This window comes from Streptomyces sp. NPDC046465, assembly GCF_040646035.1.
Lineage (GTDB): Bacteria > Actinomycetota > Actinomycetes > Streptomycetales > Streptomycetaceae > Streptomyces.
In genome coordinates, this window is record NZ_JBEYZK010000004.1 from 72,097 (window position 1) to 187,439 (window position 115,343).

Annotated in this window: 107 protein-coding genes, 4 tRNA genes and 1 other RNA gene (1 of these 112 running past the window's edge); 54 read left to right on the forward strand and 58 right to left on the reverse strand. The window is 67.7% G+C overall.

Annotated features, from left to right (window positions below):
• Positions 1–383: 383 nt before the first annotated feature.
• Complete coding sequence (locus ABZ953_RS07800) at positions 384–695, forward strand: DUF6274 family protein (protein ID WP_361718431.1); 312 nt, start codon at positions 384–386, stop codon at positions 693–695.
• Positions 696–1,241: 546 nt separating this feature from the next.
• Here the strand turns inward: ABZ953_RS07800 and bldC are convergent.
• Positions 1,242–1,448: a developmental transcriptional regulator BldC gene (bldC, locus tag ABZ953_RS07805; RefSeq protein WP_003949541.1), complete on the reverse strand. Its 207-nt coding sequence runs from the start codon at positions 1,446–1,448 to the stop codon at positions 1,242–1,244.
• A gap of 491 nt (positions 1,449–1,939) precedes the next feature.
• Positions 1,940–2,782: a hypothetical protein gene (locus ABZ953_RS07810; RefSeq protein ID WP_361718434.1), complete on the reverse strand. Its 843-nt coding sequence runs from the start codon at positions 2,780–2,782 to the stop codon at positions 1,940–1,942.
• A gap of 222 nt (positions 2,783–3,004) precedes the next feature.
• Between ABZ953_RS07810 and ABZ953_RS07815 the strand changes: the two genes are divergently transcribed.
• Together ABZ953_RS07815 and ABZ953_RS07820 are read left to right on the forward strand one after the other, a co-directional pair.
• Positions 3,005–4,081: a Glu/Leu/Phe/Val dehydrogenase dimerization domain-containing protein gene (locus ABZ953_RS07815; RefSeq protein WP_361718437.1), complete on the forward strand. Its 1,077-nt coding sequence runs from the start codon at positions 3,005–3,007 to the stop codon at positions 4,079–4,081.
• Between the two features lie 316 nt (positions 4,082–4,397).
• Positions 4,398–4,649 (forward strand): DUF3073 domain-containing protein, encoded by a 252-nt coding sequence (locus ABZ953_RS07820; RefSeq protein WP_055613827.1) that lies wholly within the window; start codon positions 4,398–4,400, stop codon positions 4,647–4,649.
• 129 nt (positions 4,650–4,778) lie between these two features.
• Here ABZ953_RS07820 and purM read toward each other — a convergent pair whose 3' ends face one another.
• Positions 4,779–5,852, reverse strand: a complete 1,074-nt coding sequence (gene purM / locus ABZ953_RS07825) for a phosphoribosylformylglycinamidine cyclo-ligase (protein WP_361718441.1) — start codon at positions 5,850–5,852, stop codon at positions 4,779–4,781.
• A 39-nt stretch (positions 5,853–5,891) separates the two neighbouring features.
• Positions 5,892–7,418, reverse strand: coding sequence for an amidophosphoribosyltransferase (purF, locus tag ABZ953_RS07830; protein ID WP_361718444.1), 1,527 nt, complete (start codon positions 7,416–7,418; stop codon positions 5,892–5,894).
• A 195-nt stretch (positions 7,419–7,613) separates the two neighbouring features.
• Between purF and ABZ953_RS07835 the strand changes: the two genes are divergently transcribed.
• Complete coding sequence (locus ABZ953_RS07835) at positions 7,614–7,718, forward strand: putative leader peptide (RefSeq protein ID WP_361718447.1); 105 nt, start codon at positions 7,614–7,616, stop codon at positions 7,716–7,718.
• Positions 7,719–7,762: 44 nt separating this feature from the next.
• Complete coding sequence (locus tag ABZ953_RS07840; RefSeq protein WP_361718450.1) at positions 7,763–9,178, forward strand: sulfatase-like hydrolase/transferase; 1,416 nt, start codon at positions 7,763–7,765, stop codon at positions 9,176–9,178.
• Positions 9,179–9,322: 144 nt separating this feature from the next.
• On the opposite strand, the gene ABZ953_RS07845 is transcribed toward ABZ953_RS07840, so the two are convergent.
• From ABZ953_RS07845 to purS, 8 genes are all read right to left on the reverse strand, one after another.
• Entirely contained in the window at positions 9,323–10,195 is an 873-nt protein-coding gene (locus ABZ953_RS07845; RefSeq protein ID WP_361718453.1) for an META domain-containing protein, read from the reverse strand.
• 38 nt (positions 10,196–10,233) lie between these two features.
• Positions 10,234–11,034 carry a sterol carrier family protein gene (locus ABZ953_RS07850; RefSeq protein ID WP_361718456.1) on the reverse strand — a complete coding sequence of 267 codons (801 nt, stop codon included), beginning with the start codon at positions 11,032–11,034 and terminating at the stop codon, positions 10,234–10,236.
• Between the two features lie 10 nt (positions 11,035–11,044).
• Entirely contained in the window at positions 11,045–11,686 is a 642-nt protein-coding gene (locus tag ABZ953_RS07855) for a helix-turn-helix domain-containing protein (protein WP_361718459.1), read from the reverse strand.
• A 35-nt stretch (positions 11,687–11,721) separates the two neighbouring features.
• Positions 11,722–12,564, reverse strand: coding sequence for a M23 family metallopeptidase (locus ABZ953_RS07860; protein WP_361718462.1), 843 nt, complete (start codon positions 12,562–12,564; stop codon positions 11,722–11,724).
• Between the two features lie 80 nt (positions 12,565–12,644).
• A complete protein-coding gene (locus ABZ953_RS07865; protein ID WP_361718465.1) occupies positions 12,645–13,151 on the reverse strand; it encodes a helix-turn-helix domain-containing protein in 507 nt (168 codons plus the stop codon).
• Between the two features lie 134 nt (positions 13,152–13,285).
• Positions 13,286–15,535 carry a phosphoribosylformylglycinamidine synthase subunit PurL gene (gene purL, locus ABZ953_RS07870; RefSeq protein ID WP_361718468.1) on the reverse strand — a complete coding sequence of 750 codons (2,250 nt, stop codon included), beginning with the start codon at positions 15,533–15,535 and terminating at the stop codon, positions 13,286–13,288.
• The gene (purQ, locus tag ABZ953_RS07875) at positions 15,532–16,212 is read right to left on the reverse strand and encodes a phosphoribosylformylglycinamidine synthase subunit PurQ (RefSeq protein WP_361718471.1); all 681 of its coding nucleotides are present in this window, start codon (positions 16,210–16,212) and stop codon (positions 15,532–15,534) included. The genes purL and purQ overlap by 4 nt, the downstream gene beginning before the upstream one ends.
• A complete protein-coding gene (purS, locus tag ABZ953_RS07880; RefSeq protein ID WP_361718474.1) occupies positions 16,209–16,487 on the reverse strand; it encodes a phosphoribosylformylglycinamidine synthase subunit PurS in 279 nt (92 codons plus the stop codon). The genes purQ and purS overlap by 4 nt, the downstream gene beginning before the upstream one ends.
• Before the next feature lie 353 nt (positions 16,488–16,840).
• Here purS and ABZ953_RS07885 point away from each other — a divergent pair, with 353 nt between their 5' ends.
• The 8 genes from ABZ953_RS07885 (at position 16,841) to ABZ953_RS07920 (ending at position 21,654) form a co-directional block, all read left to right on the forward strand.
• Positions 16,841–17,158 (forward strand): Lsr2 family protein, encoded by a 318-nt coding sequence (locus tag ABZ953_RS07885; RefSeq protein ID WP_361718477.1) that lies wholly within the window; start codon positions 16,841–16,843, stop codon positions 17,156–17,158.
• Positions 17,159–17,292: 134 nt separating this feature from the next.
• Positions 17,293–17,364 (forward strand) — tRNA-Gly (locus ABZ953_RS07890).
• Between the two features lie 79 nt (positions 17,365–17,443).
• Positions 17,444–17,519: transfer RNA gene (locus ABZ953_RS07895), tRNA-Gly, on the forward strand.
• Between the two features lie 151 nt (positions 17,520–17,670).
• Positions 17,671–18,693: an ABC transporter ATP-binding protein gene (locus ABZ953_RS07900; protein ID WP_361718480.1), complete on the forward strand. Its 1,023-nt coding sequence runs from the start codon at positions 17,671–17,673 to the stop codon at positions 18,691–18,693.
• Positions 18,690–19,469, forward strand: a complete 780-nt coding sequence (locus tag ABZ953_RS07905; RefSeq protein ID WP_361718483.1) for an ABC transporter permease — start codon at positions 18,690–18,692, stop codon at positions 19,467–19,469. Before ABZ953_RS07900 ends, ABZ953_RS07905 begins: the two co-directional genes overlap by 4 nt.
• A gap of 59 nt (positions 19,470–19,528) precedes the next feature.
• Positions 19,529–20,953 carry a histidine kinase gene (locus tag ABZ953_RS07910; protein WP_361718486.1) on the forward strand — a complete coding sequence of 475 codons (1,425 nt, stop codon included), beginning with the start codon at positions 19,529–19,531 and terminating at the stop codon, positions 20,951–20,953.
• Positions 20,950–21,558, forward strand: coding sequence for a response regulator transcription factor (locus tag ABZ953_RS07915; protein WP_361718489.1), 609 nt, complete (start codon positions 20,950–20,952; stop codon positions 21,556–21,558). The genes ABZ953_RS07910 and ABZ953_RS07915 overlap by 4 nt, the downstream gene beginning before the upstream one ends.
• 23 nt (positions 21,559–21,581) lie before the next feature.
• Positions 21,582–21,654 (forward strand) — tRNA-Gly (locus ABZ953_RS07920).
• A gap of 61 nt (positions 21,655–21,715) precedes the next feature.
• Here the strand turns inward: ABZ953_RS07920 and ABZ953_RS07925 are convergent.
• The 6 genes from ABZ953_RS07925 to ffs form a co-directional block, all read right to left on the reverse strand.
• Positions 21,716–22,612, reverse strand: a complete 897-nt coding sequence (locus tag ABZ953_RS07925) for a phosphoribosylaminoimidazolesuccinocarboxamide synthase (RefSeq protein WP_361718492.1) — start codon at positions 22,610–22,612, stop codon at positions 21,716–21,718.
• Between the two features lie 203 nt (positions 22,613–22,815).
• Positions 22,816–24,303: a N,N-dimethylformamidase beta subunit family domain-containing protein gene (locus tag ABZ953_RS07930; protein ID WP_361718495.1), complete on the reverse strand. Its 1,488-nt coding sequence runs from the start codon at positions 24,301–24,303 to the stop codon at positions 22,816–22,818.
• Between the two features lie 477 nt (positions 24,304–24,780).
• Positions 24,781–26,850, reverse strand: coding sequence for a hypothetical protein (locus ABZ953_RS07935; protein WP_361718498.1), 2,070 nt, complete (start codon positions 26,848–26,850; stop codon positions 24,781–24,783).
• Between the two features lie 336 nt (positions 26,851–27,186).
• Complete coding sequence (gene purD / locus ABZ953_RS07940) at positions 27,187–28,440, reverse strand: phosphoribosylamine--glycine ligase (RefSeq protein ID WP_361718501.1); 1,254 nt, start codon at positions 28,438–28,440, stop codon at positions 27,187–27,189.
• A gap of 202 nt (positions 28,441–28,642) precedes the next feature.
• Positions 28,643–30,940, reverse strand: a complete 2,298-nt coding sequence (locus ABZ953_RS07945; RefSeq protein WP_361718504.1) for a DNA polymerase III subunit gamma and tau — start codon at positions 30,938–30,940, stop codon at positions 28,643–28,645.
• A gap of 45 nt (positions 30,941–30,985) precedes the next feature.
• Positions 30,986–31,084, reverse strand: an RNA gene (ffs, locus tag ABZ953_RS07950) — signal recognition particle sRNA small type.
• Positions 31,085–31,260: 176 nt separating this feature from the next.
• Between ffs and ABZ953_RS07955 the strand changes: the two genes are divergently transcribed.
• Positions 31,261–31,345, forward strand: a tRNA-Ser gene (locus tag ABZ953_RS07955).
• An 80-nt stretch (positions 31,346–31,425) separates the two neighbouring features.
• Here ABZ953_RS07955 and ABZ953_RS07960 read toward each other — a convergent pair.
• From ABZ953_RS07960 to ABZ953_RS08010, 11 genes are all read right to left on the reverse strand, one after another.
• Positions 31,426–32,691 (reverse strand): tyrosine-type recombinase/integrase, encoded by a 1,266-nt coding sequence (locus ABZ953_RS07960; RefSeq protein ID WP_361718507.1) that lies wholly within the window; start codon positions 32,689–32,691, stop codon positions 31,426–31,428.
• Between the two features lie 9 nt (positions 32,692–32,700).
• Complete coding sequence (locus tag ABZ953_RS07965; RefSeq protein WP_361718510.1) at positions 32,701–32,934, reverse strand: helix-turn-helix domain-containing protein; 234 nt, start codon at positions 32,932–32,934, stop codon at positions 32,701–32,703.
• On the reverse strand, positions 32,927–34,240 hold the full coding sequence (locus ABZ953_RS07970; protein ID WP_361719228.1) for a replication initiator: 1,314 nt from the start codon (positions 34,238–34,240) through the stop codon (positions 32,927–32,929). The genes ABZ953_RS07965 and ABZ953_RS07970 overlap by 8 nt, the downstream gene beginning before the upstream one ends.
• 157 nt (positions 34,241–34,397) lie before the next feature.
• The gene (locus ABZ953_RS07975; protein WP_361719231.1) at positions 34,398–34,646 is read right to left on the reverse strand and encodes a SpdD protein; all 249 of its coding nucleotides are present in this window, start codon (positions 34,644–34,646) and stop codon (positions 34,398–34,400) included.
• Between the two features lie 25 nt (positions 34,647–34,671).
• A complete protein-coding gene (locus ABZ953_RS07980) occupies positions 34,672–34,866 on the reverse strand; it encodes a hypothetical protein (RefSeq protein WP_361718513.1) in 195 nt (64 codons plus the stop codon).
• Between the two features lie 14 nt (positions 34,867–34,880).
• Positions 34,881–35,072, reverse strand: a complete 192-nt coding sequence (locus ABZ953_RS07985; protein ID WP_361718516.1) for a mobile element transfer protein — start codon at positions 35,070–35,072, stop codon at positions 34,881–34,883.
• A gap of 3 nt (positions 35,073–35,075) precedes the next feature.
• Positions 35,076–35,261: a hypothetical protein gene (locus ABZ953_RS07990; protein ID WP_361718519.1), complete on the reverse strand. Its 186-nt coding sequence runs from the start codon at positions 35,259–35,261 to the stop codon at positions 35,076–35,078.
• A 15-nt stretch (positions 35,262–35,276) separates the two neighbouring features.
• Complete coding sequence (locus ABZ953_RS07995; protein WP_361718522.1) at positions 35,277–35,921, reverse strand: DUF2637 domain-containing protein; 645 nt, start codon at positions 35,919–35,921, stop codon at positions 35,277–35,279.
• 85 nt (positions 35,922–36,006) lie between these two features.
• Complete coding sequence (locus ABZ953_RS08000; protein WP_361718525.1) at positions 36,007–37,383, reverse strand: FtsK/SpoIIIE domain-containing protein; 1,377 nt, start codon at positions 37,381–37,383, stop codon at positions 36,007–36,009.
• A complete protein-coding gene (locus tag ABZ953_RS08005) occupies positions 37,383–37,739 on the reverse strand; it encodes a hypothetical protein (protein WP_361718528.1) in 357 nt (118 codons plus the stop codon). Before ABZ953_RS08005 ends, ABZ953_RS08000 begins: the two co-directional genes overlap by 1 nt.
• A 164-nt stretch (positions 37,740–37,903) precedes the next feature.
• Positions 37,904–38,689, reverse strand: a complete 786-nt coding sequence (locus ABZ953_RS08010; RefSeq protein ID WP_361718531.1) for a GntR family transcriptional regulator — start codon at positions 38,687–38,689, stop codon at positions 37,904–37,906.
• A gap of 107 nt (positions 38,690–38,796) precedes the next feature.
• Between ABZ953_RS08010 and ABZ953_RS08015 the strand changes: the two genes are divergently transcribed.
• From ABZ953_RS08015 to ABZ953_RS08025, 3 genes are read left to right on the forward strand one after another with little or no spacing between them, the layout of a single operon-like run.
• Positions 38,797–39,204: an NUDIX hydrolase gene (locus ABZ953_RS08015; RefSeq protein ID WP_361719233.1), complete on the forward strand. Its 408-nt coding sequence runs from the start codon at positions 38,797–38,799 to the stop codon at positions 39,202–39,204.
• 46 nt (positions 39,205–39,250) lie between these two features.
• Complete coding sequence (locus tag ABZ953_RS08020) at positions 39,251–39,682, forward strand: ATP-binding protein (protein WP_361718534.1); 432 nt, start codon at positions 39,251–39,253, stop codon at positions 39,680–39,682.
• A complete protein-coding gene (locus ABZ953_RS08025; protein WP_361718537.1) occupies positions 39,673–40,062 on the forward strand; it encodes a hypothetical protein in 390 nt (129 codons plus the stop codon). The genes ABZ953_RS08020 and ABZ953_RS08025 overlap by 10 nt, the downstream gene beginning before the upstream one ends.
• Before the next feature lie 482 nt (positions 40,063–40,544).
• On the opposite strand, the gene ABZ953_RS08030 is transcribed toward ABZ953_RS08025, so the two are convergent.
• Positions 40,545–42,497, reverse strand: coding sequence for a hypothetical protein (locus ABZ953_RS08030; RefSeq protein WP_361718540.1), 1,953 nt, complete (start codon positions 42,495–42,497; stop codon positions 40,545–40,547).
• Between the two features lie 1,253 nt (positions 42,498–43,750).
• Between ABZ953_RS08030 and ABZ953_RS08035 the strand changes: the two genes are divergently transcribed.
• The 8 genes from ABZ953_RS08035 to ABZ953_RS08070 all read left to right on the forward strand — a co-directional run bounded on the left by ABZ953_RS08035 (position 43,751) and on the right by ABZ953_RS08070 (position 52,722).
• Positions 43,751–44,137: a hypothetical protein gene (locus ABZ953_RS08035; protein ID WP_361718543.1), complete on the forward strand. Its 387-nt coding sequence runs from the start codon at positions 43,751–43,753 to the stop codon at positions 44,135–44,137.
• Between the two features lie 835 nt (positions 44,138–44,972).
• The gene (locus tag ABZ953_RS08040; RefSeq protein ID WP_361718546.1) at positions 44,973–45,155 is read left to right on the forward strand and encodes a hypothetical protein; all 183 of its coding nucleotides are present in this window, start codon (positions 44,973–44,975) and stop codon (positions 45,153–45,155) included.
• Positions 45,152–45,283 (forward strand): hypothetical protein, encoded by a 132-nt coding sequence (locus ABZ953_RS08045; protein WP_361718549.1) that lies wholly within the window; start codon positions 45,152–45,154, stop codon positions 45,281–45,283. Before ABZ953_RS08040 ends, ABZ953_RS08045 begins: the two co-directional genes overlap by 4 nt.
• Positions 45,284–45,583: 300 nt before the next feature.
• Positions 45,584–45,949 carry a hypothetical protein gene (locus ABZ953_RS08050; protein ID WP_361718552.1) on the forward strand — a complete coding sequence of 122 codons (366 nt, stop codon included), beginning with the start codon at positions 45,584–45,586 and terminating at the stop codon, positions 45,947–45,949.
• A 57-nt stretch (positions 45,950–46,006) separates the two neighbouring features.
• On the forward strand, positions 46,007–46,201 hold the full coding sequence (locus ABZ953_RS08055; protein ID WP_361718555.1) for a hypothetical protein: 195 nt from the start codon (positions 46,007–46,009) through the stop codon (positions 46,199–46,201).
• Positions 46,202–46,394: 193 nt separating this feature from the next.
• The gene (locus tag ABZ953_RS08060) at positions 46,395–48,362 is read left to right on the forward strand and encodes a class I SAM-dependent DNA methyltransferase (protein ID WP_361718558.1); all 1,968 of its coding nucleotides are present in this window, start codon (positions 46,395–46,397) and stop codon (positions 48,360–48,362) included.
• Positions 48,359–49,576 carry a restriction endonuclease subunit S gene (locus ABZ953_RS08065; RefSeq protein WP_361718561.1) on the forward strand — a complete coding sequence of 406 codons (1,218 nt, stop codon included), beginning with the start codon at positions 48,359–48,361 and terminating at the stop codon, positions 49,574–49,576. The genes ABZ953_RS08060 and ABZ953_RS08065 overlap by 4 nt, the downstream gene beginning before the upstream one ends.
• Complete coding sequence (locus ABZ953_RS08070; protein WP_361718564.1) at positions 49,576–52,722, forward strand: type I restriction endonuclease; 3,147 nt, start codon at positions 49,576–49,578, stop codon at positions 52,720–52,722. The genes ABZ953_RS08065 and ABZ953_RS08070 overlap by 1 nt, the downstream gene beginning before the upstream one ends.
• A gap of 192 nt (positions 52,723–52,914) precedes the next feature.
• On the opposite strand, the gene ABZ953_RS08075 is transcribed toward ABZ953_RS08070, so the two are convergent.
• The 4 genes from ABZ953_RS08075 to ABZ953_RS08090 all read right to left on the reverse strand — a co-directional run bounded on the left by ABZ953_RS08075 (position 52,915) and on the right by ABZ953_RS08090 (position 55,709).
• Positions 52,915–54,291 (reverse strand): site-specific integrase, encoded by a 1,377-nt coding sequence (locus tag ABZ953_RS08075; RefSeq protein WP_361718567.1) that lies wholly within the window; start codon positions 54,289–54,291, stop codon positions 52,915–52,917.
• Entirely contained in the window at positions 54,292–54,693 is a 402-nt protein-coding gene (locus ABZ953_RS08080) for a hypothetical protein (protein WP_361718570.1), read from the reverse strand.
• 11 nt (positions 54,694–54,704) lie between these two features.
• The gene (locus ABZ953_RS08085) at positions 54,705–55,001 is read right to left on the reverse strand and encodes a helix-turn-helix domain-containing protein (RefSeq protein WP_361718573.1); all 297 of its coding nucleotides are present in this window, start codon (positions 54,999–55,001) and stop codon (positions 54,705–54,707) included.
• Between the two features lie 156 nt (positions 55,002–55,157).
• Positions 55,158–55,709 (reverse strand): helix-turn-helix transcriptional regulator, encoded by a 552-nt coding sequence (locus ABZ953_RS08090; protein ID WP_361718576.1) that lies wholly within the window; start codon positions 55,707–55,709, stop codon positions 55,158–55,160.
• A gap of 281 nt (positions 55,710–55,990) precedes the next feature.
• Here ABZ953_RS08090 and ABZ953_RS08095 point away from each other — a divergent pair, with 281 nt between their 5' ends.
• The 7 genes from ABZ953_RS08095 to ABZ953_RS08125 all read left to right on the forward strand — a co-directional run bounded on the left by ABZ953_RS08095 (position 55,991) and on the right by ABZ953_RS08125 (position 62,899).
• On the forward strand, positions 55,991–57,523 hold the full coding sequence (locus ABZ953_RS08095; protein WP_361718579.1) for a DnaB-like helicase N-terminal domain-containing protein: 1,533 nt from the start codon (positions 55,991–55,993) through the stop codon (positions 57,521–57,523).
• A gap of 250 nt (positions 57,524–57,773) precedes the next feature.
• Entirely contained in the window at positions 57,774–58,976 is a 1,203-nt protein-coding gene (locus ABZ953_RS08100) for a hypothetical protein (protein WP_361718582.1), read from the forward strand.
• 96 nt (positions 58,977–59,072) lie between these two features.
• Positions 59,073–59,507, forward strand: a complete 435-nt coding sequence (locus tag ABZ953_RS08105) for a hypothetical protein (protein ID WP_361718585.1) — start codon at positions 59,073–59,075, stop codon at positions 59,505–59,507.
• A 189-nt stretch (positions 59,508–59,696) separates the two neighbouring features.
• A complete protein-coding gene (locus tag ABZ953_RS08110) occupies positions 59,697–60,209 on the forward strand; it encodes a MobC family plasmid mobilization relaxosome protein (RefSeq protein ID WP_361718588.1) in 513 nt (170 codons plus the stop codon).
• Entirely contained in the window at positions 60,210–61,922 is a 1,713-nt protein-coding gene (locus ABZ953_RS08115; RefSeq protein WP_361718591.1) for a relaxase/mobilization nuclease domain-containing protein, read from the forward strand.
• Positions 61,923–62,037: 115 nt separating this feature from the next.
• Positions 62,038–62,427 (forward strand): hypothetical protein, encoded by a 390-nt coding sequence (locus ABZ953_RS08120; RefSeq protein ID WP_361718594.1) that lies wholly within the window; start codon positions 62,038–62,040, stop codon positions 62,425–62,427.
• 253 nt (positions 62,428–62,680) lie between these two features.
• Positions 62,681–62,899 (forward strand): hypothetical protein, encoded by a 219-nt coding sequence (locus ABZ953_RS08125; RefSeq protein WP_361718597.1) that lies wholly within the window; start codon positions 62,681–62,683, stop codon positions 62,897–62,899.
• Positions 62,900–63,173: 274 nt separating this feature from the next.
• Here the strand turns inward: ABZ953_RS08125 and ABZ953_RS08130 are convergent, their stop codons facing one another.
• The 3 genes from ABZ953_RS08130 to ABZ953_RS08140 form a co-directional block, all read right to left on the reverse strand.
• Positions 63,174–63,866, reverse strand: a complete 693-nt coding sequence (locus tag ABZ953_RS08130; RefSeq protein WP_361718600.1) for a hypothetical protein — start codon at positions 63,864–63,866, stop codon at positions 63,174–63,176.
• A gap of 95 nt (positions 63,867–63,961) precedes the next feature.
• A complete protein-coding gene (locus ABZ953_RS08135; RefSeq protein ID WP_361718603.1) occupies positions 63,962–64,414 on the reverse strand; it encodes a hypothetical protein in 453 nt (150 codons plus the stop codon).
• 101 nt (positions 64,415–64,515) lie between these two features.
• A complete protein-coding gene (locus tag ABZ953_RS08140) occupies positions 64,516–65,202 on the reverse strand; it encodes a DUF317 domain-containing protein (RefSeq protein WP_361719236.1) in 687 nt (228 codons plus the stop codon).
• A 619-nt stretch (positions 65,203–65,821) separates the two neighbouring features.
• Between ABZ953_RS08140 and ABZ953_RS08145 the strand changes: the two genes are divergently transcribed.
• A complete protein-coding gene (locus ABZ953_RS08145) occupies positions 65,822–69,628 on the forward strand; it encodes a DUF4365 domain-containing protein (protein ID WP_361719239.1) in 3,807 nt (1,268 codons plus the stop codon).
• A gap of 724 nt (positions 69,629–70,352) precedes the next feature.
• On the opposite strand, the gene ABZ953_RS08150 is transcribed toward ABZ953_RS08145, so the two are convergent.
• From ABZ953_RS08150 to ABZ953_RS08175, 6 genes are read right to left on the reverse strand one after another with little or no spacing between them, the layout of a single operon-like run.
• Positions 70,353–71,354, reverse strand: a complete 1,002-nt coding sequence (locus tag ABZ953_RS08150; RefSeq protein WP_361718606.1) for a hypothetical protein — start codon at positions 71,352–71,354, stop codon at positions 70,353–70,355.
• Positions 71,351–72,376, reverse strand: a complete 1,026-nt coding sequence (locus ABZ953_RS08155) for a glycosyltransferase (RefSeq protein WP_361718609.1) — start codon at positions 72,374–72,376, stop codon at positions 71,351–71,353. Before ABZ953_RS08155 ends, ABZ953_RS08150 begins: the two co-directional genes overlap by 4 nt.
• Before the next feature lies 1 nt (position 72,377).
• Positions 72,378–73,670, reverse strand: coding sequence for a serine--tRNA ligase (gene serS, locus ABZ953_RS08160; RefSeq protein ID WP_361718612.1), 1,293 nt, complete (start codon positions 73,668–73,670; stop codon positions 72,378–72,380).
• Positions 73,663–74,373 carry a histidine phosphatase family protein gene (locus ABZ953_RS08165; protein WP_361718615.1) on the reverse strand — a complete coding sequence of 237 codons (711 nt, stop codon included), beginning with the start codon at positions 74,371–74,373 and terminating at the stop codon, positions 73,663–73,665. Before ABZ953_RS08165 ends, serS begins: the two co-directional genes overlap by 8 nt.
• Positions 74,370–75,284, reverse strand: a complete 915-nt coding sequence (locus ABZ953_RS08170) for an aminoglycoside phosphotransferase family protein (protein WP_361718618.1) — start codon at positions 75,282–75,284, stop codon at positions 74,370–74,372. The genes ABZ953_RS08165 and ABZ953_RS08170 overlap by 4 nt, the downstream gene beginning before the upstream one ends.
• Positions 75,285–75,295: 11 nt before the next feature.
• A complete protein-coding gene (locus ABZ953_RS08175; protein WP_361718621.1) occupies positions 75,296–76,528 on the reverse strand; it encodes a methionine adenosyltransferase in 1,233 nt (410 codons plus the stop codon).
• A 207-nt stretch (positions 76,529–76,735) separates the two neighbouring features.
• Here ABZ953_RS08175 and ABZ953_RS08180 point away from each other — a divergent pair, with 207 nt between their 5' ends.
• Positions 76,736–77,956, forward strand: coding sequence for a helix-turn-helix transcriptional regulator (locus ABZ953_RS08180; protein WP_361719242.1), 1,221 nt, complete (start codon positions 76,736–76,738; stop codon positions 77,954–77,956).
• 9 nt (positions 77,957–77,965) lie between these two features.
• Complete coding sequence (locus ABZ953_RS08185) at positions 77,966–78,451, forward strand: NUDIX hydrolase (protein WP_361718624.1); 486 nt, start codon at positions 77,966–77,968, stop codon at positions 78,449–78,451.
• A 397-nt stretch (positions 78,452–78,848) separates the two neighbouring features.
• Here ABZ953_RS08185 and ABZ953_RS08190 read toward each other — a convergent pair whose 3' ends face one another.
• Positions 78,849–79,145, reverse strand: coding sequence for a trypco2 family protein (locus ABZ953_RS08190; RefSeq protein WP_361718627.1), 297 nt, complete (start codon positions 79,143–79,145; stop codon positions 78,849–78,851).
• A 447-nt stretch (positions 79,146–79,592) separates the two neighbouring features.
• On the opposite strand from ABZ953_RS08190, the gene ABZ953_RS08195 reads away from it, so the two are divergent.
• Together ABZ953_RS08195 and ABZ953_RS08200 are read left to right on the forward strand one after the other, a co-directional pair.
• Positions 79,593–79,979 carry a leucine zipper domain-containing protein gene (locus ABZ953_RS08195; RefSeq protein ID WP_361718630.1) on the forward strand — a complete coding sequence of 129 codons (387 nt, stop codon included), beginning with the start codon at positions 79,593–79,595 and terminating at the stop codon, positions 79,977–79,979.
• A gap of 24 nt (positions 79,980–80,003) precedes the next feature.
• Positions 80,004–80,498, forward strand: a complete 495-nt coding sequence (locus ABZ953_RS08200) for a hypothetical protein (protein WP_361718633.1) — start codon at positions 80,004–80,006, stop codon at positions 80,496–80,498.
• A 152-nt stretch (positions 80,499–80,650) separates the two neighbouring features.
• On the opposite strand, the gene ABZ953_RS08205 is transcribed toward ABZ953_RS08200, so the two are convergent.
• From ABZ953_RS08205 to ABZ953_RS08215, 3 genes are all read right to left on the reverse strand, one after another.
• The gene (locus ABZ953_RS08205; protein WP_361718636.1) at positions 80,651–81,352 is read right to left on the reverse strand and encodes a restriction endonuclease; all 702 of its coding nucleotides are present in this window, start codon (positions 81,350–81,352) and stop codon (positions 80,651–80,653) included.
• 714 nt (positions 81,353–82,066) lie between these two features.
• Complete coding sequence (locus tag ABZ953_RS08210; protein WP_361718639.1) at positions 82,067–83,107, reverse strand: hypothetical protein; 1,041 nt, start codon at positions 83,105–83,107, stop codon at positions 82,067–82,069.
• A gap of 780 nt (positions 83,108–83,887) precedes the next feature.
• Positions 83,888–84,382, reverse strand: a complete 495-nt coding sequence (locus ABZ953_RS08215; RefSeq protein WP_361718642.1) for a hypothetical protein — start codon at positions 84,380–84,382, stop codon at positions 83,888–83,890.
• Between the two features lie 175 nt (positions 84,383–84,557).
• Between ABZ953_RS08215 and ABZ953_RS08220 the strand changes: the two genes are divergently transcribed.
• On the forward strand, positions 84,558–85,061 hold the full coding sequence (locus tag ABZ953_RS08220; protein WP_361718645.1) for a hypothetical protein: 504 nt from the start codon (positions 84,558–84,560) through the stop codon (positions 85,059–85,061).
• A 35-nt stretch (positions 85,062–85,096) separates the two neighbouring features.
• On the opposite strand, the gene ABZ953_RS08225 is transcribed toward ABZ953_RS08220, so the two are convergent.
• The gene (locus tag ABZ953_RS08225; RefSeq protein ID WP_361718647.1) at positions 85,097–85,615 is read right to left on the reverse strand and encodes a hypothetical protein; all 519 of its coding nucleotides are present in this window, start codon (positions 85,613–85,615) and stop codon (positions 85,097–85,099) included.
• Positions 85,616–85,916: 301 nt separating this feature from the next.
• Between ABZ953_RS08225 and ABZ953_RS08230 the strand changes: the two genes are divergently transcribed.
• From ABZ953_RS08230 to ABZ953_RS08280, 11 genes are all read left to right on the forward strand, one after another.
• The gene (locus ABZ953_RS08230) at positions 85,917–86,525 is read left to right on the forward strand and encodes a hypothetical protein (RefSeq protein WP_361718650.1); all 609 of its coding nucleotides are present in this window, start codon (positions 85,917–85,919) and stop codon (positions 86,523–86,525) included.
• A gap of 126 nt (positions 86,526–86,651) precedes the next feature.
• Positions 86,652–88,160, forward strand: a complete 1,509-nt coding sequence (locus ABZ953_RS08235) for a hypothetical protein (RefSeq protein ID WP_361718653.1) — start codon at positions 86,652–86,654, stop codon at positions 88,158–88,160.
• Positions 88,147–88,899 (forward strand): hypothetical protein, encoded by a 753-nt coding sequence (locus ABZ953_RS08240; RefSeq protein ID WP_361718655.1) that lies wholly within the window; start codon positions 88,147–88,149, stop codon positions 88,897–88,899. Before ABZ953_RS08235 ends, ABZ953_RS08240 begins: the two co-directional genes overlap by 14 nt.
• A gap of 17 nt (positions 88,900–88,916) precedes the next feature.
• Positions 88,917–93,284, forward strand: a complete 4,368-nt coding sequence (locus ABZ953_RS08245) for a hypothetical protein (RefSeq protein ID WP_361718658.1) — start codon at positions 88,917–88,919, stop codon at positions 93,282–93,284.
• Positions 93,281–94,324: a hypothetical protein gene (locus ABZ953_RS08250; RefSeq protein WP_361718661.1), complete on the forward strand. Its 1,044-nt coding sequence runs from the start codon at positions 93,281–93,283 to the stop codon at positions 94,322–94,324. The genes ABZ953_RS08245 and ABZ953_RS08250 overlap by 4 nt, the downstream gene beginning before the upstream one ends.
• A gap of 927 nt (positions 94,325–95,251) precedes the next feature.
• A complete protein-coding gene (locus ABZ953_RS08255; RefSeq protein WP_361718664.1) occupies positions 95,252–95,800 on the forward strand; it encodes a hypothetical protein in 549 nt (182 codons plus the stop codon).
• Between the two features lie 153 nt (positions 95,801–95,953).
• A complete protein-coding gene (locus tag ABZ953_RS08260; RefSeq protein WP_361718667.1) occupies positions 95,954–96,595 on the forward strand; it encodes a hypothetical protein in 642 nt (213 codons plus the stop codon).
• Between the two features lie 71 nt (positions 96,596–96,666).
• The gene (locus ABZ953_RS08265; RefSeq protein WP_361718670.1) at positions 96,667–97,689 is read left to right on the forward strand and encodes a hypothetical protein; all 1,023 of its coding nucleotides are present in this window, start codon (positions 96,667–96,669) and stop codon (positions 97,687–97,689) included.
• 81 nt (positions 97,690–97,770) lie between these two features.
• On the forward strand, positions 97,771–98,082 hold the full coding sequence (locus ABZ953_RS08270; RefSeq protein ID WP_361718673.1) for a hypothetical protein: 312 nt from the start codon (positions 97,771–97,773) through the stop codon (positions 98,080–98,082).
• Positions 98,083–98,089: 7 nt separating this feature from the next.
• Entirely contained in the window at positions 98,090–102,457 is a 4,368-nt protein-coding gene (locus ABZ953_RS08275; protein ID WP_361718676.1) for an RHS repeat-associated core domain-containing protein, read from the forward strand.
• Complete coding sequence (locus tag ABZ953_RS08280; protein WP_361718678.1) at positions 102,457–102,843, forward strand: hypothetical protein; 387 nt, start codon at positions 102,457–102,459, stop codon at positions 102,841–102,843. The genes ABZ953_RS08275 and ABZ953_RS08280 overlap by 1 nt, the downstream gene beginning before the upstream one ends.
• Positions 102,844–103,473: 630 nt before the next feature.
• On the opposite strand, the gene ABZ953_RS08285 is transcribed toward ABZ953_RS08280, so the two are convergent.
• Entirely contained in the window at positions 103,474–104,700 is a 1,227-nt protein-coding gene (locus ABZ953_RS08285; RefSeq protein WP_361718681.1) for a damage-control phosphatase ARMT1 family protein, read from the reverse strand.
• Positions 104,701–104,961: 261 nt separating this feature from the next.
• Here ABZ953_RS08285 and ABZ953_RS08290 point away from each other — a divergent pair, with 261 nt between their 5' ends.
• From ABZ953_RS08290 to ABZ953_RS08310, 5 genes are all read left to right on the forward strand, one after another.
• Positions 104,962–105,615 (forward strand): hypothetical protein, encoded by a 654-nt coding sequence (locus tag ABZ953_RS08290; protein ID WP_361718684.1) that lies wholly within the window; start codon positions 104,962–104,964, stop codon positions 105,613–105,615.
• A gap of 221 nt (positions 105,616–105,836) precedes the next feature.
• The gene (locus tag ABZ953_RS08295) at positions 105,837–106,643 is read left to right on the forward strand and encodes a hypothetical protein (protein ID WP_361718687.1); all 807 of its coding nucleotides are present in this window, start codon (positions 105,837–105,839) and stop codon (positions 106,641–106,643) included.
• A gap of 65 nt (positions 106,644–106,708) precedes the next feature.
• The gene (locus ABZ953_RS08300) at positions 106,709–107,020 is read left to right on the forward strand and encodes a hypothetical protein (RefSeq protein WP_361718690.1); all 312 of its coding nucleotides are present in this window, start codon (positions 106,709–106,711) and stop codon (positions 107,018–107,020) included.
• 7 nt (positions 107,021–107,027) lie between these two features.
• Entirely contained in the window at positions 107,028–107,171 is a 144-nt protein-coding gene (locus tag ABZ953_RS08305) for a hypothetical protein (RefSeq protein WP_361718693.1), read from the forward strand.
• A 295-nt stretch (positions 107,172–107,466) separates the two neighbouring features.
• A complete protein-coding gene (locus ABZ953_RS08310) occupies positions 107,467–107,853 on the forward strand; it encodes a hypothetical protein (protein ID WP_361718696.1) in 387 nt (128 codons plus the stop codon).
• Between the two features lie 357 nt (positions 107,854–108,210).
• Here the strand turns inward: ABZ953_RS08310 and ABZ953_RS08315 are convergent, their stop codons facing one another.
• From ABZ953_RS08315 to ABZ953_RS08355, 9 genes are all read right to left on the reverse strand, one after another.
• Positions 108,211–108,465, reverse strand: a complete 255-nt coding sequence (locus tag ABZ953_RS08315) for a hypothetical protein (protein WP_361718699.1) — start codon at positions 108,463–108,465, stop codon at positions 108,211–108,213.
• Complete coding sequence (locus tag ABZ953_RS08320; protein WP_361718702.1) at positions 108,452–108,691, reverse strand: hypothetical protein; 240 nt, start codon at positions 108,689–108,691, stop codon at positions 108,452–108,454. Before ABZ953_RS08320 ends, ABZ953_RS08315 begins: the two co-directional genes overlap by 14 nt.
• 89 nt (positions 108,692–108,780) lie before the next feature.
• Positions 108,781–109,638 carry a peptidoglycan-binding protein gene (locus tag ABZ953_RS08325; RefSeq protein ID WP_361718705.1) on the reverse strand — a complete coding sequence of 286 codons (858 nt, stop codon included), beginning with the start codon at positions 109,636–109,638 and terminating at the stop codon, positions 108,781–108,783.
• A gap of 36 nt (positions 109,639–109,674) precedes the next feature.
• Positions 109,675–110,310, reverse strand: coding sequence for a hypothetical protein (locus tag ABZ953_RS08330; protein ID WP_361718708.1), 636 nt, complete (start codon positions 110,308–110,310; stop codon positions 109,675–109,677).
• Positions 110,311–110,358: 48 nt separating this feature from the next.
• A complete protein-coding gene (locus ABZ953_RS08335) occupies positions 110,359–110,535 on the reverse strand; it encodes a hypothetical protein (protein ID WP_361718711.1) in 177 nt (58 codons plus the stop codon).
• Positions 110,532–112,907 carry a hypothetical protein gene (locus ABZ953_RS08340; protein WP_361718714.1) on the reverse strand — a complete coding sequence of 792 codons (2,376 nt, stop codon included), beginning with the start codon at positions 112,905–112,907 and terminating at the stop codon, positions 110,532–110,534. The genes ABZ953_RS08335 and ABZ953_RS08340 overlap by 4 nt, the downstream gene beginning before the upstream one ends.
• A complete protein-coding gene (locus ABZ953_RS08345) occupies positions 112,894–113,712 on the reverse strand; it encodes a hypothetical protein (RefSeq protein WP_361718717.1) in 819 nt (272 codons plus the stop codon). The genes ABZ953_RS08340 and ABZ953_RS08345 overlap by 14 nt, the downstream gene beginning before the upstream one ends.
• 45 nt (positions 113,713–113,757) lie before the next feature.
• Positions 113,758–114,870, reverse strand: coding sequence for a hypothetical protein (locus ABZ953_RS08350; RefSeq protein ID WP_361718720.1), 1,113 nt, complete (start codon positions 114,868–114,870; stop codon positions 113,758–113,760).
• 41 nt (positions 114,871–114,911) lie between these two features.
• A protein-coding gene (locus ABZ953_RS08355; RefSeq protein ID WP_361718723.1) for a hypothetical protein crosses the window boundary here: on the reverse strand, positions 114,912–115,343 show its 3' portion. It continues 114 nt past the right edge of the window; 432 of the gene's 546 nt are visible here — the last part of the coding sequence; the start codon falls outside the window, past its right edge; the stop codon is at positions 114,912–114,914.

Here is a 115,343-nt window from a genome sequence, read left to right on the forward strand (position 1 = left end):
GGCACGGGCACGCTCCCCCCAAGACCCCGCCGAGGCGGAGGCCGCGCCCGCGGCGCAGCCGCAATCAGACACAGCAAATCCCGTCAGGACCGCAGTGAGAGAATGGGCCGCACCCCTCGTGGATGCGGCCCATTCCCGCGTTCCGGCACGGGCACGCTCCCCCCAAGACCCCGCCGAGGCGGAGGCCGCGCCCGCGGCGCAGCCGCAATCAGACACAGCAAATCCCGTCAGGACCGCAGTAAAGAAACGGACCGCATCTCTCGATGCGGTCCGTTTCCGCGTTCCGGCCGCGGCCCGTTGTCGTGCCCGCATCTTGACTGCGTCACATTCCACCGGTACCCCGGACAGCAGGGAGCCGCGGGAGGCTCCCCAGGAGGTGACGCATGTCCGCTTCTTCGGCGTCCGCGCGACACGAGACGCGTGCCCTGCTGCGCGCGCACCTCGCGGCGGCCACCAGCTATCGCCATCTGACCCGGCACTGCCCGATCTGCCACCGGCTCCTGAGGCTCGCCCTGGAACCGTCTCAGCCCTCTCAGCCCGCCCAGGGCGAACGCCGGGCGCCCGAGGCCGCCTTCATCGCGGGGAGTGCCGCAGAGGGCGAATCCGGGGGTAAGGCCGGGGGTAAGGCCGGGGGTGAATCCGGCCGCCGCACCGACGGCGAGGGCAGTGAGGACGAAAGTCCCCCCAACGCATGACCAAAGCTGCCGCGCGGGCCGCCCCGCCGGTGGGAGGCTGAGAGTCGAAGGCCTTCGTACGCGGCCGCGACCCCTCTAGCGCAGGGGTGTCGTGCGCAACAAGATTCACGACGTGTGACGGGTGTCACCGAACAAGTTTGAGGAACCCCGGAACTTACACCCTTCCTACAACAGGCCAATTTAATATGTGCAATTGCACTACCTCCCGGCCTGCGTCCAGACCCACCCGCCGGGACATCCACGGGGGCGCCTACGGGGACTTGCCGACGCCCCTCCAGTGACTCCCCAGAGACCAACAGGGGCACTCACGGAGGCTCATGGAAGCGCCCACCAGCGCGTCCTCGGCGCACAAAAAAGATCGCGCTGGACCCGGCGGAGTCCAGCGCGATCGAAACGACGCACCCAGATGTTTCAGGCGTGGCTCCCGTTGGGGCGGGAGCCTTGTCGCGTGTAGCCATATGTCGGACGTACGGCCAGGTTGGGGGACCTGGCAGCGGTGGTGCTCTTCGCCCGGGTTGTGCGAGTTACTGCTGGTAAAGCGGTACTTCAGGCCTCGCTGCGCTGCTGCGGAATACCCGCGAGCAGTGCGCGGACCTCAGCCTCGCGGTAACGGCGGTGTCCGCCGAGCGTGCGAATCGACGTGAGCTTGCCAGCCTTCGCCCAGCGCGTGACCGTCTTGGGGTCGACGCGGAACATCGTGGCGACCTCAGCCGGGGTCAGCAGCGGCTCGGCATCAGGGGTGCGAGCGGTCATGAGCGGCCTCCTCGGGAGAACCGAACCTTCTCGGTTCATTCCTCTAAATTCTGCACCTTGACCCGCGTTGCCCGAAATGGCGGACGCGAGTCGAGTCGGTTATAGGACGAACGGCTTGTCCTCGGCACTACAACTACACCATCCGTCCAGCCGCGTCGGCCAAACCGATGGAATTGCCCTCCCAGGTGTTCATCACCGACGGAAGCCGATGGACCATGCCATAGCGGACAGTCACGCCACAGTGACGATCAGTCACAGAGCGATCAGGAGTCAACAGACCCCCCATAGAGTGCAATGCCGAGCATTCCACCCTTACTTGGGCGGAAGGAGCCCTCCCCGGGCTCCTTGTCCTATTTTGGCATGAGGAGGGGTGATCGGCGCAAGAGGGCAGTAAGTGCGGTCCGTCACGCTTGAGACAAAGGCCCGGATCGGGACCTACGTCCCGGCACAAGGAGACCACGGACCTCAGTAGGCGAACTCAGTCGGCGGACTCAGTTGGCGAACTGGAGGTCCCGGACGGCCCGCCAGCGCCCCACGAGCCTTGCATACGCCTCGCCGGCCGCCTCGCCGTCGCCGTTGCCCAGCGCCTCGATCCCCTCGGCCACGTCCGCCGCCGAGTGATCCTCGTCGAGCTCGTCCGCGGCGATCGCGTGGACGAGCCCGCCGTAGTCGAGCTCGACCAGGGAGCGCGGGTGGAACTCCTCAAGCCACCGGCCCACGTCCATGAGCCCGTCGATGAGCGGCCCTTCGTCCAGCGTCTCCCGCAGCGTCTTGAGGCCGCGTGCGACCCGGCGCCGGGCCTGCACCATCGGAGTGCGGTAGCGAAGGCCCGGCGCACCCCCCTTCTCGCCCCTGTCGTAGCTCCGCTCCTCGTCGGAGACGAGCACGAACCAGTGCAGCGGCACCTGCCAGGTGGACGTACGGATCCAGGGGCGCGCGTCGGGGTTGCGGGCCAGCCACTGTTCGTAGTCCGCGGTCGTCTGGCGGCGCAGCACCGGGGGGAGCACCGCGTCCAGGACCGGTGCGGGCAGCTGTTCGGTCAGCTCCCCCATGGCCTGCCAGCCGCGCAGCCGGGTCCGCCACGGGCAGACGCAGAGCACGCCGTCGACCTCGACCACGAACGCGTCGTCGCTCTCGTGCACCGGCACGGGCACCGGTGGCGTGGGCAGCAAGTCCGCCAGCGAGCGACGGAGTTCGTCCTGGCAGGAGGGGAGGTCCGGGCGGCGGGCGTAGCGGGCCCAGTGGCCGCGCTCGGGCTCGGGGAAGGCGGCCAGCGGCTCGTACACACGCAGGTAGGCCGCATACGGGACCGTCACCGATGACACCTTGGGCACGGCTGCTCTCTCCCCCACGTACCGGCTGGAAAACTCCGCACAGCCTGCCATGGCCGAACTCCGCCGCGCCCTCGCCCGCCCCGGCACTACTCCGGCAGGGGGGTGATCCTCGGCACCGGGCGGTCAAGCACGGTGGACAGCCTTTAGTCTCATGCCCAACGGGCCCCCGCCACCCGTACGGGAGCCCGCCCACCCGCCGCCACTTGACCGGGAGTCACCACAGTGACCGAAGCAGACAACGGCGTCCTGCACACCCTGTTCCACTCGGAGCAGGGGGGCCACGAGCAAGTAGTGCTCTGCCAGGACCGTGCCAGCGGCCTCAAGGCCGTCATCGCCATCCACAGCACCGCCCTGGGCCCCGCCCTCGGCGGCACCCGCTTCTATCCGTACGCGACCGAGGAAGAGGCCGTCGCCGACGTCCTGAACCTGTCGCGCGGGATGTCGTACAAGAACGCCATGGCCGGCCTCGACCACGGCGGCGGCAAGGCCGTGATCATCGGGGACCCGTTCCGGATCAAGAGCGAGGAGCTGCTGCTCGCCTTCGGCCGGTGCGTCGCCTCGCTCGGCGGCCGGTACGTGACGGCCTGCGACGTCGGCACGTACGTGGCGGACATGGACGTGGTGGCCCGCGAGTGCCGCTGGACCACCGGGCGCTCCCCTGAGCACGGCGGCGCGGGGGACTCCTCCGTGCTCACCGCCTTCGGCGTCTTCCAGGGCATGCGCGCCAGCGCCCAGCACCTGTGGGGCGACCCGACGCTGCGCGGCCGCAAGGTCGGCGTCGCGGGCGTGGGCAAGGTCGGCCGCCACCTCGTGGAGCACCTCCTGCGGGACGGCGCCGAGGTCGTGATCACGGATGTCCGCGAGGAGTCGGTGGCCCGGATCGTCCACAAGCACCCCTCGGTGACGGCGGTGGCGGACACCGAGGCGCTGATCCGGACCGAGGGCCTGGACATCTACGCGCCCTGCGCGCTCGGCGGCGCGCTCGACGACGACTCCGTGCGCGTCCTCACCGCGAAGGTGGTGTGCGGCGCGGCCAACAACCAGCTCGCGCACCCGGGCGTGGAGAAGGACCTGGCCGACCGGTCGATCCTGTACGCGCCGGACTACGTGGTGAACGCGGGTGGCGTGATCCAGGTCGCCGACGAGCTGCACGGCTTCGACTTCGACCGGTGCAAGGCGAAGGCGTCGAAGATCTTCGACACCACGTTGGCCATATTCGCTCGCGCAAAGGAGGACGGAATTCCGCCGGCCGCGGCGGCCGACAGGATCGCCGAGCAGCGGATGGCCGACGCGCGCTGAAACCATTTGGAACCTGATGTTCCAGTCGGTCTCGGTGCTTTGGCAGGGCCCCGTCGACGTACACGAGAGAGAAGACTCACCCCCGTCGGCGGGTCGCCCGGCAAGAAGAGGTTAAAATCGCAGTTGACCAGCGAGGACGGGGCTCCTCGCGGGTTCTGCGCCGAGGCGCGTCCTGCGGGCGACGTACCGTATGGCCGCAGGAGCAGGTACCGTGGATGCCCTACGGACCGGTCTCTCCACGGAGAGTCCGTTCCAGATCATGAACGCGTGTCAAGACTCTGGGGCCGTCGAGCCCCGTATCCGAGGGGGTCGAGCCATGGGGCGCGGCCGGGCAAAGGCCAAGCAGACGAAGGTCGCCCGCCAGCTGAAGTACAGCAGCGGCGGGACTGATCTGTCGCGTCTGGCCAATGAGCTGGGCGCTTCGACTTCGCAACAGCCGCCGAATGGCGAGCCGTTCGAGGACGACGACGAGGAAGACGACCCGTACGCCCAGTACGCGGATCTGTATAACGACGACGAGGACGAGGACGACGAGTCCGGTCCGACGTCGCAGCGCCGCGGCGCTTGACCTCGTTGCATACGCAGCATTTGTTGTTTCTGTTGCCTACGCAGTATTCGCAGTTCTCATAGCAACTGCACCTCACCCGGTCCGGGGTGGTCACCACACCGGACCGGGTTTTGTGCTGCCGTTACGGCCTTACTTGGAGTAGTCCCCGATCAGGGCGGCGCCCGTCGCGTGGTCGCCGCGGTCCGTGATCTCGCCCGCGACCCAGGCGTCGACGCCGCGGTCCGCGAGGGTGGTGAGCGCCGCGTCCGCCGACTCCTCGGGGACGATCGCGATCATGCCGACGCCCATGTTCAGCGTCTTCTCCAGCTCAAGGCGCTCGACCTGACCGGCCTTGCCGACCACGTCGAAGACCGCGCCGGGGGTCCACGTCTCGCGGTCGACGATCGCGTGCAGGCCGTCCGGGATGACCCGGGCGAGGTTCGCCGCGAGGCCGCCGCCGGTGATGTGGCTGAAGGCGTGGACGTCCGTGGTGCGGGTGAGCGCCAGGCAGTCCAGGGAGTAGATCTTGGTGGGCTCCAGGAGCTCCTCGCCGAGCGTGCGGCCGAACTCCTCGACCTGCCGGTCCAGGGTCCAGCCCGCGCGGTCGAAGACCACATGCCGGACGAGCGAGTACCCGTTCGAGTGAAGACCGGAGGCCGCCATGGCGATCACCGCGTCACCCTTACGGATGCGATCCGGACCGAGCAGCCGGTCCGCCTCGACCGCGCCCGTGCCGGCGCCCGCGACATCGAAGTCGTCCGGGCCGAGCAGGCCCGGGTGCTCCGCGGTCTCGCCGCCGACGAGGGAGCACCCGGCGAGGACACAGCCCTCGGCGATGCCCTTCACGATCGCGGCGACGCGCTCCGGGTGGACCTTGCCCACGCAGATGTAGTCGGTCATGAAGAGCGGCTCGGCGCCGCAGACGACGATGTCGTCCATGACCATCGCGACGAGGTCGTGGCCGATGGTGTCGTAGACGCCCATCTGGCGGGCGACGTCGACCTTCGTGCCGACGCCGTCGGTCGCGGAGGCGAGCAGGGGGCGCTCGAAACGCTTGAGCGCGGAAGCGTCGAAGAGCCCGGCGAAGCCGCCGAGGCCGCCGAGGCCCGCGACCTCGGGACGCTGGGTCTTCTTGACCCACTCCTTCATCAGCTCGACGGCGCGGTCGCCCGCCTCGATGTCGACGCCCGCGCTTGCGTAGCTGGCACCAGTGGTCTCAGACATGACGGTGAGAACTTTCGTGTCGTACTGCGTGGGGGGGTCTTACGGGCGACGGATCGCGTCGGCCGCTGCCGTGGCCGCCGGTCCTGCGGCCAGCTCCGTCTCCAGGAGCTGCTTGCCGAGCAGTTCGGGGTCGGGCAGGTCCATCGGGTACACGCCGTCGAAGCAGGCGCGGCAGAGGTCCGGCTTGTCGATGGTGGTGGCCTCGATCATGCCGTCGATGGAGATGTACGAGAGGGAGTCGGCGCCCATGGAGGTGGCGATCTCGTCGATCGTCATTCCGTTGGCGATGAGCTCCGCGCGGGTCGCGAAGTCGATGCCGAAGAAGCAGGGCCACTTCACGGGCGGGGACGAGATCCGGATGTGGATCTCGGCCGCGCCGGCCTCGCGGAGCATCTTGACCAGGGCGCGCTGGGTGTTGCCGCGGACGATCGAGTCGTCGACGACCACCAGGCGCTTGCCCTTGATGACTTCCTTGAGGGGGTTCAGCTTGAGACGGATGCCGAGCTGGCGGATCGTCTGCGAGGGCTGGATGAAGGTCCGGCCGACGTAGGCGTTCTTGACCAGGCCGACGCCGAAGGGGATGCCGGAGGCTTCCGCGTAACCGACCGCGGCGGGGGTTCCGGACTCCGGGGTCGCTATGACGAGGTCGGCCTCGGCGGGAGCTTCCTCCGCGAGTTTGCGGCCCATCTCGACGCGCGAGAGGTAGACGTTCCGGCCCGCGATGTCCGTGTCGGGGCGCGCCAGATACACGTACTCGAAGACACAGCCCTTGGGCTTCGCTTCCGCGAATCGGGACGTTCGCAGTCCGTTCTCGTCGATCGCGATGAACTCGCCGGGCTCGACCTCGCGCACGAAGCTCGCCCCGCAGATGTCGAGCGCGGCGGACTCCGACGCCACGACCCAGCCGCGCTCCAGGCGGCCGAGGACCAGCGGGCGGATGCCCTGCGGGTCACGGGCCGCGTACAGCGTGTGCTCGTTCATGAAGACGAGGGAGAAGGCGCCCTGCACCTCGGGGAGGACCTTCGTGGCCGCTTCCTCGATGGTCAGCGGCTTGCCGTCGTCGTCCACCTGGCCCGCGAGGAGAGCCGTCACCAGGTCGGTGTCGTTGGTCGCCGCGACCTGGGTCGCGCGGCCGTTCTCCTTGGGCAGCGCGGCGACCAGCTCGGCGAGCTGGGCCGTGTTGACGAGGTTGCCGTTGTGCCCGAGCGCGATGGAGCCGTGCGCGGTGGCACGGAACGTCGGCTGGGCGTTCTCCCATACGGAGGCCCCGGTGGTCGAGTAGCGGGCGTGACCGACCGCGATATGACCCGTGAGCGAGCTGAGAGAGGTTTCGTCGAAGACCTGGGAAACGAGGCCCATGTCCTTGAAGACGAGGATCTGGGAGCCGTTGCTGACCGCGATACCCGCGGATTCCTGGCCCCGATGCTGGAGGGCGTAGAGCCCGAAGTACGTGAGCTTTGCGACCTCTTCGCCCGGAGCCCAGACACCGAAGACGCCACAAGCGTCCTGGGGGCCTTTCTCGCCGGGGAGCAGATCGTGATTGAGTCGACCGTCACCACGTGGCACGTCATCGAGTGTAGGCGAGATCGACCACTGGTCCGAATTGGGGATACGGGCCCCGCACGGAGCGTAATCGCGCTTCCGCCGCGTGACGGCGCGTACCGGGCTCGTGCGCGGGAGTACGAAGCCCGTGTGAACCCGTGTGAACAAGTGCGCCGGAACGTTGACGGGGGTGGCCGAGCCCCGTGAAGCTCCTGGTCCATGCCCCTGCAGCCCCCCGATGACCCGACGGTCGTCGTCCTTGTGGAGCGCCGCCACGTCGACCTGGTCCGTGTCGCGAGCGCGATCTGTCGCAGCGCTGCCTGAACTCAGCCGCCTCTTTTCCCACTCCGGTTCTCAGGAGCGCCGCCATGTCCCCGTACGACCAGTCCGCGCTGTCCCGACGTGCCTTCGGCGGTGCGGTGGGTGCCGGTGCCGCCGCCGCGGTGGGTCTGCCCGCCGCGGCCGAAGCCCGCGAACGGCCCTTCCGCGCCGCCCCGCAGCGCCGCGCCAAGCGGCCCAACATCCTCTTCATCCTCGGCGACGACCTCGGCTGGGCGGATCTCTCCTCCTACGGATCGCCGCACATCAAAACCCCGAACCTGGACCGCCTCGCGCGCCAGGGCGTGCGGTTCACCGACGCCTACTCCGGCTCCGCGACCTGCTCGCCGACCCGCTTCAGCCTCTACACGGGGCGCTTCCCCGGGCGTACGGAGGGCGGGCTCGCGGAGCCGATCGCGGACAAGTCCGCGGGCCTCGCCCCCACCCATCCGACGCTGGCCTCGCTGCTGCGGGACGCTGGGTACGCGACCGCGCTGATCGGCAAGTGGCACTGCGGCTACCTGCCGGACTACTCGCCGACCAAGTCGGGCTGGGACGAGTTCTTCGGGAACTTCGGCGGCGCTCTCGAGTACTACTCGAAGCTGGGACTCGCCGGGGAGTACGACCTCTACGAAGGCGCGGTCCGCGAGGGCGACGCCGAGTACAAGGACCTGCGCTACTACACACGCATCCTGACCGAGCGGGCGAGCGCGTACGTCCGGCGGGACCACGGCGACCAGCCGTGGCTGCTCAATCTGAACTTCACCACCCCGCACTGGCCGTGGATAGCGGACGGCGACACCGAGGAGAGCGCCGAGATCGTACGGAGGATCAAGGCGGGCGGTAAGGGCGCGCTACAGCACCGGGACGGCGGCTCCGTCGAGAAGTACACGGAGATGGTCGAGGACTTGGACCGGTCCGTCGGTGAGGTGCTCAAGGCGCTGAAGAAGTCCGGTCAGGAGCGGGACACCCTCGTGTTCTTCGCGTCCGACAACGGCGGCGAGCGCTTCTCCTACAACTGGCCCCTGTCGGGCAACAAGGCCTCGCTCCAGGAGGGCGGCATCCGCGTGCCGACCATCGTGCGCTGGCCCGCGCGGCTCGACGGCGGGCAGGTCAGCCACGAGCCCGTCTTCACGCCGGACTGGACGGCGACCCTCCTGGAGATCGGCGGGGCCCGGCCGGACCGGGCGTATCCGCTGGACGGGACCAGCCTCGCGCCCTACCTCCTGAAGGGCGAGGAGCTCGCGGAGCGTGAGCTGTTCTGGCGGGTGCGCGGGGAGCGGGCGCTGCGGCGCGGGGAGTGGAAGTACTACCGGGGCAAGGGCGGCAAGGACCAGCTCTTCCACCTCGCGGTGGACCAGCGGGAGCAGGCCGACCGGGCGCAGGGCGAGCCGGGGCTGCTCGCGGAGCTGCGGGCGGCGTGGGAGCGGACGGACAAGGGGCTGCTGCCGTATCCGGCTGCCTGAACCGGCTGTCTGCATCGGCTGCCTGAACCGGCTGTCCGAATCGGCTGCCTGAACTGAGCCTTGCTCGCGGTCGAGGGCGGGCGGCGGCGTTCCTCCTGAGGTCCTGCCGCCGTACCGCTGCTTCTGCTTCTGCTTCTGCTTCTGCTACTTCTGCTTCTGCTCCGCGTCCTTCCGGTCGGCACTCGCGCTGATCACGGTGCCGTCGGCGGCGGTGAGCTTCAGCGTGTCCTTCGCCAGCTCGTAACGCGCCTTGCCGTCGAAGAGCTTGAGCAGCTTGCGCTCGGTCGTCATCGCGTCGCCCGGACACATCTTGCGGGTGGTCGTCGGCGCCCCGAAGGTGATCCGGCCGTCGGCGGCCTCGGCCTTGGCCGTGACGTCGTTGCAGCCGAGGTTGCCGCGCACCTTGCCGTCGGCGAAGGTGAGGTGGGCCTTGCCCTCCAGGGCCTTCGGCAGCGGCGCGGCGGCGGTCCGCCCGTCGCCGACGGCGCTCACCGTCCACTTGGTGCCGGTGAACGGGGCGGCGGGCTCCGCGGGCTGCGAGGTGAAGTCCACGCGGTCTCCCTTGGCCGTGGTGAGGGTCATGCGGTCGCCGTCGACCTTCGCGGTGAACTCGCCCTCGCCGAGGGCGCGTACGAGCTGCTTCTCGAAGTCCATGCGGCCCTCGTCCGTGCAGGCCCGCTTCGTCATCAGCGGCTTGCCGAAGTCGAGGGTGTCGCCCTTGACCGACACGTCGGAGCCCACGTGGTTGCAGCCGTAGCTGCCGCCGGCCCGCCCGTCTTTGCCGATCTTGAGGTAGGCGCCCTCCGGGGCCGCGTGTTTCCTGCCGCCCGCGGTGAGGCTCTCGACCTGCCACCGGACGCCGGTGACGCGCGGTCCATCTCCTGCGGAGCCGCCGGAATCGCCTTCGGAGCCGGTCCCGGACTCGGTGCCGCATGCGGTGAGCAGCAGCCCGGCAGAGGCCAGCGCGGTCAGGGTGAGGGTCAGACGCTGCGTGTGCATGACGATGTGACGGGACAAGTGGGGGTCCCGGTTCCCTCACCGTCCGGCGCGGCGGCTCACCCCATGATCGGCAGCAGCCCCGACAGGTCCGCCCGCTCCCCGCTCGCGCTGACCCGCGCCGCGTCGAGCGCCGCCGCCCAGTCCTGCCGCCCGGTCGCGAGGCGGATCCAGGTGAGCGGGTCGGTCTCGACGACGTTGGGCGGGGTGCCGCGGGTGTGCCGGGGCCCCTCCACGCACTGCACGACCGCGTACGGCGGGACGCGCACCTCGGTCGACGCGCCCGGCGCCTTCACCGCGAGGGCGTCCGCGAGCAGCCGGGTGCAGGCGGCGAGCGCCTGCCGGTCGTACGGGACGTCGAGACCCGGCACCGCGTCGTTCAGGTCGTCGGTGTGGACGATGAGTTCGACGGTGCGGGTGACCAGGAAGTCGCCGAGGGTCATGGCGCCGAAGCGGGACGGCACGAGGCGCGTGTCCGGCGCGGCGGCCAGGGACTCCTCGATGCCGGTGAGCGTGCGCGTGAACAGCTCGTCGAGGTCCGCGCCCGCCGTCTCGGCGACGGCCCGGGTGTCCTCGTCGACCTGCGCGGCCGCCGTGGCGGTCGCGAACGGCCACTCCATGAGCGGCACTTCGTGCTTGGCCGGTTCCGGCAGGCCGAGGTAGCGGTGGACGGTGCCGAGGACCATCGCGAGGTGGGCCGCCAGTTCGTGCACGGTCCAGTCCCCGAGCCGGGTCGGGCGGGCGAGCTGCTCGGGGGTGAGGGTGCGCACCGCCTCGCGCACGTTGCCGAACTGGGCGAGCACGGCGGTACGGATCTTGACCGAATCGTACGAGCGCAAGCGCTTCTTGGCCGGAGGCATGGTCCCGAGCCTAAGCGCTTCCCGGATACCCCTGTAGTCCCTTTTCGACCAGGTCGAAGGCGCGCTCGGCGAGGGCCGCGCAGTCGCCAGCGATGTCCTCGGCGCGGTCCCCGGCAAGGAGCCTACGGTGGTTCTCCAGGATCACCGCGTCCCGCGCCGCGACGAGCTGGTGAGCGGCGACGCCCGCGAGCAGCCGGTCGCCCGTCTCCTCGGTGAGGACTTCGGTGAGGAGCTCAATGCCGCGCATCTGGAAGAGCAGGATGCGGCGCGTCAACGCGGGCGTATCGCTGATGAGTTGGCGCATCTGAAGCAGGCGCGGGTCGTCGGAGAGGCCGATCGAGGGGTCGCGCTCGTCGACCTTGGCGAGGAACTGGCGGCGCACCGCGACGACCGCGGACTCCCCCGGCGCGCGTCCGCGTACCGCGTCGGCGGCGTCGGAGGCGTGGTCCTCCATCGGGCGGAGGAGCACGTCCTCCTTGGTGCCGAAGTAGTTGAAGACCGTCATCTTCGAGACGTCGGCGGCTGCGGCGATCTCGGCGACGGAGACCTTGTCGTAGCCGCGCTCCAGGAACAGGTCGAGCGCGCTCCGCCAGATCCGCATCGCGGTCTGCCGCTTTTTGCGCTCACGCAGCCCCAGAGTCTCCTCAGCCATGCCCGTACTGTACCAGGATGAATTTTTATCCCAGATTAAATATTTACTGAGTCGACATTTACTGAGTCTACGGTGAACCGTTCGCCGTTCGCGGGCACGCCGATCCCGCGCCAGGTGAAGGGCACGCCCCGCGCCGAGTCCAGGTCGGGCCCGTCCGTCAGCTGGAAGTGCACGTGCGGCTCGGTGGAGTTGCCGGAGTTACCGCACTGGCCGATCACCTGGCCGACGGAGACCTTGTCCCCGGCGCGGACCGTCAGGGAGCCGTGGCGGACGTGCGCGTATGTGGCGTACGTTCCCCCGCCGAGGTCGAGGGTGACGTGGTTGCCGACGATCCGGCGGGCCCCGCCGAGCGTCCTGCCGACGCCCTCGACCAGCCAGAAGTACAGGACCCCGACGAGGGAGCTGCGGCTGAGGTGATCGCGCTGGCCGTCATCGACGTGCACGACGGTGGCGTCGGCGACCGCGTACAGCGGCTCCCCGAAGGCGGGGTACGCCTCACCGCGCCGGGCGATGGGCCAGAACCACACGGGCTTGGGGCGCGTGCGCCCTTCCGGCTCGGCCGTGATGTCGATGGCGTAGGTCTGCCCCATGTAGTGCGTGCCGTGGCTCGGCACCTTGTCGGCGGGGCTGTTGAGCGCGGACCAGCGGCCGGCGACCGGGGGCTCGACCTCGACCGGAGTGGGCGGATCCGCCTGGATCTGGCGGCGTGCGGAGCGGGACATCGACGTACTGATGACGATCGCCCCGACCGCGGGAAGCCAGCTCAGCCAGTAGTTGTACGGCAGGCCCCAGAACTGCCTGACGACGAACTGGGCGAAGAAGACCACCCACAGCACTCGATGGGCCACAGCGGCGAACTTGCGCAGACCTACGGACATCGCTTCCCCCTCATACATGCTCATACATACGGGAACTCATACATACGGGAACTCATACAGAAAACTTGCGTGCAGAACGGTCAGGTCACGGGGCGCGCGGCCGTGAGCACCACGAGCAGCGGCACCACCCGCCCGGCAGGGACCTCGTACCGACCGCGCTCCGTGGTGTGCAGCCAGCCCGCGCCGGTCAGTTGGCGCAGGTGGTGGTAGATCTGGCCGGTCGTGCCGACGTCGTCGAGCGCGGCCAGTTCGGCGGCGGTGCGCAGACCGCCGACGATCTCCCGCAGCAGCCGCAGCCGTACGGGATGGCCGAGCGCGGCGAACGACTCGGCCGTCTCCGACCAGTCGTCCTCGAAGACCGTCTCGGTCAGCAGGCCGTACTGCCACTCGTACCGATGCCCGGTGGGCACCCGCACCGCGCCGGTGAACAGGACGGCGCCGTCCGCGTCCTCCGTCACCGGGTGCCGCGCCTTCAGTGCGTCGAGGGCCCAGAAGTCGCCCTCTCCCACGGGGGGCGCGGCCGGGCCCGCGCTCTCCAGCTCCGCCATGCGCCGTTCCAGCTCGGCGACGCGCTCTTCGAGATTCACAGCTACGACGTTACGTAATTACGTAATTTCTCGCAACCCCTGACCCCTATCGCCCCCCAAGATCCGGGAACGCCGAAGCCCCCGCCCGGACCAGGTCCGAACGGGGGCTTCAGGGAGAAGCAGCGAGACATCCCTCAGGCGAAGAGCCCCGGGATCGTCGCCTCGTGCGCCGCGCGCAGCTCGCTCAGCGGCAGCGTGAACTCGCCCTGCACCTCGACCGCGTCGCCGTCGACGACACCGATGCGCGTGACGGGCAGACCCCGCGCCCCGCACATGTCGGTGAAGCGCAGCTCCTCGCTCCGCGGCACCGAGACGACCGCGCGCCCCGCCGACTCGGAGAAGAGGAAGGTGAACGCGTCGAGGCCGTCCGGCACGACGAGCCGCGCACCCGTCCCACCGCGCAGGCAGGACTCGGTGACGGCCTGCACGAGACCGCCGTCGGACAGGTCGTGCGCGGCGTCGATCATGCCGTCGCGCGAGGCCGAGATGAGGATGTCGGCGAGCAGCTTCTCGCGCGCCAGGTCGACCTTGGGCGGCAGGCCGCCGAGGTGCCCGTGGACCACCTGCGACCAGGCCGAACCGCCGAACTCCTGGTGCGTCTCGCCGAGCAGGTAGAGGAGCTGGCCCTCTTCCTTGAAGGCGATCGGCGTACGGCGTGCGACGTCGTCGATCACACCGAGGACCGCGACGACCGGCGTCGGGTGGATCGCCGCCTCGCCCGTCTGGTTGTAGAGCGAGACGTTGCCGCCGGTGACCGGGGTGCCCAGCTCCAGGCAGCCGTCCGCGAGGCCGCGGACGGCCTCGGCGAACTGCCACATGACGTCCGGGTCCTCGGGCGAACCGAAGTTCAGGCAGTCCGAGATCGCGAGCGGCTTGGCGCCGGAGGCGGCGACGTTGCGGTACGACTCGGCGAGCGCGAGCTGCGCGCCCGTGTACGGGTCGAGCTTCGCGAACCGGCCGTTGCCGTCGGTGGCGATGGCGACGCCGAGGCCCGTCTCCTCGTTGATCCGGATCATCCCGGCGTCCTCGGGCTGCGCGAGCACGGTGTTGCCCTGCACGAAACGGTCGTACTGGTCGGTGACCCAGGACTTCGCGGCCTGGTTCGGGGCGGCGACCAGCTTCAGGACCTGCTCGCGCAGCTCGTCCGCGTTCGCCGGGCGGGCCAGCTTGCCCGCGTCGTCGGCCTGGAGGGCGTCCTGCCAGGACGGGCGGGCGTACGGCCGGTCGTAAACCGGGCCGTCGTGCGCGACCGTGCGCGGGTCGACGTCGACGATCTTCTCGCCGTGCCAGAAGATCTCCAGGCGGTCGCCGTCCGTCACCTCACCCACGACGGTGGCGATGACGTCCCACTTCTCGCAGATCTCCAGGAAGCGGTCGACCTTGGACGGCTCGACCACGGCGCACATGCGTTCCTGCGACTCACTCATGAGGATCTCCTCAGGGGTGAGCGTGGAGTCGCGCAGCGGCACGTCGTCCAGCTCGACGCGCATACCGCCCGAGCCGTTGGACGCCAACTCGCTGGTGGCGCAGGAGAGTCCGGCCGCGCCGAGGTCCTGGATGCCGACGACGAGCTTCTCGGCGAAGGCCTCCAGGGTGCACTCGATGAGGAGCTTCTCCTGGAAGGGGTCGCCGACCTGCACGGCAGGGCGCTTCGATGGCTTCGTGTCGTCGAAGGTCTCACTCGCCAGGATGGAGGCGCCGCCGATGCCGTCGCCGCCGGTGCGGGCCCCGTACAGGATGACCTTGTTGCCGGAGCCCGACGCCTTCGCCAGGTGGATGTCCTCGTGTCGCATCACGCCGATGGCACCGGCGTTGACCAGCGGGTTGCCCTGGTAGCAGGCGTCGAAGACGAGCTCGCCGCCGATGTTGGGCAGGCCCAGGCAGTTGCCGTAGCCGCCGATGCCAGCGACGACGCCGGGGAGCACGCGCTTGGTGTCGGGGTGGTGGGCGTCGCCCATCCGCAGCGGGTCCACGACCGCGACCGGGCGGGCGCCCATCGCGATGATGTCGCGGACGATGCCGCCGACGCCGGTGGCCGCGCCCTGGTAGGGCTCGACGTAGGAGGGGTGGTTGTGCGACTCGACCTTGAAGGTGACCGCGTAGCCCTGGCCGACGTCGACGACTCCGGCGTTCTCGCCGATGCCGACGAGCATCGCGTCGTTTTCGGGGACCTTCTCGCCGAACTGCTTCAGGTGGCGCTTGCTGCTCTTGTACGAGCAGTGCTCGGACCACATGACGGAGTACATGGCGAGCTCGGCGCCGGTCGGGCGGCGGCCGAGGATCTCGTGGACCCGCTCGTACTCGTCTTCCTTCAGGCCCAGTTCGGCCCAGGGCAGCTTGACGTCGGGGGTCTCAGCCGCGTGCTTGACGGTGTCCAGAGTCATGCGTTGACCAGCTTCTTCAGGATCGAGGTGAAGAATCCGAGGCCGTCCGTGCGGCCGGTCCCGACCAGCGGCTCGACCGCGTGCTCGGGGTGCGGCATGAGGCCGACGACGTTGCCCGCCTCGTTGGTGATGCCGGCGATGTCACGGAGGGAACCGTTGGGGTTCACGTCGAGGTAGCGGAAGGCGACGCGGCCCTCGGCCTCCAGCATGTCCAGGGTCCGCTCGTCCGCGGTGTACTGCCCGTCGATGTTCTTGAGCGGGACCGAGATCTCCTGCCCCGCCGTGTAGTCGGCGGTCCAGGCGGTCTCCGCGTTCTCGACGCGCAGCTTCTGGTCGCGGCAGATGAAGTGCAGGTGGTCGTTGCGCAGCATCGCGCCGGGCAGGAGGTGCGTCTCGGTGAGCACCTGGAAGCCGTTGCAGATGCCGAGCACCGGCATTCCGGCCTTCGCCTGCTCGATGACGGACTCCATCACCGGGGAGAAACGCGAGATGGCGCCGGCTCGCAGATAGTCGCCGTACGAGAACCCGCCGGGCAGCACCACGGCGTCGACCTGCTGGAGGTCCTTGTTCTTGTGCCACAGCGGCACGGCTTCGGCGCCTGCGACGCGGACGGCGCGCTGGGTGTCGCGGTCGTCGAGGGTTCCGGGGAAAGTGACGACTCCAATTCGAGCAGTCACTTCGCGGCCTCCTCGGCCTTCTGCGGCTGGTCTTCTTCGACCTTTACGACGAAGTCCTCGATCACGGTGTTGGCGAGGAAGGTTTCCGCCAACTCGTTGATACGGGCGAGGGCGGCGTCATCGACGGGCCCCGCCACCTCGAGTTCGAAGCGCTTTCCCTGACGTACGTCGGAGATGCCCTGAAAACCGAGGCGCGGCAGTGCACGCTGCACCGCCTGGCCCTGGGGGTCGAGGATCTCCGGCTTGAGCATGACGTCGACTACGACGCGTGCCACTGGCACTCCCGGTGGTGTGGTGCTGGCGTGTGCTGCTTGCGAGGTGCTGAGCAGGTTCCTTCAGACTACCGGCACAAAAATTCTACTCGCGTAGATTCGTAGCAACCTACGAGATGACGGTCACGTTCCGGTACCCAAACAGGTTTCGAACCGGGAATCTTCACGATGAATCCATGAAAGATCACACATCGTCATTGAAGCCTGACACGCGGAGGTATTAGGACAGGCTTCACAATGCATTGCCGGGCACTGTACAAAGGAAATGGCAATAGTCGATACTTTGCCCAAAACATCCGTGCAGTCGGCATCACCGCATGTCAACGCGGTAGAGCCGCGCGAAGGGACCGATATTCGTGGCGCAACGTGTCGTGGTCACTCTCTTTGACGACATCGACGGCGGGGAAGCGGCGGAAACGGTCGCGTTCGGTCTTGACGGCGCGTCGTACGAGATCGACCTCAGTCAAACCAATGCAAAGAAACTGCGCACGGCGCTGGCTCCGTACCTGGAGGCGGCCCGCAAGCACGCCAGGTCCGGGGTGGCCTTCCGGCACACCGCGGTCTCCCCCGACCCGTCGGCGGTCCGCGCCTGGGCACGCTCGCACCAGATGAACGTGCCGCCCCGCGGCCGCATCCCCAAGAAGGTCTACGAGGCCTTCGAAGCGGCGAACTGACGCGCCGACCGACCTCGCGAACCACCCGGTCCCGGCCCCTCGCGGCAACCGACTTGCGCTGCACCCCTCCCGGTCAGCTAAAGTTCGGAGCACGCCGAGGGGCGAGGCCGAGAGGCCGGACCTCACGGAGTCATGCGGGTGTAGTTCAGTAGTAGAACATCCCCCTTCCAGGGGGAAGGCGCAGTGTGCAATTCCTGTCACCCGCTCTGCATCGCTCACGGACCGGTCACCCGGTTGCGGTAAGCTGATGCACGCGCCGATCAGTGAGAGCCGGTCGGAGGCAATGCGAACGTAGCTCAGTTGGTAGAGCGCAACCTTGCCAAGGTTGAGGTCGCGAGTTCGAACCTCGTCGTTCGCTCCAGATGAAAGGCCCCGGTCGATTCGACCGGGGCCTTCTTCATGTGCCGGGCTTTTTTCATGTGCCGGGGCAGCCGGTCACCGCTGACATTTGTCATGCGGGCCGGTGACAGCGCGCACTGCCGACGGCGTCCCGGCCGGGGGACGCTCGAAGCATGACTGACCAAGTGATCGACGTGACCGATCTACGGCGCGTGTACGGGGGCGGTTTCGAGGCGGTACGGGGGATCTCCTTCTCCGTGAGGCAGGGCGAGCTGTTCGCGCTGCTCGGCACGAACGGGGCCGGGAAGACGTCCACCGTCGAAGTCCTCGAAGGGCTCGCGGCACCGGCCGACGGACGTGTGCGGGTGCTCGGGCACGACCCGTACACCGAACGGGCCGCCGTGCGGCCGCGCATCGGCGTCATGCTCCAGGAAGGCGGATTCCCCACCGAGTTGACCGTCGCGGAGACCGTACGGATGTGGGCGGGCTGCACCAGCGGCGCCCGGCCCACGGCGGAGGCCCTGGAGATCGTCGGGCTCGGCAAACGATCCGGCGTCCGCGTGAAGCAGCTCTCCGGCGGCGAGAAGCGGCGGCTCGACCTCGCGCTCGCCCTCATCGGCCGCCCCGAGGTGCTCTTCCTCGACGAACCCACCACCGGACTCGACGCCGAAGGGCGCCGCGAGACCTGGGAGTTGGTCCAGAAACTGCGCGACAACGGCACCACCGTCCTGCTCACCACGCACTACCTCGAAGAGGCCGAGGCGCTCGCCGACCGGCTCGCGATCCTCCACGAAGGACGGATCGCCGCCGAGGGCCGCGTCGCCGACGTGGTGGCCGCACAGCCCTCGCACGTCTCCTTCGAACTGCCCGACGGGTACTTCCCGGGCGACCTGCCGCCGCTCGCCGCACTCGGCGTGACCGGGCACGAGGTCGCCGGGCGCCGGATCCGGCTGCGTACGAACGAACTGCAGCGGACCGCCACGGAACTGCTGCTCTGGGCCAGGGAGTCCCGGGTCGAACTGGTCGGGCTCGATGTGCGGGCCGCCTCGCTGGAAGAGGCGTTCCTGCGGATCGCCCGCGACGCGGAGAACGGAACGGGCGGACGCGGAACGGGCGGACGCGGAACGGGCGGGCACGGAACGGGCGGGCACTCCGCGGGGCGTCCCGCGCGGCAGCAGAAGGAGAAAGCAGCATGAGCACGGTGACCGTGACGACCCCCGCACGGCGCATGCAGGCGCTCGCGCGCGCCGAGATGACGCTGCTCGGGCGGAACAAGGGAACGCTCTTCGCGGCACTGTTCGTGCCGCTGGTGATCCCGTTCTCCACGCAGCAGGCCGCCAAGGACATGGACCTCGAAGGCACCGGGCTCGACGTGGGCTCCGTCGTGCTGCCGAGCGCCCTGGGCTTCTCGCTGCTCTTCGCCGTGTACTCCTCGCTGACCGCCGTCTACACGGCACGGCGCGACGAGCTCGTACTCAAGCGGCTGCGCACCGGCGAGCTGCGGGACCCCGAGATCCTGACGGGCGCCGCGCTGCCCTCGGTCGTCATCGCGGCCGTGCAGTGCCTGGTCCTCGCCGCGGGCTGCGTGGCGCTCCTCGACGCCGGGGCCCCGAGCCGGCCCGACCTCGTCGTGCTCGGTCTCGCCGCGGGCCTTGTGATGTTCGCCGCGCTTGCGGCCGTCACGGGCAGCTTCAGCAGGTCCACCGAGTCCGCGCAGGTCATGAGCATGCCGCTGGTCTTCGTGTCGATGATCGGCTCCGGGCTCTTCGTCCCGCTCGAAGTGATGCCCGACAAGATCGCGTCGGCCTGCGAGCTGCTGCCCATGTCGCCCGTCATCGAGCTGCTCCGCGGCGGCTGGGCGGGCAGCCTCTCGGCTGGCGAGGCGCTCGGCGCCGTCACCACCGCGGTGGCCTGGACCGTGCTCGCGGTGTTTGCTGTACGGCGGTGGTTCCGCTGGGAACCCCGGCACTGAGGTGAGCACCTCGCCAGTGAGGAAACTGCGGTGAGCACCTCGCCAGTGAGGAAACTGAATTGAGCACCTCGGCAGTGAGGGAGGCGACGGACGTGGTCGGCCGGATTCGGGCCTGGCAGCGCGGCTGGCACGGGCTCAGCAAGATCGAGAAGGTGGAGCTGCAGTCCACGGCCACCTGGCACGCGCTGCCGTGGATCTTCTTCCTCAGCTGGGTCTCGCTGCCGCTCGGCCTGAGCCTGCGCCACGACGCCGACCCCGCCCCGCGGCTCTTCTGCTGGACGCTGATCGCGGTGGCCGCCGCCCAGTGCCTACAGGCCAACGGCTCGCTGCGCCGGTCGCTCGACCACTACCTGCGGCGCGGTCCCCTGCCGCGCCACGACCTCGTCGTGTCGGGCGTCCTCATGAGCGTCGCGACGGGGCTCGCCGCAGGCCTGCTGGCCGTGGACGGCATGCCCGCAGGGATGCTGGGCCTCACCGCCCTGTTCATGGCGATGCCGTTCGCCCAGTCGCTCTCCTTCTCCCTCCCCGTCCGGGGCTACCTGGCCCGCATGGCGCTGGTCATCGCCGTGTCCGTCATCGCCTTCGCCCTCGCCGGAGCACGCGGCAACCAGCTCGTCGCGATCGGCGTCGTCATGGCCTTCTCGTCCGTCATGGCGCTGATCTCCTCGCGCTGCGGCGCCTGGACGCTCTCCGTGATGTGGGAGGCCGACCGGGCCCGCGAGGTCGAGGCGCGGCTCGCGGTCGCCGAGGAGCGGCTGCGGTTCGGGCGTGACCTGCACGACGTGATGGGGCGCAACCTCGCCGTCATCGCGCTCAAGAGCGAACTCGCGGTGCAGCTCGCGCGCCGGGAACGGCCGGAGGCCGTGGATCAGATGGTCGAGGTGCAGCGGATCGCGCAGGAGTCGCAACGGGAGGTCCGTGAGGTCGTACGGGGCTATCGCGAGGTCGACCTCAAGGTAGAACTCGCCGGTGCGCAGGGCGTGTTGGAGGCAGCCGGGATCGCGTACCGGGTCACCGGGGACGCAGTGGCGCTGCCCGCCTCCGTGCAGTCGGCGCTCGGGTGGGTCGTGCGGGAGGCGGCGACGAACGTGCTGCGGCACGGGGACGCGGGGCGGTGCGACATCGCTCTCGCGGTGAGTGAGGGGCGGGTGACGTTGACGGTGGAGAACGACGGGGTGCCGGAGGTGGCGCCCGCGGGGCGGGGCTCCGGGCTCGCCGGGCTACGGGAACGGCTCGCCGCGGTGGGCGGGACGCTGGACTTCGCGTCCGGGGCCGGGGTCTTCCGGCTCGCCGTGCAGGTGCCGCTGCCGCCTTCGCAGGGGCCTTCGCGGGGCGGGGGGCCGTCCGGGCGGCAGGGGGAACGGGCAGGTCAGGGGGAACGGGCAGGTCAGGGCGAACGCGCAGATCAGGGGGAACGGGCAGATCAGGGCGAACGCGCAGATCAGGGGCAGGATCCGGAGTGGAAGCGGGGGGCGGCGGCGTGAGCCTTCGTGTGTTGCTGGCCGACGACGAACACCTCATCCGGGGTGCGCTCGCCGCGCTCCTCGCCCTGGAGGACGACCTGGTGGTGGTCGCCGAGGCCGCGACGGGCCCCGAGGCGCTCGCCATGGCGCGGGCCCACCGGCCCGACGTCGCCGTGCTCGATCTGCAGATGCCGGGCGCCGACGGTGTGAGTGTGGCCACAACCCTGCGCGACGAACTCCCGCACTGCCGGACCATGATCGTGACGAGCCACGGCAGACCGGGACATCTCAAGAGGGCCCTCGCGGTGGGCGTGCGCGGCTTCGTGCCGAAGACCGTGAGCGCCCAGCGGCTCGCCGAGATCATCCGGACCGTGCACGCCGGAAACCGTTACGTCGACCCGGAGTTGGCCGCCGACGCGATCTCCGCCGGGGACTCGCCGCTGACCGCGCGGGAGGCCGAGGTGCTCGAACTCGCCGCCGACGGCGCACCCGTCTCGGAGATCGCCGGGCGCGCCGCGCTGTCCCAGGGAACCGTCCGCAACTACCTCTCCTCGGCGGTCACCAAGATCGGGGCGGAGAACCGTCACGCGGCGGTGCGTCTCGCACGCGAGCGAGGATGGGTATAGTTGTCCTCGCGCTACGGCGCAACGCGGACGTAGCTCAGTTGGTAGAGCGCAACCTTGCCAAGGTTGAGGTCGCCAGTTCGAACCTGGTCGTCCGCTCAAGAGGAAAGGCCCCGGTCCATCGGACCGGGGCCTTTTTCGTTCGTTCTCTATCCCTGGCTCACCAGGGCGTGCCGGTGAGCCGCTCGTACGCCTCGACATACTTGGCGCGGGTGGCGTCCACCACGTCCTGCGGCAGCGCGGGCGGCGGCTGCTCGCTCTTGCGGTCCCAGCCCGAGGCCGACGAGGTCAGCCAGTTCCGCACGAACTGCTTGTCGTACGACGGCTGGGCGTGGCCCGGCTCCCACTGGTCCGCGGGCCAGAAGCGGGAGGAGTCCGGGGTCAGGACCTCGTCGGCGAGGACCAGGCCCTCGCCCTCGAAGCCGAACTCGAACTTCGTGTCCGCCAGGATCAGGCCGCGCTCGCGCGCGATGTCCAGCGCCCTGCCGTAGACGGCGAGGGTGGTCTGGCGCAGCTGGGCGGCGGTCTCCGCGCCGACCTGGCGGGCGACCTCCTCGTACGACACGTTCTCGTCGTGCTCGCCGACGGCGGCCTTCGCGGCGGGCGTGAAGATCGGCGCGGGCAGTTCGGAGCCGTCGACCAGGCCCTCGGGGAGCGCGAGGCCGCAGACGGTGCGGGACTCGTTGTACTCCAGGAGGCCGGAGCCCGTGAGGTAGCCGCGGGCGACGCACTCGACCGGGACCATTGCGAGGGACTTGCACACCATCGTGCGGCCCGCCCAATCGGCCGGGGCGCCCGCGGGCAGGTCCGTGGAGATCACGTGGTTCGGGACGAGGTCCGCGAGCTGGTCGAACCACCACAGGGAGAGCTGGGTGAGGACGCGGCCCTTGTCGGGGATCTCCGAGGGCAGCACCCAGTCATAGGCGGAGAGGCGGTCGCTGGCGACCATGACGAGCTCGCCCGCCTCGTTCTGGTACAGCTCGCGCACCTTGCCGGTGTGGAGGTGGACCAGGCCCGGAACCTCCAGGGGCTCGGGCTTTTCTACGAATCCGGACACGGTTCCCTCCCGTGGTTCTGGCCAAGTGAGGTCGATTCTCCCGCATGGGACGTGTGGTTCTGGCCAGGGGTTGAGCGGGCGGTACGGCGGCGCGGTGCGGTTGGGCTGTACGGCGGGTCAGTACGGCGGATCAGTACGGCGGGTCAGGGCGGCGGATCAGAACGACCGATCAGAACGACCGATCAGCGGATCAATACGGCGGATCAGTCGCGCTTGCAGATGCGGTCCAGGAGGTTGGCCGTGGCGCGCTGGACGCGGGGGTCCACGTGGCCCGGCCGGTCGAGCGCCGGTGACCAGGCGAAAGTGCCGGACGCGAAGACCAGGGCGCCGGACGGGGCGCGGTAGAGCGAGGACTCCTGGTGGCGCGTGACGCCCTCGGCGTCCTCGTACGGGGAGTGGGAGAGCAGCATGCGGCCCTGGTGCTCGGGGAGCGCCGTCCGCGGAAAGTACCGGTCGGCCTCGCCCGCGACCAGGCCCTCGATCTCGTCGCCGTCATGTGCCCCGGTGGCCTCCCACAGCCAGTGGTCGGCGTTGCGGACGACGAGGGGGCGCGGCTCGGGGACGCGGCCCGCGTACTGGATGCCGAGCAACTGCTGCTCGGCCGCCTTGCCGCCGTCCTGCTCGCGCCAGAGGGCGGGCCGGCCGGGGCCACGGCGCTTGCGGCAGGTGAGGAGGCGGTCCTCGACGCCGAAGGGCGACGGCCCCAACTCCACCTGCCAGTACATGGTGTTGGCGGAGAGGAAGACCAGCGAGGTGCCGTGCTCGCGGGCGCGCTCGGCGGTGCGGCGCATGCTCGTCGACCAGTACTCGTCGTGACCGGGGAAGACGAGGCCGCGGTACCGCGTGGGGTCGATGCGGCCCGCGTGCAGGTCGCGGGCGTCCGCGTACGCCAGGTCGTAGCCGTACCGCTCGGCCCAGCGGATGAAGTCGTAGGCGTGGCCCACGTGCAGGGGGAGGCCCGCTCCCGCGTACGGACGGTCGAAGGAGACCGTGACGGCGGCCTCGCTCTCGCCCAGGAGGCCGCCCTGCTCGTCCCACGCGTGATAGAGGCTGGCGCCGGTGCGGCCGTCCTCCGGATAGAGGTTGTACGCCTGCCAGGTGATGTCGGGCAGAAGGAGGAGGAGGTCGGCAGGGTGGTCGTCGCGGACCGTGAAGGGGACGTGCGAGCGGTACCCGTCGGCGGTGGTGAGGACCGCCACGTACGCCCCGACGCTCCAGTAACTGGGGATCTGAAGGCGCCAGGAGAGCCACCAGTGGTGGCAGGAGACCGTGCGGTCGGCGGTGAGCGGGGCGGGCTGGACGATGCCGGAGAGGCGGGGGCTGGTGGTGATCTTCGACGCCCCGTCCCCTCCGTAGTGCCCGATGCGGTAGATGTCGACGCTGAACTGCTGGGGCGGGTCGACCGTGACGTGGAAGTCGATCGCCTCGCCCGGGGCGGCGGCACCGGTCGAGGCGAACCCCTTGATCTGGCGGTGCACGTCGTCGGCGTTGAGAGGCCCACCGGTACGGGGCGCGGGGATGTTCGCGCCGGGGGCCGACGCGTGGTCGACGTACCAGGGCACGACGTGGCCCGTGTCGTCGAAGTAGTGCTCGGCGCCGCGCAGCCAGGGCAGCGGGCCCTGTCCGAAAGGGTCCGACACGGCGTGCGCGAGTGCACCTGATTCCCAGCGGCGAATCGGCTCCGACTTCATCCCTGCCCCTCCCTCGCTCCCCCGAGCCTGCGGCGCCTGATGGTGCGTCTCGGTCCGGCGGCCGCTCCCAGCACATCACATTACGCAGGCACACCGTCACCGTTCGTCGCGAATTGAATTGAACGGAACGCGACATTCCGGGCGTCCTGGCGGAGAGGGTGGCGGTGGGGTGGCGTGAGGGGTAGCGGGCGGGGTCGCGGGTGGGGCAGCAGGGGCAGCAGGTGGGCGGTCCCGGCCAGCGGGTTCGGTGGAGCGTGGGGGCGTACCGGGGGCGTACCGGGGGCGCGCCGAGGAGGTGAGCGGCGCGGAGTGGGGCGCACCGGGGTGCGCGGGGTCGCCGGGGCGTCAGATCAGCCGGGACCGTTTTTTCAGACCCGCCGGACCGGTTTTCAGGTCAGCCGGACCAGCCGGGCGGCTCCAGGCCAGCCGGACCGGCTTCAGCCCAACCGGACCGGCTTCAGCCCAACCGGACCGGCTTCAGATCAGCCTGACCGGTTTCTCCGGCCGGATGCCCAGGCGGGTGAGCCAGTCCCGCAGCGGGGACGGGTCGCCGTCCTCGACGAGGCTCAGGACGCGTGGCGTGAGATCCGCCGCGCGCTCGCCGCCGACCAGCAGGGCGGGGCCGTCGAGCCAGTCCAGTCCGGGGGCGGCCCCCGCGGTGTCCACGGCGGCGCAACACACCATCGCCGTGACGTGGTCGGCAAGCAGCTCACGTCCCGTACGGGGCGGTTGCAGCGGGAAGAGCGGCAGCGCGCCGTCGTCCCAGAGGGCCTCGTCCGGCCCCTGTCCCGTGGGCGCGGGGCGGGGCGGGGCGGCGGCCTCCTCGCGGGCGAGCTCGGCGGTGAGGCCCGCGGCGAGCATCCCGCCCCGGCTCCCGTCATCGGTGTCGTCGGCGCCCTCGTCCATCGCGGGGAAGAGGGAGGCGGAGGGGGCGGGAGGGTCAGGAGGGTCAGGAGGGTCAGAAGGGTCAGAAGGGCTGGGCGGGACAGGAGGACCGGGGGCGTGGAGCTCGGGGGCGGAGGTGGAGGTAGCGGTAGCGGTAGCGGGAACCAGGTGGGCGCCACCCAGCCCGTCACCCTCCGGCCCGTCACGCTCGGGCCCCTCACCCTCCGTACCGTCCGAACCCTCCGTACCGTCCGACCCCCTCCTACCGTCCGAAGCGACCGTCGTGAGGTGGTCCAGGACGCGGCCGAGGGTCGCTCCATCGGGATCGGGGGCCGTCGGGTCGGCGGAGTGGCTGACGCCCAAGGTGTCCAGGACGCGGTGGAGCCGGGCGGCGTCCATGCGCCATTTCCGGTCGACGACCTCGTCCGGATACTCCTGCCAGGCCACCGGCGCCCAGTCGGGCCCCGCCTCCGCGGGCCCGCCGTGGAAGAGGCGGGCGGCAAGGAGCGACGCGGCCTCGTCCACCGATCCCGGCTCCTCGAGCAGGTCACAGGCAGGGCGCTCGCCGAGGCGCGAGGCGAAGCCTTCCGCCAGGCGGTCCCTGCGGGACAGTTCGGTGAGCGCGGAGACCACGCCCGCGTCGAGCCGCGAGGGCCAGCGGCCCATGCGCCAGGCGGGCAGGGCGACGCGGGTGAGGAGACGGTCCCAGCCCGCGTACGCGAGACCGACCTGCTCCTGGGCGACGATCCGCACCCCATAGTCCACGGTCTGGGCGCGCTCGGCGGCGGCCGCGGCGACGCCGCGCTCCATCTCGGCGGCGTGCACCCTGCAGTGGCGCAGCAGGAGCCGGGCGACCCGGCCGATGCCGCCGAGCACCACGCGCGGGAGGGCGCCGCGGCCCGGGGTCGAGGCGACCGCGACGGCGGCGTCGAGCCCGCGGACGAAGCGCCGGGCCGCCGCTATGTCGGGGTGCGCGGAGGGGCCGGTCCCCGCGACGACGGGGGCGAGCACGGCGCGCAGCTCACCGACGCGCATCCACCACAGGAACGGGGAGCCGATGACGAGCACGGGGGCGACGGGGGCCGTTCGCTGCGGGCTCCGGGCGCCGCGCGCGCCGTCGGCCGCAGCACCGCCCTTCGCCGCGGCAGCACTCCCTGCTGCGGCACCCTCTACTGCCGCGCCCTCTGCCGCGATAGCGCCCTCTGCCGCCCGATCGCGCCGGGCTCTGCGGTCCCGGGCGGGCGGGCCGTGCGCGGGGTGGGTGCGGTCCTCCAGCCAGCTGTCGCAGTCCGGGGTGAGCGCTATGGCCGAGGGGGCGGGCACGTCCAGGCGGTCGGCGAGGTCCCGCACGAGGCGGTACAGATCGGGGGCGGACTCCTCGGCGATCGGGACGGTGGGGCTCAGGGCCGGCCTGGCTCTCGCGACGACCAGGGCGACACCGGCCGCGCCGAGCAGGACGAGCAGGGCCGCGACGGACACCACCCAGCGGACGACGTCCCAACTCCGGCCGCTCGCATGCCCCGTGACCCCCGCCGCGATCAGCACGACGGCGACGGCCGCGGGCAGCAGGGCGACGGCCAGCGCTCTGCTGCGCAGGCGCAGCACAGCGAGGGCCCGGGAGCGCGCGGCCTGCGCGCCCACCTCCACACCCGTACCTGACACGACCGATGGCACCCCCTGTTGCCTACTGCTCGGCCGCCGGCCTGGGCCGGCGACGCACAACGGCGTTGGTGTTGCTCACTCCCCCACTGTGGCACCCGCCACCGACATCGCAATGCCGGTGGTCTGTTTGGCTCTGGGCGCCTTGAACGCTTTCGCCGCACCCTAGTTGGGGTGTCCCGCCCCGTCAGCCGGATGGACCACCGGTCACTCGATGGAATGGCTTTGGCTAAAGGTGGACGCTGAGAAAGCCCCGGATCCAGTGTCAGATCCGGGGCCTGAAGTCGACGGAGAGCCGGGCGGGAGGCCACCCGGCTCGGCGGTTCATGCCTCGGCGGGTCACGCCTCGGCGGCCGCCTTCGCCGCGATGTCCGTGCGGTGCTGCGAGCCGTCGAGGCGGATGCGGGACAGCGCGGCGTACGCGCGCTCGCGGGCCTCGGTGAGGCCGACGCCGGTCGCCGTCACGGAGAGCACCCGGCCGCCCGCGCTGACGACGGCGTCGCCGTCGCGCGCCGTCCCGGCGTGCAGGACGTACGCGTTCGGGGCATCCTGCGCCGCCACCTCGTCGAGCCCCTCGATGGGGTCGCCGGTGCGCGGCGTGCCGGGGTAGTTGTGCGAGGCGACGACCACGGTGACCGCGGCCTCGTCGCTCCAGCGCAGCGGGGGCAGGTCGGCGAGGTTGCCGGTCGCCGCGGCCAGCAGGAGCCCGGCGAGCGGGGTCTGCAGACGGGCCAGGACGACCTGGGTCTCGGGGTCGCCGAAACGGGCGTTGAACTCGATGACACGTACGCCGCGGCTCGTCATCGCGAGGCCCGCGTACAGCAGCCCCGCGAACGGGGTGCCGCGGCGGCGCAGCTCGTCCACGGTCGGCTGGAGCACGCTCTGCATGACCTCGTCGACGAGCTTCGGGTCGGCCCACGGGAGCGGCGAGTAGGCGCCCATGCCGCCCGTGTTCGGGCCCTCGTCGCCGTCGAGCGCGCGCTTGAAGTCCTGGGCGGGCTGCAGCGGGACGACGGTCACGCCGTCGGTGATCGCGAAGAGGGAGACCTCGGGGCCGTCAAGGAACTCCTCGATGACTACGCGGCCGCAGGCCAGGGCGTGCGCGCGGGCCACGTCCACGTCGCCGGTGACGACGACGCCCTTGCCCGCCGCGAGGCCGTCGTCCTTGACGACGTACGGCGCCCCGAAGGCGTCGAGGGCCACGTCGATCTCGGCCGGGGTGGTGCAGACGTACGACCGGGCGGTCGGCACGTTCGCCCCCGCCATCACGTCCTTGGCGAACGCCTTGGAGCCCTCGAGCCGCGCGGCCTCCTCGGAGGGGCCGAAGCAGGGGATGCCCGCCGCGCGCACGGCGTCGGCGACGCCCGCGACGAGGGGGGCCTCCGGGCCCACGATGACGAGCCCGGCGCCCAGCTCCTCGGCGAGGCCGGTCACGGCGGCGCCGCCGAGGGCGTCGACGCGGTGCAGCTCGGCCACCTCTGCGATGCCGGCGTTGCCGGGGGCACAGTGCAGCTCGGAGACGTCGGGGTCGAGGGACAGAGAGCGGCACAGGGCGTGTTCGCGGGCACCACTGCCGATGACGAGGACCTTCACGGTGGTCAGCCTAGCCCGCGGCGCGGCATGCCTTCGTACGGGCTGCCAGATCTGGCTTTCCAGCCTGTTGTACGTTCCTCCAGCCAGGGGTGCCCCCTCCGGGGCCCGGTGAGCTCTTCGCCCGCGGCCGTGGGGTGACGTCCGCCCCGCAGACCCTGCACCCCGCGGCTCTGCGGCGGATACCTCCCGCCCCCCACCCGTGCTACTCGTTCGGGTACTCGTCGACCACCGTCGCGCCCAGTTCCCGCATGATCAGGTCGTGGCCGGAGAGTGCCGACTCCACCAGGTCGGGGTCGTCGTCCTCGGGGATGTCGTCCTCGGGGGACACGTGCTCCGGCGCGGGGGCGGACCGGGGGGCCGGGGCGGGGTCCGGGGCCGACGGGGGCGGGGACTGGGGAGCGGGGGCCGACGGGGCCGACGGGGCCGGCGTCGGCTGGCGCGGGGGCGCGGCCGGGCGCGGGGCCGCCGGGGCGCCCCCGCCGAAGTTGCCGGCGGCCGGCGGGGGTGCGGAGCCGCCGGACGGGTCGACGATCGCCTCGACCTTCCACTGCACGCCGAACTGCTCGGACAGCGCGGCCCGCAGCACGTCCTCGCTGCCGCTGCCACCGAAGTTGTCCCGCGCGCCCGCGTTGACGAAGCCGATCTGGAGGGTCGTCCCGTCGAACCCCGCCACCTGGGCGTTCTGGCTGAGCAGGATCCAGGTGAAGCGGCGGCGGTTCTTCACCGCCTCCAGGATTTGCGGCCACAGGGTGCGCGGGTCGGGGCCGCCCGCGGGGGCCTGGGCGGCCATCGGGGCGGGGGCCTGCGGGGCGTGAGCCGGGGCGGGCCGATCGGGCTGCGGGGCGGCCTGAGCGCTGCTTCCGGCGGTCGCGGCCGTGGGCCAGCCGCCGGGCCGGGGGGCCGACTCCGGGGCGGCGGCGGAGGCCGTGGGCCAGCCGCCGGGTCGCCGTTCAGCGGCGGCCGGGGCGAGAGGAGGAGAGGCGGGAGCGTCAGGGGGTGTGGGCGGGGCCTCCGGAGCCTGCGAAGCGACCTGAGGCGCCTGACCACTCCCGTCCGAAGCCGAACCCGAAGCCGAAGCCGAACCCGAAGCCGGAGCCGGGCCCTGCCCCCGCACCGCCGCACGCGCGGCGGCCGGTCCGCCTCCGGGCGCCACTGCCTGCCCCATATCGGCGGGACCGCCCGACGGTCCGCCCGCAGGCATGACGCCCCCGGACTGCTGCACGCCTTGCACGCTCGGCACGCTCTGCACGCCCTGCACGCCCTGCTGCCCGCCCGCGTGGGCCGCGGGCCCGGGGGCGTACGCCATCGCGGGACCGGGGCCCTGGCCGCCCGGGACGAAGTTGCCGCCACGCTCAAGGCGGTCGAGGCGGGCCATGACGGACCGCTCGTCGTCGTACGCGGCGGGGAGCAGCACGCGCGCGCAGATCAGCTCGAGCTGGAGCCGCGGCGAGGTGGCGCCGCGCATTTCGGTGAGGCCCTCATTCACGATGTCGGCGGCGCGGCTCAGTTCGGCGCCACCGAAGACGCCGGCCTGGGCCTGCATGCGCTCGACGACGTCGGCGGGGGCATCGATGAGCCCCTTCTCGGCGGCGTCCGGCACGGCCGCGAGGATCACCAGGTCCCGCAGCCGCTCAAGAAGGTCGGCGACGAAGCGCCGCGGGTCATTGCCGCCCTCGATGATGCGGTCCACGACCTCGAAGGCCGCGGCACCGTCTCCGGAGGCGAAGGCCTCGACCACGGAGTCGAGGAGCGAGCCGTCGGTGTAGCCGAGGAGGGACGTCGCCATGGCATACGTCACACCGGTCTCGGTCGCACCGGCGAGCAGCTGGTCCATGACGGACATGGAGTCACGCACGGAACCCGCACCGGCGCGCACGACCAGCGGGAACACCCCGTCCTCGACGGCCATGGCCTCGCGGCCGCAGACATCGGCGAGGTACTCGCGGAGGGTGCCGGGCGGGACGAGCCGGAACGGGTAGTGATGCGTGCGCGAACGGATCGTGCCGATGACCTTCTCGGGCTCGGTCGTCGCGAAGATGAACTTGAGGTGCTCCGGAGGCTCCTCGACCACCTTCAGGAGGGCGTTGAAGCCCGCCGAGGTGACCATGTGGGCCTCGTCGATGATGTAGATCTTGTACCGGCTGGACGCGGGACCGAAGAAGGCCTTCTCGCGCAGGTCACGCGCGTCGTCGACACCACCGTGCGAAGCGGCGTCGATCTCGATGACGTCGATGGAACCCGGCCCGTTCCGCGCCAGGTCGCGGCAGGACTGGCACTCGCCGCAGGGTGTGGGAGTGGGACCTTGCTCACAGTTGAGACAGCGGGCCAGAATGCGCGCGCTCGTCGTCTTGCCGCAGCCGCGCGGGCCACTGAACAGGTAGGCATGGTTGACCCGGTTGTTCCGCAGCGCCTGCTGCAGCGGGTCGGTCACATGCTCCTGCCCGATGACCTCGGCGAACGACTCCGGGCGATAGCGGCGGTACAAGGCGAGAGACGACACGCCTACGAGGTTATAGGCGACCGCTGACAACCCGGACCGCCCGGAACGCAAAGCGCCCCCCACGCACCCGCCAGAGCCGACCTACCCTTGCTGCCTTCCGGCCCTGGGGGAGTTCAGTCAGATAGCGCCACGTGAGGGGCTGGCCCCCACAGTAGCGGATCCCCGGCCCCGGAAGCGACGCCGCCCCTGGCCCCGACCGCCCCCGGGTCCGACGCGAGGACGACACGGCATCGACATAACGACCGACATGACGACGATCACGGAGACGACCTCGGGATCGTGTTCGCGAGCACTCCCCAACGTCTTGTATTGTTTGCGGCGGAGGATTCGCCTAGTGGCCTAGGGCGCACGCTTGGAAAGCGTGTTGGGGGCAACCCCTCACGAGTTCGAATCTCGTATCCTCCGCACCCGCCCGCAAGGGCAGACGAAGGCCCCCATCGGTTCGCCGGTGGGGGCCTTCGCCGTTCCCCGTCTCAGTTCCCGTCTCAGTCGGAACTTTCTTCCGTGCCGGAGCTGAGGGCAGAAGCCGGGGCCCAGAGCGCCTCGCCCACTTGTTGAGCCACCTTGCGGAGCATGGTCCCCGTCACGTGCATGTACCGGGCGCGCATCCGTGCCGCTCCCCCGGGCTCCCACCCCATGATCGAGTCGATCACGACGTCCGGAACGCCGAGGATCAGGAGCACGGTCGCGGCGGTGTGGCGGGCGTCGTGGAGACGGCCGTCCCGCACACCGGCATCCCGCAACAGCCGCTTCCAGACGTGGAAGTCAGTGTTCGGGCTCAGGGGTCCGCCAGTCGGGGAGGCGAACACATAGCCCTTGCCCTCCCAGTCGGCGCCGGCCTCGCTCCGTTCCCGCTCCTGGGACTCCTGGTGCTGACGAAGAATCTTGATCAGGGGATCGGGCAGCCCGATCGTGCGCCGTCCCGCACGGGACTTCGTCGGCTTGTGCTCACGCCGCGTCTGCCACCGCTCGGGGCAGTAACCCGCCTTCCTGCCGCACGGATCGGTGTCGCAGCCGTGCGCGTACTTGGGACGCAGCCGGTTTTTGCGGATGCGGACGTACCCCGCGTCGAGGTCGGTGTCCTCCCAGTGCAGACCCAGCGCCTCTCCTTGTCGGAGGCCGAGCGCCAGGGCCACGACCCAACGGGCGCTGTTGCGGAGCTTGGCCGCCTCCAGGAGAAGGCTCTGTGCCTCCTCGATCGTGTACGGCTCGATGTCCCCCTCTTCCAGGCGAGGAGCCTTGGCGATCTCAGCCGCATTGGTGACGATGTGCCCGCGCCGCACAGCCTCACCGAGGGCGACGCGGATCGTCCGGTGGACGTGGTGAGCCGTACCGGCGGAGCTCCCGGCGCTCTGCATCTTCCGGTAGAAGCGTTCGAGGTGCTCGGGCTCCAGGCGGTCGAGCTTGTGAGCACCCAGACCCGGGACGAGGTGAACGCGTACGTCGACTTCGTATCCGTCGTACGTGTTCTCGGAGACGTACGGCTTGGCGATGTTCTCGACCCAGTGCTCAAGCCATCCCTGGACGGTCCAGCCCTTGCCCGGCTTGCGCAGCTTCCGGTCATCGCGCGCCCGCTCCATCTCGCGGACGGCCTTGGTCACTTCGGCCTTCGTCTTCCGCTCGATGTGGCGTCGGTCAGGCTTGCCGTCATCACGGACACCGACCGTCACCCGACCGTGCCACTTGCCGTCCTTGCCGAGGTAGATGGACGAGGCCCCGTTGGGCTGACGCGTGCGCTTCGTCTCTGCCATGTCGTCCCCTCAGGCGGCTTCGGCGGCACGGTGCCGCAGCTTGGCCACGTAGGCGGACAGCGCGTCGGCAGGAACCCTCCGCAGGCGCCCGACGGTCACCGATTCGATCTCTCCGGCCAGGACGAGCCGAAAGGCCGTCGTGCGCCCAATACGCAGTCGCCGAGCGGCCTCCTCGACGGTCAACAGCACCAAGGCGGCGTCGATCGCCTCCAGGGCGGTGACGGTGGAGCTGGACTCAGTCACGGGTCGGTTCCCCTTCCGTACCCAGAGCGGGTGCGATGGTTTCGGCAAGCCAGGCTTCGGCGTTGGTGAGACCTGTTCCGGCATAGACCCAGTGGGCGATGACCAGGGTCGTGACCACCTCCGGATTTTCGTAGGTGGTCCGGTTGCTGGTCGCCGCGGCTTGGGCTGCGCGCCATTCGGCGCGGGCATCACGGAGGGCGCCGAGCGTGGTCGAGTAGCGGCGGGACTTCGTCGAGAAGTGGCCGCGGAAGCCGAGCATGTGGGCCCAGGCGCGGAGGCGGAGCCCCGCTAAGTCCTTGCGGGAGCCAAGGGCCCAGGCCGTACGGATGAGCCGCTCGGCGTGCTCGCTGATGTCGAGCTGGGCCAGTTCGGCGATGAATCGAAGTGGGCGGTCGAGAGCGCCCGTCGCGGTCTCCGCGCCCTTGGTGGCGTACTTCGCGATGTACGCGGCGACGGCCCTGTCGGTCAGCTCCTGGCCGCCGTCGAAGTCAGCACTCCGGACCGTGCGTACGTCGAGCTGGCGGCCGAAGGCGAAGGTGTGCGGGCGGCTGTCGATAACGGGGCCGTCCACGCGCACGCTGGTAGCGGCGGTCTCGATGGCGTCGGCGAGGAGGTCAGCCTTCGCCCACGCCGGGGGCGGGGTGTCGCCGCCCCCGGGACCATCGATCCGGATCACGGCGTGGAAGTGGACGGCCCCGCGCTTCTGGTACTCCGCGACCTTGGCGAAGGACACCCGGGCGTGCTCGCGGAACGCGCGCTGAGAGAGGCCGGCCCGCTTGGCGACCTCCCGGCGCAGAGAGATCGAGAAGCGCCGCCACAGGGCCCCGGCGTGGGCGTTCCAGAGCACGGCAGCTTCGTAGTCGTAGGTCGACGGGTCGAGCGGCGTGCCGAGTACGTCGTCGTCCTGGTCGTGGAGGAGCCCGCACCGGCAGCGACGGATTGAACCGGCAGCCCGCGACGGGCGGTTGTGGACCGGTCCGAAGCTCGGCGCGGTGAAGGTGGCGAAGACGCGGGGGTGGGCGGCGACGCGTTCTGGGGTGCCCTTGCCGCCCCGGAGGCCCGAGGTGATCAGGTGGAAGGTGTCGCGCCGGTAGACCTCCGCGCAGGCCGGGCAGCGAGTCGTGCGGCGGTTGTTGCAGCGGGTGAGGAGTTGTCCGGCTGGGAGGGACGACGAGTCGAGGTGGTGGAGCGCGTTGCCGATCTCGCCGGTCCGGATGTCGACGTCGTACTCGGTGCGGTGGCCGTCGAGGCGGATCGGGTGCGTGCAGCCGCCGAGTCCGGAGAGTTGCCGCAGGAGCGCGGGCATGGTGCCGAACGTGGCCAGTTCACCGATCTCGCGAAGTGGGGGCGGGGTGGCGCAGGTGATGATGACGGTTCTCCTTCTGGCTTCGGCTAGGAGGGGCACGGCCCCCGGGGCGGCGGATGCTTGGCGGTATCAGGGCCGCCCCGGGGGTCTGGCAGTGCTAGCGGCGACGCTGGTCGCGGAGCATCGAGCGGATGACCACGGCGCACACGGCGACGGAGATGGCCGTGACGGCGACGGCGGCCAGGAGCGCGGTCAGCACGACGCCGCCGACGAGGACGGCCGCGACCGCTCCGGTGGTGACGGATATCTGCGGCGCGGGCCGCTGCACGGGAGCCAGCGGGTCAGCCACGGTGTGGGTGTGCACGGGCGGCGGCGTCGGGCTGTCGGGGTACTCGGGCAGGAACACGGCGAAGCTCTCCTTACCTACTCGTCTAGTCATGTGAGCCGTTTACGACGCCCACGCCGGAGCGCGTACCGGATTCGATGGCCGGGGCCATGAAGGTGTGCGAGAGCCAGAAGCCGAACAGTGCGATCACCACGACGATCCAGGTGCGGACGCCGAGGAACTTGACCGCTCCCCAGGCGAAGCAGCCGAGGACGAACACGAGCGGCAGGCTGACGGTCACGGAGGCAGGTCCTTTCAGCGGACGGGGCAGCGGTGGGTACGGGCGGCCAGCTCGGCGGCGGCGCGGCTGTCGTAGTCGGCGGAGAAGCCGCAGCGCGGGGCCGTGCAGGCGGCGGTGTGCTTCTCGCGGCCACGACTGTCGTACGCCGTGCCGACCTGCACGGGCCCGGTGCGAATCACGTTGCGGAAGCTCTTCTGCGGAGACATGCGTCATCCCTCCTGTCGGAGGCTGGGGCCGGAGTAGTCGCGCAGGATGCGGGCCGCCCGCTCGGGGTCGGCGATACGGTCAGCGGCCTCTTCAGCGAGGAGCCGAGCCAACGTCGGGCGGCCGGTGTCGTCCATCTCGCGGGCGGCGTCGAGGTAGTCAGCGGCGGTGTCGTAGGCGTAGTGCGGCATTGATGGAGCCTCCTGTCAGGTGAGTCGGGCAGAGATGGCCTCGGCCATTGGTGCGGGGACGCCAAGCCGGGCGCGCAGGGTCGTGGTGTCGATGGCCGTGCCGGTGCGGGTGTGGTGCTCAGCGGCGACTTTGCGGGCGTGCTCGACCAGGGCGGCCGGGACGGGGACGGCGGGCGCAGGAGCGGAAGCGGACACGGCGGGCCGCGTCGACGGGAGCTCCGGCACGGGATCGGGCGCGTCCTCCTGGTCGTCGATGCACACGGGGCCTTGGTCGCCCTCGGTTGTCTCGTGCCGGGTCGGCGTCGAGTGGGCGAGGAGTGTTCCGCCGAGGAAGGCGACCGCAGGCCAGCCCGCGACGAGGATGCGGAGCCAGGCCGGCACATGGTTCATGTCGAGCAGTCCGGCGGTCGCGACGTTCGCGCCGAGGGAGGCCGTGAGCGCGATGACGAACCAGCACCAGCCTGCGGCTTTGGCGTCACCGGCCCGCAGTCGGCGCCAGGCAGCGACGAGCAGGAGGTCGGCCGAGACTGGATAGGCCCACGCTTTCCACCCGTCCTGCCCGGCTGCCGAAGCAACGTCGTGGATGTGGGCGAAGGACAAGGCGGCGGCGATGACGGCTTGGACGAGTACCGCATCGATACGGGCCAGTTGGGCGCGCATGCTGCGGCTCCTTCCGGATTCGGGCATGGCAGGGGTAGGGACGTGGCGCGAGGCGGTCGCGCCGACCGGGTGGGAGGGTGCGGGGTCAGCCGGTGACCGGTCGCGGCTTCACGGCCGGGCCCGGGGACTCGACGGGCTGCACGGGAACGGAGGGCCGGAAGGGCTTCAGCGCGGGCAGGTCGGGAACCAGAAGGGCCGAGTCGCGGCAGGTCTCGGCGGCATCAGCCAGGGAGAGATACGGCGTGCGGATGCGGGACCAGCCACCGGAAGTGTCACCGGCAACGGCGAGACCGGGCCGTTCGGCAGGGATGACACAGGCAGCGGAGACCGCTTCGGGGGCGATGTCGCCGAGCGCCATCTTTGCGGAGGCTTCGTCGTTCACGCGGTGACATACCCGGCCGGTGAGCTGGGCTCGGAGCATGGTCGCGCCCTTGCCCAACTCGGCGCCGAAGCGCTGCCCGCAGACCTCCAGGTAGATACCGGCCGCGCGGCCGAGCTGAGCGAGCCGGATGAGCTGAGTGACCATCTCGTCCCGCCGCACTTCTTCCTTCTTCGTGGCGACGAGGAAGAGTTCAGCCACCTCGTCGACGAACAGCACGACGGGCAGGGGCCGTTCCTGCTCGGGAAGCCCCCAGATGTCGGAGGTGATCTCCTCGTCCGGAGTGCCCGGGGCGATCCCCTGCCGGGCCTTGATCAGGTCGTACCGGTCCTCCATCTCTTTGATGAGCACGGGCAGCAGCTCGGCGGCCTGCTCGGGATCGGTGGCGAGCGCCGACAGGCGCGGGGCGAAGGGTGCCAGCTCCACACCGCGCTTGCAGTCGATGCCGACCAGAGCAACGGACTGCGGCGCGAGTCCGACAACGAGGTGCCGCAGGTACATGGACTTGCCCGACAAGGTGGCGCCGAGGGAAAGGCCGTGCGGCACGGCCCGGTAGTTCCGTACGAAGGGCGTCGCATCTTCCCGAAGCGCCACGGGCACTCGCAGGGACCCGCCCTCCGCCTTGCGCGGCATGCGGACCTTGCGCAGCACGTCGTAGCCGACGAGCCGAAGGTCGACCACACCAGGCTTGACCGTGGTGACATACACGGCGTGAACTCCCCAGGCGTGCCGCAGGCGTTCGGCCGAGGCGGCCACGTCGGCGGGTTCCTGACCGGGCGCGAGCCTCAGACGAAGCCGTAACCCGGTCGAAGTCGGGCGGATGATTCCGCGACGAGGCGGTACGGGCCGGACCTCCCCACGGGTGGTGGCCCTGACCGCCAGGACCCGCAGTCGGGACGGTGTCACCGTCAGGCCGCAGGCCTCCATGACCGAGCCGTACGAGCTGAGCAGTCGGGCCGTGGATATCGGCAGGCCGACCGCAGACCAGTAAGCCCCCGGGTGCTTGGCCCGGGCGTAGGAAGCCCCGCCGCCGAGCGCGGCGACAGGACCACCCACCTCCAGAAGCGTCGTCAGGTCGCTCATCAGGCCGAGGCCTCCATGGCGGCCGGGAAGGCGGCCGGAGTGACGGCGGCGCAGCGGTAGGCGATGCCGTGCCGCTGCTGGCCGTTGAACACGCTCTCCCAGGGCCGGGCGATGAGCCCCGGAAGCGAGACCGGCGCACCGAGGGCCAGCCCTTCGGATACTCCGCTCTCCGGGATGGTCACCTTGATCAGCGACGACTCCCCTTCCTCGATGTAGACGACGCCGATCGTCATCAGGGCCTCGCCGCTGTTGACGTCCTTGGCGATCTCGCCGGTCTGACGGTCGCGGACCTTGGGCTCGGGTGCCTCGGTCAGCAGGATCGTCGCGGCCGAGGTCTCCACACGGATGGTTCGCAAGGGCCTTCCCATCTACTCGTCTATACAAGATACGGCTTTCGAACCCGATCTCCGGGAACGACGACCACGTTGCCACAGAACTTGCCCACTCGTCTATACGAGTATGCCTGTTGGTGTGTACGAGTTCGAGGAGCGAACCACCGTGCGCCACGGCCGGAAGGCCCTTACGTGGCCGGGAGCTGGTACGACAGGACGTACGCATCTCCCGCCATGACGGTGTCGCAGACCTCCACGGCCCGCCCTTCGGTGTCATACGCGGTGCGGACAAGGTGGATCACAGGCACACCAGGGGCCAGCCGGAGTGTCTTCACTTCCGACGGCGCGGGCATCCGGGCCCGGATCTCCTCCTCGAAGTGGTCGAGGTGATGCCCCAGCTCTTCGAGTCGGGCATAGATGCCGCCGGGACCAGGGTTGGGCTCGGCGATCTGCGTACCGCGCGCGATGTCGAGCGGAAGGTAGGAGGTGGCGAACTCGACCGGCCGTCCGTCGAGCAGATACCGGCGCCGACGAGCGAGCACGCGCCGCACCGACCCGAGCCGGGTGGAGATGTCCTGCGTGGCCTTCTCTTCCTTGACCTCCAGGCTGTCGACCTGGGGATGGCTGCCTGCGGCGTCAGCCTCGACGATGAAGGCGGACTTGCCCTGGTCTCGGTGGCGCCGGGCGAAGCGATCGGAGGCAAGGCGCCGGACGGGGGGCCGGGGCCGTACGAAGACGCCCTTGCCGTGTTCGGCATGGACCAGACCCTCGCCCGTGAGAACCGAGAAGGAGTTCCGAACGGTCATCCGGGAAACGCCGTAATGCTCGACGAGTTCGGCCTCAGAGGGCAGCTTCGCGCCCTCCTTGAAACGCCCACGGTCGATGGCCTCACGCAGCTGGTCGGCGATCTGTCGAAAGACCGCACGATCGCTCGTGGGGTCGAGATCGCCGAGCAGGCTCGGGAGTGACGTCACGTGTACTCCTTTAGGTATCTAGACGAGTGGGCGAGTGTTGTTGCTACGGTGGAAAGCCTAGCCATCCGGGAGGGCCGAGGACCTTGAGCACTGACCGTCCGCACTCCGTGAGCGTCGCCGGAGTCATCGTCGACGACCAGGACCGGGCCCTCCTCATCAAGCGCCGCGACAACGGCAAGTGGGAACCCCCTGGCGGCATCCTCGAACGTGAGGAAACCATCCCCGAGGCCCTCCAACGAGAAGTTCTCGAAGAAACCGGCATCAAGATCGCGCTTCCGGCGACCCTCACCGGCATCTACAAGAACATGACGGGCTTGATCGTCTCCATGGTCTTCCGCTGCGAGGCCGCCGACGGCACGCCCACCACCGGCGACGAGACCCGAGCTCTGCGCTGGGCCACCCGCGACGAAGTCTCCGAACTCTCCGACGAGGCATACGCAATCCGCGTCCTGGACGCACTCGACGCGACGTCCCCGCCGGCCGTCCGCGCCCACGACGGCGTGAAACTCGTCTAGCTCGAACCCGCTGCACATGGCGGCCTACCAGCACGAAGGAACTTGTATGCACGAGTATACGAGCACTATCCGAGTCTGGGGCCTCACTTGCCCAGGTTTCCCCGAAGAGGTCAGCCGGGCCCGACGCTGGACACGCGACATCCTTCGTGACTCGCCCTGGGCGGAGGACGCCGAACTGATCGTGAGCGAGCTGAGCGCGAACGCGATCCTGCATACGGCCAGCGGGCGCCAGTCGGGCAGCTTCTATCTGGCCGTCGAGGTATCACCGCAGATGGTCGCCCTGTCGGTCACGGACAACGGAGGCACGGGAACCGCCCCGAAGGTCGAGCATCAGGACGAAAAGGCGGAACACGGCCGAGGCCTGGGCATGGTCAGCGCGATCGCACACCGCGTCGTCGTCCACGACAGCGACAAGGGCCACACGGTCACCGCGGAGCTCTTCACCGGCGCCGGCCGGGGAGCCCAACCATGCGGATGAGCAAGCCGCGGCGCGGCTACTGGTGCGAGTGCTGGACGGAACCCACGGCGATGGACGGCCAGCCCGAACCACAACTACGAGCATCCTTCGACGCCTACTCAGCGGCCCAGGCGGACCGGTGGGTGGCGATCACCCTCCGCACCATCTCACCAGCACTCAGCGCCGCCGCTTCGAGCGAAGCCTGGGAGTGGCTGTACGAGGGCCGCATCCGCACCCGCAGAGCACTCCTCCAGATGCAGCCCTGCACGGTCTCAGTGACCCATGCCGAAACCTGCATCACCTGGACGATACGACCAGTCCTCTTCCTGCCGCTCGCACACCGCCAGGCGACAGAACTCCCAGCCTGCGCACACGGCTTCAAGCCCCGGCAGAACGACTGAGTTACAACTTTCTCTACTGGTTCAAGGCGGCTCGCTCCGCTCACCGCGCGCGGCCCGGCCCCCGGCCGGGCCTGCGCTCCTGTCTCCGCCCCGCTCCAGCCCGGCCGGCGCCCGTGCCGCGCGCGTGGACGACCCGAGGGCCACAAGACGAGCACCGCGGGTGAGCCGCCAAGGTCAGAACGGTGCCTCCGGCGGGGGATCGGTCGGCACCGGGATGAACGGGGCGCCGTCGCCGACTGCGGGTTCGTCGTGGCGTAGGCGGGGGCTTCCATCCCGTACGCCGTCGACCCAGGCAGAGCCGAGCAGACGTGGCCCCTGGCGTCCAGGTCGTTCGTACAGTAGCGCGCTCCACCTGGACGCCAGGAACCACGCCTGCTCCACGGTGTGTGGGTCGACGGCGTACGGGATGGAAGCTGGGGCGGCTGGGGTCTTAGGTTTTGTCCGGCTGGACGTCTGCGCACCGAAGCACTAGACCTACGCAGCTACCAAGATTCAGCCGTCGGCGTGCCATCCGGATCCAGCCCGTACGGCCAAGGGTCATCGAACCCTTCGCGGCTTGCTCTCTCCTTCGAGAGCGCACGTACGGCACCTCCGTCCCCGGCATTAGCAGCCTGTAGCGCAATCTCGACCGCACCAGCGTGATCGCCCGTATACTCTTTGAGCTCACTGAGTCGACACATGGCATATGTACTTCCTGTCTCGATCGCTCGCCAATAAAGAGACTCAGCCTCTTTAAGTTTTCCGGCCTTTTTCATCAAGTTGGCGAGGGGTGCTAGCGGAGCATTATCGCCCGACCCAATGAGCGCTCGATACAGAGATTCCGCTTCCTTTAGTCTACCGACCTTCTCTCGATTATTCGCAAGCTCGATTAAGGCGTACGCATTCCCATCTCGCCCGGCACGCTCCAGCATCTTTTCAGCTTGATCGCTATCTTCCGAATTAAACAATAAGTAGTGACACATAATTCCATAAGTGTCACCATTGCGACTGGCATCTGCTACGGCGTCGAAAAATCCTCTGTAATCCCCTAAATCCCCCTTCTCTTCGATCTCAAAAATTGGATACGCTACCCTTTTCCTTGAGCTCCACGGCCCCACAGATGAGTTCTGCGCTCCCGTCACTCTGTCCAGACGCACTATCGTTGCGCGTGCGGCCTGGCGCACCATGAGACAGATCGAGCGAGTGAACAGAGAGATGGCCTCGACATCGTCTCCACCTCTGTCGGATACGATGCGCCCCAGGGAACCCAGAGCTTCGGTATTCCCTAAATCTAGAGCTTGCCGGTACAACCTCTCTGCTTTTTCCACATCCCCCAGATCCTCGTAAATCTCGGCGATACGATACGTAGCCTCCCCGCCGCCGGCCCCAGAAGCCTTCCGGTACCACTCTTCGGCCCCATCTCTGCCACCGGCGCCTTCACGAAGATATCCCATACTATTCATGGCGCGAGCATTTCCCATTTCGGCTAACCGCCGATATAGAGACTCGGCCAATTCGGGGTGGCCTTCCATCCACATATCCGCTAGCCTGATCACCGCAGAGGCATCCCCTTGTTCCTCAACCCGTCTGGTTAGGCGATGAGCCCAGTAGAGTCGCTGCCGATCGTGAGCAGCGACGGCCAGATTTGCGAGTTCTACGGAATCCGTTAGGTATTCATGAGCCGCCTCCCAGAACGAAGCTGGCGGGCAAAATTGGTTACGCTCAAGTCGCCCCAGCTGTTCGAGTGAGTCAGCCAGTCGGTATTTACTGGATCCGATATCGTTTATCTGATGCAGTTGATGCCTATAAGACGCGCCGCGAAAACGAACGGGCGACAAGGGCGCCAAATTCCCATGTACTGACCTATTGGATTCGCAAAAGGCTTCGTCAAGCCAATTAGACCCAAGGGTCAAGTATTCGGGATCTGTGAGATAGTCCCCTGCCGAATGAGCAAGAAAATTCCTCGCTAGGTGATTCCCGACACCAAAGCGACGTCCGTCCATGGCAGCCTGAATCAATGCTCTCACGGCAGGGGCGGCCATTCTGTACTGCTCGGACAAGGCTGGAGCTCCTGCGAGATATTGAGTCAGGCGCCCATCTTGCGCTTGCTTCAATGCTTGAGCCAGTTGCAGGTCGCCTGCGCTTGCCATGATCCGGGCATCTCTTATTGCGACTGCGTCAAAATTATCGGGAACTGAGAACAAGCGCCCCGCCAAGAGTTCCCGCGTTTGCGGGTGTGGATCTGGCTTTCCCGGTACGGGAAGAGTCGTGTATTCAGTCGCGTAGTGGTTCCACAGCGTACCCAAAATCAAGATTGGGCTGGCCTGTCGGTTAAGTAGGAGAGATCGAAGGGCAGCCGCGATGTGCTCTCCCACCCCTTGACCGGCACCAAAGTAATGCTGGGCTTCGTTTAGCCATACCACAGTGCGCGGCCCCACACGCTTGAGATCGTTCAAGGCGGCCTCAGCTCGTGTGGGGTCGAATGGGTGCCAGAGGCGCCATCCCCGAGGCGCTAGGGGTTGAATCGCCTCCCAACACGCGCGGGTCTTCCCTGTCGAGGACGGACCGACCAGCACGACCATCCCGCTTTGGCCGTCGGCTGCCGCCTTAACAAGATCCTTCAGATCTCGATCGTGGTTACGACGTACATAGCCGGGCAGTCGGCGAGCCTGCATGCTCTTCGATTCACTCAAAGCAGGTACGACGTCAATGGCCGGATGAACTTCAAGGTCGTGGGGGTCAAACTCAGCGATTGGCCGCCCAATGCCCGCCTCTAGGGAGTTCCCGCTCCCCTCTGGAGACCTGTGTTGAACACCAACAGCGGTCGTCCGAAGCTTCAGGAGAGCCTGCACGTCGAGGTGGAGTGCTCGGGCAAGCGCGCCAACGGTTCGAGCGGAGGGAGCAGGAGCGGACCTGTTGAACGCTTCGCTGACAGCAGTTCGTCCCAACTCCGAGCGCCGTGCAAGGGCAGTCTTCGTTATACCCAGCTCCGCCAACCCGAACTCCAGTCGAGCACGTAGTTCGGCCAGGGCCGCCTCAGGCGACGAATCATCCTCCATGACCATGCCATCTCCCGTGGTCGCGTGGTCGTCGCTCCTGTTCGTCTTCGACCAGTTCTACCGTCGCGGACCACGACGAACAGCAACTTGACGAGATTGAGCGGCACAGGATGACGCACCGATAGGAGATCGATCGTGTCTGACCACTCTGCTGTTGTTGTTCTGGGCTGCGCCGTGGCCGTGTTGCTCGCTGTGCTTGTCGCGATTGCTGCCGCAGTCTTGGCACGCCGAGATCTCGCCACCTATCCCGCAGCTTGCTCGAAGGCAGCCGCAGCATTCGGAACGGCCCTGACACTGGCTTGCAGTGTCACTACGGCGTTGGTGGCCGTCACACGCTGATCAAAGGTCTCCAGCCCGCCGGAGCCCCCTCGTTGATCGCCTCCACCGACCTCAGCAAGCAGATTCGCCACGCGGCTGACTGGCTCCGCTGAACCCGCTGCCGTGCCACATGCGTGCCAGGTAGTACGGGGAACCACGGGGAACAGCAGTCACCCACCCAGCACGCCCGCAAGTCATGACGCCGCTCCTCAGCAGGTCAACAAGCCTACCGGCCGTGCAGAGACCAAGCTTCCCAAGCTGAGGTATCGAAATACTGAAGCCGACCACAGCTCGAACGGACAAGGCCGACTGGTCTCATAGACGATGACCACATGCGCTACTTCAACAGCACAGGTTGGCTCGCGATCTTCACCGGCACAGAGACGCTGACAGGTCGTACTGTGCACGTGGATGCTTGGGACGAGGCGACGGGCGTCGCCCTGGTGGTCGACCCCAAGCGCGGTACCCGTCGCCCTGTCACGGACTACCCGGACTTCTCTCACCTGGAGCAAGCAGACCAGGTAGTGACCGCCATCCCTGGCGGCGGTTGGCGCGCATACTGGAAGGACGAGGGGCCTGACAAGGGGCCATTGACCGAGCAGGCGCTCGCATGGCTGATCACAGCTAAAGGACGGGCCACCCCGATCACTGTCGATGCCCACGGGTACGTGGACGATGCCGAGAGTTCCGATCGCCTCATCCCGCCCGGCGAGGAGTGACGCCCCTCCGTCGCTCCTCCGTCTCAGTTCCCGTCTCGTTCAGCCCCGGCCACGGCCGTTCAGCCAAGGCCCCGAGTCACCCTCGGCCCGACTACCGAACCCTCGTGAACCCAGGTGAACGCCCCGGTACGGGCCTCACGGCGCCACCACCACAGTTGGAAAGCGTGTTGGGGGCAACCCCTCACGAGTTCGAATCTCGTATCCTCCGCCAGTGCCTCACCGGGCACGATGTCGAAGGGCCCCACCGTTCGCGGTGGGGCCCTTCTTCGTGCGTGGTCTCAGTTTTGGTCTCAGTTGCGATGATCGGATGGGTGCGAACCTGGGCGAACGGCGTGCATCCGCCGGCGCCTCTGACGTGTCCCGTGCTGGGCGTCGCCCCGAATTTTCTTCCCGCGGCTCCGCCGGTAGCCACAGCGATCGAGTGGGCCCGCTCCGCACGTAGTGCAGCCTCATCGCACGCAAGGCCGCTTACCTCTGCAGGACCCAAGTGCCCTACATGCAGGGCTAGCCACCACCGCTCGGGCCGCCATTAAAAACACGGATCGTACTGCTGGGTAGCAGCTTCAGGCGGCATGTCTCTCGAACGGGGAGGGACGCCTGGCCCGACCGCCCGGTGTGGCGGCTAGGAAAGCAAGACAGACCCCGCTTGCTGACAGCCAACGCTACCCAGCGAGGCCCTCCACTCGTGCTCCCCAAGGGGAAGAACGATCATGACTGCCGTAATCCCCGAGGCATCAACGGCGACGCCGCCCTCAGACGGACGGTGCATCTCCACCGCTCTCACAGGTTTCGCCTCCGGGCCCTCCCCAGTCTCCTGGCGCGGCAACTCCGCGCAATGAACGATTCGTACTGCGGCGTCACGACTCTGTTGGTTGAGGCCGGGATCGGCTTACGCAAGCTCCTCAAGCGCGATGGCGGCTCGGACCTCAAGCTCGCTTACATGCTTCTCCAGGAATGCGTGATCCGGCCCGTGAACGAACGGGCATCGGATGAGGCCGGGGACGAGGCGATCGCGTGACCACCACCGACATCGACCTCGCCACGCTTCCTCCGAACACCCTCGTCGCCGAGAACGGCCGGATCACCCCGATCGGAAAACTGGTCATCGCAAGGACGGCCAAGGAACTGGCCGACATCTGCCGATAGGCCGACGACCCACAGGCCGTACTCCAGTTAGTCCTGGATCCCCAAGCACATGACAGAGATCGTCAGCCGACGCACCAATGTCACCCCTAGCCAGCTGCGCACCGACCTCACCGGCCTTGTCGGGTCCGAGTGTCTGGAGCGACGCCCCGGCCGGGACCCACTGACCGGGGATCAGATGGATGACCGACCGGACTCTGACGACACCTGGTCCGACCGCCTGCCGTGCACTCAGCAGCACGGCAACAGCGACAACCACCGTGACGCCCTTGGGCGGAGCTGGCAACGAGCGGAGATTTCGGCATGCCGATCCTCACCCGTGAGCGGTTCTTCACTGCTTCGCTCCACGTGCGTCAGGGGGATGCCCAGCAGGCGAAAGCCAGCTTGCTGCGTCGTGACGGGGGCTGCTTCATCGCCACCTATGCCCCTGAGCGAGCCTCCCTCGGCACGGCTGTCGTACTCGCCCGCGTGATCCTCTCCTCAGAGGGCATCACCGTCTCCAAGGTCATCCTCGAAGGCCACGACCCTGATCTGACGGCCTTGTTTCGCGCTGCCTCGAAACTGCTCCTGGACGTGGAGATCACCGCTGGACCGCAGATCACGGAACCCGCGGTGAGGGTGCTCAGCCAGGACCCGCCGCAGGCGACGTACTTCATCCCCGAGAACTGAGCCCTGTACGACGCCCTCGAAAGGCTATCCGCCGCGTTCGCGGGTGCCCGGCCGGTCGTGGCCCACAACCTGGAGCGCATCGCTCAGGCAAAGAAGGATTCCGGCGGGAAGATAGACCGCGCCCTCGACGTGATTGCCGTGCTGGTTCTGGAGACCGGCAACCCGGACGGCGTCTGGGGCGAAGTGCTAAAGCTGCTCCACCAGGTCCGCACCGAACGGACGACAGTCGTCGCCCCAGCCACTGCGGCCTGAGCTTCCATACAGACGGCCCGGAACGACGGTTTCACCACCGGTTCCGGGCCGCAAGGCCATACGGCTCGTACAGCCGTGCGCACCGACGAGGCGCCTGGAACTCATTCATCAACGGGGCGCAATCCGACCGAACGCGTTGGTTGCCTCTGCCATGCTTGGCCCACATCACCGGTAGTGAGAGAGCAGGGCTGAGTTGAGCATTCTGGGTAACTTCGTCTGGTCGATCGCTGATCAACTGCGAGGCGTCTACAGGCCGCACCAGTACGGCGGCATCATCCTCCCATTCACGATCCTGCGACGGTTGGACTGCCTGCTTGAGCCCACCCGCGACGATGTCCGCGCCCTGTCGGAGAGGTTCGACGGTGGCGCCTTGGACGTCCAGGTCAAGCGCAAGACCGGCCTGACCTTCTACAACACGTCGCAGTACGACTTCGCCCGACTGCTTGAGGACCCCGAGGGCCTGCGCGCCAACCTGATCGACTACATCTCGCACTTCTCCGGCAACATCGACGTCTTCGAGCGCTTCGGCTTTGAGGCCGAAATCAACAGGCTTGAAGAGAAGAACCGGCTGTACCTCATCGTCGCGAGGTTCGCAGAGGTCGATCTGCACCCGGACACCGTCCCGAATGCGGCAATGGGTGACCTGTACGAGCACCTGATCTACAAGTTCGCGGAAGCTTCCAACGAGGAGGCCGGCGAACACTACACACCACGCGACGCCATCCGTCTCATGGTCGACCTGCTGTTCGCGGAGGAAAACGAGGCCCTGCTGGAGCCCGGCACCATCCGCACGATCTACGACCCCACCGCTGGCACGGGCGGCATGCTCTCAGTGGCCGAAGAGCGCCTACTGGAGCGCAACAAGCACGCACGCCTGCGCCTGTACGGGCAGGAGATCAACGACCTGTCCTACGCCATCTGCAAGTCCGACATGATCGGCAAGGGGCAGGACGTCGGCAACATCCGGCTCGGAGACACCCTGGCCGACGACAAGTTCTTCGACAAGACCTTCGACTTCTGCATGTCCAACCCGCCCTACGGGGTGGACTGGAAGGCATCGGAAGCCGAGGTTAAGGAGGAGCGCACGAAGGATGGCCCGAACGGCCGCTTCGGTCCCGGCCTGCCTCCGGTCTCGGATGGCCAGATGCTCTTCCTGACGCACCTGGCCCACAAGATGCGCCCCGCGCACGAGGGCGGAGGCCGCGCGGGCATCGTTTTGAACGGTTCCCCGCTGTTCAACGGATCCGCTGAGTCCGGCCCTTCGGAGATCCGCCGCTGGCTGTTGGAGAACGACATGGTGGACGCGATCATCGCGCTGCCCACAGATATGTTCTTCAACACCGGCATTTCAACCTTCGTCTGGATCCTTGACAACAACAAGCAGGCCGAACGCCGGGGCAAAGTGCAGCTGATCGACGCCTCCGATATGTGGGTCAAGATGCGCAAGGGAATGGGATCCAAGCGCAAGGAGATCGACACGGTCGCCCGTGAGCGAATCGTAAAGTTGTATGACGCCTTCACCGAGACTGACAGCACCAAAATCCTTAAGAACACCGACTTCGGATACTGGACGATCACCGTCGAGTGCCCTCTACGCCTGAATTTTTCAGCGTCTCGCGCCGCCGCCCTGGACGAAAAGGCGCTGGCTAAGGCGTTCGGAAAGGGCGCTGACCCGGCACCTTTCCGAACCGTGCTAGCAGACATGGGAAAGCAGATCTATCTGAGCCAAGACAAGTTCATCGAAGCCATCCGCGAGGAGTTCGTCTCGGCCGGGCTGAAGCTGACCCCCGCTCAGTACCGCCACCTGGCCACTACCCTCGGCGAGCCCGACGAGTCGGCAGAGATCGTCACCGACCTAAAGGGCAACCCCGAGCCAGACACCTCTAAGCGCGTAACGGAAAACGTCCCGTTTACCTACGGTGGCAACACGCTCAGCGATCTTGGCCGGAACGAAACAATCAACGCGTATTTTGAGGTCGATGTAGCCCCCCACGTGCCGGACGCCTGGATCGACATGAAGAAGACCAAGGTCGGCTACGAGATTCCATTCACCCGGATTTTCTACACATACACCCCGCCGCGCCCACTGGCGGAAATTGACGGCGACCTGGAAGCACAGATCTCCAAGATCATGGGGCTGCTGCGGGAGGTCGAGGCGTGACAGCGACACAGAGTATCCGCCTGCGATACCTTTACACTCCCTCGGGAGAAGCCAATTGCCCGGGCGAGGAAGTCCTATCGGTCTACCGTGACTACGGGGTGATCCCCAAGTCGTCCCGGTCCGACAACTTCAACAAGACCCCTGAGAACGTCGAGCGTTACCTCCTCGTCCGTGCTGGTGACCTCGTCGTCAATAGGATGAAGGCTTGGCAGGGGTCCCTCGGCGTATCTGACTACCGAGGGATCGTCAGCGGGGATTACGAAGTCCTTCGCCCTACGTCCGACTCTGTTTCTGGCCGGTACATGCACTACGCGCTCCGATCAGGCCACATGATCGGAGAGTACAGGGTGCGCTCAACGGGGATTAGGCCCTCCCAGTGGCGGCTGTACTGGGACCAAATGGGCGACATTCGCATCCCCCTGCCATCCCTAGGAGAGCAAGACCGGATCGCCGCGTACCTCGACAGTGAGACCGCGGAGATCGACACGCTTATCGCTGAACAGCAGCGGCTCGTCGAGATGCTCCGCGAGCGCCGCCAAGCAGTCATCGAAACTGAGACTTTGCGGGCTATCAACCCCCTGCAGATCCCGGCAGGTTCGGCTGTCCCATTCGCAACCGTCGGTCACGGCTTCAGTGTCACGCTTGGCAAGATGCTGGATGCTGGAAAAGAGCGGAGGCCGGACGACACCGATCTTCCTTACGTCCGAGCAGCGAACATTCAGGACACCGGCCTTGATCTCACGGACGTGAAGTCGATGCCATACTCACCCGACGAGGCCGCTCGATTGGACCTGCGCGCTCAGGACGTGCTCGTCGTCGAGGGAGGCGCGGTTGGCACCTGTGTTGTACTCGACAGCGATATGCCCGGCTGGTCCTTCCAAAAGACCGTGAACCGACTCCGCCCTCTCAGTGACTGGAGTTCGCGGTTCTATGCCTATGTGATCCGCGCCTATAGGGACATTGGCGTGATCAGCACACTAGGAAACCAATCCACCATCGCACACTTCACTGCGGAAAAGCTCCGCGCCCTTCGAGTGCCGGTTCCCCCTGCGGCAGAACAGCGCCGGATTGCCGACTACCTGGATCGTGAAACCCTTCGGATTGACACATTGATCGCAGAGTCTGAGCGTTTGATCGACCTGTCCAAAGAGCGACGTGCTGCTCTGATCACTGCGGCCGTCACTGGCCACGTCGACGTCCGGCAGGAGAGCTGATGGGCCAGCACAATGAGATCCAGTTCGAGAAGGAGCTGTGCGAATACCTGGCCACAAACGGCTGGCTGTACTCCAAGGACGACACCGGTTACGACCGTGAGCGTGCCGTGTTCCCTGCGGACTTCTTCGGCTGGCTCCAGGACACGCAGCCGGACGAGCTGGGCAAGGTCGTCAAGGCGGATGCCTCGGACGAGGCCAAGCAACGCAATCAGTTGCTGGACCGCCTGGTGAAGTTACTCACCATCGACATGGAGAACGGTGGCGGCACCCTCAACGTGCTCCGCCACGGCTTCAAGCACCTCTCGGCCAAGCTCCGCATGTGCCAGTTCAAGCCCGAGTCGACCCTGAACACCAAGACGGTGGCGGACTACGAGAAGGGCCGCCTGCGCGTCATGCGACAGGTCCACTTCTCCACAGCTGACCAGCGCAGCGTGGACTTGGTGTTCTTCATCAACGGCCTACCGGTGGCCACGGCCGAGCTCAAGACTGACTTCACGCAGACGGTCGAGGACGCCAAGCAGCAGTACAAGACCAGCCGACAGCCGAAGGACCCAGGCAGCAAGCACATCCAGCCGCTGTTCACCGCCGGACGTGGCGCGCTGGTGCACTTCTCGGTCTCCAATGACGAGGTGTGGATGACCACGAAGCTGGCCGGAGAGAAAACGTTCTTTCTGCCGTTCAACCGGGGCACCGAAGACGGTGGGGCCGGCAATCCGCTCAACCCGCAAGGGTCGCCATCGTCTTACCTGTGGGAGCAGGTGCTGCAGCGCGACGCGTGGCTCAACATCTTCGGCCGGTTCATGTACATCAAGCACGACCGGCACACCGATCCGATCTCCGGCAAGACGACACGGTCGGCGACTCTGCGCTTTCCGCGCTTCCACCAGTGGGAGGCCGTCACCCGGGTGACCGACGCGGTCATCGAGGAGAGGGCCGGCCACCGTTACCTGGTCCAGCACTCGGCGGGCTCAGGCAAGACCGACTCGATCTCGTGGTTGGCCCACCGTCTGGCCCGCCTTCAGGTGGACAACACCAAGGTCTTCGACTCGGTCATCGTGGTCACCGACCGCACCGTACTAGACGGGCAGTTGCAGGACGCGATCAAGCAGATCGACAACGACCAGGGCATCGTGATGGCCATCGATCGAAGGGAGGCCGCCCGGGCGGGGTCCTCCAAGTCGGGGATGCTGGCTAAGGCTCTCGCCGACGGCAAGCTGATCATCGTCGTCACGATCCAGACCTTCCCGTTCGCGATGGCCGAGATCCGGCAGTCCAAGGGCCTGAAAGGCAAGAAGTTCGCCGTCATCGCCGACGAGGCGCACTCCTCCCAGTCCGGTCAGGTCGCCGCCAAGCTCAAGGCCATATTGACCTCCGAAGAGTTGAAGGAGATCGAGGAAGGCGGCGAGATCGACGTCGAGTCGATCCTGGCGGCAGAAGCCTCCGAGCGGGCGACCAGCGAGAACATCTCCTACTTCGCGTTCACCGCAACGCCCAAGAACAAGACATTGGAGTTGTTCGGCCGGGTACCTGATGGCAAGGACGTGCCTCCACAGGCGTTCCACGTGTACTCGATGAGGCAGGCCATCGAGGAGGGCTTCATCCTGGACATCCTCCAGGGTTACCACTCATTCAAGCTGGCCTTCCAGGTCGGCCAGAACGCTGCCGCTGGCGGCGCGGAGGTCAACCAGAGCGAGGCGACCAAGCAGGTCATGCGGTGGGTGAAGCTCAACCCGCAGACCATCGCGCAGAAGGCCGCGGTCGTCGTCGAGCACTTCCGCTCTAACGTCGCACATCTGCTGGATGGACACGCCAAGGCAATGGTCGTAGCCGACTCCCGCAAGGGCGCCGTGCGCTTCAAACTGGCCATCGACAAGTACATAGGCAAGAAGGGCCTGGGCTACGGCACCCTGGTGGCGTTCTCCGGAAAAGTCGAGGACACCGAGTCGGGGCCGGAGGACTTCACCGAAGCCTCAATGAACCCGGGGATACACGACTTGCGGACCGCGTTCAAGGGCGACGAGTACAAGGTCATGATCGTCGCGAACAAGTTCCAGACCGGCTTCGACCAGCCGTTACTGTGCGCCATGTACGTCGACAGGCTGCTGTCGGGCGTGACGGCGGTACAGACACTCTCGCGCCTCAACCGCACCTACATCACCCCGTCGGGCGTTCAGAAGACCTCGGCGATGGCGCAGGTCGTGGACTTCGTGAACGACCCGGGCAAGATCCAGCAGGCGTTCGAGCCGTATTACACAGACGCGCATCTGGAGCAGTGCACCGACCCGAACCTGGTACACGACCTCTCCGCCAAGCTGGACACCTTCGGGATATACACGCCGACCGAGATCGACCAGTGTGCCGAAGCGTTCGTGAAGAACAAGGGCAACAACGCCCTGACGGCCGCGGTGAACCCCGGAAAGCAGCGGTTCCAGAAGCGGTATACCACCGCCCTTGCCGCGAACGGCGGTCAGGGAGACAAGACCGCGCTAGAAGAGCTCGACATGTTCCGCAAGGACGTTGGCACGTTCGTGCGCCTGTACGACTTCATGAGCCAGATCGTCGACTACGGCGATGCGGACCTGGAGAAACACAGCATCTACTTGCGGCTGCTAGCCCGCAGGATTCAGCCCGACAACTTCACCGCCCCGATTGACTTGTCCGACATCGTGTTGCAGAACGTCAAACACATAGATAAGGGCAAGACCGACATCGTCCTGGGCGGAGAGGATATTGCGCTCAAGGGCATGACGGCTGCGGGGTCAGCAGGCAAGAAGGACCCGAAGCTGGTCGCCTTCCAGACTGTCCTGGAACGGCTCAACGATCTATTCGGCAACGAAGACTTCACGCCCTCCCAGAAGGTTTCCTTCCTCGAGGCCCTGCTGGGCTCCCTCCTAGACGACGCGGGCCTGGTCCAGCAGGCCAAGGTCAATAGCCCGACGCAATTCGCCGAGTCTCCAGACTTCGACGACGCCGTCACGGGTGCGGTCGCGGACAACCAGGGCGTACACAACAAGATGAGCGATTACTTCTTCACCAGTACGCCGGGTCGAACGCAACTCGTCGCCGAACTCGCCAAGTGGTTCTACGCCGTTGTTGTCGATCAAGCGGCGGAGGCCAGTGAGGCCACAGAGCCGACCCAGAGGTGACGCGGTGCCGGTCTCGTAGTCCCAGGCCAGGCAGTGCTCCGCCGACCACCGCCAGAGCTTGGCGACGACGCGGCTGGCCCACCCCAGCGATCGCCCGACCCGTGGTCCGGGGAATGCGCCCTGTGGCTGGGCTTGGTGCAGGAGGTGGCGAAGCCTCCCACACCAAGCCCAGCGGGGGCCGCGACGAACGTGCTACCACTCGTCGACATCGCCGTACTTCCCCGGGTTCTTGGCACGGTCCACAGCCTGGGCGCATGCCTCCGGGAAGGCGTGCTCCACAGCCGCCTTGTCGACGCCCCGCACCTGGGCTTCGACCTCCTGGCCAGGCCGACGGGTGGTGTGCCAGCGCACCGGTAGGTCCGTGTAGAGGTCGGTTTCGAACTCCCATGCTGGCGTGGCCCATTGCTCGTCGCGGCCGATGTATAGCCGTTCGCCGCCAGGCAGGAACAAGGCGTGAGCGTGGTGGACGAGCCGGCGGTCGGGCATCTGGTCGCGGATGGCCCGCATGCAGCTGGGGTCCTCCTGCTCCCACTTCCGCCGGTCCCATTCCTCGACCTCCGCAGAGTGGTCGGGATGATCGGTGCCCCACCTTGAGGCCACGGTCTCGGCGTACTCGCGGTGTAGAAACGGGATACGACGGTTGCCGAGGTGGGCGACATACACCGCCGACTCCACTGTCGCAGCACTCTGGCTCGGGCCCGGCACGGAGCCACCGGGTGTCGGTTGGGTCGGGCGGAGGCCCGTGCCCCACAGGAGGCCGCCCACCTTCGCCGCCGTCTGCTGGAGCACCTGGCCGGTGACGTGCTGATAGCGGCGTCGCATCCGGGCGGACTTGCCGGGCTCCCAGCCCATGATGCGGTCGACGACCGCTTCGGGGACGCCGAGGATGAGCAGAACTGTCGCGGCGGTGTGACGGGCGTCGTGTAGACGGCCGTCACGGACCTTGGCCGCCTTGAGCAGGTCCTTCCACCGGTGGAAGTCGGTGTTGGGGTTGAGCGGCTCTCCGGTCGGTGAGGTGAACACGTACCCCTTCTCCACCCATAGGTCCCGGGCGAGGGCTCGCTCACGCTCCTGCTCCTCCTTGTGCCGCTTCAGGAGCTTCAGCAGCTCCTCGGGCATGCCGATCGGACGCTTGCCGGCGCGCGTCTTGGTGTCCTTCGTCTCGCGCCGCACGTTGATCTTCTGCGGGCAGTAACCGGGCTTGCGGCCGCACTTGTCGCCGCAGCCGTGCTGGTAGCGCGGTCGCAGGCGTCCTCGGCGTACGAGGATGACGCCCACCTCGAAGTCGACGTCCGCCCACTTCAAACCGAGGACCTCGCCTTGGCGCAGGCCGAGTGCGAGGGCGATGACCCAGCGAGCGGTGTTGCGCCCCTTGGTGGCCTCGGCGAGGAGGCGCTGGACCTCCTCCAGCGAGTACGGCTCGACCTCCTCCTCTTCGACCCTGGGTGACTTGGCGACCGAGGCCGGATTGATGGTGAGGTGACGGCGGCGTACGGCCTGGTTGAGCGCGGTCTTGACCGTTCGGTGCGTCTGGTGGGCGGTGCCGGCGGAGCTGCCGTTCGCCTGCATCTACCGGTAGAGGCGCTCCAGGTGCTCAGGCTCCAGCTTCTCCAGACGGTGGGAGCCCAGGCCGGGGATGAGGTGGTGGTAGACCGCCACGCGGTAGCCGTCGATGGTGTTCTCACCGACGTTGGGCGCGGCGATGTTCTCCACCCAGTGGGTCAGCCAGGTCTCGACCGTCCATGTCTGGCCGGCCTTTCGGACACCGGTGGAGTCGCGCTGCTTCTCCAGCTCACGAACGGCCTTGGTGACCTCGGCGCGGGCCTTGCGCCCGACGTGGCGCCGGTCGGGGGTGCCGTCGTCTTTGACTCCGACGGTGACGCGGCCGTGCCAGCGTCCGTCCTTGCCGAAGTAGATGGACGAGGCTCCGTTGGGCTGGCGGGAGTTCTGGGGCTTGGTGGTCTTTGCCATGGTCGCCCCGCTCAGGCCGCAGTGTCGAAGTCCGTGGCCTGGTGGCGGGCTAGGAACTCGCCGACCGCTTCAGCGGGTATGCGGCGCAGACTGCCGATCTTGACGGAGTGGATTGCCCCGGACGAGACGTACTCGTACATCTTCGTCCGGCCGATGCCGAGGCGGCGGGCGGCTTCGGCGACGGTGAGGCCGACGAGGGTGGTGTCGCTCTGCTCGCTGGCGCGTGTGGCCATGAGCTTGCGGAGGGAGTCCTCGGGGACGTCGAGGATCTGGGCGATCTGGGCAAGGGGCAGGGAGTGCTGGGGCAAGGGTGTACTCCTCCTCCGGCGCACACGGTCGCGGGGCGGCAACCCTCGCGGACCAGGCCGGTGGTGATGATCATGGATGGGCGGTAATGGTGGGGTGTGGCGGCACGCTTCTGAGCGTTCGCAGCGCCGCGGGCATAGGCCCGTAGACCTCCGGGGTCAGGTGTCCCTGGCCTTCTTCCGAGCTTGATCGCGTTCGCGGCCTCGGACGAACTCGGGCTTGTTCTCCCGGAGCCATGCGTTGTCTTCGAGCCGTATCAGCTGATCGAGCTCGGCCTTCTGCTCCACGCCGTTGTTGGCGAAGTGGTCCAGCTCGAAGTCGAGATCGCGAATCTCGCGCTCCAGGCGCTGCGCGTCGATCTGCAGTTCAGCGAGAGCGTGGGACTTCTTGATGCGATCGCGGACGAGTCCACGGACCAGGGCATCGGCGTACTTCATGGGCGGCGCGGTCAGCTCGTCCATGGTGAGGCCGAATACCTGGCAGAAGCCGAGTGCCTCGTCGAGGTTGACCCGGCGTCGCGGCTTACCACTCTCGATGCGCCAGATCGCGGCCTGGTTGACCGGGTGGCCGGCCTCGGCCATCTTCTCGGCCAGGGCGACCGTGCTCCAGCCGCGCGTCTCACGCTCCTGCTTGATGCGATCGGCGACGTAGTCCTCGGGCACGGGCCGGTCCGAGCCCGCTGCGCGTGCCGCGTCGTCTTTGCTGCTCATCTCCACCTCCTCCCTTCAGGGTGACACCAGGGACCACTACGGCCAGGGTCAGAAGTGAACCTCATTGCGGAGACGAATGCAACTCATTGCATTTCCGAATCTCTGGGGTATGGTTTCCGTCCACCCCCGAACACCGGGGAACGCACACGGACATGAAAAAGCCCCCGGCGCTGCGAAGCACCGGGGGCAAAGCATGAACTCTCGCTAACCGCCCATCCCTGAACGATCGACCGGTCCGGCCGGGGTTGCCGCCCCGTGTGGCCTGCCGGGTGAGGAGCTCTATGCCTCAGGGTACGACCCTGCCGCCCCAGATGCCATCCCGCTACGAAGAAGGCCCCACGCCGCCGCTGGACGGGGCGGCGCCTCCGCAGAACGTAGAGGCGGAGCGTGCGGTCCTTGGCGCCTGCATGCACAGCAGGGACGCCATCGACGCGGCCCGGCCCATCCTGGGTGACGACGCCTTCTACCGGCCCGCGCACGAGACCATCTGGCGCGCGCTGCTCACCCAGCACCGCGAGGGAAGACCGACCGACCCGATCGCCCTCACCGAGCTTCTTGAGGAACAGGGCAACCTGACGCGTGTCGGTGACCGCTCCTACGTGTTCCAGCTCTCGGACGTGCTCTACGGCACTGGCGATGCGGCGTACCACGCGGAGATCATCCGCAAGAAGGCCGACCTCCGCCGCCTGCGCACCTCCGCGGTACGCACCCTCCAGCGCGCGCAGGAACCGGGCGCCGACCCCGAGGCGATACGCAGCGAGGCCGAAACGGAGATGCAGGCCGAGCGGGAGCGCGCCCTCGCCTCGGGCCAGGGGCGCCTGAACCGCTTCGCCCGAGACGGGTGGTCCTTCGTCAAGGAGACCGGCGCGGATGCGGAGCCCCTGTGGGGAACCCGCGAAAAGACGGTCTGGGCCTCCGGCGAGAGCCTGATGATCGTCGGCGCCCCGGGCGTTGGTAAGACCACCCTGGCCCACCAGGTGATCTTCGCCCGCCTCGGCCTCCAAGAAACCGTCCTGGAAATGCCGGTCGCCCCCAGCAGGCGGGTGCTCTACCTGGCCATGGACCGGCCCAAGCAGATCGCCAGGGCCATGGACCGCCGGGTCTTCGCCACCGACGAGAAGATCCTGCGCGAGCACCTCGTGGTCTGGGAAGGCCCGCTGCCCGCCACCCTCGACAAGGAGCCCGACCTCCTCGCCGATCTCGCCGCCGCACACCAGGCCGACACCATCGTGATCGACAGCCTCAAGGACGCGGTCAGCACGATGGTCGACGACAGCGCCGCGGTCACCTTCCACAACGCCCGCATGCGCGCCCTGCGCAACGGCGTGGAGATCATGGAGCTGCACCACCAGCGCAAGGCCACCGCCGACGCCCCCCGCGGCCAGCGCCCCAACCTGGACCAGGTCTACGGCTCCACCTGGATCACCGCAGGCACGGGCAGCGTCCTCTTCGTCACCGGCAAGGCCGGCGATCCCGCCGTCACGCTGCATCACCTCAAGACCCCCACCGGGGAGGTCGGCCCGCTGGACGTCACCCACGACCACAAGCGCGGCACCACCACCCTCGACCCCACCAAGGACCCCGCCGTCCTGCTGCGCAACGCCCCGAACGGGATGAGCAGCCGTGAGCTGGCGACCGTCCTGATCGGCGGGGGCGACCCCGAACGCGCCGACCTGGAAAAGGCGAGGCGCCGCCTGGAGAACCTCGTGGTCACCGGTCTCGCGACCAAGGCGGACGGCATCGCCGGAGGGGCCGGAGGCGGCCAGCAGACCCGCTACTACGCCTCGGCTCGCCACCTCACCGCCGTCGGCTGACCTCCCTCACCGGTCTCCGTTATGCGATCACGGAACCGTACACGCGGCCCTCACGTGCGCACACCGCGGTGGAGCGCTCACAGCGCACACGCTCACCGCAAAACCGCAGGTCAAACGATCACGCGAGCGTCCACGCCGTTCACGCGCCCAGGCGTACACGCGCGGGGCCCCCTTTAGAAGGGGCCCCGCGTGAACGCCCCCTCCGTGAACGCCTCCCTACCTGCCTCCCCGCCTCCTGGAGACCACCTGCATGTTGCTCCCCCTGCCTACCTGGGCCGCCTTGGCCATCGCGGCCCTCGGGCTGCTGGCCGGATGGCTCGGCTGGCGTAGCCGACGCGGTACTGACGGCCTTCGACGCCCGTCCACATTGGCGGTCCGGATTGCCGCTGTCTCGGCAGCCGCGTGCACCGCGTACAGCGCTGACACCAGCTGGCGGTTCGCCGCCGACTACCTGGACATCGCCAGCACCGTCGAGCGCGCGTTCATGTTCGCCACCGCTGAACTGGCCTTGTTCGCAATGGCCTTGATGGCACGCCAGAATCTGAAGGGTCCGAACCAGGCACCGGGCCCGCCCGGCGTCCTGGTGTGGGTGATCACCGGAGCCCAGATCATCCCCGCCTACGCCGAGTCAGGCCCCGTCGGCGGCACGGTCCGAGCATTGATCGGCCCGGTCATGGCCGCACTCCTCTGGCACCTGGCCATGGGCATCGAGCTCCGCAACCACACCCCCACAGCCACCTCCCGCAGCATGCTCGGGGTCCTCGGACGCCAGGCACGCGAGCGGCTCCTGGCACGCCTGGGCATCCACGACCAGGACGCCGATGCCGCACGGCTCATCCGCGAGCGCGCCCTGAGCCAGGCCGTCACGCTGATCCTCCGCATCGAAGCGATGCCCAAGGAGAAGCAGGCCAAGGGGCATGGTCGGCGCGCTACTCGACGTCTGCACGAGGCGCTGGAGCGCGCCGGTGTCGACAGTGATCCGCGCCAGGACGAACTGCTCCCGCGCAAGCTCGGTACCCGCCAGCAAGCCACACAGCTGACCTCGCTCCCTCTGCCCCAGCGGTGGCAGACGCCCGGTGCCCGAGTCCCCCAGCCCTGGACTGCCGCCTCGAAGCGGACATCACCTGCCCGCCATTCCGCCGCAGCAGATCCGGGCGATGAAGAACCGCGCCGGGCGGACCGCCCGGAATCGACCGCCCGCCCGCAACTCCCACAGCGCACCGGCCCGGAGCCGAATGCCCGCACCTCCGCGAGTGGGAGCCCGGACGAGGAACCGGACACGAAGCGCCCAGGACGCAAGCCCGATCTGCCCAGGCACGTCCTCACCGAGTACGCGGAGGGCATCTACCGCGAGACGGGCCGCCTCTCAAGGGACTCCCTCAAAGCAGCCGTTCGCGCCGACGGCCCACCAAGTCGGCACCGATCTCGCCCAGAGCGTCGTCAACGCCGTTAAGGCCGAGCGCCCGGACTCCGCTCCCGCAGATCACCCCCACTGAGGGCTGCTCCACCCCGCAGCCTCCCCCGCCCATCACTCGAAAGGCCCTCCACCATGCCCCGTTCGACCGCTCCCGCCTGGACCTGCGGCAACAACGCCTGCCCGATCTGCACCGCCCCGGAGCGCGACGAAAGGACCATGCTTCGCTGCGCCATCCTCACCCTGCTGGAACACGGCCGATGGATGGCCTGCGATGAGATTCCCCTGCCCGACATCCTGTCCGTCGGCGGCGACTACCTGAGCCGCTTCAAGGGCGGGCTTTGTGGCGACACCCCGATGCCTGTTGCCGAGCACTGGGCCTGGCTCGATGCCGAGCTGCGTCTGCTTGTCGCCCGCGCCGCCGGGCTGGATGCCGTCAGCACCCTCGACCCGCGCATCGACAAGATTCTGGCCACCGCCGCCCGCCGCACAACGCGAGGCCAGGTGAAGCTGCTCGATCTCGCCGCCAAGCAGTTCACGGACCTCTACAAGCGACCGCAAACCGCTTGAACTGACCAAGCCCCCTCGCGACCCCTCGCCTCTTTTCCCAGCACAAGGACATCCGCTATGCGCGACCCACGTCTCGAAGACCTCGCCACCCCAGGCGATGCAGGTGGAATGACCCCTGCCTCGCCGGGAGCAAGCAATGGCGATGGACCGTCCATAGGCCGGTCCATCGCGAACTCCTCCGCCCCTGGGGTGGCGGAGGGGCAGCTCCGGCACGAGGGCGTGCCGGAGCAGGAGGGAGTGGGCGTCGGCGAACCGCCGACCCCCACCCCGGTGGGCGCCAAGCAGCGTTCGCCGCACCGCCGCGCGAACCTCGACGCGCAGCGCGAAGAGCGCGTCACCGTCCGCTTCGCGTCGCACGAGAAGCAGAGCATCCAGGCGGCGAAAAGAGCCGAGCACGTGACCATGGCCACCTACATCGCCGATGCCACCATGGCCCGCGTCCGAGGTGAGATCACCGTCGCCCCCGTGCGCACGGCCTACGACGACGCGATCGACGAACTCGTCGCCCTGCGCACGCAGATCGCCCGGATCGGCAACAACGTCAACCAGATCGCCCGCCGCCTGAATACGGGCGGGAAGCCACACCCTGTGGACACCGCGATCCTTCACCGGGCGGACCGGCTGCTCGCCACCGCCCACGACACAGTCCGGGCGATCGACGATGCCGCCTACCGGGCAGCCGGGCAGAAGTGGGCTGCCTGAGTGATCGCGAACATCGTCAAGCCGGGCGACAACACCCACGGCGTGCTGGCCTACCTCTTCGACAAGGGCCGCGCCAACGAACACACCGACCAGCACATCGTTGCCTCCTGGGACGACTTCATCCCCGACCCCGGCCCCTGGGACAGTCCCGGCCACAAGCAGCGTCTCGGCCAACTCACCCAGGCACTCGATCTGCGGGTCAAGCAAGCCGGAGACAAAGCACCCGAGGGGCACGTGTGGCACTGCTCTCTCCGCGCCGCACCCGAGGACCGCATCCTCACCGACGCCGAGTGGGCCACCATCGCCCGGCGCGTCTTGCACACGACCGGCATCGCACCCGACGGCGATCCGGACGGCTGTCGCTGGGTCGCCGTGCGTCACGCGGAGGACCACATCCACATCGTCGCCACCAAGGTGCGCGGTGACCTGCGACCACCGCGGAACTGGAACGACTACCACCGCGCCATGAAAGAACTGACAGCCATCGAGCAGGACTTCGGCCTCACCCGGGTAGCACGCGGGCCCGAGGCCGCTGCCGGCACATCGGCAGTGAAGCGCCCCACCCGGGCCGAGCAGGAGAAGGCCAAGCGACTGGGCAACGGCAAGACCGCGCGTGATCGGCTGCGGCACACCGTTCGTGCCGCGCTCTCTCACGCCCAAGATTTGGACGACTTCTTCAACCTGCTCGCCGACGCCGGCCTGCAAGTCGAAACACGCACCCTGCCCTCCGGCGACCTCCAGGGCTACAAAGTCGCCCTGCCCGACGAGAACCCGCCCATCTGGTACTCAGGCTCCAAACTCGCCACCGACCTGTCCCTCCCTCAGATCCAAAAGCGCCTCGCTGCCGCCGAAGCACCCGCCAACCCCACAGAATCACCGGCTGGGCGCCACCTTCCCAACCCCTGGCACCAGGCCACCGCAGCAGCCGAACGAATCCCCCACCACATCGAGCACGGCAACGACCCCGCCGTTCAGGCTCACCTGACCGTCTTCAGTGAAGTCCTCTACGCTCTACCCGCCCACGCTCCCATGGAGCTCAGGGATGACCTCCGACGAGCCGCTGTCGCTTTCGAGCAAGCCGCCCATACTCGCGCACAAGCTGATCACCAGCACGCCCGCGCCCTGCGCGGTGCACTGAAGGGCATGCGTGACCAGTCGGCGGGCCTCTCCGGCCTGGCAATGCTCCTGGACACCGCTCTCGTGGTCGTTCTCGCTGCCCAGTGGCGCAGCGCGCTGCGCCACCACGACCGGCAGATCGCCGCAGCCCGCCAGACACTCGTCCATCTCCAAGCTGCCTACGACCAGATCGCTCCCGCGGCCCTCGCTCAGTTCGCGACGTACCGGCCTGTGGACGACACGGTTCACGACTACGCCCGCGTGCTGCGCGAAGCCCTGCCTTCCCATGCAGAGCAGATCTTTGGCGAAAGGGGCTGGCCCGCCCTCACCGCCGTCCTCGCCGCCGCAGAAGCAGCCGGCCACGACCCCGACACCGTTCTGCGACAGGCAGTTCAGCAACGCTCCGTCGACGACGCCACCTCAGCAGCCGAAGTCCTCGTCTGGCGCATCCAACGCCTCGGCGAGCGGCACGCATCTGGTCCCGGCGCACGCGCTGCCCAAGCAGCCCGCCCACGCGCTCGCCACACCCCGCATCCAGGAACCGGGATACAAGCCTCATATCAGCCCTGGCAATCTCGCAGCGGCAGGTCCCGGTGAGCAGCGATCACGTCGCCCGAGGGGGCGCAACATAGCCGACGGTCGCCGGTTAGCCAAATCGGCGATTCTCCGGAGTATTTGTGCCCCACCCCGGCCTCCGGAAGGACACGCCTGCATGCCCCCGACTGACATACGCCCCCGCGTCATCGCGCTCGTCGCTGACCTGGACACCACCCGACCCGACGGGCCCGAGCGCCTTCACCACCTCGACGGCCGCGAGTTCACCGACGCCGAGTACGACCTGTTCGCCAACGTCACCCCGGACGAGATCACCCTCGCGGCCGCCTACAAAGCGCCCTCGGTGCCTGACGGGCTGAGCGAACGCCACAGCGCCGCCAAAGCCCTCGTCGGCCTCTTCATGAAGTACGCGACCCGCGCGCTCGACGACTCCCTGGACGCCGTCCTCGACCTCATGACCGACGAGGACTACGCCCAGTTCGAGTACCTGTCCGCCCGCCACCGCGCTCTGAGCGCACGCGACGAGGACACACCAGCCACGCGGTAACTGCCCGCCTGCCGCACACCTCGATCACATCCTGCCGGCCACCACCCCCACGCCCGGCACATCCCAGCAGCACCCGGCAAGGAGCACCCACATTCCCACCACCACACCCCGCCCTGAGATCGTCGCCCTGCTGTGCGACGCGGACTTCCAGAAGCGTGCCGACACCGGCACCTGGTCCCACCGCGACGGGCGTCCCTTCACCCGGAAGGAACAGGACACCGCCTTCACCGCCACCCGCGTCGAGGTCGAAGAGATGCGAGAGCAGCTGGCGCGCTACCGCACGTACCTCCAGACGAAGGCCGATGCCCCCGCAGACCTGGAAGCTTTCCTGGCCCCGTTCTGGCAGCGTCTGCACGAAAAGACCCTCGGCAACGCCGTCACGCTCATGACCCGAGACGAATTCGCCGAGCTCAACCGACTCCTCGCCGCGATGGACGAACCAGTCCGTCCTTTCACGCCGTACGCCTACTGACAGCAGCAGCCGTACCCGGCCACTGACATGACGAAAGGGGCTTGCGGTCAGGATGATTCCTGACCGCAAGCCCCTTTCCCTACCTGGGTCACCGCACCCTCGGTCTCACGAACCACACCGTCACGCGGGCGGCCATGAGTCCCGCGAGGCGGAGACGATCACCAGGACGTTGCCGGTGCGGCACGCGGAGCCAGCGCATAGGAGCCACTCTCCCAGCCGTTGAGACCACGATCACGGACGATCCGCGCCAAGATCAGAAGCGGGCCAGCGGCAGTCAAACTACGCGCTGCACCTTACCGAGGGCCTTCTTCAAGTGCCTATCGACAAGGCTGGGAGCCCCCGAGACGACGACCAAGACGTCACCCACACGGATGGCCGTCTGCTTGACGACACTGCGCTGCCCACCGGCGGAATAGGTGAGCAGCTGGCTCCACTGCTCATCGCCGACGTCCGGCGCAGCCATCTCCCCCGTGCCTATGTCAACCACGGTGCTGCCCGACGCCACCTGATAAGAGGGGCAAGAGAGCATCGCGTCGAAGACCTTCCCGATGCCCTTGGACAGCTTCGCGGCACTGTCGCTGTACAGCTCCTCGCTCACCTCGGAGCTGTCACTGCCGGTGTAAGCGAAGGACACCTCCGCCTTGCGAGGGAAGTCGAGGCCGGAGCCGGAAGCTGTGCGCTTTCCGAGCTTCGCCAATGCAGGGCAGCCGCTCACCGTGACGTCGTCGTGTCGTTTGGGCGCCTCCGGTTTACGGGTGTAGCCGTCGCCCAAGTCGCTCTCGTCGAGAAGCCGCTTACTCAGAGTGGCCGAGGAGAGCGGAGCGGGTGCGGCGGCGTCCTTGCCCTCCTGACGCGCGGACGAGGGAGCAGTCGGGTTGCCGACGGGAGCGCTGTCGTTGGAGCAGCCCGCCAGGGCCAAGGCGGCAAGGGCCGTCAAGCCCAGGACGGTGGTGGTGTGTAGACGCATGCGGTACCCCAAAGTTGGTGCGTTACGGACGGCTGACCAGGCCGGCCCTCCCGGCGCCGACGATGCGAAGGAACAGGGTGAGGGGTTCGCGAGGATCAGTGGCCGAGGTGGCGCAGACCATCCTCCAAAGTGGGATGCCAGTCACCGCCTGGACCGGCGTGGCGGTTGTACCAAGCGGTATCCAGCCGTGGCTCCCGCTGTTGGTGGCCGGCTGCGCAGCGCAGCCACACGGACCCATCTCGCAGGTTGAGGACAACCCAGTCCCGGTAGACGCCACACGTCGAGCACGCCTGAACCGCGCCGTCGATGACCAGGGGCGGGTCCCACCGCATCAGGAACCCCTCGACGTCCCGATGGACCGGAGCCCGCAGATCCGGGGGCGGCAAGTCCGGCACGACCGGCGCCTCACCCGGTCCGGTTTCTGCCGGTGTCTCGGCCGGGATCGTGTCGAGCGGCGACGGCTGCTGGGCGAACTTGAGCAGCAGCGCCTGTCCCGCGCGCTGGACTTCGCGGAACTCGCGGTCGGCACGGGCACGTCGTCGGAACATGCGGGGTCTCCTATCTCTGCCATCTGGCAGGTACAGCGAGGGGGCAACTTGAGGGAAGGGCCGACGAGCAGGCCGGCAGCTGCTCAATCGGGGCGGTGGTATCAGCCGCGTCGGACGATGGTGAGTCGCCCCTGTGCCCCTTCGGGCAAGGTCCGGCGGGGTACAGGTGCCTGCGAGGCGAGCGATGAGGCGAATACTGCAACCAGGTCATCGGGAACGCTGGCGCTGAAGCTCGCGCACCACAGATACGGGTCGCCAAGAACTGGCTCTGCCCACGCCTGCCAGCCCACCAGGCCAGGACGCGGATCAGCGTCCTGGATGAGCGGGGGCACCATCTCCAGGGAAACGCTGCAGGAGAACCCTGGGTCCGAGGCGGTAGTGCGGGGCCGGTCCACATCGCGTAGCCAGCCCCGGGCGCCGAGCGCGTTGAAGACCGTCTCAGGCTCCTCGAATCCAAAGTCGGGCGACTCACGGAAATCGAGCGCAGCGAGGAGGTCGGCGAGGACCTCGTATGGGACACCAGTGGTGAAGTACGCGTTCCACTCCGTCATCACGGAGGCGGCACCTGAACGGGCGCTCACCTGCCAGGCCACGGGCAGTCCGCCCAGCTCGAACGGGTAAGCCGCGAGGATCCACTCGGCGCCGAACAGTTCGTCCGGGCTCACGTACAGCAGGGTGTTACGGGCGGTGGGCCACATACGCCAGCCGAGACCGGACAGGGTCTTGCCGGTTCGCTCGGCGAGAGCGCCATCGTCACCAGCCAAGTGGCGCGGAGTGACCCAATACACCGGGTCGTGTGTGTCGGAGCGGAAGGGGTCGTTGGGATGGTGCGGGTGCAGGGGCGCCTCCGTAGGCTCGGTGGATGGATCTTCTAGCCGGGTGTCGTACGTTGACATGGGTTGCGCCCATGCACCAGACCTTTCGAGATCTGTCCTGTCTGCTCCCGGCGAACTGCTGACCCTTGCCCTTCAATCGAGGCGTTTGACACTGAACCCAGCCGTTCGGCTTCCGTGACGTCGAACCTAGTCATGCGGGGCGAGCACGCCGAGGGGGTGTTGATGGCCGTACCGGCTGGGGCGGACTGGGCCGTGCCGTACGTCGGAGAGTCGTGCGTGAATTCCGAACCCGAGCGTCGGCCGCGTTCGCTGCTGGATTACACGAAGGCCGTATTTGAGGATGCGGTCCCATACGGCCGTATCGGGGGTAGACGAGGCGGTGCCGTTTCTCCGGGCTGTTCCTGGACGGCGACCGGGCAGCATGTCGGACCAGCTTCTCCGCCCTTGGTCGGCTTCCTTCACCTGTCACCGCTGGGCCGCAGGCGTGTTAGTGCCTTCGCCTAGCCTGGTTCCGCGAGGGAGCGTCATTGCTTCGTGACTCGGCGGGGATGGGGAAAACACTGTGACGACGGTGCGTGCGACTCACTTGATTGACCGTGCAGGGGTCTCCAGGACCACATATCTGGTGACCACTCGTCTGGGCTGGTTGCTTCGCGAGCAGGAGACCAGTGATGTCGGCGTCGATGCCCACCTGGAGGTAGTCACTGGTGCCAGCCTGACCCTCAGGACCACGGGTGGTGCGAGCGGCCGCCTGCTCGCTGTGCAAATCAAGTCAGGTGAAAGCCAGTTCGATTTCGCTGGTGAAGGCGGCTGGTGGTATCCGTGTGATGCCGCTCATGTGGCGTACTGGGAGAAGCACTCCCTACCGGTGACTCTCATGCTGTTCGACCCGGTGACTGAACGGGTGTACTGGCAGCACGTCAACGAGGACACCCTTGTCTCCACCGGCAAGCACTACAAGGTGTTCGTCCCGTCGCATCAGCAGATCGACGACGCCAACGCCGAAGCTCTGAGCCGGCCGGCGCGCCTCCAAGAGGAAATCGACCCCCTCCGAACAGCGACCGACCAGCTCCCAGGTGAGGTTCGGATCCGTCTCTTACAAGACCACCAGGACGGGGCCATCCATTCCCTGCCCCTGGCCCGGCTCCTTGTCGAGACCGACAACCCGGACCGAACGGTCAGCGAACTCCTCACCCATCCACCTCGCTGGCTGACCGAGCTTCAACCGTCACACGAGGAAGGCGTCTGGAGGACGATTGCCGCCTACGCTTGCGCGCACGAACTCGGTCCTGCGGCCACCAACGCCTTGGAACGTGCCGCTACCACCGCGCGCGACGACAACGGCCATCTGCTCGCCCTCGCTGCCTTCACAGCCGTCAGCCATGCACCCGACCGTGCCCGCAGCCTGTCCGCAGCCGCCGAAAGAGCGGGCTCCACCGTACTGGTGGCCGCCACCCACGCCCTGCTTGCCACCGGTGGACAGTTCCCCAAGCACTTGCCGGAGGCGGTGGCAAAGGCACTGGCCGAGGGCGACCCGGCTGCAGACAGGGATGTCAACATCCTGCGGTTCGCTGCGCACTGCCATTTCGCAGCTGATCACCATGAGGACGGCGAGGACCTGCTGGAAAGGGCTCTGCGGATCGCGCCACAAGAACCGAGCCTGCAACTCGACCTCGCTCGATGTCTACTGCGTGGCGCAACCGGAACACCGCGGCAGGCTTCCCTCGACACCAGGCGCGCCCTGCGCCTGGCCCAGGCCGCACGTGCCGATCTTCGTCGCTGGCGCGGACCCAGCGCTACGGCCTCCGTCGTCCTACTGGAGGCGCGGCTGATGGCCATCGACGTGATGGCCGCCATCCATACGGCGCTCGCTGCACCGGAAGGAGACGCGCAAGAACCAGAAACCACCTACGAGCCGCTGCAACTGGAGGCAGTGCGGCTGGCCTACAAAGCGGGCCGAGCAGACCTGGCGGATCTGATCGCCGCCGGGCTGATCAGCGATTCGGCGCGACTTCACCTCGCCGCATACGCGGCCGAGGCAGATCCGGATGGCGACCGCGAGCACCGCATCACCGCATGGCAAGCCGCTGCAGCCGGCGCCACCGACGACGATCAACGTGGCGACGCGGCATTCGCTTTGTCCAGCCTCGGCGTCTGGCCCGTGCCCTATCTCGACCAGGTCCGTGAGCAGGGGCTCATTCCGGAAGCGATCTACCAGACACGTTGGGCTGTGGCTGAGGCCGCGCAGGGCGCGCCGGAGGCCGCGATCAGACGTCTGCGTGAATGGGAGAGCAGCAGCATCGTGGCTGCGGTAGGACTCATTGAGCTGTACGAGCGCGAGGGGCAACTGGCCGCAGCTGCTGAAGCGGCCGAGAGAGCGGGTCGACGTTTCGGTGACGCCCGGCCACGCGTCCTCGCGGTCGAGATGTGGGACCGCGCTGGCGCAACGGAGCAGGCGCGCCTCAAGGCGCTGACCTTGTTGAGTCAGCCGCTCTTGCCCACCGGTATGCGCCGCCAACTGCGTGGCTTGGCCATCCAATGGGCCCACGACCGGTCCGACTGGAACGACATGGAAGAGCATGCCCTCATCGGCCTGGCCGAGGAGATCGGGATCGAACGTGTCACTGCTCTTGAGGGAGCCGCAGGAGTTCTTCCTCAGTCTGCACTCGCCTTCGCATGGGCGGCCATTCGCGCCCAACTCAACGGTCGCAATCTTGAGGCCGCGCGGGACACACTGGCTCGTTTCGCACCGCAGATCCGCAACACAGACGACGTCCGGTCATGGCTCATGCTGGTCGGCTGGTCTGGATGGACAACAGAGCTGGCGCAAACCGCAATCGACCTCGCCGAGCGCTACCGCCGCGAGGACACAGAGCTGACCGGAGCAATTCTCGGCGGACTCCTCTTCGCCACCAGCGAGCCGTCAGCCGACGATGCCGACGCCACAGCACGTCGGCTGGTGCTGCCCGAGGACCTGCGCGCCCGAATGCAGTCGTTGCTGGCCGATCTGCCCGCGACCAAGGCCCTCACCATGATGCCCGCCGACACGGAAGCACTGGTGCGGATGGTGGAGCAGCACCTCGGCCCCCGTGAAAGGCTGCTCGAAGCAGCCGCCGACGCCGTCCGTTGCGGAGCCGTCCCCGTGGGCATGCTCGCTTGGGCAGCGCGGCGTCCCGTCGCCCTCGCCTACATCCAGCGGGCCGCTGGCCTCATCCCCGCATGCAGCCTCGATGACGCACAGGTGACTGCGGAAATCAGAGCAGTGCGCCAGGCTTTGAACTGCACCGCTGTTCTGGATGTCAGCACCCTGGCCGTGACCTCTCTCATCCCGGGTCGGTTCAACCAGTTGCGAGCCGTCTTCGCCGCCACGCCTACCACCACGGCGGTCTATGACGACATCCTTCAAACCCGATACGCCCTCAGCGAGATGCTTCGGTCATCGGGCCAGCTCGGGGTCCGCGACGGGCAGTCCACCCTCTTCGAATACTCCGCTGAAGACAAAGAACACCTGGCGCTGCAGGCCGCGGCGATCAACCACATCATCCCGGCCCTGCAACCGGTAGAAGTGCCCGACCTAAGTGAGATCCGCAGGCGGCTGGGCTTGACCACCGTTCCCGATGAAGCTGATGCCCCCTGGCTTTCGGCCGCCCAGCACGCCCTCACCACTGGTGCCCCCTTGTGGTGCGACGATGCCGCCCTCCGCGAGATGCTCACCCGCGCGCACGTCCCCGCCTTCGGCACTGTGGCCCTCCTGCACGTTTTGAAAGAGCTAAGCGACTATCCCGAGTTCACCGACGAGCGGCACGACCAGGACATGCGCACTCTCGTCGCTGCACATGTGGTGGATCTCCCGATCGCGGTGGACGACATTGCGGATGTAGCGGCGCAAGCCGACTGGCGGCCGGCTGGCGCCGCAATGCTCTTCGCCCGGCCGCAGCTGTGGGGCACCGGCCGAACGCTGCCCTTGTGGGCGCTTGTCGCAGAGAGGCTTTGGGACAGCCGGCCGGAACAACTCGGCGACTGGTTCGCCATCGCGGCCGCTGGAGTGACCGCGGGGAAGCACCCCCAGGATGTCCCCCAGGCAGTCTTTCAACTGGCCGCGGAAACCCTGATCGCTGTCGGAGTCGGTCCCGAGGTAGCAGACAGTCTGCTCGCAGCTTCACCACATGCAATTGAAGCCTGCCGCCAGTCGGCACTCCGCCGAAGCGAGCTGAGCGGTCAGTTCGTATCCCCGCCGGATGCCTCGCAGGAAGGAGATCTGGTTGCTTACCTCCGGCGGACGGTGGTGGAGCAGTTGACGGCCCAGCGAGGATTCTCAGCCGTATCAGCTACCGCGATCGTAGATGCCGCCCTGCCGCTCGTTGACGAAGCAGCCTGAACATAGCGCCCCTGGCTTGTTCTCAGCCCTTGGCCTGACCAGGAGCCGGTCAGGTTCGATCGTCGTCTCGGCCACCTGCTGGCCCGGAGCTACGGTGCCGACCATGCGTGAGGTCGAGGTCGAGTACGAGAGCCACGGCGGTCCGCTTGAGGACTATCAGCTGACACGGAGTGACCATCGTCGACAGAAGTGGCATGAGGTGGGTAACCGGGATATTGAGCGGCAGGTCGAGGAAGACAACGCCAAGTGTCGGGCCGCCCCAGAGCGGGCGGAACGCCGCCGTGTGTGTTTCGTGAACGCCTGGAAATTGTTGCAGTCTTTCAAGACGCCCGACCATGATGCGCTGGCGCGTACGGCTCTGCTGCGGCCACATTGCCGAGACCCGTCGACATCGCGAGGTCACGACTCTCACCAGGCACAGCCCGACTTCGATGGTCTGTCCGGAGTGCGGGAAGGACCCAATGGAAATCGTGGCCTTCGAACCGATCGGGCTAGCTGGCGAGCCTCCCCCGTCACCGGACCCAGTACCGGCTCCGGCGCCACCCCCAAGAAAGCCCACTCGTGCCCAGCTTGAGCGCCGCGTTGCCGCGTTGGAGGAGGAGAACCAGTGCCTTCGGGGCTTGGGGCCCACGGAGTTGTGATGCGTGACTCCCTTGTCTGACCTTCTAGTCCTGCCGGGTATCGCTATCCCCGCGTGACGTATACGGGCGTCCGGGATGTGCACTCACAGATGCAACTCTTTCTCGATAACAGCCACAATCGCTGGCCACGAAACGGAAATGGGGCCGAAGAGCGACCAGTAGTCATGCGACGCGCGGACGAGGGCGCTCACGCCGAGGTGCACGGAGTCGGGCGAGATCGTGCCGATCACCCGCCGCGTGATTCCACCAGGCCCTCTGGCTGCGGGGGTAATCCCGTGCCCGATGAGGAGCGTGGCCGTGCGGATGGCGTCCAGAGTCCCAGTCGGTGCTGCCTGGGCGAATCTGCCGTGGACGAGTCGGTGCCAGTTCATCCGGGTGCGGGCCCACGCAAGGCGTTCCAGCCCCGTGCCCAAGTCCACGGCCATCCGCCCTGGATTCTCGACGTTCCAGAGCAGAACGATGTCGCCGAGGGGGAGGCCCAAGTGGCTGAAGTGGATGGTTATGCCTTCGACTTGGCGTCGGCTCCAGGTAGTGAGCTTGCCGTGGGCACTGAGGTGCCGGGCATGAAAGCCGAGTCGGGACAGCACGGTGAGCCAGCCATCCAGGATCGCCCCGTACTCGTCGATGCTCTGTATGGGGTGGACCCGAGAGACGTTGACGAAGGAGGTCAGGAAGCCTTCCGCAAGGTCTCCCGCGGCATCGCGCTGGCCGGTGAATCGGACGACGGGCTGGGGCAGGAAGCCACTTCGGTAGGTCTGCGAGCGTCCGTCTTTGAGGAGCGGATCGAGGGCCTGGACTGCGGAGATGGTCAGCTCCGTTTCACGGCCCCATCGAAGCGGCAAGCAAGCGGCCTGGGGGACGCCCTGCGCTGCGAACCCCGCCTTCAAGCCTTCCAGCAGGTCTACCCACGTGGGCGGGCGACGTGGTGGCCGGTAGGGAGAACCGCGGTGCGGATGTTGAATGGCGATGCGGCCATCGGAAACTGCGAACTCCCAATGATTTCCGAGAGCTTGGCGCAGAACAGCGGGTAACTGGGCTCCCTTGTCCACCGATGGCTTGGTGGAATGGCCTGTCTGGCCGGTCACGAGCACGACCCGGCTGACATCGCCTTGAAATGGCGGGCGGGATCGAATCGCTCCATGCCGATCGCCTGAACCTGCGCGTGATCGAGAACCTCGGCTTGTTCGATCGCCAGGGCGAGCTGACGAGCTGCTGTCTCGTCATCCTCGTCGGGGTCGGCCACGGTGATCACGCCGGACTGCTCGCACAGTGCGGCCTCGGCGCATGTGCCTTCGCGCCAGGTGAGTGCCGCCATGGGCGTTCCCGCCCGTAGGGTCTCGCCGAACACGGCAGCGCCGGCCTCCACGTAGGTGCGGGCGTAGGTGTAGACGAAGACGGAGGCGCCCCGGATGGCGGCAGTCTTGGCGGGGCCGCCCAGTTCACCCACCCACTCGACGTGATCCGCACCGAAGAGCCGGCCGTGGCTCCGCACGTAACTCTCTTCGAAGACCGGGCCGACGATGCGGATCCGTCGACCGAGTATCTGCGCCGCTCGTACGGCGAGGTGCGGCGCCTTCTCCTCATCTATTCGGCCGAGCCACACGAGGTCCTTACCGGCGACCGCCCGCGGCTCCTCCTCGTCGAGGCCGAGGTGAACGGCAAGTTCGGGGATGGGCTCGTGGTCCGCGTACCGCTCGATCATCTCAGGTGAGTAGCAGTAGAGCCGTGACCGCTTGCCGTCGAAGGCCGCCTCGGCGTGCTGGAAGACCGGCGAGTGCTGGAACGTAGCGACGTCGCAGTCCAGCTGGTTCCGGGTACGCGTCCAGGCGGGCAGTGACGGATATTCGTGCCCCACCACCAGGAGGTCGTATCCGGTGCTGCGGAGTTCGCGCTCGGCGAGTGACCCGGAGGTGATGTCCTCCAGGCGGGCGGGCTTGCGGACCCAGTCGTTCTCCAGGTCCGTGAGCCAGCCCGGCCCCAGAAGGTGTACGTCGGCGCCTGCGGCTCGGGCGCCTACGGCGACCGCCCACAGCCATCGTTCGATCCCGCCGTACCCGGCGGGTGGAAAGGCGTAGCTACCAGGGAAGTCGCAGACGCCGACGAGCACGTTATGCCTCCGGTGTTCCGTCCGCCGAGATACGGCGGAAGCCGAGATACGGGAAGAGTGATTCGGGCAGGACGAGGGAGCCGTCCTGCTGCTGGCACTGTTCGAGAAGTGCGGCCACAGTGCGGCCGACGGGGAGGCCGGAGCCGTTGAGAGTAGCCACGAGCGTGGGCTTGCCGCCCTCACCGCGGGTGCGGATGTTCGCCCGACGGGCCTGGAAAGTACCGAAGTTGGAGACCGAGGAGATCTCGCGATACGTGTTCTGGCTCGGAATCCAGACCTCGATGTCGTATGTGAGCTGGGCGGAGAAGCCCGTGTCGCCAGCGGGCAGGGTGACGACCCGGTAGGCGAGGCCCAGCTCCTTGAGGCACGCCTCGGCGTGGCCGACCATCTTCTCCAGCTCGGCGTCGGCGTCCGCCGGGTCGACGATCCGGACCATCTCCACCTTGGCGAACTGGTGCTGGCGGATCAGGCCCCGGGTGTCCCGCCCGTACGAACCTGCCTCGGACCGAAAACAGGGGGTATGCGCCGTCATAGCCACCGGCAGTTCGGACGGCGGGATGATCTCATCGGCGTAGAGGTTGGTCAGCGGTACCTCGGCCGTCGGGATCAGGAACAGTTCACGGTCGGCGACGCCGGTCTTGAACAGGTCCTCCTCGAACTTCGGCAGCTGCCCGGTGCCCGTCATGGTCTTGCGCGTGACCAGGTACGGGACCGCGTGCTCGACGTACCCGTGCCGACGGGTGTGGATGTCGAGGAAGAGGGTGGCCAGGGCACGCTCAAGGGCCGCACCGGCGCCGCGGGAGACTGCGAAGCGCGGGCCGGACAGCTTTGTCGCCCGTGCGAAGTCAAGGATGCCGGTGGCCTCCCCGAGGTCGACGTGGTCCTTCGGCTCGAACGAGAACGTGGGCGGAGTGCCTACACGCCGGACCTCGACCGCGAACTCATCGGAGTCGCCGTCCGGGGCCGCGTCGTCCGGCAGGTTCGGGATGCTCAGGAGCAGGTCACGGAGCTCCTCCTGGACCTTCTCCTGCTCGGTGTCGATATCCCGGATCTGGTCCTTCAGCTCGCGGGCGCGCTCCTTCAGCTTGGAGATGTCGCCGCCCTGCTTCGCCGTCTGCTGGACCTCGCTCGCCACCCGCTTGGACTCCGCCCGCAGCTCGTCGGCCGAGCGGATGTTCTGGTTGCGCCGAGACTGGAGACCCTCCAGCACGGACAGGTCCAGGGAGTAACCGCGACGAGCGAGCCGACGAACCGCTTCGGCACCCATTTCAATCAGGGCGCGGGCATCATGCATGAGGGGATTCCTTTTGATCCGGCGGGTGGGATACAGGATCGACGGTAGCAACCGCCGGGCTGCCCTCTATCCGGAATTTCCCTGCGCCGCTGTCGAAGGCGTGATCTCGACGAACGCCCGTCTCAAGATCGTTCAGCAGCCCTTCACCCCACTTCGGCAGCTCGCCGTCGGGTATCGCGATCGGTTCGACGTAGGGCGCCTCCGGGAGGAAGAGCGGCATCATTTCGCCCTGAGTGCGGTCCCGGTACCAGAGGAGAGCGGAGACCAGTAGACCGTGGCCTACGAGGACACGGGGGCCCGGGTGTTCCAGCGCGGCGAGCACGCCGGTGAGCATCCTGTGGATGCCGTCCCGCTGGGATTCCGTGCCACCCGGTGGCCGCTCGGTCGGACCGCGGGCGTCGAGCCAGGCCGCGTATTCCAGGAATGGGCTGCCCTCGAACTTTCCGTAGTCGAGTTCGTTCAGCCGAGGGTCGATGACCAGTTCCGGTGCCGGAACGCCCGTCAACAGCGTGGCTGTCTGCTGGGCGCGAGGAAATTCGCTGGCCAGCCACGTCTGCACAGAGCGGAGGGGGATCTCCGACCAGACGTTGCGGAGTGACCGCCTGCCTTCTTCCGTCAGGTGGATGGGTTGGAAGGGGTCGCCGTTGACGAGGTATCGCCTGCTGTAGTTCGTCTGCCCGTGGCGGAGGACGTAGGTGGTCACGATCCGCTCCTGGAAGTCGACGACGTCAGGCTGGCGAGCACGTCGGCCATCCCGAGTGCCCTTGGGTCGCGAGTCTCCAGGTAGAAGAGGAGGCCGTCGAGCGCAAGCGCTCGGCACCACGGCGCAAGCAGGGGGAGCGGGATACGCGAGATGCGGGCGGCGGCAGCCAGCCGAGCGTCTGTTCCGTTGCCGAGGTCGTAGTACACAGTCCAGAAGGCCCAGTCAAAGGCCGCGTCGCCCAGCATGGGGAGTGGATCGATCAGGCGCGGAAGTCCGCGCCCATCGAACGGGACGTTCTCCCGGTACAGGTCAGCGTGCAGTACCGTCAGCCGGTCCGTGTCCTGCCGCAGGCCGTCGAGAGCCGGCAGCACGACATCGACGAGGGGGCGCCATGAGCCGAGATCGAGCTCCCGCGTCCGGTGCCGAATCCGCGGTAGCACCTCTAGTTGCAGGTGATCGGCGAGGAGAGGGAAGCGGTTCGGCCGACCTCTGCGTCGCCCTAGGGTGTGCAGCCCTTGCAGGGCGACAGCCACCATCTGCATCTCGCGTTGCGGCCGCTCTCCACCACCTGGGCGGCCTCCCACCAGTTCCAGCGCAGCCACTGCCAGATCATCCGCAGCCTCGATGACGGCTACCGTCGGCCCGTTGGACCACAGCTGTAGTGCGCCGACCTCGTGGCGATACCTGGCGGGGTCTGGCCATGCCTTGAGCAGCAGCGGACGCCCGTCGTGAGTGACCGCCGTCGTGATGACGGAGGCGTGTCCGGCGTCGTGGTAGTCGTCGAGGGTGAGCTTCCAGCGCTTTGCGGCCTGTTCCAGCAGATCAGGTACTTCGTCGAGCCAGGCTTGGGCTTGCGGTCCGTAGTGCGTGACCAGTCGCCGCCGACACCCTGCGGGCACCTCTCCCAGCATTCGTTCCAACATCAGCTGAGCACGATCCCGTCGGAGACGAGCTCGTCCGTCAAGGCGGGGAACTCGCCGAGGGCCTCCGCGACCACCGCCTGCACCTTGTCGAGCTCGGCGTCGGGTGAGGAGAGGCGGATGAGGATGCGCCAGGGCTGATCGAGTCGCTGCCCGGTGGTGCTCACCAGGTGGACCTCGGCGTGTCCGTCGGTCATCTCGTGGAGTCGGCCGGCGAGCCGCTGCGCAGCGATGTTGTAGAGCTTGCCGACGTGGTAGACGGGGTTCTTGCCGTTGGCGCCCTCCAGGTTCATCGGCCGCAAGGGCGTGATGAGCCCGTTGACGCGGTTGCCCCGCCCCACGACACCTTCGTCACCGGATTCGATCGAGCTACCGGTGTATGTCAGGTACAGCTCGTCCTTCTCCGGGACATCGCGTGCGTTCAACCGGAAGCGGGCCGCCGCGCCAGGCAGCCGAAGGCCGGCGAGCCGGTCGCACTCGGCAAGGACGGCCTCCGTGTTGCGGACGTACTCCTCCCGACTGCCGACGTGACGCGACTTCTGGGGCACGCACAGTACGACGTCCGCCTGGTCTCCGTCCCAGTACCCCATGAGCTTGACGTCCGAGCCGCACCACGGATTGGCGCGCGTGAAGTCGCTCTCTCCAGAGAAGTGATCAACCAGTTCCCGAACGAACGATTCGAAGGGGTTCTCCGGCGCCCAGCCGGTGCCCAGGGATGTGTCGTTCGAGAGCCGCACCCGCCGTTCGCGGAGGTCCTCGACGGAACGCGGGTTGAACCAGCGCGTGCGGTCTGGGACCCCGTCGCCGGTAAGCACCGCGCCAGGGCTCGAGTTGCTCGTGATGTTGAAGACGATGTCGAGGTGCTCCGCGACCTCCGCGAGCCGCTCGGCGAAGAACGCCCTGACTTCGGCCTCCACGATCTCGGTAACGGGGATGCGCTCGCCACCGCACATGGGTGCTGCCCTCCCGTTCACCAGGACCCGCACCGGAGACGTCATCTCACCGGCTCCGTAACGGACTTCGCTGGCTCCGCCGAGGATGGCGAGCTTGTCGAAGTTGTGGTGCAGCACAGCGCCGAAGCGCTGCACGGTGTAGCGGCTGTAGGCACGAGACAGTCGCTCGGCGAGATGGTCGGCGAGCGTATCCGGGTGGCCGAGGCCCTTGCGCTCGACGATCGTCGTCGCGTCCGGCTCGGCGGCGCCGGTCTCGATGGACAGATGGCTTCCGTCAGTCACAAATGTTTCGAGCATGACAAACTCCGATCTCTGTACCTGAAGAAGGGGTGGAACGGACGAGCGTCAGTCGGTCCGGCGGGCAGCTGACCGCATTACCCGGCGGCTTTCTCCGTCTGCTGCGACAGTAGGCAAGGCACGCCGCAGCACCCCGGAAAAACCTTCCGGGGTCCCTTTCGGCCACGAGGTGATGCTCAGGACATGCGAGGAATGACAGAGAACCTGACCATCGGCGAACGTGTCGCCTGGTACCGCCGCCGACGTGGCCTCTCCCAAGAGGTCCTGGCCGGCCTTGTCGGACGCACCACGGACTGGCTGAGCAAAGCGGAGAACAATCGGATCGAGCTTGACCGCCTCTCGGTCATCACCTCACTCGCCGAAGCCCTCGACGTCTCCCTCGGAGACCTGCTCGCCGAGCCAACCCTCCTCGAGTGGTCGAGCGACAGCGGCCACCGCACCGTCCCCGCCTTGCGCGACGCGCTCATGGACTACAAGCAACTCACGCCGCTCCTGGGCTCTCCGCCCGATGACGAACCGCCCGCCCTACAGGACCTCCGTGCCAACGTGACGGAAATCCTCGACGCCTACCAGGCGTCGCGCTACGGCTTCGCCACGCGGCGCCTTCCCCTCGTATTGGCCGACGCCCTCGCCGTATCCCGCGCGCACTCGGGGCGCGAAAGGGAGGAGGCTCACGCCCTGCTCGCCCTGGCTTACCAAGGTGCGGCCATGGTGCTGGGCAAGGTCGGGGAGTCGGAGCTGGCATGGATCGCCGCCGACCGCGGTCTGGCAGCCGCACAACACAGCAGCCAGAGCGCAGTGACGGGCTCGCTCTTCCGGGCGGTCACGCACTGCCTGCTGGCCACCGGACGCTTCACAGCGGCGACCCAGCTGGTGAACGATGCGGCAGCCGTCATGGAGCCGGAACTGGGCAACGCGAACGACGAGTACCTTTCGGTCTACGGCACGCTCTTTCTCGCCGGAGCAATGGCAGCCGCACGGTCAGAGGACCGGGCAACTACGCAGACCTTCCTCCAGGAAGCCGACGAAACCGCACAACGGCTGGGCATCGATGCCAACCACATGTGGACGGCCTTCGGCCCGACCAACGTGGCCATCCACTGCGTGGCCACTGCCGGAGAACTCGGGGACATCCAGATAGCCGCCGACCTCGGACCGCGAATCGACACCAGCGGTCTGCCGGTAGAGCGGCGCGTGCGGCACAGCCTCGAAGTCGCCCGAGCGCTCAGCTCCTGGAACCGAACCGACGAATCTCTGGCCACTCTGCTGGACGCCGAACAGGCCGCCCCCGAACAGGTACGCCACCACTACCTGAGCCGGGAACTGGTCATCGGCTGGATACGCGGAACCCGAGGACGTCCATCCCAACCCGTGGCCGACCTGGCCCGCAGGCTCCACATCGTCGGCGGCTAGAGTCCAACCGTGAGCGAGAACGAGCACGAGGCGAAGATGGCCCACCCGCGCATGGCAGCCGGTGCCCTCTTCTTCGACGACGCTGATCGAGTCCTCCTCGTCGAGCCGTCGTACAAGGACTACCGCGAAATCCCTGGCGGATACGTCGAACAGGGTGAGTCGCCCCTACAAGCCTGCGTGCGTGAAGTCCACGAAGAGCTGGGCATCAAACCCCGCATCGGTCGTCTGCTCATCGTGGACTGGGCACCAAATCCGGGAGAGGGAGACAAGGTCCTCTACCTCTTCGATGGCGGCCGTCTCGACGCAGACCACCGTCAGCAGATCACGCTGCAAGCCGACGAGCTCCGCAGCTACGACTTCCACCACGCCAACCAGCTGCCGGAACTCACCATCCCCCGCCTCGTCCGCCGAATCACCGCTGGCATCCAGGCTCGCGCGAACGACCTGACCGCCTACCTGGAACACGGAGAATCGCCGGAAACAGGGGCTGACTGATTTCAGCCCGGCCGATGAGCCTTGTCGAGTGAGCCACATACGCCAGCCAAAGCCAGCCAGGATATCGCCGATCCGCTCGGCGATATCACCTTCACCACCAGCGGGATGGCATGTGGTGACCCAGTACACCGGCTCCGAGGAGTCGAGATACGAAGGGTTGCTGGGGTGGTGCGGGGGCGCGGGCACGGTCTATGTCGAAGCGAACGCCGTCTCGCGTGAGCATTGTTGTGCCGCCAGCGGGCCGCCGCCGGGGCAAAGTGCCGGGTCTGCGGTTTGCGGGCGTCGGCCTCTCCTCGGAGACGAAGATGCCGTCCACGTGCTCGGAGGTGCTGGTGGCTCGCAGCTTGGCTCTCTGGATGACCACCGCACCATGTTCCGCAGAATTTTGATCAGAGGACTAAAGAAACTCAGCACCCGGGATCAGTGCAGGGCTGTCGGGTGCGTCGCCGTGCACCGGCTTCAGCGTGAGCCGCTGAGTGTCCGCCCGCGCGGGGCGCGCAGAACCGTGGGCGTCGAACACCCAGAAACGCACCTTGACTCCTGGCTTACGGCTCCGTTCCACGCCCACCGTGAGTTCGAGCTCCAGCTTCTCTGCCTGGAACCGGAGCCCGTTGCCGACTCCGCCCGCCATGGCCCGACTCAGCTCTCCCCGCAATTGGGCGATCACATCCGACAGTTCCACCGCATCGTCCATGCTCAACCCCCGCCTCGTCAGTAACCGGCCAGCCGCACACCTACGATGAGTCGCCCTTGTGTGCCCTCGGGCAAGGCCATGCGGGGCATAGGGGCCGACGAGGCGAGCGATGAGGCGAATACAGCAGGCCGCCTTCGCCCGACCGTTCAGAAGGGCACGGCACAGACCGCAGAACATGGCCGCGTCGCGCCCGTACCGGCGCATCAGCTACCCGCGCTCGGCGCAAGGCCCCAGCCTGAGCTTGCTCGTGCCACCCGACACGGCCGCAAAGCGGGAGAAGCCTGGAACGGCCCTCGCCAGATAGAGGCGCCACAAAGTTGACGATGCGTCACCCGCAACTGCATTAGTCACACAGTCGGATGAGATTCAGCTTGCGTTCGCATCTCTCCTGCCAAGGAAGAGTTACTTAGCGTGACACATTCCCTGATCGAAAAGCAGAGGTAACCAGTGACGTTTCAGTCCAATCTGTCACAGGAGAAGCGTGCTGAACTGGCGGACTTCGTGATCGCCGATACCAAGACCGTGGCGGAGGTGAGCATCGAGTACGAGGTCTCACGCAAGACCGTGAACAGTTGGGTGCAGAGGCGTAAGCGACAGCTCGGAATTCCCGGATCTCCCATCGGGGGAGACCGCACCCTCTCCCCTGCCGCCCTGCGTCGAGTCGCCAAGGAGAAACAGGGACGGGTCGCGGCCGAACGGCGCGCGGAGTCCTACCGAAGCGAGCTGGAAGACGCCAAAACACGGCTTGAGCGACTGTTGGAAACCGTCCACGGGATGCAGGTCACCTTGGAGTACTACATGGGACAGAGGCCACCCGGCGGAGCCGCCGCCTAGTAATTCCTGACAAGGGCTTCCCACATGGGTATTCACCGTCACGACGGCAACCACATCGCGACCGAACTGGAGATCCTGTGCAAAGGCATGGGGCTGCCAGTCACGGACATGGACGACCGAACTCAGGTCGTTGGCGTGCTGATCGCGTCAGCCGGCACAAGGGCCGCGTCACTGGAGTGGTTCGTCTCCACTACTGCGCGCTCGGCCGCAGCTCGTGAGCAGACCGAAGGGCTGGCCGACGGACGCGCCGGTCTCCTGCACCGCAGTACACGTGCCTACGTGCATCAGGCGCTCACCGGCGTCCTCCAGGAACTGGGATATTCGGTAGCCCACACCACCTGCGGCCTGCGTATCGAGGGGCTACCCGGCGCCTCGGCCGGAGCGGAGACGGCCAGCACCCTCGCAGATTTCCTCCACGTCAGTTTGGACAGTCTCGACGGGGCACGCGACCGCAAGAATCGGAGCGAAGACGGCGAGGATGGCGACGACGGCCTGGCTGGCGTACCCGCCCGCGTGTAATGCGCAACCGAGGACGAGTACGTCGCCGCATCGTGGGCTTCTGCACGGCGATCAGTGTGGCGGTGCAGCGGTGCTCTACCTACGCGGCACAGAGGCATTACGGCGCCAAAGTGTCCCAGAAGGATGATCCGGCCTCGGCCCGACGAGGCCGGTCACTTCTCGTACGCCTGCTTCCATCGCGCTCGGTGACGGGAGGCGCCATGCTCCTGGCCGTTCACCTCGCTCAAGGACAGCAGCGAGGCCCCGTTGTTCCACAACCCGAGGTGATCCCGGTGCACGGCGAGGATTCCGTGTTGCAGCGCGAACTTCTCAGAGGGACAGCTGAACCGCGTGGTCGTGACGAACACTGCCGGGTCGGCCCTGGAGTGCACCTTGACGCCCAGCAGGTCGCGCAGTTCGCGGCTCGCGATCGTGCTGGTCGGCGTATAGCGCTTGCTCTGGATCACCACGCTCCGGTCGTCCGGGAGTCGGCCGACGACGTCGGCGCCGTTGTCGTTGGCGCCGCCCACGCGCCGGACGTCGGTGCATCCGTCCTGTCGGCACAGGCTTGCGACCAGATCCTCGAACTCGGTACCGGTCATCGCGTCCACCTCGGCAAGGGTCCGGTGGCCAGACTTCACTGCCTCTTCCTGCCGCCAAAGACGGTTCCGTCCACGCACGAGCCGGTCCGTACGCCACAGCCACCATCCCGCCGCGGCGGGACCGCCGAGAACCACAGCCCCCGTCACGTCCGGCCACACGGCCGACCAGAAGACCATGAGCAGGACCAGTACCAGGCCACCGCCGACCGCCGTCGACTTCAGCCGTGCCGCTCGTCGTCTGTGAGCAGCCGCACCCCGTCCACGCGTCGTCACGGCCGAAGCCCTCCCCCTGCAGGTCCGTGTACCCGCAGTGTGAGCCGACCGAGGCAGCACGAGAAGGGCGTGATTCGGCCGTGGCCGGATCGGATCCAGGAGAGACATGCGCACCGTGCGTGGCCCAACCATCCCGGACGTCAACGACGGCCGTTTTCGCCGCTCTTTCCGGTGGTCACCAAGCTGATCGACTCCGCAGACGCGGGATACGCGGCAACACTCGCGCCGTGGCCGACAAAACAAACGTGCCGGGTGAAACCGGCCCTCCTCCGCAGAATGCCCCCAAGCCAGGAGGAAGATCGGCCGCCCGCACCGGCCACGTACGGCTCCAGTTCTGGCGCTGGGTACTCGCGCCTCGGACGACGTGGCAGGCTCGACGCCTGGCAGTCGATTTCGGGCCGGGCATGGATGCCCACACCGCCTGGGTGATGGCACGGCTGGCACGACACCCGGACGAATTCCCCCTTGCGATGCGACACCTGAACGGTGAGGAGAACGCCGACTGATCCCTGCGCGAGAGCTCATCGCCCATGTGGTCCTGACGCCAACCTGGAGCCATCGCTGACCAGGGACAACGCGGCGCGCTGCACCCACCCCGTCGAGATCCCGTCCCAGGCGCAAACTGTGAAACCCGTCTGGCCGACCCGGTGATCACCGGGTCGGCCAGACCAGATTCACGGCAGCATCCCCAGATCAGCCCTAGACACCCATCCTTCACGCAGCGGCACGCAGCATCGCCTTGGCCAGGGCAGCCCGATCGCCGATCACGTGCGGGGTTGACTCGCCCTCCCACAGGGCCCTTCCTCGGCGCTCGTAGACGCTGGCGAGCAAGCCCCTCACCGTCTCCTCCCGCAGCTCGGGCGATAGACCAGCAGGCACGCAGGCCCAAATCCTGCCGTCCGGATCGCTGTCCCCAAGGCCGTATCCCGACGAGCCCGGATCCAGTTGCGGGTCCTCGACCACCTTCGCCCGCATGTCGGCAGTAACACAGTCGAGCGGGGGCAAGGCACTGGGCGTCGCGCAGGTCTCCGCCATGGCGATCAATTCGCCAAGGACGCTCCTTACCTGCCTGGCTTCCGCGAGCGACAGACGAGTGTAGGCGTTCGTTCGCCCCTCGATCGTGAGAGCGACCGTCGGCAGGCGTCCGTATGCGTACTGCTCCAGCACCAACTGAATCTCGTCCGGGATGATCCCGGTATCCGCAGCGCCCTTCTCAGGGTGGTGCAAGGTCAGCTGCACGAGGTTCCAGGCTCCGGCGTGAGAGCGGTCCTCCAGGGTGTCCGTGGTGTGGCTGTTGTCGATTCGGTAGGTGCACCACCCGGGGCACGGTGCGGTGACCTCAACAGGGCGGTTCGGGACGGATGCCTCTGGCGCCTCGCTCGTCAGGTCAGTGCCGGCGAGTGCTGTGGCGTAGCGATATCGCAGCGCTTGCAGGTCGACGGTGTACCGGTCGAGCCCTGCAATGACACGGTCGAGCCCCGACAAGCCGAACTCACACCAACTGCCAGCTGAGCCGAACCAGATCTCCGGGGACTGTTCTTCGTCCTCGTCGTTCTCCATGAGTGCGATCGACGCGGACAACGCCGCCGGCCCTCCGTCCCCGCCCCAGTCCTGCGGGCCCTGCCATTCGACCCGGGTGCTCTCGTGGACGCCGTGCGTTCCGCCGTGCGTCTCACCGAGGCACCACGGCGGGCACGAGACCTGAGTGGTTCCAGCGGCATCGGATACAACGGCCAATTCGGCATTGTGTCGCATGATTTCTCCTCCTGTGGGTGGTTCCTCTTTGCCATTCAGCTTGGCGAGACAGGAGGCAGAACGCACTCATACTGAGGTTTTCGTGTAGCCACGGGCCGCACTCGCCAAACTGACCTGACGCCACCCGGATACTGATCGTCCGGTTCGAACCGTCTCGGACCTGCGTACAGCCTCGGTCCACGATGAGTGCGCACCCGCAGCCGGCCGCAACCGCTGACCGGCCCTGCTGGTGCTTACTCGGGGGCGAGCAAAACTGAGGCAACGCTGGCCAAGAGGTGACGGCACCGGCATCGCCGACCTGTGCCGATGGTCTCAGTTCTGGTCTCGTTCGCCGCCGTCCGACGCCGTTCAAAGGGGTCCCCACCACCGGCTCCACGCCAGGTCAGGACACACGCATCCCCCGCCGAACCCCCAGACGAACATTTGGAAAGCGTGTTGGGGGCAACCCCTCACGAGTTCGAATCTCGTATCCTCCGCACCCGCCCAGCAGGGCAAATGAAGGCCCCGACCGTTCAGCGGTCGGAGCCTTCATCTTCATGCGAGGAGAACGCGCAATAGTCCCGCCCGCCATACCCGTCCCGGCCTCGGCGCTCACTTATCTCCCTCAACCACCCTGCTTCCAGGGGCCGACAGGCTATCGGAACCTCCACTGCGCACCGGATGGCTTTGAAGATCGGCCTGGGAAGGAGTGCTTGCCCTCCACGCATTGCCGAGGTTCGGCCTCGCTCTCGCTGGCGGCCGAACGCTGGCATGCGGCGACATAGGCAGGTAAGTACGGGTCTACTGGCCGTCCTTCTCGTCGTCGTCCGAGACGAGGAAGCCTCTCATCGGGGACGGCGCCTCGGACAGCACCTCGCCCACGGTGCGCGGCCGACCAGCCGCATCCTGCTCAAGCATCGCCACATCGGGCAAGCGCTTGACGAGTACGCCTTGGTCGGTGAGCACGTCGGTCTTCATGCCGCCGCGCTCACGTAAGACCGCCGCGATTGTGTGGTGCAGGTAGCGGCGACCGTCCCGGTGCAGGAGGGCGGCCGGACCTTGGCAGATGGCTTCGCGTTGTTCGGTCGCGGCTGTCTCGCGCAGGGTGCGGGAGGTGAACCACTCCACGAACACGGTGTCGCCTTCGGCGTCGCTGACGACGATGCCGTGGGCACGGTCCCGCTCGTCGGTGTCCGATCCGGGCAGGCCGATGCTGGCCAGAAGATGCTGTACCTCTTCAGCCAGTGGCTTGGGTCTTGAGGGCTTGCGGCGCAGGGACGAGGTCTCGTCGGTCATGCCCTTGGGCCCTACTTAGCCGCGCTAACGGCGGGGCCGTATCCGGTCGAACTACGTCCCAGGAGCCGTCGTCACCAGACGCCTGCGAGGTATGCGTGACCGGTGAGGATGGCGGAGCGTGGTTGGCTGGAATCTTTCCAGCATGGGCCTGAGGTCGCCATAAGCTCCCGTGCCCATGACCCCCGAGATGTGCCCGTTCCACCACGTCGAAGACACCTGCGTTCCCATGGCCCGCCTACTCGAACACGCCGGGCTCCTCACCCTCACCCCCGACGCCCCCGCCCTGGCGTCCGTCCCGCCGACCGAGGGCTTGTTTTCCGTCCCTCCGCGTCGCATTTCGCAGCGGCAGATCGCCGGCCGCATCAACCAGTGGGGCCGCACGACCATCGACCCCACCGTGCCCCGGCTCGACACGGTGGTACCTGGCGAGCGGTCGCTGCGCTACTCCCTCCAAGCTCTGGGCGAGGCCGTACACGAACGTGGCGGCCTGGAGATCCCCTGGCTGGAAGTGGCCTTCGCACTCAGCAAGGCCCACTCCAACATCGACAACTCCCGTGTCTTTGGCCGCAACCGCGAAGACCCAGCCGGGACCGACCTGAACTGGTACATCGCCGCTCTGCACGTCGAGCGGGCCTATGGAGTGTGGTCGGACCAGATCCGCACCACGCTCGGCACGTAAGTGCAGCCCGGCGGGAGGCGGGGGCCTCTCGTCTATCAGCGTCCGTCCAGAGCCTCGATGCCGGTTGCCAGGGCTTTCCGAGCCCCGGCAGCCAGGCTGTCGGGAGCGCCAATACGCGCACAGGCATCCCATTGCTCGGGAGTGACCTGCACGCCCAGCTCCGTATTTTCGACCGGCCCAAAGGTTCCGTCGCTGCGCTTGCCGTACTCCGTGCTCCGCCCCTCCCAGAGGGTGGTGAGCTGCTGGAGGATGCGCTCGCCCAGTTCAGCGGGCAGGGGGCATAGCTTGGCGGCGTCCACCAGAGCCACGATCTTTGCGGCATCCCGGGAGGGGAGTGCCCCATGATCACGGACTACTTCCGCGAGTTGCCTGGCCAGCCCGTCGAGGCCGGCGGCGTACTGGGCGGCGTTCGCGTACATCGCGTCGTACATCTCGTGGCCGAGTTCGTCGCGGACGCACTCGGCCACGATCTCTTCAGGCGGCCGTTCCTTGAAGGCGGCGATACGGCGGACCGTCGCTGCGGTCTTGCCGTCGAGGTGGATCGTGAGCTCCAACGGAGCTTCTTCATCAGGTGTATTGGGAGGTTGGCTCTCCATCTTCGACGCTAGCGACTCCCGCCTTGAGCGGTCGGCCGAACTTCCAAAGAGGCCCAGTCCGGCCTTCTCGTTCGTGAGCCAGACAGATTTAGTCGGCGTCGAGCATCGGGGGCGGCGCTGTTATGCGCAACAGTCCGATCCGATCGGCCATCGTTCCGATCCGGCCAGCATTCCCCCGTCGGCAGTCACCTCCGGTCGTTACCCGCGGAGCTTCGCTCACACGGGCAGGGCGGAACCGCTGCCCGCGTAGCGTCCACACATGGCCACACATCGCCACGACGGCAACGAGATCTCCACGGAGCTGGAGACGCTGTTCGGCGGCATGGGACTGCCTGTCGCCGATACCGATGACCGCACCAAAGCCACGGGCATTCTGGTCACCTCCGCGGGTTCCCGAGCCGCCTCCATCGAATGGCTCGTCTCCACGAGCGCCCGCAGTGCCGCGGCTCGCGAGCAGATCGAGGGGCTGGCCGACGGACGCGCGGGGCTACTCCATCGTGCCGCGCACGTCTATATCCACCATGCTCTGACCGGCATTCTTCAGGAACTTGGCTACTCGGTGGCTCAGCTCCATCCGGTCTGCGCATCGAAGGGCTTCCGGGCGTTTCCGCCGGGGCGGAGACCGCCAGCAGCCTCGCCGAGGCTCTGCGTACGACGCTCGACAACCTCGACGACGTTCGTGACCGCAAGCGAAACGGAGAGGACGGCGATGAAGGGGATGACGGTCTGGCCGGTGTGCCCGCCCGCGTGTAACTCGCTCGGTTTCGAGCGACCAGGAGTCCACGGTCTCCACCGGAGCGCGCGAGGAGGGCTGCCGCGCCTCCTCACTCCTGGTCCAGCAGGGAGAGCCGGTAGCGCGAGGGGGTAGGCGGGGGAGAGGAGCGGAGCCCGATAGCTCCCTTGCCACTGGCACAAGCCGGTGGTATCAGGGTGTGAGGACAGCTCTCGGCCCAATGCGGCTGATGCCGCTTGGCTGCTCGAGGGGAGCGAGCGGATGGTCGGTTCCGAACCTGCTTCTGCGTTGGTGGGCACTGCGGCACGCCGCCGCCGGGCCCTCGCCCACCTGGCTCCGATATTCGACCTGGGGAAGGCCCGCAGCACTCCGAGCGTCGAGTGGTCGTCATATGACTCCATCTCCTTGGTCCAGGTGTGCGTCGACACCGTCGCCCTGTCGTCGGGCCTCGTGGGCAGCCTTGGTACTCCGCGCGCTGCCGTTCTCGCCGAGATGACGCGCGTCGCATACGCCATGGCCCCTGATCACCCGGCCGAGGAGCACGCAAACGTCGCACGGTATGTCCTTGATCATCTGTTGCGGCACGATGAGCCCACCCCCTACTTCACCGTCACGTACGCAGATCCCGACGCGCACTGGAAGACCGACACACGGCAGGTGCGCTTCCTCTACGAAACGCTGGCCGCGGACGGGAGCACGCTCCTGGTCAACGTGGACCACACGGCTGTCGCGCTCCTGCTCATCGCGACGAACCGGTCCCTGGAGGACGAGCATGAGGCGGTCATCGCGGTGCTTCGGGCGCAGGTCGACAGCGGGCGGCTCGATGCAGCAGTCGAGTCCGCTCAGGACGCCCTGACGCTGTCACGGGCGTACGCGGCCAATGTGCGGCGGCTGATCGCCGAAGCCCAACGAGACGTTACTCGGGTCGACTATCTGAGCGGACTGAGGCCGGAACTCACTGCTGCTGAGCAGCACTTGGACCGTCGGATCAGCATGGATGGCACGCTGCACCGCCACCTGGAGAGCCTGCGGTCCAACGCGTCGGAGGAACACAACCCGTTGGCCGTACGCCAGTTGTCAGCGGCGGTCGCCCGCTTGGACCGAGCCATCGATACCTTGGCCGCGCTGAACACGGAAGTGATCGCGGCACCACCGCAGTGGCGTGACGCGCAGGCCGCGCAGGCGTTCGCTGCCCTTCCCGACAGGGCGATCAACCCGACTACGGATGTCCTGCAGGCACTTCTCTGCAACAGGGATCTGCCCTCCGGCGCCTTCACGTCACCACCGGCCCCGGGAGCGTTCCTTGATGTGAGCGCTCTGGCTGATCGTCTCTGCCTTCCGCCGCGTCGACACGTCTATGACGAGGGCACCTCCGTACCTGCCGAGCCTCTGGAAGACGACGGCGTGTATGAGCAGTTCCCCGAGCGATTCCACAGCATTGCCCACGTCCTGCGGATCCGCCGCATCGTGCCGGGCATGAAGGCCCGGCTGACGGAACTCCTCACCGACGCCGACACTCTGTTCAGCCACAGCGATGTCGCTGTCGTCACCGAACTGACCGCCCTCGCAGATGGCAACCCAGACACCGCGCGCAGGCGCCTGCGGCTGCTCCTCGCCCTCGACGCCCTGATGCTCTGGCATCCCGACAACGAGATCGGCCCGCACGACGACTGGTGGGCCATCGACGACGGGATCCGCAGAAGCCTGCCGGATCTGGTCGTCCCCGATCTGCTGATCCATCGGAAAGCGGTGCCGCATGACCGCACGTGACGTCGCCCGCGACGCGGGACTACTGCTGAAGTGCGCGCTCACCCCTACGGCTTCTCCGGCCAGGCTCGACGAATACGGCATGCTGCTCGACCGCTACCACGCCGACCCCGAACTGCGGTCGGTCTTCGACGAGTTCATGTGCGCGCTTGGGCTCCGGGTACTTGGATCAGACCGCTCGACCGGCCTGGTGTTGACTGCCGCATCCGACTCGCCGCTGGCGGTGACTGATACCAGCCGTTGGCTGCGCGTCCAGGACGAAGCGACCGACCGGCAGATCTACGGACTGGCTCTGGCTGGTGCCGCCGCCTGGTGTTATCCGACAGCGCAGGCGGTCAGTGACCTGGGAACCCGGCGCGTCACAGCCGTGGACGTGGACCGTCTCATCCGCGAGCAGGCCATAACGGTTGAGGCAGACGAGACATCCACGGAGGAGCTCGGTGAGGCATGGGATGCGTACGGGCGACGCAAGCAGGTTGCCGAAACCGAAGGGGGGCGGCTCAAGCGGAACTGCACGGTGCGGATGTGCGAGGACGTCCTCGCGATGCTGGGGCGCTTCCGGCTGCTCGTACCGGACACCTCCGTGGATTCGCCCCGCTCCGACCTGAAGGTGTGGCGGTCCACCGACCGATTCCGAGCTCACGTCGCGGCGGAAGGCGGACCGCTCGTACGGCAAACACTCATCGACTCGCCCGTGCTGGGTCCGCTGCTCGCTGGCAAGGGCAGTGAGGACGGCGCGTGATGCGTACCAGCTGGCGCTTGGAGCGCACCTACCTGAGCGGCGCCGGGTTCCCAGAGGCACGGCTCGAAGGACTCGACATCAACTGGTGCGACCCCTACGAGGCCACTGAACACTCGGCGCTCTGGGCCGACAACGGCGCGGGCAAGACGACCATCACCGCCCTGCGCTTCGGGCTCTACCTTCCGCACGCCCACCAGTTCATCCGAGGCGACTCGGACCGGTCGCTGGCCAAACTGGTGCGCTCCGGCGACGTGTGCCACGTAGTCGAGCAGGCCACCCGCGTCATCGGAGGCGAGCTGCAACGCATCGTGATGGGCATGGTCGCCCACTGGACCGACGGCGGAGTCCAGGACCTGAAGAACCCCCGCAAACTGCACCGCGAGTTCTACGGATGGACGACCTACGGCTCCGGCCCGACCATCGCGAATCTCCCTTTCCACACCTCACGCGGCCGACGCACTACTTACGTCCAATTCGTCAATGCTGTGAAGGAGTTGATGCCGGACAGCGGAGTACTCCCCCCGCACCGGCCTTCCGAGCACCACGAAGACTGGCTCACGTGGCTGAGTGCGGCCGACATCGACCTGGAACAGTCGCGGTTCCAAGCAAGGATGAACCGATCCGAGGGCGGCGTCGACCAGATCATGCGCTTCCCGGACGCGGACGCCTTCGTCCGTTGGCTCGTCGGCGCGACTGTTCCGCCGAAGGCCGTGGGACAGATCGGTAAGAGCATCGACGTACTGAGGACCCATGCTGCCGCCCGGCCACAATGGGAGAACGAACTCACCTTGTGGGAGCGCACCACCGAGCCCTTGCGGCGCCTGGCTGTTGTCCACGAACACGTCATCGGGCACCGCAGGAGTGCGACCGCCGCTGAGGCGGATGCCGCGCGCGTTGTCGCCGACGCGGACGCCACGCTCAGCGGCTTGGCCGAGAACAAGTCCGCGGCCGAAAGGCAGCGGGCTGAGCACGAGCAATATCGCAAGGACGCTGCCGTGACGGCACGCAGGGCGCAGGCCCATCGCCTGCGGATGCAGGTGCGCGGTGCCGAATTGCGCGCCAAGGCCGCCGCGGCCTTCGCCAAGAAGTGCCGTACCGCCCGTGACCGCGCGGCGCGTGACTTGGCGGCGTGGGAGCTGGTCGCGACTGTGCAGCAGGCCCGCCGGGCCACTTCCCGCCTGGCCGGACTCAACGAGCGGCTCGCAGCCACGGAGAAGAAGGCGTCGGAACTACACGCCGACGAGCGCAGGTACCGACATGCTTTGGCCCGTCTACTGACCGCTCACCGCGACGCTGCCGACGACGAGGTCAAGAAAGCTGAGCGCCGCCATCGCCGTGCGGTCCATGCTTTTTCGCAGGCCGAGGACGACAGGCGGGACGCCGTAGCGCAGCGGGCGGCCACGGCTGAACAGATCCACCAGGCCGAGGAACAGGTCAGCCAATCCGAGCGGGCCATCGCTGGCGCCGTCGCAGCCGGACTGCTTCCCGAAGGTGCCGACCCTGCGACGACGGAAGCCACCTGGGCGGCCAAGATGGCTGCCGCCCGCGAGCAGCGTCAGTCCGCCGACAAGGCATTGAGGGAGAGCGACAAGCGGGCTGCGGCTGCGCAGACAGCGGCCAACGCCGCTCGGCGGGAGGCCGATGCGGCGCGGACAGAGGAGGAGAGCGCCGATCGACGTCGGTGTCAGGTCGACGACTGGATCCACACACTGGCTCATGACGACCGCCTGCGTACGGCTGTAGGGGACACGGCGATCGAAGTCTGGGGAGCACGTCCAGCACTGACCGACGCGCTCAATCACAGGGCGGAGACCGCTGACGCGGACGCGAACGAAGCCCGTGCCGCAACGGCTGTCGCCCGACGCACGCTCGAATCGGTGGGCAGTGATGGCCTGCTTCCCGCCGCGGAACTCGTCGAAGAGATGACCGAACGCTGTGTGGAGGCCGAGGCGCCGGCTTGGTCCGGATGGCGATGGCTGGCGGACACCATGACCGCCGAGGCGGCATCGGCATTCGCCGCGGCACGCCCTGAGATTGCCTCCGGCGTCGTCGTCGCGCACCCGGACTTGTTGGACAGTGCTCTGCAGGCAGTGCGCGACGTCGACATCGACACCGCGGTCTGGATCGGTGCGGTTCTCGACCCGGAAGCGGCGGCCGCACGGCTTGACCCCACTGCGGATGACGGAACGCACGCGCAGGTTCTGCTGCCTCACCCCGGCACCTTCGATCGGGAGGCCGCGGGAGACGTCGTCGCTACTGCCACAGAGGCAGCGGAGGAGGCCGAGCAGTGCCTCCAGGAGGCGAGTCACCGCGCGAAAGATGCTCGCGACATGCTGGCTGCGCTGCACCGGCTCTGGGACGAGCTGCCTGACGATCCGCGGCCGGGGCTGGCCGCACGGATTTGCGCCGCCCAGGAACGGCGCGAGCGCGCCGAGACCGCTGAGGAGACAGCACTCGCCGCCCTCGAGGACCTCGCGCATGAGAAGGAGCACCGCCGACGGGAGCGGGACGACGCGCAGCACGACATCGAGGACGCAGCCGAGAAGCGCAGGCTGCTCACTCCGCTCATTAGCGCGGCCTCGACGCTGTTCCATGCCGGCGGACGGTTGCCGGGACTGCGTACAGCAGTGGCTGAGATCGGGCTCCGCGTCGACGGTCTCGATGACCGGATGCCGCAGCTCGCCACATCCGTAGAGGAAGCCGACGAACAAAAGCGGGAAGCCAGGCACAGCCGGGACGACGCCGCCGAACAGCTCCGCGCGGCGGGGCTGTCGGCGACCCGCGAAGGACCCGTCCCTGCCGACGAGCCCGCAATCCTCCAGGCCCGACTGGACGGTGTTCAGGAGGCTCTGCGGGATGCGGTCGTGGACCAGCGGCTTCTGGACGCCATCGAAGAGACCCAACAAGAGCTGGCGGACCTCGGCGTCAGGCTCGACGCTGACCCGGCACTCCGCTCGCGGGCTGAAAAGCTGGCCGATACTGACGATGCCCGCCATCCCGTCGCCCTCAACGGAGCCGTGGAACGGGCCAGGGAACGCGAGGCGCGAGCGCGCGAAGACCACGCGAAAGCCCAGCAGGCCGCGGAAGCAGCTCGCAGGGAACACCAGCGATGGACCACCGATCGCTCCGATCGTACGTCCCCCGACATCACAGGGGTTCCCGCAGCGAGTGACGTCACCTCCGCGGAGGACACCGACCGGTTCGCCGGGCAGCTCGACCAACTGGCCACCGAAGCCCTGGACAACCAGCGATCGGAGGAACGGCTCGTCTGCGCCGCCGAGGACTCTGCCCGGGAAGCGGAACAGGCGATGCGGCTGGTGAAGGCGACGGTGGGTAATCTGCGCTATCTGGCGGATCCCGGTGTGACCGGTCGGCGCTCTGATGACATTTCGGCACTGACGACCCGCATCACCGAAGTCACAGATCAGGTCCGCACCTGCCAGCAAGCGCTGACGAACAGTGAGGCAGCCGAACATCGAGCTGTCGGGTCGGTACGCGCGGCTGCCCATGGCAACCTGGCCCGCACGGTCGAGGAGGCGGCAGACGCCCGCGTCGTCGAACTCATCTCCCGGCTGCGCTCCGACGAGAACCTCCCGTCTGAGGCGGACCACCTCGCCGGACAGCTGGAACAGCGCGTCGCGTCCTTGCGCGACGACCTCGACCGCCATGAACAGAACGTGCTCAACAGCGCACGCATCCTGTACCTGCAGGCCACCAAGGCACTCACGAGGCTGCGGTCCTACCAGAACCAGTCCCAACTTCCCGATGGTCTCGGCGATTGGTCCCAGCGGCACTTCGTCCTCATCGAACACGAGAAGGTGCCGGCGGACGAGTCCATCGCCGTCGACCGCATCGTGCGTGTCATCCACGCTCTGCTCACACCGGGCGCCAGCACGTCCGACCCGGAGGCACTGCTGTTCGCCGCGGTGCGCGAACTCGTCGACGCACCGTTCCACGTCAGGCTTCTCAAGCCGCACACCGACCTTCGGCTCGACCGCGTCGACGTCTCCGAGCTGAAGAACTTCTCCGGAGGACAGCGCGTCACCGCGGGCGTCCTGTTGTACGCGGCCATGACCAAGGTCCGCTCCATGGGCGAGGCGTCCTCGATCGGATGGCTCTGGCTGGACAACCCCTTCGGGCAAGCGTCCGCCGATCAGTTTGTCCGCACCATGCGGCGAGCCGCCGACAAGATGGAGCTGCAGCTGCTGTTCACCGCCGCGCCCAAGGACAAGGGAGCGTTGTCGATGTTCGACCGCATCATCACGCTTGGGCGACGTCTGCGGCCGTCCTCCCGCGAAGGAGTCGTGGTCATCGATGACGGAGCATGCGACGTTGTCGACCTCGAACTCCTCCAGCGGGACGTCATGAAGGTGCTCGGAGAATGAGCGCGACGCCCCGGATCGATCTCCAGGCACTCCTGGACGTTCTCGACCCTGACCACCGTGGTGGCCATCGGCATGCCGACGAGATAGCGGCTGCGATCCATTCCCTGAACCCGCACATCAGCGCCGTCGAGGTGCCGGACCTCGTGCAGGACACGATTCTCCGCGGTGAGCGGGAGGGCTTGTGGTCCGCCGCGCGCACCGTCACGGCTCGGCGGGGGCGGGAGACGCTGCCCAAGAGGGTGACGCTCAAGACGCCCACCCGGTCCACTGACAAGCGCCTTGCCATCACAGTCCCCCTGCGACCAGAGCTCAGCTGGGCGGCCACGCTGCGGCTCTCGGAGTACCAGCGGCGCCTGCTTCTCGCGGTGAACGACTGGCTCCGCCGGACCGACGGCGGCAACGTCCCCATGGCCGCCACCACCGAGCGCGCGTACCAGCTCCTCGGCGACGAGAAGGCGTTCGACCGTGTCTCCCCACGCGGCGGAACCGCGCTGTGGAGATCCGACCGGCTCACCCTTGAGCTCCTGCGGTGCGAGCGGCCGTCGACGCCACTCGCCTGGGAACCGGTCACCGCCAGTCCAGAGGCGCCGGGCCCGATCGTCTGCGTCGAGAACCACGCCACGTTCCGCACCCTCATCCGAGTGCTCCGGCCTCACGCGCACCCACCGTGGGCCGCGGTCGCCTGGGTGCAGGGCCGCAACACCGCGCCCTTGGAGTCCCTCACCACCCTGCCGTACAAGGTCACCCGGTTCGACTACCTCGGCGACCTGGATCCCGCCGGTCTTGAGATCGCGGTAGCTGCCTGCTCGGTAGCCGAGACTGCCGGAGTGCAAGCCGGGCCCGCACAACGGCTGTGGGAACTGCTGCTCGCCCAGCCCACCCGCGCCGGCCGACACGTACGAACAGCCGACGCCCGCAGGCTCACTGCATGGCTACCTGCCACCGTTCGCGTCCAAGCCCGAGAGATCCTTCTGGCCGACCGGGCGATTCCCCAGGAGGCGCTACGGCTCGACGTGCTCGCCGACGTCTCCCTGGACTGAGCGAGAGCACCGATGCCCGAGGCGTCAAGCAGTAACAGGCCGGGCGCGAAGAGCGATCCGCAGAGCCGCCACACGACCGGCCACAGTCTCCATGACGGGCGCAGAGATGTCGGTGGAGGCAGCCGCCACCCCCGCGCAGGCGGCGCAGACGCCGGTCTGCTGGCCACGCGGCAGGGGATCGCGGCACTCGGCGCACTCCGCCAGTGGCGTAGCCGGTGCGGCGGCATCATGCCGAGTACGAGGCGCGGGCAGCTTGCGCACGAGGCGATCCGCCAGGAGTGCCCGTGCGCTGTGCACTACCGGGGGCAGCCCAGCGGTAAGGAGCGAACGAACCTCCAGTTCCGATACCCCAGCGTCCAGCCACCGCGCGGCCAACGGCGCCAGGGTGAGGGTGTCTGTGGCGCTCAGAGCCAGCTTCGGCTCGACGCTGCCCAGGCGGGACGACAGCGCGGCCCCGTGCCCCGTGTCCGCAGATACGCGCGCAGAAGTGGTCTCGTCTGGAGTCGCTTCCTCCGCCCGCCCACTGGGCGGCTCGGCGTCCGCAACCAGCGCGACAGGGTGGGTTCTTCCTCCGGGTTCTTGTTCCCCTTAGGGAACGTTCTCGCCCTCCCAGCCTCCGCTTCGCCGGGTCCCGCCGGTACGGGAAGCGGCGAAGCGCCGTCGGCGCGGGGCGTCGAACACGTAAGTCTCGGTGCGGACCTGGCCGCTGTCCTCGTCACGGACCGTACGACGGTGACAGGGCGCCGTGGTCGGCGCGCCGTGGTGCACAACTACGGGCACGGAGGCGCCGGGGTGACCTTGTCTTGGGGGTGCGCTCGGGAGGTTGCACGGCCGGCGTGAGGTGGGCGGAGATCTGGTGGCTACGATGTCGTGCCCGCTTCAGCTCGCCGCAGCCATAAGGCTGATTGAGGAGAATCCGCAGTGCGTATGTCGTCGCGCGCGTGGCCCTTGGTCTCACTCGCCGCTCTGCTGGTGACGGGATGCTCCTCCTCGGAATCCCCGGCGACAACGTCCGCCAAGCCCGCCGCCACGCCGATCAAGGCAGATGGAGTCAACGAGAACTCCATCTGCCAAGCCGTGCTCACGGATGCCCAGCAGCAGGCCGCCGGAATCGAGGACACCGAGCCCGACTCGGACAAGGGCGAGGTCAGTTGCTACTTCTTGATGACGTCCGACGAGGACAATCCGGCAGGCTACGTCGTCAGCCTGTTCAAGAACGAAACCGCACTGCTCCAGGTCGCCGACGCGACGGACTCGAGCCCGACGAAGGCCGTCCCTGTGATCCTCAAGGGCCGTAACGCGGCGCGGCAGGTCATGTACGGCGACACCTGGCGGGCGTCACTCACGATGGACATCGGAGCGGGTCAGTTCCTGTACGTCGAGAGGTACTCGCCCGCCCATGTGGTGGCCGAGAAGGACCTCAACAGCCAGGCGCGCAAGGTGGCTGGACAGGTGCTGGGGAACCTGGGGGAGTGACGAGCGTAATGGAATCGCCGTGGTCTCCACTCGAACCGCGGTGGTTCAGCACAGCTACGTCTCAGCCAAAGTCTGCCCCGCTCTCATTGTCACCACGTGGTCACAGATAGCGTTACTTCGCTTGGGTTAACCCTCACCTCATCGGAGACAACTGTGACTCGCTCGACCGGGCTCGTGGTGACCGCGCTCACGGCTTCCGCTGCCCTGCTGTTGACCGCTTGCGGCAGCTCGGACGACGACAAGGACAACAAGAAGATCGCCGGGGCGGACACGCGATCGAGTGCCAGCCCGTCGGCCTCCGCTACGCCCTCCGACATGGCAGCAGGCCGCCCAAAGATCACGCTCCCCAAGAGCTTCCAGGCTGACTTCCAGGGGTGGACGAACTCGGACCCCAAGAAGCAGGCGATCTTGAATGACGGCAGGCAGGAACTGCTGGCCGAGTACGCCGCGATCATTGCGGGAAACCCGAGCTCCAAGGCGCTGGCCTTCTACACCGACGATGCCGCCGGTCAGTCGGCCCGCAAATGGATCAAGGGCTTCGTCGACGACGACCTCGTTCTGATCGGCCGCGCCACGGTGTCGAAACCGCAGGTGAGCATCGCCGATGACGGCAGCGGCGTGTTGTTCTACTGCGTCGACGAGAGCAAGGGCTCCACCAAGAACACCAAGACCGGCGAGGTCGAGCACACACCCCAGAATTCCGAAGCGCGCGTGCAGTACCGCAACCGGCTCGACAAGACGTCACAGGGTGTGTGGAAGACGCGCTACTCGGAAACCGATCGGGGAGGCTGCTGAGCATGTCGCACCACTACAGGGCAGCGAGGCTCCTGATTGCCTCAGCACTCCTCGTCGTTGCGATGCCCGGCATGGCCCACGCGTTCGGCGAGGACGACAAGTCCAAGCAGCCGAGCAAGCCCTCAGGCCCCAGCGGCGACGCCTCCGGCAAATCACTCATGGCATCGGTGTCCAACTCGAAGATCAAGCTCACGTACCCCGGCGGCCAAACGGCCAAGGCATCGGTGGGTGAGCTGAAGTCCGTAGACCCCAACTGGGAACCACCGGCCTGCTGGTACGAGCCGGTCTTCTCTCCGAATCAGCTCAAGGACGCCGTCGCGACCGGTGAGGGCGGACTCGTCAACGCCCATGTGTGGTGGAGCAACGGCCTGTGGGTGGACCACTACGAGAAGGGGAAGGCCGACAACAACTTCGACCTGAAGCTCCCTGCGGACACCAGCGCCGACGGCTACAAGAAATACAACCTCGGCAAGAAGGGCATGTTCTGGCGCAGTACGGTGCGTAAGGGCATGTACCAGGACTCCAAAGCATGGGACTGCGGCCGCATCATGTTCTGGCAGGACGCCGGCGCGATCCCCAAGGACAAAAACGCCCCCACTCCCGAGACCCTCGCCGCCTTCGCGTACGACAAGATCAAGGTCCCGGACACCGAGGTCGAGCTGAAGCCCGAGGGCAAGTCGACAGTGAACCGGTCCACTTGGGCGTGGCTGGACAAGGCCACCTTCAAGGATGTCACGGTCCGCGCCGACCTGCCCGGCACCGGCCTGTACGCGGTGACCACGGCCAAGCCCGTCGCCCTCCATCTGGAGCCGGGTACCGAGGATGCGAAGACCTTCCCCGCTTCCGGTGACTGCCCGGTCAATGAGGACGGCTCCATCGGTGCCCCGTACAAGAAGGGCGACGCCGGGCAGGAGCCGCCGTGTGGGATCCAGTACCTCCGCGCCACGAGTGGTGAGCCGTACGAGCTGAAGGCTTCGATCACTTGGGAGATCTCCTGGGAGGGCACGGGCGGTGCGAAGGGCTATCTGCCGGATGGCACCTTCGAGACGGCCCGGGACATGACGGTCCAGGAAATCCAGTCCATCAACCGGTGATCTGAGGCTGCAGGCCGGTCCGGTCTGCGCACGTCAGCGCGTCGCACGCACAACCATCTCAACCAACGGGGGGGGACAGGTATGTCGGACCTGAAGAAGGATGCGGAATCCCTGCACAAGGCGGCCTCCGCGCTGGGCAAGGTCGATGACCACACCCGCAAGCCCCTGCACGACTTCAAGGCCGCCTCACACGACCTGTCCGCCTTCGGCGTGCTTGGCTCGCTGATGAGCGCCAAGGACGACATCCAGGACGGCATGGACACCATCGCCAAGCTCACCAAGAACCTGCACAAGGAGTGGGAGGACGAGGCCAAGTTCATGGGGGATGTCTCCGACGCCTTCGACCTGCTGGACGTCCTGCTGAGCGCAGCGGCCCGCGCCAAGAAGGGCTGAGCCGTAGATGGGCTTCGACATCATCCCCGGCGACATCGACGTCGACGACCTCAACCCGCTGAAATGGATCAACAAGGCCAACCACGCCTTCGGCGACACCCTCGCCAGCGGCCTGGAGTTCCTCGGCATCACCGATCCGCTCGTCGACCCCGACGGCATCCGCGAGATAGCCGAGCAGTGGCGGTCCCTGGCCAAGGGCCTCGACGCCGCAGCTCACGCCGCCGAGACGGCGCTCACGGACCTGGAGTGGGAGGGCAAGGCCGCCAAGGCCCTCCACAAGCGAGCCAAAACCGCCCGCACGCAGGCCACCAACATGGCCGACTCGCTACGCGACGGTGCCAAAGCGCTGAACGACTTCGCCGACGGGGCACACGAGTTGCTGACCGAGATCGGTGTGATCCTCGCGGAGATCGCTGAGTTCGAGATCGCGAGCCTGGCCCTCTCGGTGCTGACCGGTGGCCTATCTCTGATCGCCGGGAACCTTGCGGCCGGTGCACGGGCCGCGAAGGTCGTGGCGCTGATCGCTCGGATCGAAAAGTCCGGCACCCGCATGGCCTCGGTCATCCGCACCGTCATGGAGGCCATCCGCGGCCTGGAACGGGCGCTGAAGGCCCTCGGCGAGATCAAGACGATCGCCAAGGCCAGCAAACTCGCGGGCGACGGCATGAAGTTCGCCGCCTTCGACGCTGCCCTGCAGGATCCGGGGACCTTCAAGGACCCGGGCAAACTGGCGGAGACCCTGGCCATGGGCGCCGCCTTCGGGGTCGGTGCGGGAGGTCTGGGCAAGCTCCTCGGCAAGTGCTTGGGCAAACTCAAGCCTGGCGAACTTGCCAAGCTCGGACAGAAGTTGGGGCTCGACGGCTCGGGCCTGTCCCGGCTCAAGCTGCGCCCCTCGGAGTGGGAGAAACTGCCCGCATCCATCCGGGCCGCGCTCAAGAAGTGCGACCTGGACCCGATCGATGTCGCCACCGGCGACATGCTGCTGTCGCAGACCGACGTCGCACTGCCCGGCACCCTGCCCCTGATCCTGGAGCGCACCCACGTCTCCTCTTACCGTTGGGGCGGCTGGTTCGGCCCGTCCTGGGCCTCCACCCTCGATCAGCGTCTCCAGGCCGACGACGATGGCTTCATCTACGCCGCCTCCGACGGGGCCCGGCTGATCTACCCGCCGCTCGCTCCCGACTCCGCCGATCCCGTCTACTCGGAAGGCGGCTCGCGCCTGTCGCTCAGCTGGGACACCGAAGTCGACGCCGCCCTGCGCATCACCGACCCGGACACCGGGCACTCGTACGTCTTCCACACCCCGCAGCCCATCGACGACGACACTGCCGTGGACCTGCCCCTGCAGTACATCGAGGACCGCAACGGTCAGCGCATCACCCTTCACTACGCCGACGACGGAACCCTGACCGAGGTCACCCACTCCGGCGGCTACCGCATCGCCGTCGATCGCCATCCCACTCTTCCCCGCATCGCGGCCCTGCGCCTCGTCGACGCCGAGCACACCAAGGAACCGGGGACGTTGCTCGTCTCGTACGGCTACAACGACGACGGCCACATGAGTGAGTTGACCAACTCCTCCGGCCTGCCGATGCGGTTCACGTACGACCAGGACGGCCGGATCACTTCCTGGACCGACCGGAACGACTCTTCCTACCGCTACATCTTCGATGAGCGGGGCCGGGTCATCCGTACCGAGGGCAGCGGGGGCTTCCTCTCCGGCACCCTTATCTACGACGACGCTTCCCTCACCACCACCGTCTCCAACTCCCTTGGTCATTCCCGCCGCTACGAGCACAACGAGGCGCACCGCCTCATATGTGAGACGAATCCCCTCGGCCATACCACCCATAGGGAGTGGGACAACAGCCATCGGCTGACCGCCGTCACCGACCCGCTGGGCCACACCACCCGCTACCTTTACGACGAGCACGGGCGGATGGTGTCAGTCGTCCGCCCGGACGGTCATGCGACGACAGGTGAGTACAACAGCCTCGGTCTGCCCGTCATGGTGATCGGCCCGGATGGCGCCACCTGGATCCAGGCATACGACGAGCGGGGTAATCGCACTTCTGTGACCGACCCTGCCGGGGCCACCACACAGTTCACGTACAACGAGTGCGGGCACCTGACGCAGGTCACTGACCACGTCGGCCGGATCACCCGCATCCGCTGTGATCAGGCGGGTCTCCCACTCGAGATCACCGACCCTCTGGGCGCGGTCACCCGCAGTGAGCGGGACGTCTTCGGTCGCACTGCCGCCCTCACGGACGCGCTGGGCTCTCGCACACGGCAGGAGTGGACGGTCGAGGGACATCCGGCACGTCGTATCGCACCGGACGGCACCACGGAGTCGTGGACGTACGACGGCGAGGGCAACTGCACCAGCCACACGGATCCCGCAGGCGCGTGCACGCGTTTCGAGTACAGCCACTTCGGCCTGACGGCGGCCCGCACCGAGCATGACGGCACCCGCTACACCTTCGTCCATGACACAGAGCTGCGTCCCACCCGGGTCACCAACGGGCAGGGAATGACATGGCGGTACAGCTATGACGCCGCAGGACGCCTGGTGGCCGAGACGGACTTCGACGGCCGGAGCATCGCCTACGCCTACGACCTGGCCGATCGACTCACCTCCCGTACCAACGCTCTCGGACAGACGGTCCGATACACGCGTGACGCACTTGGGCAAACCATCCACAAGAATGCCAACGGCGCCGTCAGCACCTACGCCTACGACCTCGCCGGACACCTCGTCCGCGCAACCTGCCCGGACGCACACCTGGCCCAAGAGCGTGATGCCGCCGGGCTGCTGCTGTCCGAATCGGTCAACGGGCGCACGGTCACCCACGCCTATGACCTTCTGGGTAACCACATCAGCCGCACAACACCCACCAGTGCCACCAGCAGCTGGAGCTACGACGCAGCGGGCCGCGTTACCCAACTCGCCGTGGGCGAGCGCACGATTCGTTTCGACCACGATCCGGTAGGCCATGAGCTGGCCCGTCACATTGGTGAGTCGCTAACAGTGGCCGTCGCCTTCGACGACCTCGGCCGCCTGACCCATCAGTCCGTCACCGACAACGACACCGGCAGCAGTGTCCAGCGTCGCAGTTACACCTACGGGCACGACGGCAACCTGATCCATCTCGCCGACCAACTGAACGGCACCCGGGACTTCGACCTGGACGCAGCGGGCCGTGTCACCGCTGTCCGCGCCTTGAATTGGGCCGAGACGTACGCCTATGACGCAGCGGGCAATCAGACCGAAGCCTCCTGGCCCAGCTCTCACCCCGGCCACGAGGCCACCGGCGCCCGCACTTACAGGGGAACACGCATCACCGGGGCTGGCGGCACCCGCTACGAGCACGATGCGGCGGGCCGCGTCACCTTGCGCCAGAAGGCACGGCTCTCGCGAAAGCCCGACACCTGGCACTACGTGTGGGATGCCGAGGACCGTCTCACGTCAGTGATCACCCCGGACGGCACCCGATGGCGGTACGCGTACGACCCGCTCGGCCGCCGTATCGCCAAACAGCGCCTTGCCGACGACGATACGGTGCTTGAGCAAACGGACTTCACATGGGACGGCGCCACTCTGTGCGAACAGACCACGGCATCGGTCGCCTTGCCGGATCCCGTCACTCTCACCTGGGACTACAGAGACCTGCGCCCGATTGCTCAGACCGAACGCCTCAACGTCGCTAGAGAATCCCAGGACGCGATCGACTCACGCTTTTTCGCCATTGTGACCGACCTTGTCGGGACACCCACCGAGCTCCTGGACGAGACCGGCTCCATCGCCTGGCGCACCCGCGCCACGCTCTGGGGCACGACCACGTGGGCGTCCGACAGCGCCGCGTACACGCCGCTCCGGTTTCCTGGACAGTACTTCGACCCGGAAACCGGGCTGCACTACAACCACTTCCGCCACTACGACCCCGAGACCGCGCGCTATCTCAGCCCCGATCCGCTCGGTCTCGCTCCGGCTCCCAACCCCGTAGCCTACGTCCACAATCCGCATAAATGGATCGACCCTCTCGGACTGGCGTGCACACAGCCGCAGCAAACGGTGATTCAAACTCCGGAAGTAGTCGCGCCCAAGCCGCTGAAACCACACCAGGTTTTGGATGAATGGCAGAAGTTCCTGGGTACCGGTCCGTACACCAACGTCCACCCGCGGACAGGAAATTTGGACCCCGATCGTCTAGTATCTGCCGATGGGCTGCGCAGCATCCGGATGGGCCCACACGAGATGAACAGCAAGCCGACCAAGTTCCATTTCCACAAAGAGACTTGGACGTTCATCGCGCCCACCAATACATGGATCGTGGATAACACCATGGTTAGAGTTCCACTGGGATTGAAGTAATGCGAATCGAAGTGCTTGAAATCCTCGACGCTGAACGCCGGGAAGTGCGATTCAGGAGCGAACTGGGTGATGCCTGGGGGGTATGGCAAGCCGACGTCGTGCCGAGCGAGGGCCAGTTCGACGTGGAGGTCGACATCCCCGAGGAGATTTCGACCTGGCTCCCGGGCGAAGGAGACGCCGACAGGCTCGACGGCGACCCTTCACGCCGACAGGCCGTGACGGTGCGTGGAACAGTTCAGACGGTCGACGAGGACTCCGTGACGAGTCTCCGCGTCGGTCGTGACATCGTGCTCATCGAAATGGCGAATGAAACCGTGCCGCCTCAGCCCGGATCTACGATTACATTCGAAACACCGGAGATCCATCTGTATCCCTACCAGCTCTGATGCGATATTCATGATGGCATGCGATTGTCGCTGAGCAGGGGTGCTGTCTCGCCTCCGTTCCAGCACTACAGCCGTGAGTCACGGTTGTAGTGCCAGGCCCGTCGGCTCCTGGCCGATGCCAAGTTGCACGGCCACAAGTACGCGATCGACGCGGTGCTCGCCGTCATCGCGTGACAGCAGAAGGGGCAGGTCACCGTCTTCACCTCGGAGGTGGACGACCTGGAGCGGCTGGTCCCGAACACGATCGTCGCCAAGAAGGCATGACCCAGCGCCCTGGTCTCAGTTCTGGTCTCATTCACCGGCGTACAGCACCGTTCGCAACCCCCGCCCGACCCGGCTGCACCGCAGGTCAGAGCGCTCCCGTACCCTCAAGAACGGTCGGGCGAAGACTTGGAAAGCGTGTTGGGGGCAACCCCTCACGAGTTCGAATCTCGTATCCTCCGCACCCGCCCGAGAGGGCAGACGAAGGCTCCGACCGCGAAGCGGTCGGAGCCTTCGTCGTTGCGCGGTCTCAGCTCTCAAACCTGGACCGACGCACGCAACCCCGCCTGCGGCCTGACCTGGCGCATCCAGCGCCTGGCCAAAGCCACGCACCTGGGCCCACACCCAGACCCAGCGCGGCGGGCGGGTCTACGGCCGAACTTGAACCAAGCCATGAGTACCGCTCGTACGCCAAGCCGCACCGGACTGCTCCAGAGCGTCCAGCGTCCTCTGCTCCAGCCCCACGACGACGTCGGACTTGAGCGTGCGAAACGCCGCGACGGCCCCGGGGAAGTACGCCGTGCGGTCGGCGAATGACGTCGTCGCGTCCCACATGCGATCGCCCACCAGCCGCCGGTAGTTGAGGTCACCCTTCAGGATGGTCAGCGCGACGGCCGCGAGCTCCTCCCTGAGGTCCTCCGGCATGTCCTCGTATGGCAGCGGCGCACAGAAGAACGGGTGGGCCCGGATCTCCAAGCGGCCGGTCGCCATGGCATCCCAGAGGCGCCCGCCGATCACGCCTGCCTCACCGGGTGCCGCAACGAGGCGGCGCAGGCAGTCGATGACGTCGGCCGTCATCGCGTCGGAGACGTAGTACGGGTGGGGCTTGACGTGCAGCACGATCCGCTCGGCATGCCGGTGCAGTAGGAGATGGTCGATGAGGATCAGGTCCGGGACCAGCTCCCGCCCCGCGTTGTCCGCCACCACGGCGACCGTAGCGCCGGCCCCGGCAGGCAGGATCTGCCAGAGCACACCGCTGTCGTCGGCGACCAGGCCATCGGTGGCCGCGCCGGGTGCCGCGTCCCCCTCCGTGATGCGGAAGCCCAGGTCCGCGCGGTTGCCCCACAGCGAGGCGCGGAGCAGAGTCGTGGCTCGTTCCTCGGCCGGTGCGTCGGCGAGCGCGTCCAAGGCTCGAAGTTCCTCGTCCACTGCCGTGCCGCGAAGTTCGGCCCGTTTGAAGGGAGCGAAGGGATCGACACCCTGCCAGGGGCTCGTACTGAAGTACTCGGTGGCGCTGAGGAGTCTGCGGTAGAAGTAGCTCTCCGCCCACAGGAACGGGGCGTCGAACCATGATCGCCCGAAGTGCCGTCGTCCCCAGGCCAACCACTGTCCATGATCGGGCTCCGAGGAAGCGAGCGGCTCGATCACACCGCTGGTGATCTCGTCCAGCAGGGCATCGAGAGCCTCGTGCTGGCGGGGGCCGTACGGAAAGGCGTCTCTTACCTGCTGGATCAGGGCCGGATGGCGCTTGGCCAAAACGCCCCGGGCGAACGAGCCGGGCTCGTTGCTCCGGATGACCGGCGCGTCCTGTTCGGCGGCCGGACGGGGGCCGCCTTCAGCGCCTTCGTCCGAGTTGTGGGGAGTCTTCTTTGTCATGGTCCGAGCCTTTCGCATGTCGCGCGCAAATCCTTGGCCTTCGGTCTTCAGGGCGACCAACCATGACTGCTCTTCCTGCGTGGCATGGGCGGCATTCCGCCCCGTCTGGCCCGCTTCCGCTGTAATCCGTGTGCGCCACATCCGTATCGTCTGATCGGCCCCACCGAGCTCCGACCACCGTTCACCCCCGCCTCAGTGTCACCGCGCGGTTACGGATAGCGTTGCTTTGCTCGGCTCAGCTCGTACGCTCCGGAGATCCCCGTGAATCGCTCGATCCGGCTTGCCACGTCCGCACTCACCGCATGCGCGGCCCTGCTGCTGACCGCCTGCGGCGGCTCGGATGACGACAAGGACAACGGCAAGATCGCCGGGGCGGACACCGGCACGAAGAAGTCGGCGCCATCGTCGCCGTCCGCGACGGCAGACGGGATCGACCGGCCGGAGATCAAGCTGCCGGCCGACATGAAGAACACCTTCGAGGGCCGGGAGACCGGGGACGCGGTCAAGGACGCGATCCTCGCGGACAGCAAGCGGCGCATCAACGCAGTGGACGCGGCTCTCGCATCGGGCGATTTGAAGCACTCGGCCATCGCCTTCTACACGACGGACCGCGCACTCATCGGGCTCTCCGAGTACGCCAAGCGTGCCATCGGCAAGAACATCAGCTGGACGGGCACCACACGCTACTTCGACCGTCAGGTGACGGTCTTCAGTAAGACCTCGGCGGCAGTGACGTACTGCGCGGACGAGAGCCGGTCGAACTCCAAGGACCGCAAGACGAACAAGGTCACGAAGGTCAAGACCTCACCGGACAGCTACGTCTACTACAACACCGCGGTGACGAAGAACAAGGACGGCGTCTGGCAGACACGTGATCTCAGCGAGGACAGGGGGGCGCAGAGGTGCCAGCCGTGAGGCACAAGGGGGCGGCAGCGGCCCTCGCAGCCGTGATGTGCGTCGTGGGAACGCATGAGGCTCTGGCCGGGGGCCATGGTGCCGTCGGATCCCAGGCCCCGTAGACATCCGGTGCGACATCCGGTGAGTCCTCCGGCCAAGACCTCTTCTCCAAGGTCGCCTTCAAAACGGAAGGCGGATCGACGCGAGGCGGCCGCTCCGGCACTCTCACGCCGACGTCGATGGGCTGGAAGGCACCTGCCTGCTGGTACGAGCCGTACTGGAAGGCGAAGGACTTCAAGACCTTCACGGAAGCCAAGTGGTCCATGTACTCGTCGGTCGGCGGAGACCCCAAGGGCATCGCGGGCGACAAGGCGCTCTACAAGGGCGGTAAGCCCTACAAGGACTTCAACGCCGCCAAGAGCGACAAGGGCATGTGGTGGGTGGGCGTGAAGAACAAGAGCATGGAACACGACCCGGCCGCGGGCGCCTGCGACCGCAAGCCCTTCTGGGTGGACAACGGCAAGGCCCCCGGCGTCCCCGGGGCCATCGACACCAAGACGCTTGCCGACCTCGCTTACCAGCGGACCAAAGTTCCCGACACCGAGGTCGAGTTGAAGCCGAAGAACCGGTCCACGGTGAACCTGCCTACCTGGGTCTGGCTGGACAAGGCCAAGTTCAGGGAGGTCAAGGTCCGTGCCGAACTGCCCGGTACCGGCCTGTGGGCGGAGACCATCGCCAAGCCCGTCGGGCTCCATCTGAATCCCGGTACGGACGACGCGGAGACGTATCCCGCCTCCGGCGAGTGCGCCATCAACGACGACAACAGCATTGGTGCGCCCTACGCCAAGGGCGACTCCAGCACGACACCCCCATGCGGCGTCAGGTACCTGCGTGCCACCGGCGGGGGGCCGTACCAGCTGAAGGCGTCAGTGACATGGGAGGTCACCTGGCGAGGCGCGGGGAAAACAGGGGACGACCTGCCCAACGGCACCTTCGAAACCACCCAGGACATGGAAGTCCAAGAGATCCAGTCCATCAACCGCTGACCGGGGTTGTCGGCCGGTCGGCGCACCACACGCGGAACCATCTGAACCGACGGGGGCGGACAGGCATGTCGGACCTGAAGAAGGACGCGGAATCCCTGCACAAGGCGGCATCCGCGCTGAACAAGGTGGATGACCACACCCGCAAGCCGCTGCACGACTTCAAGGCCGCCTCGCACGACATGTCCGCGTTCGGTGCCCTTGGCTCGCTGATGGGCGCCAAGGACGACATCCAGGACGGCATGGACACGATCGCCAAGCTCACGGGGAGCCTGCACAAGGAGTGGGAAGCCGAGGCCAAGTTCATGGGCGACGTCTCCGACGCCTTCGACCTGCTGGACATCCTGCTGACCTCCGCGGCCCGCGCCAAGAAGGGCTGACCCGCACGTGGGTAGCGACCTTAACCCCCTGCACTGGATCAACAAGGCCAACCACGCCTTCGGCGACACCCTCGCCAGCAATCTGGAGTTCCTCGGCATCACCGACCCCGCCCTCTCGGACTGGCGTGCACGGAACCGCAGCAAACGGTGATTCAAACGCCGGAAGCAGTCGCGCCCAAGCCGCTGAAACCACACCAGGTTTTGGAGGAATGGCAGAAGTTCCTGGGCAGCGGACCGTACACCAACGTCCACCCGCGGACAGGGAACTCGGATCCCGATCGCCTGGTATCTGCCGATGGGCTGCGTAGTATCCGGATGGGCCCACACGAGATGAACAGCAAGCCGACCAGGTTCCATTTCCACAAAGAAACGTGGACGTTCGTCGCACCCACCAATACATGGATCGTGGACAACACCCTGGTCAGAGTTCCACTGGGATTGAAATAATGCGAATCGAAGTGCTCGAAATCCTCGACGCCGAACGCCGAGAAGTGCGATTCAGGAGCGAACTGGGTGATGCCTGGGGAGTATGGCAAGCCGACGACGTGCCGAGCGAAGGCCAGTTCGACGTGGAGATCGACATCAACGAGGAGATTTCTACCTGGCTTTCGGATGAAGGAGACACCGACAGGCTCGACGGCGACGCGTCACACCGACAGGCCGTGAGGGTGCGCGGAACAGTTCAGACGGTGGACGAGGACTCCGTGACGAGTCTCCGCGTCGGTCGTGACATTCTGCTCGTCGAAATGGCGAATGAAGCCGTGCCGCCTCAGCCCGGATCGACGATCACATTCGACACACCGGAGATCCATCTGTATCCCTACCAGCTCTGATGTGAGATTCATGGTGGCATGCAATCGTCGCTGAGCAGGGGCGCTGCCTCGCTTCCGTGCCGGTACTACAGCCGTGCATCACGCCCGTAGTACCGGCCCGTCGGCTCCTGACCGATGCGAAGCTGCACGGGGCCCCACCATTCACGATGGGGCCCTTCAGCGTTGTCCGAATCTCTACCGGGCCAGCACCAAGAAATAAACCGTCAATTCCGCTCTGCGTGAGGTTCTGACGTTCTGGAGAACCGGCAGTGCACACTCACGCGGCCGCGGACAGCGGCCGTCCGCGCGTGGCATATAGGGCGAGCAAACTTCAGTATGCGCACTGCGTGCTTCGGGCTCGCGCGCCAGCCCCGGCCGCTACTTGCCCCCCGACTGCCAAAGAGTGACCGCCAGGGCCGTGCAGGAGGTGATCGCTGCCAGGGAAGGCAGGGGCCAGCGGCTGCGTTCCAGGGTGTCCAGGCGGTCCTCGTGTTCCGAGAGGGTCTTGTCGGTCTGGTCGGCGCGCTGCAGCAGGAGGGCGAGGTCGCCCCGGGTGGTGGCGAAACCGACGTCTACGGAGCGGCGCAGTCGCTCCAACTCCAGGGGGACGCTCCCGGTCTCAGCTCCCGCCATCGTCCACCCCCTCCCTCCGCCCCGTCCTCCGCAGCCACGAGGGCAGCAGCGCCTCGACGGCCGGTACGGCCATCAGCCGGCTCAGGGCCGCGGCGAAGGCCACGGCGCCCGCGAGTGCCGGGACGTCGGAGACCGCCGGGTCGGACGCGAGCAGCGGCAGGGCGGCGATGAGGGTGAGCAGTGTCTGTACGGCGGTGCGCAGGCCTCTGCGCGTGGCATCGGTCATGGGCGTCCTCCCGGAGGACTCGGTGGACTGGGTGGATGCGGGGGGGATGCGGGGGGACTGGGTGGGTGCGAGGGGGGTGGGGTCGGTGGTCAGGGGTGTGGGACGTGCAGGCGGTCCCAGCTGGTCCGGCCCGGGATCCCGTCCGCGTCCCCGCCCCGGTAGCCGAGCTTGTGCTGCCAGGCGGCGTACGAGGCGCGGTCGGCCTCGCTCCAGACCGGTCCCGGGCCCACCTCGTACCGGCCGCAGCCCTCCTTGACCAGGCGGCGGCCGACGGCCGTGCACAGGGCGTCGCGCCGTCCGATCGCGAAGAACGCCGCTCCGGGAAAGGGCGCGTACGCCGAGGGGCCGTCGTCGCCCGGGGCGTCGGAGCCGAGACGTTTCGCCACCCGGCCGCGCATCACCGGCATCGAGAACGTCGGGTCGATCTTCCGGCGGGTCCACTCCCGGTGACCGATGACGCTCGCTCCCGACCAGCCGTGCGCCCGGCACAGGGCCGCCGACAGGCGCTCCACCGTGTCGAGCTGGGCGGCCGGGTAGGGGTCGCTGCCGTTGCCGAGGTTCTCGATCTCGAAGCCGTAGAAGCGGGCGTTGCCGTCCACGGCGTCGGGGCCGGGACGGGACGGGAGCACCTTCGACCTGCGGACCGCGTCGAGCACCGCCGTCGACCCGTTGCCCGCGTGGTTGGTGCGGCCGTATCCGACGAGGTGGAGCGTGCCGTCCTTGGTGATCAGGCCGATGCAGAGCGGTCCCGGCAGGTCGGGCATGCCGCGGCGGCAGAGGGCGAGGCTGTCGCGCCCTGCGGTGTGGTGCAGCATGACGCCGTGCACCGGGCCCCAGGGGCCCTTGTGATTGCGGTTGTGCGTCCTCCAGTCGCCGTGTTCTCTCATGCGGACGCCCTCGCCGCGCAGGGCGCGGGCGAGGGCGTCGGCAGTCAGAGGTGTGGCCATGGGGGCCTCCTCGGGGTGCGTCAGATCAGGGGTGCGTCAGATCAGGGGTGTGATGGTCAGGTAGCGGTTGGTGAAGGTGGCGGTGCCCGCGGTGGTGCGGAAGGCGCCGGTCACCGTGTAGGCGGCGCCCGCGGTGAGGCCGGAGAGCGGGTACTGGATGCTCGCCGTGACCTGGTTCGTGCCGCCGACGACGGCCGCGCGGGAGTCGGCCGCGGCGCTGACGACCCTGGTGCCCTGCTTCACGGAGGCCGAGAAGAACGCGAGGCCGGCCGCGCTGTTGTTGAAGCGGGCGCCGATGGTGAGGATCGCCCCGCCCGACGGCGGGCCGATGAACGTGGTGGCGAGGGGGTCGGTGGCGCCGGTGAGCGTCTCGACGTACGCGGTCGATGTCGTCGTACCGCTCAGGGTGCTCGACGAGTGCACCGGGCCGAGGGTGAGCGGGGCCCACTGCTTGGCGGCGGTGAAGTAGTAGTGCCTGCCAGGGTTGTTGAGCCACGCGACCATGCCCGGGATCGGGTCGGTCACCTTCGCGTCGCGGGCCGCGCCGTCGGCGAACCGCAGCACGGTGCGCCCGTCGACGGCTTCGGCGAGGGACTGCAGGTGGACGGGGATGTCGGCGTTGTCGGCGGGCTGCGGGTAGGGCAGGCTGCCGAGCGGGGTGAGAGCGACCATGGGTTCGGATCCTCCTGAAAGAGAAAGGGTGGGGCGGGCAGCCGTGGGTCAGTCGTCCAGGGGCAGCGGGAGCAGCTGGCTCGGGTCCGGCCCTTCGTCGCCCGCCGCTACGAGGGGGTCGTCGATCTGGATGGGTCCCGGCGGCGGCTCATAGCCGTCGGCATCCGTCTCGTAGCCGTCAGCAGGTGCCTCCTCGCCTCCGACGGGCAGATCCTCTTCCTTCATGCCGTGGCTCCCGGTGTCTCGAGCAGCGTCCGGTAGCTGACCGCCTGCTTCGTGAGGGCGTCGAGCGTCGCGTACTGCGCGGCGAGCCGCTGGTACTTCCGCTGCTGGCCGTAGGCGGGGTCGACCGGGGCGTCGGGGGCGAGCCCGGCGTCGGCGGGTACGCCGTTGAAGGCGGTGCCGCGCAGGGTGAGGGTCTGCTGCGGCGTGCTGCCGGCGGCGTGTGTGGTGCGGATGCCCACCACCCAGGCCAGCGTGTCGAGTTCGGCGCCCGCGGTGTCGACCACGCGGACCACGTCGCCGAGCTGGATGCGCGGGTCGTGCAGGACCTCGACGTCGCCGAGGAGCGGCACGGGATAGCGGCCCGCGTTGATCATGGCCTTCGTGAGGGCGGCAGCGGTCTCGACCGACTGCACCCAGTCACCGGAGGGTGCCGTGTACTGCTGCTTTCCGTAGTACTTCTGACTGGTCGAGTTCGACAACGCGTACGCCCGCAGCTTCGGGTCGGCCGAACGTTTCAGCGGTTGGAGCCGCACGGAGGGCTTGCCGTCCTTCGTCACCGTCCAGACGCTGGCTGCGCTGTGGTTGGCGAACCGGACGGAGTACGTGGGCCCGTCCCGCCAGCAGCCCACCGAGACCTCGCCCTTGACCGACGTCCCACCGGTCTTCGCGGTGCCGAAGCGCACCTGGTGCCCCTCGTTGCTGACGGAGTCGTCCAGGACGCCGGGCGGGCCGACTTCGGTGTCGTCCTCGGCCATGGCGTACTGCACGACGATCGCCGAGTTCGGCTTGATCTCCCGTACCACCGTGTCCAGGATCGGCTCACCGGTCACCGCTTTGATGCCGTTCCAGTCCTGGTAGGACTGCTCGCAGTGGTTGCGGCACGCGTCGATCTCCTCGGTGACGGTGAGCGAGGCGATGTCCCGGCGCGTGGTGACGGTGAGGTCGGGGACGGTCGGCACCCTGGTGAACCGCGACGAACCGCGCCAGCGGAAGACGCCTTGCTCGTCGAATTCGGCCGTGGACATGCTGGCCCGCGCGATCTCGGTGATCACGTCCCACTGCGAACCGGACACCTTCGGGATGTCGAAGAGCGGCAGTTCGGGGGTGTCGAGGGCGGCGCCCTTGGTCCACTGCCCGCGCTGCTCCCACTCCTCCGTCGGGTAGGAGTCGATGTCCTTCCAGACCCGGTCGGTGACCTGGACGCATTCGACGGCCATGTCGGTCTTCACTTCGACCTTGTGCAGCTCCGAGACCGGCTGCCAAGCATTCTCCTCGGTGAATCTGACCTTGTCGCTCTGCCGGTAGCCGCCGTCGGGCTGGGTGAGGCGGGCCTGCACGGTCGGAGCGACGACCGAGCCGGTCGCGGCCGTGTCCACCAGGAAGCCGAGGTGCCAGACCCCCCGCAGGGAGGCCAGCGTGTCGAGGGTCCAGGGCGTCAGCGCCTGCTGGCTGCCACCAGTGGTTCCGGACGTGAACTGCACCTTGCCGGTGGCGATGTCGAAAGAGGCCTTGATGTAGCCGGTCTTCGTGCCGTTCTGGTCGAAGACGGCCGACATCTCGATCGTGTTGCCGCGCGCCATCGCCGTATTGACCCAGCACTCCATCTGGAAGACCTTGCCCGGCAAGACGAACCGCGAGCGCGGCATCCAGGAGGCGATAAGACCGGCCTCCTTCGGCATGAGGGCCATCTCGAAGGGCGCGCCCTCACGGATCCAGTCGTACGTCGACGGGCTCGGCACGAACTCGGGCTGCCCGTGCGTCGCGTTGAAGCCGCCGTGCAGTGAGGCGTAGAGCGCGGTGAACGGCTTCGTGTCGGCCGGGTCGACGGCCGGGGCGCGGGGTGGCGGACAGCTGTGGATGCCGCCCTGGCGCAGGAGTTCGTCGACGCACCAGGTCGCGGTGGCGACAGGGCGTCCCCACATGTAGCCGTGGTACGGCCTGGGGAGCGAGGCCGGGCCGCGCAGCCGCTCCGCGCCGTCAAGGGCCTGCACGGTCACGGTGTCGCTGCCGGAGGCCGCGGTGCGGGAGCGGACGGTGCCGCGGAAGGCGGGCACGGTGCGCCCGGCGGCGCCCGCCGTGTGGACGACGGACTGGCCGGGGCGTGCGAGGTCTCCGGTGAGGCGGTCCGCCCACGCCGAGTAGAGCTGCGGGGCGGGGACGCTTCCCGCGCCGCCGAGCAGCAGCTCCAGCTGGGCCGACGCGCTGCCGGAGACGGCCCTCATCGCCTCGGGGAGGTCCGTCGCGTACGCCCGCTCGACCTTCCACGACTGGACCTGCGGGCCGACTTCCATGCCGCCGAGGCGGGTGGAGTGGGACGGCACGCGTTCGGGTGTGGCAAGCGCCCGGTCGAGCGCCTCGTCAGAGCGCTGCATCGCGGACCTCCACGAGGTCGAGGCCGACGTTGCGGAACGGCAGGCGGGCCGAAGGGACGTCGGTGTACGCGGTGACGGCCATGGCCGGGCAGCCGTCTCCCAGGGCGTGCGCGACCGGCTCCTCGTCGAGGGTGAGGCAGCCGCCCGCGAGCCCGAACAGGCCGACGGCGCCGGGCCGTCCGACGGGGGTCGCGAAGGCGGCGCCCGCGGGGGCGGTGGCGGTGACGGAGGCGCCTGCGGTGTGGCTGGAGCCGAGGTACTTGCCGTCCGCCGCCTTCCAGTCCAGCTGGGCGGTGGCGGTGGCCGGGTCCCAGTCGGCGGGCAGCAGCCAGGACGCGCGCATGCCCGGCTCGACCGGCCAGCCGGACCAGACCCCGTGGATCCAACCGACGGCCGCGGCCGCGTCCCGGCAGTCGACGGTGGTGATGCCGTCGGCGTCACGGGCGAGCGCGATGTCGCCGTTCATGGTGAACCAGTGGTCCCAGCCGCCGGGGATCTCCGACTGCCCTGCCGCCTGGTACGGGTCGAGGAGGTTGACGGAGGCGGGGTCGAGGACGACGAGGGGGCCGCGTCCGGTGCCGACGCGGCGGGCGAGCTGCGCGAGGTGCTGGGCGTCCGCGGGCTCCAGCCACTCGAAGGAGAGCTTGAGGCGGCGGGTGGTGCGGGTGGGCGCGAAGGTGGTGACGCGGCCTTCGAGCGCCTTGAACTCGGTGACGTTGAGCTCGGCGGTGCGGTCCCAGCTCTTCGCCGCCTGACGGATTTCGCGGAGCCGTCCAGGGGCTCCGATCCACAGGTTCCTGGCCATGAACTCCTCCTGTTCTTTTGTGGGTTACGAGGCTTGCGGGCTCGGCTACCTGCGGGCGAGGGCGCGCTGTCCCGCGAAGACGGCGCGGGCGATGGTCTGCGAGTCGACGTCGACGTGTACGGGGCGGTCGGCGAGGCGCTCCATGGCCTCGGCGAGGCGGCGCAGGGCGACGGCGTTCCCGCCACCGTTGTTGATCATCCGCTCCAGCCTGGAGAGGGGGATGACGGCCTCGGACTCGCCCGCCTCACCGACGAGCGCGAGGGTGCCGCCGTTGCGGGCCTGCACGACGCCGCCCTGGGCGAGGTGCGGAACCGGCACGTGCAGGCGCGGGAACCCGAAGGACTTGCCGCCCCACTTGGGCACCCAGCTGGGGATGGAGATCTTGATCCCGGCGAGGACGCCGAAGACTCCGTTCAGGGCGGACGCGAGGCCCTTGATCGGCGTGAGGATGAGGTTGCCGAGCCCCTTGACCAGCGGCTTGATGAAGTCGACGGCCGAGCGGGTGCCGGACTTGATGCCCTTCCACGCGGCGTTCATGCCGCGCTTGAGGGCGGCGGTGACCTTGTCCATGTTCACGAACTGGGCGATCAGTGGGGCCGCGAGGGTCATGATCAGGCCGAACGGGCTGGCCGCCATGGCGAGGTTGAGCCCCTTCTGGGCCAGGCTCGCCCCCTTTAGCCCCTTGCCCATCTTGCCCATGGACTTGCCGCTCTTGTCGGCATTCTTGCCTGCCTTGCCGACGGACTTGTCCACGGCGTCGGCCTGGCGCTTCACGTCGCGCAGGGCGGTCTTGGCCTTGTTCGCGGAGCTGCGGAGCTTGTCGAGGGAGCTCTTGAACTTGTCGGACCCTTTTCGGGCCTTGCCGAGGGATCCGTCGGCGGTACGGAGGCCGCTGTGCAGCTTCTTGACCGCGCTGCTGCTGCTGTTGGCGGAGGTACGGAGCTTGCCTATCGCGGTGGCCGCGGAGCCGCTGGACTTGCCGAGCTTTCCGGCGGCGGTGGCGGCGGAGCCGGTGGGTTTGTTCAACTTGCCGACGGCGCCCGCGGCGGAGCCGGTGGATTTGCCGAGCTTGCCGACCTGGGTGGCGGCCTGGCCTGCGGCGCTGCGCATGCGGCCGAGTTGGGTGGCTGCGGTGCTTATGGACTGGTTCAGTCCCATGGTTTTCTACTCCTCTACGTTTCCACTCCTCGCTCACCGGGTCAGAAGCGGGAATTGAGCCGGGCTATCTGGTTGTTCAGGTGCTGCACATTGGCCCCGGCCTGCTCGGCCTCTCGACGCAGCGCGGCGACCTGGCTGCTCCGCAAGGACGAGAGCTGGCTGTTCTGTCGGTCGTTGGCCAGCGACACCGTGGATTTGTCGGCCTTGCGCCGGAGCTTCTGGTTGATGTCACGGGCCAAGTCGTTGATGCGCCGGTTGGCTCCGTTGGCTTTGGTGATTGCCTTGTCGGCAGTCGTCTGCGCCTTCGCGGCCGCGCTTTTCAGCTGCTCCGGGTGCTCGCCGTTGCTACGCGCCTCGGCTGCTTCCTTTGCCTTCTCCCGTTTTTTCACCATGTCGCCTATGGGGTCCAGGAAGCTGTGCTCCAGCTTGATCCCCGTGAGGCCGCCACCAGCAGCGTTGAAGGCGAAGGCACC

Bases quoted from the DNA above. Each gene is read 5' to 3' on its own strand.
- ABZ953_RS07985 (WP_361718516.1), bottom strand. From the start codon at position 35,072: ATGTCTCCGCAGAAGAGCTTCCGCAACGTGATTCGCACCGGGCCCGTG.
- ABZ953_RS07990 (WP_361718519.1), bottom strand. From the start codon at position 35,261: ATGCCGCACTACGCCTACGACACCGCCGCTGACTACCTCGACGCCGCC.
- ABZ953_RS08310 (WP_361718696.1), top strand. From the start codon at position 107,467: ATGCGAATCGAAGTGCTCGAAATCCTCGACGCCGAACGCCGAGAAGTG.
- ABZ953_RS07970 (WP_361719228.1), bottom strand. From the start codon at position 34,240: ATGCCCGCGCTCCTGCGGCAACTCTCCGGACTCGGCGGCTGCACGCAC.
- ABZ953_RS07960 (WP_361718507.1), bottom strand. From the start codon at position 32,691: ATGGCAGAGACGAAGCGCACGCGTCAGCCCAACGGGGCCTCGTCCATC.
- ABZ953_RS07995 (WP_361718522.1), bottom strand. From the start codon at position 35,921: ATGCGCGCCCAACTGGCCCGTATCGATGCGGTACTCGTCCAAGCCGTC.
- ABZ953_RS08095 (WP_361718579.1), top strand. From the start codon at position 55,991: ATGCCTCAGGGTACGACCCTGCCGCCCCAGATGCCATCCCGCTACGAA.
- ABZ953_RS07860 (WP_361718462.1), bottom strand. From the start codon at position 12,564: ATGTCCGTAGGTCTGCGCAAGTTCGCCGCTGTGGCCCATCGAGTGCTG.
- ABZ953_RS08335 (WP_361718711.1), bottom strand. From the start codon at position 110,535: ATGAAGGAAGAGGATCTGCCCGTCGGAGGCGAGGAGGCACCTGCTGAC.
- ABZ953_RS08330 (WP_361718708.1), bottom strand. From the start codon at position 110,310: ATGGTCGCTCTCACCCCGCTCGGCAGCCTGCCCTACCCGCAGCCCGCC.
- ABZ953_RS08350 (WP_361718720.1), bottom strand. From the start codon at position 114,870: ATGGGACTGAACCAGTCCATAAGCACCGCAGCCACCCAACTCGGCCGC.
- ABZ953_RS08040 (WP_361718546.1), top strand. From the start codon at position 44,973: ATGAACGATTCGTACTGCGGCGTCACGACTCTGTTGGTTGAGGCCGGG.
- ABZ953_RS08295 (WP_361718687.1), top strand. From the start codon at position 105,837: ATGGGCTGGAAGGCACCTGCCTGCTGGTACGAGCCGTACTGGAAGGCG.
- ABZ953_RS08220 (WP_361718645.1), top strand. From the start codon at position 84,558: ATGACCCCCGAGATGTGCCCGTTCCACCACGTCGAAGACACCTGCGTT.
- ABZ953_RS08025 (WP_361718537.1), top strand. From the start codon at position 39,673: ATGCGGATGAGCAAGCCGCGGCGCGGCTACTGGTGCGAGTGCTGGACG.
- ABZ953_RS08190 (WP_361718627.1), bottom strand. From the start codon at position 79,145: ATGGACGATGCGGTGGAACTGTCGGATGTGATCGCCCAATTGCGGGGA.
- ABZ953_RS07855 (WP_361718459.1), bottom strand. From the start codon at position 11,686: ATGGCTGAGGAGACTCTGGGGCTGCGTGAGCGCAAAAAGCGGCAGACC.
- ABZ953_RS08275 (WP_361718676.1), top strand. From the start codon at position 98,090: ATGGGCTTCGACATCATCCCCGGCGACATCGACGTCGACGACCTCAAC.
- ABZ953_RS08285 (WP_361718681.1), bottom strand. From the start codon at position 104,700: ATGACAAAGAAGACTCCCCACAACTCGGACGAAGGCGCTGAAGGCGGC.
- ABZ953_RS08180 (WP_361719242.1), top strand. From the start codon at position 76,736: ATGACAGAGAACCTGACCATCGGCGAACGTGTCGCCTGGTACCGCCGC.
- ABZ953_RS08100 (WP_361718582.1), top strand. From the start codon at position 57,774: ATGTTGCTCCCCCTGCCTACCTGGGCCGCCTTGGCCATCGCGGCCCTC.
- serS (WP_361718612.1), bottom strand. From the start codon at position 73,670: ATGCATGATGCCCGCGCCCTGATTGAAATGGGTGCCGAAGCGGTTCGT.
- ABZ953_RS08325 (WP_361718705.1), bottom strand. From the start codon at position 109,638: ATGGCCACACCTCTGACTGCCGACGCCCTCGCCCGCGCCCTGCGCGGC.
- ABZ953_RS07930 (WP_361718495.1), bottom strand. From the start codon at position 24,303: ATGAAGTCGGAGCCGATTCGCCGCTGGGAATCAGGTGCACTCGCGCAC.
- ABZ953_RS08315 (WP_361718699.1), bottom strand. From the start codon at position 108,465: ATGGCGGGAGCTGAGACCGGGAGCGTCCCCCTGGAGTTGGAGCGACTG.
- ABZ953_RS08345 (WP_361718717.1), bottom strand. From the start codon at position 113,712: ATGGCCAGGAACCTGTGGATCGGAGCCCCTGGACGGCTCCGCGAAATC.
- purM (WP_361718441.1), bottom strand. From the start codon at position 5,852: ATGTCTGAGACCACTGGTGCCAGCTACGCAAGCGCGGGCGTCGACATC.
- ABZ953_RS08300 (WP_361718690.1), top strand. From the start codon at position 106,709: ATGTCGGACCTGAAGAAGGACGCGGAATCCCTGCACAAGGCGGCATCC.
- ABZ953_RS08020 (WP_361718534.1), top strand. From the start codon at position 39,251: ATGCACGAGTATACGAGCACTATCCGAGTCTGGGGCCTCACTTGCCCA.
- ABZ953_RS08125 (WP_361718597.1), top strand. From the start codon at position 62,681: ATGCGAGAGCAGCTGGCGCGCTACCGCACGTACCTCCAGACGAAGGCC.
- ABZ953_RS08200 (WP_361718633.1), top strand. From the start codon at position 80,004: ATGGGTATTCACCGTCACGACGGCAACCACATCGCGACCGAACTGGAG.
- ABZ953_RS08070 (WP_361718564.1), top strand. From the start codon at position 49,576: ATGGGCCAGCACAATGAGATCCAGTTCGAGAAGGAGCTGTGCGAATAC.
- ABZ953_RS08000 (WP_361718525.1), bottom strand. From the start codon at position 37,383: ATGAGCGACCTGACGACGCTTCTGGAGGTGGGTGGTCCTGTCGCCGCG.
- ABZ953_RS08035 (WP_361718543.1), top strand. From the start codon at position 43,751: ATGCGCTACTTCAACAGCACAGGTTGGCTCGCGATCTTCACCGGCACA.
- ABZ953_RS08135 (WP_361718603.1), bottom strand. From the start codon at position 64,414: ATGTTCCGACGACGTGCCCGTGCCGACCGCGAGTTCCGCGAAGTCCAG.
- ABZ953_RS07905 (WP_361718483.1), top strand. From the start codon at position 18,690: ATGAGCACGGTGACCGTGACGACCCCCGCACGGCGCATGCAGGCGCTC.
- ABZ953_RS08120 (WP_361718594.1), top strand. From the start codon at position 62,038: ATGCCCCCGACTGACATACGCCCCCGCGTCATCGCGCTCGTCGCTGAC.
- ABZ953_RS08090 (WP_361718576.1), bottom strand. From the start codon at position 55,709: ATGAGCAGCAAAGACGACGCGGCACGCGCAGCGGGCTCGGACCGGCCC.
- ABZ953_RS08170 (WP_361718618.1), bottom strand. From the start codon at position 75,284: ATGCTGGGAGAGGTGCCCGCAGGGTGTCGGCGGCGACTGGTCACGCAC.
- ABZ953_RS08240 (WP_361718655.1), top strand. From the start codon at position 88,147: ATGACCGCACGTGACGTCGCCCGCGACGCGGGACTACTGCTGAAGTGC.
- ABZ953_RS08080 (WP_361718570.1), bottom strand. From the start codon at position 54,693: ATGGCAAAGACCACCAAGCCCCAGAACTCCCGCCAGCCCAACGGAGCC.
- ABZ953_RS08105 (WP_361718585.1), top strand. From the start codon at position 59,073: ATGCCCCGTTCGACCGCTCCCGCCTGGACCTGCGGCAACAACGCCTGC.
- ABZ953_RS08215 (WP_361718642.1), bottom strand. From the start codon at position 84,382: ATGACCGACGAGACCTCGTCCCTGCGCCGCAAGCCCTCAAGACCCAAG.
- ABZ953_RS08250 (WP_361718661.1), top strand. From the start codon at position 93,281: ATGAGCGCGACGCCCCGGATCGATCTCCAGGCACTCCTGGACGTTCTC.
- ABZ953_RS08270 (WP_361718673.1), top strand. From the start codon at position 97,771: ATGTCGGACCTGAAGAAGGATGCGGAATCCCTGCACAAGGCGGCCTCC.
- ABZ953_RS08075 (WP_361718567.1), bottom strand. From the start codon at position 54,291: ATGCAGGCGAACGGCAGCTCCGCCGGCACCGCCCACCAGACGCACCGA.
- ABZ953_RS08210 (WP_361718639.1), bottom strand. From the start codon at position 83,107: ATGCGACACAATGCCGAATTGGCCGTTGTATCCGATGCCGCTGGAACC.
- ABZ953_RS08050 (WP_361718552.1), top strand. From the start codon at position 45,584: ATGCCGATCCTCACCCGTGAGCGGTTCTTCACTGCTTCGCTCCACGTG.
- ABZ953_RS07850 (WP_361718456.1), bottom strand. From the start codon at position 11,034: ATGCCTCCGGCCAAGAAGCGCTTGCGCTCGTACGATTCGGTCAAGATC.
- bldC (WP_003949541.1), bottom strand. From the start codon at position 1,448: ATGACCGCTCGCACCCCTGATGCCGAGCCGCTGCTGACCCCGGCTGAG.
- ABZ953_RS08130 (WP_361718600.1), bottom strand. From the start codon at position 63,866: ATGCGTCTACACACCACCACCGTCCTGGGCTTGACGGCCCTTGCCGCC.
- ABZ953_RS07900 (WP_361718480.1), top strand. From the start codon at position 17,671: ATGACTGACCAAGTGATCGACGTGACCGATCTACGGCGCGTGTACGGG.
- ABZ953_RS08235 (WP_361718653.1), top strand. From the start codon at position 86,652: ATGGTCGGTTCCGAACCTGCTTCTGCGTTGGTGGGCACTGCGGCACGC.
- purL (WP_361718468.1), bottom strand. From the start codon at position 15,535: ATGACTCTGGACACCGTCAAGCACGCGGCTGAGACCCCCGACGTCAAG.
- ABZ953_RS08265 (WP_361718670.1), top strand. From the start codon at position 96,667: ATGGCCCACGCGTTCGGCGAGGACGACAAGTCCAAGCAGCCGAGCAAG.
- ABZ953_RS08255 (WP_361718664.1), top strand. From the start codon at position 95,252: ATGTCGTCGCGCGCGTGGCCCTTGGTCTCACTCGCCGCTCTGCTGGTG.
- ABZ953_RS08320 (WP_361718702.1), bottom strand. From the start codon at position 108,691: ATGACCGATGCCACGCGCAGAGGCCTGCGCACCGCCGTACAGACACTG.
- ABZ953_RS07835 (WP_361718447.1), top strand. From the start codon at position 7,614: ATGCCCCTGCAGCCCCCCGATGACCCGACGGTCGTCGTCCTTGTGGAG.
- ABZ953_RS07840 (WP_361718450.1), top strand. From the start codon at position 7,763: ATGTCCCCGTACGACCAGTCCGCGCTGTCCCGACGTGCCTTCGGCGGT.
- ABZ953_RS07800 (WP_361718431.1), top strand. From the start codon at position 384: ATGTCCGCTTCTTCGGCGTCCGCGCGACACGAGACGCGTGCCCTGCTG.
- ABZ953_RS08280 (WP_361718678.1), top strand. From the start codon at position 102,457: ATGCGAATCGAAGTGCTTGAAATCCTCGACGCTGAACGCCGGGAAGTG.
- ABZ953_RS08340 (WP_361718714.1), bottom strand. From the start codon at position 112,907: ATGCAGCGCTCTGACGAGGCGCTCGACCGGGCGCTTGCCACACCCGAA.
- ABZ953_RS07820 (WP_055613827.1), top strand. From the start codon at position 4,398: ATGGGGCGCGGCCGGGCAAAGGCCAAGCAGACGAAGGTCGCCCGCCAG.
- ABZ953_RS08230 (WP_361718650.1), top strand. From the start codon at position 85,917: ATGGCCACACATCGCCACGACGGCAACGAGATCTCCACGGAGCTGGAG.